The sequence below is a fragment of the Kibdelosporangium philippinense genome, assembly GCF_021390435.2.
Lineage (GTDB): Bacteria > Actinomycetota > Actinomycetes > Mycobacteriales > Pseudonocardiaceae > Kibdelosporangium > Kibdelosporangium philippinense.
This window is the reverse complement of record NZ_JAJVCN010000002.1, coordinates 2,402,154-2,517,496: the sequence shown is the minus strand read 5'-3', so window position 1 is coordinate 2,517,496 and position 115,343 is coordinate 2,402,154. Positions and strand designations below refer to the sequence as shown.

Below are 115,343 nucleotides of genomic sequence, written 5' to 3'. Positions count from 1 at the left end.
AACCTTGGCTTCGGCGTGTTTGCCTGCCTTCGACAACGCCAGCGCGTGAGTCCGCAGAAGCGACCTGCGAGCCTGCTTTCTTTCCAAGCGCAGCAACGACAATGGGTCCGTGCCGTCGGTGCCTTCGCCGTTCCAGAGCCCGAGACCGGCTGCTGCTGTAGCTAACGCAGTCTCGAAATGTGCGGTCGTCAAGGCTTTTGCGCTGTCCGACGCGTAAGTCAGGATCGCCTCGGTGTCTACCTGTGCGTCGATCCGGTAGCCGGTCGGCGTGTTCACAACCAGGTCCGGCCCAAGCTGCCCACGAATCCGGGAAACCAGAATATGTACGGCTTTCGCTGGGTTCTCTGGTTGCTCGTCCGGCCAGAGCCCGTCGATCAGCGCGCCGATGCTCACGCCTCGCTTCACGTCGCCTGCCAGCAACGCGAGCACAGCGCGTAAGCGCGGAGCAGTGACCTCCTGCCCGCGATACGCCACCTTGCTCAGCAGGGTCAGCTCGATCGGCACTACTGGAGAATAGTCAGGCATCGACCATCCGCGCTCCGGCCCGGCGTTGACGGCGGTAGTCGCTGGGCGGCAACGAGAACTCCCGTTTGAACGCCTTGCTGAAGGCGAACTCGGACTGGTAGCCGACCTGACGCGCGATCGCGGCAAGCGGCTGGTCGCCACGGCTCAGCAACTGGCCTGCCGTCGTCATCCGCCACCAGGTGAGGTAGCTCAACGGCGGCTCGCCGACCAAGTCAGCGAACCGGCGCGCGAACGTCGCCCTGGCGAGCCTTGGCGGCGTGCCGCTCGGCAGGCCTGGCCATCCGCAGGAAGTCGCGGACCTCGTTGCCTTCCTGGTGTCAGACCAGGCCTCATGGATCACCGGCACGGAGTACCGGATCGATGGCGGGAACGTTCCTTCCGTCTAGCGACGCCGTTTGGCCGTACCGAACAAGCCCCGGGTGATCTCCCGTCCCAACGCACTCGCGGCCGAGCGCAGGAACGACTTCACCGGAGCGCTCGTCAGCACTTGCTCCAACGCGCCTGGCTTCTCCTTTTCCGGTGCCGGTTGCTCTTGAGGTTGCTCCTGGGGCTCCGCAGAGGGCGGCGCCACCTTGGCGGCGAGCTTCTCGTACGCCGACTCGCGGTCGATGGTCTCCGCGTACTTCGCGTGCAACTCGCTCGCGTTGGCAGCCTCACGGATCGCGTCGACGCCGATGGTGCCCATAAGCGAACGCGGTGCACGCAATCTCGTCCACGCGACGGGCGTGGGCGCGCCGCGCTCGCTCAGCACTGTGACGATCGCCTCGCCCGTACCAAGCGAAGTAAGGGCTTTGTCCAGCTCGTAGTGCTTGGTCGTCGGATACGTCTTCACCGTCTGCGCCAACGCCTTCTGGTCGTCCGGCGTGAACGCGCGCAACGCGTGCTGGATCCGGGCGCCGAGTTGGGACAGCACGGCGTTCGGGATGTCCGTGGGCAGCTGTGTGCAGAAGAACACACCGACGCCCTTGGAGCGGATCAGCTTCACGGTCTGCTCGATCTGCTCGAGGAAGGCTTTCGAGGCGTCGCTGAACAGCAGATGCGCCTCGTCCAGCACGAACACCAGCTTGGGTTTGTCCAGGTCACCGGCCTCTGGCAGCTCCTGGAAGAGCTCGGCGAGCAGCCACATCAGGAACGTTGAAAACAGCGCGGGCTTGTTCTGCAGCTCGCCGACCTCCAGCAGGGAGATCGTGCCGTCCTTGAGCAGATCCGCGACCGCGAGCTCGGGCTCGCCGAAGAACTCGTCACCGCCCTGAGCCTCCAGATTGGACAACGAACGCAGGATCACACCCGCCGTCGCGGCCGAGACACCGCCGAGCTCCTTCAAGTCGGCTTTGCCCTCGTCGCTGGTCAGATGCCCGATGACCGACCGCAGGTCCTTCACGTCGAGCAACGCGAGGCCGCGCTGATCGGCCCAGTGGAAAATCAGGCCGAGCGTGGCCTCCTGGGTGTCGTTCAGGCCGAGGACCTTCGACAGCAGGATCGGCCCGAAGCTCGTGATCGTGGCACGGACAGGGACGCCGGGACCACCCGTACCCAGCGAGATCGACTGGACCGGGAAGGCCGTCGGCTGCCAGGTGTCACCGGTCTCCTCGGCCCGCTTGGTCACCTTGTCGTTCGCCTCACCCGCCCGGGCGAGCCCGGACAGGTCACCTTTGATGTCGGCGAGCAACACCGGAACGCCCGCGCCCGCGCACTGCTCGGCGATCAACTGCAATGTCTTGGTCTTGCCGGTACCCGTCGCACCTGCCACCAGACCGTGCCGGTTCAGCGTCGCCAACGGGAGCTTGATCACCGCGGACGCGTCAACCTGGCCGTCCACCACGACCGTGCCCAGTTCCACCGCTTGGCCCTCGGTCACATAACCAGCGGCGATCTCCTGCGTTGTGTCCACCTTCAGCACGGTAGAACCGGGACACGCGTATCGCAGCTCGAAGCCCATACCGGGCGTCTCGGGATAGGCTCGACCAGGTGAGTGACCATCTGGTGTGGATCGACTGCGAGATGACCGGACTCGATCTGGTGAACGACGCGTTGATCGAGATCGCGGCGCTGGTGACCGATGCCGAGCTGAACATCCTCGGCGAAGGCGTGGATGTGGTGATCCACGCCACCGATGAGGTACTGGCGACCATGCCCGAAGTAGTCCGCGAGATGCACGCCAAATCCGGCCTCACCGAAGAAGTCCGCCGCTCAACGGTGACCCTGGCCGACGCCGAGCAGATGGTCCTCGACTACGTGCGGACGTACGTGCCGGAATCCCGCAGTGCGCCGCTCGCCGGAAACTCGATCGCGACCGACCGAGGCTTCATCGCGCGGGACATGAAAGCGCTGGACAACCACCTGCACTACCGGATGGTGGACGTCTCGTCGATCAAGGAACTGTGCCGCCGCTGGTACCCACGGATCTACTACGCACAGCCAGGCAAGGGCCTCGCGCATCGGGCCCTGGCGGACATCCGGGAGTCGATCAAGGAACTGGCGTACTACCGCAGCACAGCGTTCGTTCCCCAGCCCGGCCCGTCCAGTGAGGAAGCTCGCGCGGCGGCCGAGCGGGTACTCAAGACCCCCTGAATTTCAGGTGCTCGCGGGGGCACGCTACGATAATGTCGCTTCAAGTGAGAAGCACATGGTGGGTGTAGCTCAGTTGGTAGAGCACCTGGTTGTGGTCCAGGAAGTCGCGGGTTCAAGTCCCGTCACTCACCCCATGCCCCACCCCTGTCTCGCTTCGCTCGACTGGGGTGGGGTTCGTCTTATTTTGGGGGGCCGAGCCCCCCATACCCCCCACGGTGCGTGCTTCTTTTGATCCAGCGCTGGTTACTTTTGGGTTTGACCAGCCGACCGGTGGGCTACTTCTGACCCCGGACTGGTTGCTTTGGGTTGGCCAGCTGACTGGTGGGCTTGTGAGCGCGGTCCGCTTGAACCGGCCGACTGGGCGGGCTTCTTCTAAACCACCGCTGGGCGCGGTTCGCTTGGACCAGCGATGCCGGACCGAACAACGGCCTTGGACAGGCGAAGGCCCCGGGCGGAAGTGCCCGGGGCCTTCGGTTTTGAGGCTGCTTACTTCTTGCCGCCCTTTTTGTAGTCGTCCCAGGACAGCTGCCAGTCGGACAGGCCGTCCCATGACTGGAGCGTCTGGCCGCCGGAGTTTCGGACCTCGAAGATGTCGCCCTTGGCTCCGATCTCCTGCATCCAGCGGGCGTTCTCGGTCGACATGTTGATGCAGCCGTGGCTGACGTTGCTGTTGCCCTGCTGGCGCAATGACCATGGCGCCGAGTGGTAGAAGATTCCGCTGTTGGACAGGCGGCTGGCCACGGCCACCTTCGTGCGGTATCCGCCGGGGGTGTCGGCCGGGACGCCGTACGTGCCGGAGTCCATCGTGTAGTTCAGTTGCTCGGACATCACCGTGTAGATGCCGTTCGGCGTCTCGTGCCGCGGCTTGCCCATCGAGATCGGGATGGTCTTCACGACCTGGTCGTTGACCGACACCGTCATCTGCTTGGTCGCGCCGTCAGCGACCGCGACGACCTTGTTGCCGATGGTGATCGAGCTCTTGCGGTCTTCCTTGCCGAACACGCCTGGGCCCAGCGCCTTGCCGTAGATCGCGGCGTTCACCGTGATCTTCGTACCGGTCTTCCAGTACTCCTTGGGACGCCAATGCACCTCGTTGTCCCGGAACCAGTAGAACGCGCCTTCGGTCGCGGGCTCGGCGGTGATCTTCAGCGCCTTCTCCGCCGCGGCTTTGTCCGCCACGTTGCTGGAGAAGTAGAACGCCAGCGGCTGACCAACACCGACCGTCTGACCGTCCTGCGGGATCATCGAGACGCCGACTTGCCTGCCCGGCTTGACCGTCGTGAACGACGACGTCATGGTCGACGGCTTGCCGTCAGTTCCCGTGCCAGCCGCGTTGACCGTGTACGACTTGCTGTAGCCCAACGCCTCGCTGGACTCCCACTTCGAACCGTCTGGAGCGAGCGCGCCCGCGACGGCCTTACCTTCTTGATTGGTCACGGTGACCGTGTCGAGCTTGCCGTCGGCCGCGGTGACCACGATCGGATCGCCCGGCGCGATATTGCCCGCCTTGTCCGTCGGTGTGATCGTCATCGCGATCGGTTTCGGTTGGGGCGCTGGGGCGTTGTTCGTCGCCTGCCCGCTTGGCGCGGGTGTGCCGGTCGGTTGTTGGGCGTTCGAGTCGCCCGATGAGCAACTCGCGACCGAGAGCACCGCCATGGTTGTGGCAAGCGCCACAATCGATCGTCGCATCAATACCCCGCCCACTACGTCAGCCCCGTCGAATCCGGTACTCAAGCCGTCGCTCCCCATCCCCAGAACGGCTCGAACATGCCAATTGTGCCCTCTAGCTGCGAGAGTCGATCAACTGGGGTCCGATTTCGAGCTCGATCCAGGCCCATGCTAGAGTTTTCCTCGTTCGCAAGGGAGACCTTGCGAGCGCCGCTAGCTCAACTGGCAGAGCAGCTGGCTCTTAACCAGCGGGTTCGGGGTTCGAGTCCCTGGCGGCGCACCCCCAAAGGGCAGGTCAACATCCACGTTGACCTGCCCTTTTTGGTATTCATCGCCACCATGTTCACCGTCCACAATGGACTCCGGGGTGCCCGAGGCGTGCCCGAGAGGTTTCGACCGGGATCGGGGAATGATCAACGCGGTCTTTTCGGCAGCGGCGCGCGCAACCTCAGGCAGCACAGTGGTGTACGTGTCGCTGGTCACCGTGATCGACGAATGTCGAAGCATTTCTTGCACCACCTTCATATCGACCCCGGCGGCCAGCGCCAGGGTGGCCGCACCATGGCGCAGGTCATGCAGCCGGATCGGCGGCAGACCAGCCTGCGCGGCCAGGAACTGAAAAACGTCAGTGACATCAGCCGGATGCAGCGCACTGCCATCCGGCTCGGTGAACATCAACCCACCGGTCTCCACCCAGGCAGCGCCGGCCGCCTCCCGCTCACGAAGCTGGCGGATCCGGTGCGCACGCAGCACCGTGATGAGATCCAGATCCAGCGCGACGACGCCCTCGGACGACGTGGTCTTCGGCCGAGACATCCCGGTCTCCCACCCGTACTGCACGATCTGATTGGTCACATCCAGCGTCCCGGCGTCCAAGTCGGTATCCGGCCACCGGGCCCCACAGGCCTCGCCCCGGCGCAGACCGCGATGGGCGATCAGCAAGAACAACGGATACAACCGGTGGTCAACGACATGATCCAGAAAGTGCCCAGTCTGCGCCGGCGTCCAGATCATCACCGGCGACGGGAGCGTGCCCGTCCTCTGCCACTCTCCGATCCGCGCCTGCGTCCACACCAACGGCTTCGGCCGAACCACCGGCGGCAACTCGACCCACTTCGCCGCATTCACCACCACCAATCCCTCAGGGATCGCGGCGTTCAGCGCAGTACGCAACGTCTCCCGAATCCGCTGCAGGGACGTCGGCCCCACCGGACGCTGCCACTTCACTGTCTCCCGCCGTGCCGGGTCCTTGCTCGCCCTTGACGCCACGATCTCCGTGTTGTGCTCCACGATCGCGTCGAACATGTCGGCGACATGCGCGACCCGCAGCTTGCCCAGCCGCACCGAGCCGATGTACGGGATCAGGTAGAGCCGAACATGGGACTCGTAGCTGCGGTAACCGTTGCGGCTGAGCTTCCGCTTCTTGGTCGGCAACCACTGCGTCAACCACTCCGCGACTGTCGGGTTGTCGGTCACACAGACATTCGCGCGTAGCTTGCGCTGCACTTCCGCCACCGGCGGCAGAGACACCTTCTCCGAAATGGCTGCCGCGATCAGATCACCGATCTTGGCCACGGTGCTCGTGTCGCCGTCTTCGGCCAGAGCAAGCAGAGCACGAGCGTGATCAAGTTCAGCCTGCGCCGTGGTTTCGGACTCGAAGCCGCCCCGGCGTCGCGGACGACGGTTTCCCTCCGCGTCGGGCGGCAGTTCCAGCCGCCAGCCCCACTGGCCGTGCTTGCTCTGCTTGAGTTTCGGGCATGCGCTGCCCAACGGCTTGCCGTTGGCGCCGCGGCAGGAACACCGTCGATAGGTCGAGCCGACAGCCATCAGATCACCACCTCCTCGTCAACTTGCGGGTGTCGCATGTGGCCACTGCCGTGACCCGGAAACCCCATGCTCGCGCTGAAGTGGTGTCTCGGGGAAGCCCGAGCCGTGTCAAATCGGTCCGGAATCTGTTGCTACAAGCCCGAGGAGCCTCAACACCTCCATCGTGGGCACCCGATACGAACCGCCCACCTGATACACCGAACAGGGAAACTTGCCCTGCCGAGCAAGCGCATACGCGGTAGTGCGGCCGACCCCCAGCGCTCGGGCGGCTGTCACCAAATCCACCACAGTCGGCAACTCGGCCGCTTCGGCGAGGGTCATATGCCTCAGGTCGCGTTCCGCGGTCATCGCAGGCTCGCAAGACGGCCGACGGCGATGGCGTGACTGGCGGGGTCGAGGTCGATTCCGATGTAGACGCGACCCAACTGCCGGGCGGCGACTCCGGTCGTTCCAGTACCGGAGAAGGGATCGAGCACCACACCACCGGCCGGCGCGCTGAGTCCGATGCAGCGACGTGCAACCTCCAGCGACCCGGCAGCAATGTGCGCTGTGCGTGTCCGCGGACTCGGTATCACCCACACCGTTCCAGCAGCACCGTGCACTGCAGGTCGCGGTGACGGCCGGTCGCCGCTCTGCTCTGCAGGAGTGAGCTGGAAGATCATCTCGTAGCGCTGACTGAGGCGGTCTTGCACGCTCTCGGGCCGCGCATTGGGTTTGTGCCACACGATCGCGTCTTCGATTAACCACCCGCGGTCGGCCAGGGCGAGCGCCACCCGCCACGGCACCCCAACGAGGTCCTTCGCACGATGCAGGGACTGGGGCGGTCGATGAGACCCATATCGGCAACGAACAGAATCGGAAGCTGACGGTGCTGTGGACCCTGCTGCAACGTAGCCTCCCCATGATCCGCCGAAGCAGTCACCGAGGTTGAGCCACACGGTCCCATCGGAGACAAGAACTCGGCCAAGTTCCTTGAACACATCGCATAGCTGGGCGACGTATTTCTCCACCGTAGATTCGTGACCGTATTGGCCAGCGACCCGGTAATCCCGCAGACCCCAGTACGGCGGCGAGGTCACCACACAATGGACGGACCGGGCAGCCAACCTACGCAGCACCTGCAAAGCGTCACCCACATGCAAAGAAACACTTCGTGACACGCTCATACCGCCCGCACCCCCTCACAGTCCGGATCCCCGCTGACCGCACGATGGGCCATCAGCATGTGGACGGCCAGATCCGAGACCCTCTTTGTCAGGATCGTGTGAGACACCCGGTGTGAGTACCGGGGTTCCTGACCAAGGGCGGGATCGGAGATCCTTGTGTACGTGTCCACTCCCGCTGACGACCAGCCCATCCCGTCGACACCGGCGGGCGATCCCGCGCCGCGTCCGTCCCGGCGGGTGTTCAGCCCGGAGTACAAGCTGGCGATCGTCACCGAGTACGAGAACGCCCCCAACGGCGAGAAAGGCGCGATCCTGCGCCGGGAAGGCCTGTATTCCTCGCACATCATCGAGTGGACACGCGCCCGCGACGCGGCCGCCCTGACCAGCGGCCCGGCGGACCCGTCGACACCGGCGAAACGCTCGAAGAAATCAGCCGAGCAGATCGAGCTGGAGAAACTCCGCCGCCAGAACGAGAAACTGCGATCCGACCTGGCGAAAACCCGGATAGCGCTGGACATCATGGGAAAAGCACACGCGCTCTTGGAAGGACTCTCCGAGAGCGCGGAGAACGACGAGCCGCCGAGGACGTCATGACGGCCGCGTTCACCGAACTACGCGCAGCCGAGGTCTCGGTGCAGCAGTCGTGCGCGCTGACCGGGATCTCCCGCGCGACCTACTACCGGCGCGCCAACCCGCCGCCGGCCAAGCACGGTCCGTGGCTACCGCGCCAACCACCGCCCTCGGCGTTGACCGACACCGAACGCACAGCCGTGCTGGCCTTGCTAACCAGCCCGACCTACGCGGATCTGGCGATCCCACAGGTCTGGGCCCGCGAGCTGGACGAGGGCCGATAGCCGACCACAGGCGGACTCTGGCCGCGACCGCGCTCTCGAGGTCCGGGTCCGGACTCCGACCGTCCGGGAGGGGCAGAGTCCGGATCGTGGTCAGGACCAGGTCGGCCCGGCGGACGAGGCCGACGTCGCGAGCGGCGGTGAGTGATCGGTGCGGACTGGTGTCCAGGACGGACCCGTCCGTCCACGCGCCTGCGTGCTTCGCCGCTGTGAGGTTGGCCCGCGCCACGCGCCACCATTGGGTGTCGGCGGTCATGCCGACCGCGTGCCGCCCGGAGCGCAGGGCTTCGGTCGGCACGGTGCCCGCGCCGCAATCGGGATCCACCACCAGTCCGCCGGACCGGCTGTAGTGCGCGATGGCGTGGGCGGCGACGGCGGGCGGGATCTGCTCCAGGTCGGTGCCCGTGTCGGGTACGTAGCCGCGGTCGCGCAGCTGCGCGGAGCGGTCGCGTTGGCCGGTTGTCCAGACCGACAATCGCACCGACCGACGGCGTGGCGCACCAGGCGCGGGCACCGGGACAGCCCATCGGATGGGGCGACGAGAGTTCCGAGTCATCCGATGTCTCCCCGGCCGGGCACGGCTTGAGAGACAGGTGCGGAGCGACCGAAGACGTACAGATCGGCGTGCGCACGGGCGCCGCGCGCCGGGCTGCCGGCCGGATCGGTGGACGGGTCGACGTTGCCGGAAGCACGCGCTGGGCTGTCGAGTGCGCTGTGCTTGACGGGAATCCGCACAAGGGCGATGTGGTCGAGATACCGAAGGCCGTCCTGCTGCGCGGCGCGTACCAGAGCACCGGTTGAGTCCTGGAGCCAGGGGCCGTTGTGGTCGCTGTGCGTGATCGCGGCAAGGATGCCAGCCGGGGTCAGTAGCCGGCTCCAGGCAGTCACTCGAGTCCGTGCCAGAGTGCGCGACTCGGCGGCGGTGATGATCACATCGAAGAGCCCGTCAGGTCTCTCGCCAGAGTCGCTAATGATCACCGAGGCGTCGATGCGGGTGAATGCGGTGTGGTCCGGATCCGGCTCGGCGAATCCCGGTCCGGACTCGGACCGGTCGGCTGATGAAGGGGTGCCCGGTCGCGGTTCGTCGGGCGGTCGGGTGATCGCGGTTTGGACGCCGCGACCGAGCCGGACTACGGGCCAGGCAGCCTCCAGGAGCCCGGCGTACGGACCGGGTCGCCGAGGCGCGCGGGTGGCGGGCAGACCGGCAATCCCGCGAGATGCGACGAGTGGCGACGGGGCGAGCAGCAGGACACGGTCGCCGGGCGTCGAGTAGGTGGTGATGATCTTGATCACTGCAGTGAGCAGCCAATCGGCAAGCAAGCCAGTGCCGACGAGGTGGGTGTCCTGCGCGCAGGGCCAGACGGTGCTGAAGCGAACCGGGCTCGGGTGCCGTGCGGCTCGTCGCTGCAGGCTTCCGCGATTCCGGGCACGACGACTATTCGTCGCAGAAACGGGTTGCGTACGAGACACTGAAGCAACTGCAGAGTTCTCGTCGCCCGACTGGTGGTGTGTGAGCCTTCGCATCAAAGGGTCCTTCGTAGGGTGAGGTCGTTACGCTTGACACCCCTAACCCAGGTGTTTCATGTGATCCCGGGATGATCTTGTGTTGAGTCTGGTTGATCTCGCGGCGAGCGATTCGAGAGATAGGCGCGAGCATGCCGCCGACCTGCTGTCGTGTCGGCCGCTCCGGGGTCTTTCGGGTCGTCGGGACAGGGTGGACGGGTCAGGTGAACGCGGCACGGATCCTCAACCACGCCTCGGCGATGGCATCGGCGTATTTCCAGGTCCGGTCGATACGGAGGCGGACCTGCCGGGCGCTGCGGGTGATGCGGGCGGCCACGTGCAACACCAGATTGCGGAAGGTGGCGATCTCGGCATGCGCCAACTCCGGTGTGCCGGTGAACCCGAGCAGTTTGGCCCAGCACACCAGATCCGTGGCTGCCAGCAGGGTTTCCAGCCAGGCGACGTTCTCATCCCACCCCCGGCAGGGAAGGTTACGCAGCCCGGCGGCTTTGCCTTCCCGGATGCGGTCTTCGACCCGGGCGTGCTGGCGGTGGTCAAGCTCCAGCCCGGCGTTCTGACCGGGGATCACCCGCTCGGGAATGTCGGTGATGAACGCGGTGATCCGGTGCCCGTCGACGTCGGTGAACCGCAACTGCGCACCGGGATGGGGACGTTCGGCGCGCAGCAGCACCCGGGAGCCTTCCGGCCAGGCTGTCAGGTCCAGCAGGCCGGTGACCTCGGCGACCCAGGCGCCGTCCCGGATCCCGCCATCCGACTCGATCGCGGATTGCCAGCACTGGTCGGGCACCTCATCCACGATGGCCTGGATGCGGGCGTCCACGGGGAACCCGAAGGAGAACCACACCCCACGATCCCGGCACGCCGTCGCGAAGGCGTGGGTGGCGCCGGCGGAGTCCGAGCGGGCCACCACCCGCACCGTGTCCGGGTCACCCGGCCGAGGCCGGGCGTGCTCGGGCAGGGCGGCCAACGCCTGCTCCAGCACGGTGACATGATCGGCGGCGGTGTTGCTGCCCGCGTTGCCCGGACGCAGCAACCCGGCCAGGGCCTCGCCGCCGGAGACCTCCGGGCGGTCCAGAAACGCCAGCAACGGGTGAAACCCGAACGTGCGTTTCCAGGTTTTCGCCGCGTTTTGCTTGGTCTCCGCGTGCGAGATCGTGACTGTGGCGTCGAAATCGATCCGCAGCAGCTGTGTCAGGTCCGGGGTGGCGCCGGCGGCCCAGGCCCGTTCCCGTGCCGCTGCCCGCGCGGCACGCACCCTGGACAGATGGGCCGGGTCAACGCGGTCCAGCATCCGCCAGGTGGTCGGCATCGACGCGACCGGCCCGCATACCTCGTGCCGGTCGCCGAACACCTCGATGTGGGAGACACAGTCGCCGCCATCTGCGATCGCGACCGCCAGGTCGGTGAACACCCGGCCTGGCGCGTGCTGCCACCGTCCGGCATAGGTGTCGGCCAGCGCAGTGCTGATCCCGCTCACCAGCCCGGTATCCCAGGCCAGTTCCCGCAGCATTCCGACCCCGGCATGCGACACGACACCCGTACCGTCCGCGCTGACCTTGACCCGGCGGGACCGTTCGATACGCTTCATCCGCGAAGTGCCTTCCCGTTCGAGAACCTGGACCCTAGACAAGTCCCAGTTTCCCTTACAGGGCAGGCACTTCGTTCTATCTACGGCTCGTGTCGCGGCTATCCGCGTGAAACACCTGGGCTAGGGCTCGCGCCCCGTAGGCGATCCCGAATTCCTCTTGCGCTGGACGTATCGAGCGTGACGTAGGCGGCCTGTCCGTTCCCTTGAGTGAGCTCGTTGCTCACCGTCCACCAGCCGGAAGGGTTGGGGCGAAGCAAAGGGGATTCGCCTGATACTGGTGGCTCCGCTCCGGGCGTTGTATGTCAGAGGATGCACATTTCCATCCCTGGGAACTGGGCTTCAAACAATCCGGTCTTCGCCATATCACACGGGCCTTGCGCGGCAGCACCATCAACGCCTTCACAACGCTCCACGCTTTCCCGCCATGCTGTTGTCCCCTCGCGGTTTCCCGTCCAGGTAAGGCGGGTGACCCAGAGGCTTCCTCCTTCCGAACCTCTACCCTCTGCGAGAGTGATCCAACGCCGAGTTAGACGGCGCAACTTCCCCGTGTGCACGGGCTTTCCCCGGCTCGGAGTACTACGGCGGCTCCGCCCCTCCACGGTCTGATCGGCAGACGGTGTGCCCAGCCCAAATCGCCCACGCTGGTGGCCCGGGCGACGGGCAAAACCGGGGAGGTTCCCGTGTTCACTGACTGATCGATCGTCGGAGTAGGCACCCGGCTATACCCCCGCGGCCTCGCCACGGCTACGCCGCAGACTTTCACCGTGGCCTTCTAAATGGTCTGGAAACCACCATCCAGAAGTTGCCCGCCCTGGCACAAGACGAGCACGCACCGCAACCAGCCCAGATCCGCCAGGTTCGAGCTGATGTCACCTTAGATCAACTAGGCCCCTTGAACTTCGACATTTGAATCAAGTTTTTCGGCGGCATAGCGTCGAGTGTGCCCGCTCCATATCTACAGACTCGTTGTCTGACCAGCCACTTTGGAGTGGCACGGCCGGTCATCACGGATGATCGGACTTCGGCGCAGCGGGTGGTGGCGGTCTGCCGATCATGACCGCAGGTCCTTGCGTGAGCTTGGCCAAAATCAAGCTGGTCGCGGAAGCCCAGCTCAGCCACCTACCTCGGCGGTCCGAGGCGACGCCTCACTACAACTCCTAACAGAGTTGCAGGTTGGCCAGTCGGCGGAAGCAGATGACGGCGCACCCCAGGCGCAGGAACGCCTCGTGGATGTCGTCGCGGATTTCCCAGCGGATGCGTAGTCGTCGGAACCAGTGCAACAGCGCGAACGTCTGCTCTACGACCCACCGATACTTGCCCAGCCCGGAGCCGTGCGCGGTGCCCCGACGAGCGATGATCGGCGTGATATCGAGCGCCTGGACCTGCTTGCGGTACTTATCGTGGTCATAGGCACGGTCGGCGAACACCGTGTCCGGTCGTCGCCGCGGCCGACCACGGCGACCCCGTACCGGCGGGAGGGCCTGGATCAGGGGCATGAGTTGGGTGACGTCGTTGCGGTTGCCACCGGTCAGCGACACCTGCAGCGGGATACCGTGCCCTTCAGTGATCAGGTGATGTTTCGAGCCGGTTCGGGCACGATCGACCGGACTCGGTCCAGTTTTGGGCCGCCCTTCATCGCCCGCACATGCGAGCCGTCGATCACCGCCCTCGACCAGTCCAGCTGACCAGCGGCGTTCAACTCGGCCAACAGCGACTCGTGCAGCCGCTGCCAGACCCCGGCCTCGTTCCAGTCACGAAGCCGCCGCCAGCAGGTCATACCCGACCCGAACCCCAGCTCCTGAGGCAGAAACTCCCACGGAATCCCGGTGTAGAGCACGAACAGAATGCCGCACAACGCCTTGCGGTCATCCAGCCGAGGCCGACCAGGACGGTCCCTGCGCCGGGGCACAACCACCGGCAACAACGGCTCCACCCGTGCCCACAACTCGTCAGACACGATCCACGGCGGCTGCTGTCCCCTCCTCACGAACATGATCAACAACCACGATGCTCAACCTATTCCAAGATCAATATTGTTACGACCTATAAAGGGATAAGAAGTGTAGAGTGATCACCTCCAAAGCCACCACGTCCACGGCAGCATGCAGCAGATCGGCGATCCTCGAGTCTCGGCGACGATGCTCGTGACCGGCTCCAAGGCCGATTCGCCATCACAACCTCCGATCACAACCGGTGTTGCGACGACCCCATGAACTCGCGTGGTCTTCACGGCAAAAGCCCGCGGAGCAGCGTCCGGATTAGACGGTCCAACCTGGATGATCGGGTTGGACCGGTTGCGACGCCCGGCGTGTCAGCGAGCCGGGCTCGCCTCGATCAGGCTGCTGAATGACTGCGTGGGCAGGATCTGGGTCAGGTTGAAGCCCGCCGCGTTGAGGACGGTCTCGAACTCCTCCTTGGTTCGTTCCTGACCGCCGTTGAGGATGAGCATTTCCATGTCGATAAGCTTGCTGTGCGACGGCTCGTTTCCGGGCGGGATGACGGTGTCGATGATGAGCAGGGTCGCGTCGTCGGCCATTGCCTTGCGGACCGTGCTGAGGATCTCCACGCACTTGTCGTCGCTCCAGTCGTGAATGACCCACTTGAGGGTGTAAAGGTCACCCCCGCTGGGCACGGACTGGAAGAAGTCTCCGCCCACGGCTTGGCAGCGGTCGGCCACGCCGGCGGCCGCAATGCGGTCGTGGGCTCGGGCGACAACATGAGGCTGGTCGAAGAGGATGCCACTGGCTCCTGGGTTAGCGGCCAAGATCGCGCTCACCAGCGCGCCCTCACCGCCACCGACGTCGACCACCGTCTTGTATGGGCCGAAGTCGTACGCGGCGAGCGCGTCGGCGATCATCATCTCGGACATCCCGGACATCGCCTCGCCGAGAATATCGCTGGCGTCCGGGTTGTCGCGGTACCACTGCCAGACCGGGACGCCCATCGCCTTCTCGAAGGCTGGCTCGCCGGTCTGGATGGTGTGTATGTGCTGGCTCCACGCCTGATAGTGGTTACCGAGCTGGAGCCGGACGTAGGGCCGTAGCGAGCCAGGGATGTCCGAACGCAGCGCATTGGCCAGCGGTGTGGTACGGAACGTCCGTGGTGCGGACTCCTCGAATACCCCTGAGGCGGCAAGCAACCGGAGCAGCCGATAGAGCGTCTGCTCGTGCGTCCCTGTGGCGACAGCCAGTTCGGTCACCAGCCGCGGACCGGCCGCGAGGTAGTCGGCGAGGCCCAGTTCCGCGGCCGCGTGGATGGACATCGCCAACCAGAACCCACTGAGCAAGTCGAACATCTCGGCGCGGGCAACGGGTAGGTCCTGAGTGGTCACAACTTCTCCAAAATGCGAGTGGGTAAGTTTAGAGGTCGGGAAGGGGCGTACCGCAACGCTTGTCGAGGTCAATCACGCGTCACCAAGCGCCCGGTCCAGCTCAGCGCGCAGGACCGTCTGGAGGACGTCGACATGTTGAGGCCCCATGAGCGTGTAGTGCTCGCCCGGCACCTCGACATAGCGGTTCGGTTCGCGGGTGTGCTCGTCCCAGCGCCGCAATTCGTTGTCCAGCCAGTCCTGTTTGGGCCCGTGCAAGGGGTGTGCGTAGAAGACCGTGATCGACTTCACCGTGCCGGTGGGCTGATACGTCGCGCCCAGCGCGGTCAGGCCGGCCGCCAACTCGGCCCATGCGGTGAACCGCGACAGGTCCAGATCGAGCTCCGCCGCCCGGCCGGGAGGGGCGAGTTCGAAGAGGGCGGCGAGCTGATGGGCACGCGGCAGCGGCCTCAGCCGGACGTGCAAGTCCTCGGCTTGTTGCTTGGTGATCAGTTCGAGGAACATCGCCAGATTGACCGCGGTCCCCACGAAGTCCAGCTCGACCATGCGATACTTGATGTGCGGCGGCAGGTTGAAGCTGCCGAGGAAGTCCACTCGCTCGCCCGCCGCCTCCAACAGCTTGGCGATCTCGAAGGCCACCGCGGCGCCGAAGGAGTAGCCCGCGATCGCGTAGGGCCCGTGTGGCTGGACCTTGCGGATCGCGTCGACATAGGTGTGGACCATCTCCTCGAAGCTGCCGAACGGCCGCTCACCCGGGTTGAAGCCGCGGGCTCGCAGTGCGTAGAAGGGCCGTTCGTGGATCAAGTACTTGGCAAGGTTGACGAAGACCAAGACCTCGCCGACGCCGGGATGCACACAGAATAACGGGATCTTCTTCCCGATGGTCTGCAACGCCACCACCGGGTCGTACGCGGCGTCGCCGGTCGGCCCCGGCCGGTTGTCCAGCAGCCGGGCCAGCTCTCGGACGCTGGGCGCCCGCAGGATCGACAACACCGGCAGGTTGGTACCGAACCGGTCGGCAACCGACCGCTTCAACCGAAGCGTGTCCAGCGAGCTGCCACCGAGGTCGAAGAAACCGGCGGTGGCGCTGATGCCGTTTGGGCCGACGGCGAAGAGGTCGGCGTAGAGCTCCGTCAGCGCCGCCTCGGTCTCGCCCTCTGGTGCGACGTACCCCCCGAGTTGGCGGTTGATGAGCGCGTCGATCTCCGCCTGCCGGACCGCATATTCTCCCGCCTCGGCTCGCTGTCGCATCGTGGCTCGCTGGATTTTGCCGAGGCTGGTCTTGGGGAATGCGTCCTTCGGCAATGGCAACAGCGCACTGGGCTGGAATCCCCAGTGCAGCGCCACCCGGCTGCGGACCGCGTTGAGCAAGCGGTGAAGCGTGGCCTCGTCGTCGTCCGGCACGGTGGTGGCGAATGCCAAAGCGAGGTGCTCGGTGTCGCTTCCGTCGGGCCGAATCGGGAAAGCCGCGACGTAGGACCGTTCGATCCCGTCCAGCTCGGTGAGCACTGCCTCCAGATCGTGGCTGTAGTAGTTGACACCGTTGACGATGATGCTGTCCTTACTCCTGCCGACAAGGGTGAGCCGGCCGTCGCGGAGTACGCCGAGATCACCGGTACGTAGCCAGCCGTCAGGTGTGCGGGCGTCCGCCGTAGCGGCGGCGTTCTTGTGGTAGCCGTCGGTCACCATAGACCCGTACAACTGGAGTTCGCCCGCCTGCCCGTCTAGAACCAAGGTCCCAGTGCCGTCGACCACTCGGATGCGCAAGCCCGGCACCGGGGTTCCGACCGAGGCGAACTCCGCGCCCTTGTCGGCATCAGGGAAGTCGCGGTTGTAAATGCTGCCGGCGCAGGTCTCGGTCATGCCGAAGGCCGGCCACAGCGCGGACCGTGCCAGGCCGTGCGGCGCGAGCAGGTCGAGGAAGGTCACACCGGTGGCCACCGGGTTCGCCTCGCCGCCGGAGATGATCCGCCGCAAGCACGACAGATCCATCTGGGAAACCGGTTCGTGGCCGAGCGCCTTGTTGATCAGCCCCAGCAGGAAGTTGGGGGTGAAGGTCATGGTGACCCGGTACGCGTCGATGATCCGCAGGAAACGGACGGGGTCGTCCAGGATCACGTCGGGTTGAACGTGCAGCTGTGTGGAACCGGTGGCCAGCGGCAGCAAATGCGCCTCGATCAAGGCGGCGACGTGGTCGTAGGACACCCAGTTGAACGTGATGTCGGCGGCTGATGCGCCCTGTGTCTTGATTTTGGCGCGCATGGACGCCACCAGGTTGCCTTGGGACAGCCGGACGGCCTTCGGCTTGCCCGTTGAGCCGGAGGTGAGTACCAGCAGGGCGAGATCCTCCGGCCGCGCCGGGTGGACGGCCACCTGTTCCGAGTCGAGGGCCTCCGCGCCGCGAGCGAGCTCTTCGAGGACGGCCACGGCCAAGCCGCCAACCGGCGGCAGCTCGGCCTGCAGTGCCCGCGTGGTCACCACAAGCGGTCCGTCCAGCAGATTGTTCACCTGGTCTAGTTGCGCTGCCCAGCGCTGCGTGTCGCCCCGCAGCGGCACCAGCGGGCATACCACCAGCCCGCCCAGGAGACACGCCCACAATGTTGGCAGGAAGTCCTCGGGCCTCTCCAGCAGCAACCCCACCACCTTGCCCGGCCGAACACCTTCCGCCCGCAACCGAGCCAGCAGCCGCAGGGACATGGCTAGCAGCTCTGGGTATGAAAGATCGAGCGCGTCCGCCGGGGACTCCACGGCTGCGGCAGTCAAACACCGGACTCCGTGGCTCGGGTGTGCGCGTGCCGCACTTGTGAGTAACTGCCCCACGTTGGCGATCTCGCCCCAGTCGGCACGCACTGACAGTGCGGACAACGGATCGATGGTAGTCATGAGCGGTTCCTAGGCAGCTCGATCACGGTGACTAGAGTTAACGTTAATTACGATTAAACGTGACGGTCACTCGCACAGAACCTCGAACGCCCTGACAACTTATTGCCAATCACCGGAGCATGTGGACTGTCCATAATCGACTGTCAGTCGTGTGATCATGAGGATTGTCGGTTTGTTTTACTGTGTAACAGCGACAATGGGCGGTCCGGGTGCCAGGGTAGGAGTCTCCGCAGGGGAGCGACATCCGATTAGGTCATTTGTTACGGAACAACCTTTAGTGACAGTGGACAGAAGCGAGATCAAGAAGCAAACGTGCCGATCTGTACAGCAAAGCGGTCGCTGCGATCCAACAACAGAACCCGATCGTCTACACGTACCGGCTGCGCAACCTGACCGTGGTGATGTCCGACCTGAAGGTGGCGGAAACCGGTCCGGGGCCGGGAGATTCTCACTTCCCCGGAGCATGAGTACACCAAGCGGCTCGTGGGCGCCGCGCCTTCGCTCAAGACTTCCCCGACGCGGGAACGTTACGCGGCGGAGCCTGTGTTGGCGGGTGGTCCATTTGGGATCCTGACCAGGATGATCTGCGCGCCTACAAGCGGGCTCGGCGGCGGACGAAGGGCTTCACGGTGTCCGCGCGTCAACATGGAACAGGTTCATCGCGGCGCTGGACACGTGGGTCAAGTGGCCGATGCACGAGGAGCTGATCGAGGCCCAGCCGTTCCGCATGGTGGAGAAGACGGTGCTGACACCGCGCGGGTGCAGTTCAACGCCGAGCGTGAGGTCGAGGACGGGACCGGGCCGTTGCGGTTCCTTGCCTACGAGGACTACCCGGTGTGGCGGGACGTGGTTGCGGGGGCAGGGGTTCGTCAAAGTCGGTTTGTGCTGGTGGATGCGGGGATTCCGAGCAGGGCGAGTGGCCGGGTGATGTCGCGGGGCATGGCGCGTAGGGCTTGGGCGATGTTGGTGACGCCGGTGATGCGGTGGGCGATGATGGCGAGGTTGCGCAGGCTGGCCGTGGCGCGGGGTGTGGTGCCGGTGCGTAGCCGGGAGTGGTCTTCGCGGTAGGTGACATCGCGGACCCAGTGCAGCCGGTTTTCGATGTGCCAATGGCCGCGTAGCAGTTCAGCGATCTGGGCCGCGGTGGCGTGGTAGGTGGCCAGGCTGGTCAGCCCGACCCAGGTCTCGGTCTGGGTCCGGCTGCCGTGGCGGGGTGTGCGGGTACGGGTGATCCGGAAAACCTGTGCCGCTTCGGGAAACGCGACGCCGTGGGGCGTGGTCAGGACCTGGATGGTGCGCTACTCGATCCGGCCGTGCCCCGTTTCTGTGGCGGTGCGGATGCTGGCATTCGTCCAGGACAATCCAGTCAGGACAGTGTGCAGTCGATGCTGATTGCGTTTGACCGTGAACAGGTAATGCCCGCCACGATCGGTGAGATACCGAGCGTTGTCGCGGGTGGTGTGCAGGGCGTCCGCGGTGACCGCCACACCGTGGAGATCAAACTGGTCGAGCACCGCGCCAAAGTACGCGAGTTCGCTCTGCCCAGGTGGCACGGGGCGTTGGTCGACTACTACTAGTAGCGTGTCGCTGCTTAGTTGTGGTGCGTGTGGCTGGAATGCTGTCGTCCGACAGGTCTTTCTCCTGCCGGACAAGGATGGTTGTCGTGCGATCAGAGATGAAGCGGCCGGTCACATTGACCGCGCGGGATCGTGAAGAGCTGCTTCGGCTGACCGTCACGGGTGTGCATCCGGCGTCGGCGATCAGGCGGGCTCGGGTGTTGCTCGCGCTGGACACCTCGGTGGGCGAGGTGGACCCGAAAGAGGTGATCGCGGCGCGGCTCGGGGTCTCGGGTGAGATGCTGCGGCTTGTCGCCAAGCGGTTCGCCGAGACCGATGGCGATGTCCATGCCACGATCTCACGCAAGAAGCGCGATCTTCCGCCGGTGCCGTCCCCAGTGACCGGCGAGGTCGAGGCCCGGCTGATCGCCCTGGCGTGCTCACAGCCACCGGCCGGGCATGCCCGATGGTCGTTGCGGCTGCTGGAAAAACACGTCGAACTCACCGAGGACATCCCGAACCTGGACCACTCGACCATCGGCCGGGTCCTAAAAAAACGGAACTGCGTCCTCATCTGAGGAAGTGCTGGAACATCCCGCCCCGCGCGAACGCGGAGTTCGCCGCCCGCATGGAGGACGTGCTGGCGGTCTACGCCCGGCCACACGACCCCGCCCGCCCGGTCGTGTGCATGGACGAGAAACCCTTCCAGCTACTCGGCCACGTCCGCGACCCGCTGCCGGCCCGGCCGGGCCGCAATGCCTGCCAAGACAGCGAATACATCCGGTGCGGCACCTGCTCGATCTTCGTGTGGACCGAGCCCCTGCAAGGGTGGCGCCGTGTCCACGCCCTGGCCCAGCGCACCAAGATCGACTGGGCCGGGCAGGTCAAACAACTCCTGACCGTGGACTACCCCGACACCGAGACCGTGGTGCTGGTCATGGACAACCTCAACACCCACGGCATCGCCTCGCTCTACGAGGCCTTCGCACCCGACGAGGCCTTCTCTCTCGCCCAGCGCCTGGAGATCCACCACACCCCCAAACACGGGTCCTGGCTCAACATCGCCGAGATCGAGTTGTCCGCACTATCCCGGCAATGCCTCGACCGCCGCATCAGCGACCTCGCCACCCTCAACACCGAACTCGCCGCCTGGCAACACGCCATCAACACCGAGCAACGCCAAGTCCACTGGCAGTTCACCACCGACGACGCACGCGTCAAACTCCGCCATCTATACCCCAAGAGTTAGCCGCGACGATCTACTAGTGGTTTGACCGGAATGGTTCGCCGGGGTGTCGCTCGGCGGTGACCCGCTGCAGCCGGGTCGATAGGGGACATCGTCGAGCTGGATGCGTGGAGGTGTTGGTGGCTGAACCGGTGAAAGTGCGCAGGCTGACCGATCAGGAAGGCCAGCGGCTGCAACGGATCGTGCGTCGGGGCAGCACGAACTCGGTGCGTTATCGGCGGGCGATGATGATTTTGGCCTCGGCCGATGGCAACCGCGTGCCGGTGATCGCACAACTGGTTGCGGCGGACGAGGACACCGCCCGGGAGGTGCTCCACCGGTTCAACGAGATCGGCCTGGCCTGCCTGGACCCTCAGTGGGCGGGAGGCCGTCCCCGCCTGCTGAGTCCTGACCAGGAAGACCTCGTCGTGGCGACGGCCACCACCCGCCCGACGAAACTCGACCAGCCCTTCACCCGCTGGTCGATCCGCAAACTCGCCGCCTACCTGCGCACCACCGCCGGCGGGGCGATCCGGATCGGCCGTGAGGCATTGCGGTGTCTGCTGGCCCGCCGCAGTATCACCTTCCAGCGCACCAAGACCTGGAAGGAATCCACTGATCCCGACCGTGACGCCAAACTCGACCGCGTCGAGCACGTCATCGACAATTTCCCGGATCGCACGTTCGCGTTCGACGAGTTCGGCCCGTTGGGGAAACGTCCGAATCGTGTCGGCGAAGGGCCAGTCTTGGGGGATTTTGAGGGTGAGTCAACGGCCGGTGCGGATCAGCCGTGCGGCGACGCCGAAGATGTGTAGCCGCAGGCGTTTGGGTTCGGCGATGCGGTGCTGGCCGGTCAGAGCGAGGCGTTGGGTCCAAGCGATCAGGTCGGCGGCAGGGCACAGATCTCCAGCCAGACCTTGTTCTGGGCGGTGTCGTGGAACGGGAGGTTGCGCAGGCCGGTGTCTTTCGCGGCGCGGATGCCGTCTTCGACCCGGGCGTGGCGGCGGTGGCGCAGTTCCAGATCGGCCAGTTGCCGGTAGGGGCCGCCGGGGGCGGTGTTGGTCAGGAATCCGGTGATCCGGTTGCCGTCGATGTCGGTGAACCGCAGTTGGGCGCCGGGGTGCGGGCCTCTTTGCACAGGATCAGCCGGGTCCTCTAGGGCCAGGCCAACAGGTCGGCCAGGGCGGCGGCCTCGGCCACCCAGGCCCCGTCGCGGGCGTTGCGCTCGGCGTTATAGGCCGGTGTCCATGTCTTTTTCCGAATGGTGCGCAGGATATAGTCCATATCGAAGTGGCTGAGATTGGCGCCGACGGAGAATTCCATCCCGTGCTGGGCGATGTGGTGGGTGAAGGCGTGGGTGGTGCCGGCCGCGTCGCTGCGCACCAGGACCTTCACCCGCCCTGATCGTCAGGTTTCCGCAGGCCGGTAGGGAGCTGGGCGAGGGCGTCGTCCAGCACGGCGAAATGGTCGGCGGCGGTGTTCGACCCGGCGTTCCCGCGGCGCAACAGGCCCGAGACCGGTTCCCCGGTGCCGCCCGCGCCGTGATCGCAGAACACCAGCAACGGGTGGTGCCCGAAGGTTTTCTTCCAGGTTTTCGCCGCTTCTTGTTTCTCGGAGTGGGCGGTGATCAGGGTGGCGTCCGGTCCAGCACGACCATCCGTGCTGGGTCGTTGGCCCGGTGCGCTGCCAGACCCACCCGCGCGCCGAGGTCCTGATCGTAGGACTTAAAGGACACAAGGACACAGCCCTGGATAGTCGTACGCGTGCTACATAATCCGGCCGCAGGCCCACTTCAGCGGGGTGGCGAGTAATGGCCGTTGACCTGATCGCTTACGCAGTTACTGTTGTGTTCGTACCCGCGATCGGGGCTGGTCAAGCGCCCTGTGCCTGGTGGACTGACCCGATGCGGGTGTTCTACCGCCGGATGTGGCTGGCAGAGCACTGGCCACCGCACCGACACCAAGTCCATAGGTTCCCGGTCGCCCGTGCGGAGGCCTGGACACAGTCCGAGGCTGCCGAGAACACGCACTCCCAGCCTCGGATCCTGATCCCCGGGCCGCTGGTCGCCTGCGTCGAGGTGACGTTCCCACAGCTGCCCGGTGAGGCTCTGCTGTTCCCCCCGACATGACAGCGAGCCTCGGCCCGCACCCGTTTTGCAGGGCGGGTGCGGGCCCCAGCCCCGGACCGCGCGGCAACCCTTCCCCCGGGCGGCGGTCCGGGGTCCACAACGGCTGGTCAGTGTCGGGGTACTGACTCAAGTGCAGAGGTGAGTACGAGGGTCATGCGCGGAAGGGTTTCAGGCTGCTCCGGTGCCCGCCGTCAACGACGTGGAGTCGGTTCTCAGCCGGGTAGCTGGGGCCGATGATGGCGACGACTTCGCAGTGCTGGCGGAGTCTGTGGAGAATTCCACCGAGCAGAGGCGTTTGTCAATGAAGATCTGGTCCCATTCGCCGTTTGCTCCTGCCACACTACCGTAACCTCGCCGATGCTGTTCGGCCGTGTCCGGGTTGGCCGGTGTCAGTGGCGGTCTCTTGCCTCTCTCACCCCGCCGGCGCGGTGCCGGTGACACCAGCGTGGAAAGGCACCGGCCGCCCGCCGGGACCACGCTATCCCGACCCGCCACACGATCTGAAAAGCCTGGTGATGGCCGCTGGCCGCTCAACGGGCCGGTTTGTGGTCTGGCGGCACGGATCCAAGAAATCACCGGGTAACCCGACCGCCAGCATGCGGTCACAGTTCCTCGCACTGCGGGTCCGCCCGGCCAACCGCAACATCCCCCGCGCCGCCGATGGGAGCCTGCCCGAATGCTGGCTACTGGCCGAATGGCCACCCGGCCAACCCGAGCCCACCGACTACTGGCTCTCCACGCTCCCAGCCGGCATCCGGCTACGGGATCTGGTGCAGCTAGCCAAAATCCGGTGGCGCATCGAGCATGACTACCGCGAACTCAAAGACGGCCTCGGCCTGGACCACTTCGAAGGCCGCTCCTAGCTGGGCTGGCACCGCCACGTCACCCTCGCCGCGGTCGCCCAAGCCATCTGCACCCAACTGCGCCGCACCCCAAAAGCCCCTGCGCAGGCCTGACCCTCTACGCCGTCCTGCGCGAACTCCAGGCCTTACTCGCGGCCTGGACCGGTGTCCGCCACACCTGCCGACAACCAGTCCAGACCCGAACACCCACAACAAAAATCCAGGTGAGAAACACCTAACAAAGCACTACTAGTGTCCCGTCCTGAGTCAGTAGTTCGTTGGTAGCTGTAGGTTGTGGCTGTGTCGAGCCCGAAGCTGGATCCGGTGGTCCTGTCCGATGAGGAACGCAGTGTCCTGAGTGGATGGTCACGTCGGCGGAAGACAGCTCAGGACTTGGCGTTGCGGGCGCGGATTGTGCTGCGCTGTGCGGAAGGCGGCTCGATCGGTGAGGTCGCCGCGGATGTGAGGGTCTCGCGCAACACCGTGTCTAAATGGCGGTCGCGGTTTCTGGCCGACCGATTGGACGGCTTGTCCGACGAGCCTCGGCCAGGGCGGCCTCGTGTGATCAGTGATGAGCGAGTCGAGCAGATCATCACCAAGACGCTGGAGGAAACACCGGGCCGAGACACGCACTGGTCAACACGGTCGATGGCATCCACGACAGGGATGTCCCAGTCAGCGATCTCCCGGATTTGGCGGGCGTTCGGGCTGAAACCGCATGCGGTGGAGACGTGGAAGCTGTCCACCGATCCGCAGTTCGTGGACAAGGTCCGCGATGTCGTGGGCCTGTATCTGGCTCCGCCGGAGAACGCGCTGGTGCTGGCGGTGGATGAGAAGAGTCAGATGCAGGCGATCGACCGGACCGCGCCGATTCTGCCGATCATGCCCACCACTCCGGCGCGGATGACCCACGACTATGTGCGCCATGGCACCACCAGTTTGTTCGCCGCGTTCGACATCGGCAGCGGCTCGGTGATCGCCCAGCACTACCGGCGCCATCGACACCAGGAATTCCTGCGCTTCCTGAAGCTGATCGACGACGCAGTCCCGAAGGACCTGGACCTGCACCTGGTGCTGGACAACTACGCCACCCACAAGACCCCAAAGGTCAAGGAGTGGCTCATCCGCCATCCGCGGTTCCACTTGCACTTCACGCCGACCAGCAGCTCATGGCTCAACCTGGTGGAACGCTGGTTCGCTGAGCTGACCAACCGCAAACTGCGCCGCTCCGCCCATCGCAGCGTCATCGAACTGGAAGCCGACGTCCGCCGCTGGATCAACGAGTGGAACAAGGAACCCAAGCCATTCGTGTGGACCAAGTCACTGTGTCAATCGACAACATGATCTCGTCGTTCACAATCACCTGCCGATGAGTTAAAGGTTGTCCCGTAAGGGTGTCATGTCAAGATCGATGATCTTGGTGTGGAGCAAGTGATCAATGCGGCATGTGACCTTTGTCGCAATTCTGTTCTTGGTCAGGCTCAGGTTGCGGCCTTTGTGTTTGCCGGTGCGGATGATCAGGTCGCGCTGGATGGCCTCGACGGACTCGCTGCAGGCGCGGCCGCGGAGCACGGTGTGCAGCGTGTCCTGCGGTGATCACCGGGGGTGGCCAGTGCCACACCGGGCGCCACGGGGCACTGAGCAGCCGGTGGAGACCCCGGACCGCCGCCCGGGGGAAGGGTTGCCGCGCGGTCCGGGGCTGGGGCCCGCACCCGCCCTGCAAAACGGGTGCGGGCCGAGGCTCGCTGTCATGTCGGGGGGAACAGCAGAGCCTCACCGGGCAGCTGTGGGAACGTCACCTCGACGCAGGCGACCAGCGGCCCGGGGATCAGGATCCGAGGCTGGGAGTGCGTGTTCTCGGCAGCCTCGGACTGTGTCCAGGCCTCCGCACGGGCGACCGGGAACCTATGGACTTGGTGTCGGTGCGGTGGCCAGTGCTCTGCCAGCCACATCCGGCGGTAGAACACCCGCATCGGGTCAGTCCACCAGGCACAGGGCGCTTGACCAGCCCCGATCGCGGGTACGAACACAACAGTAACTGCGTAAGCGATCAGGTCAACGGCCATTACTCGCCACCCCGCTGACATGAGCCCGCAGCCGGCGCGGTGCCTTGTGTGTCACGTCCGACCCCGGGCGTTCTACTGCGGGCCTTCGCAATGGCTTGACGCGTGCGACGCGCACAGGCCAACCCCCGATACAGGAGGCCAACGAGCCCGGCCACGGTGATCGCCAACACGCCGAGTCCGAACAGGACGACTGCGGTCCGGGGCCGGCCAGATGATCCACAATGGAAGGTAGGTCGTCATCGGCGAACCGGCCCGCGATCGCTGCCAGCCCCATGGCTTCGTCGACCTTCTCAGAGCCCAGTGCGGCGGCCAATTCGATCGCCTGGCGCATTCTCGAGCGCACCCACACCGTTCCCACGGCCGCAGCCCCGACTGAGGAGCCCCGAATTTTCCGGACAGCTGTTTAGTGGGTCTTCGAAATTAACCGGGCTTTGCTTGGTGTCGGGCTGCGCAGGTGCTTGCGCAGCGTGATCGTAGGCGTTGTTTGATGGCGTTGCGGAAGCCGAAGGCGTTGCGGCTTCGAGCTTGATCAGCCGTTGATGCCCTCGCTGGCGGCGTTGGTGATGCCGGTGAGAATGAACGCTTCGATCTGAGGCCACCAGTCCTGGATGGTCCTGGCGAGGGGGTGTAGTTCGGCGATGTCGGTGTCGGCGCACCAGCGGTAGAAAGTCCATAGATGGTGGGAGATCTGGTGGCGGGACGCGCCGATGCGGGCCAGGGCCAGCAGTGTGCGGAGTTCTTCTTTCGCGATCCAGGCGCTCAGAATCTCGTCTCCGGCCTGGCCGAGGTCTGTCAGACGGTTCCACATGTCGGTGAACTTCTCGGTGGTCAGGTCTTCCCGGTTGCGCAGCAGACGCCAGCGTAGCCCGTATTCGGGGTCGTCTTTGCGGACCCGGCGCTTGAGCACCCCGCTCTCGGCGTTGACTGCGAAACGCGGTTTGCCCCGGCGGACTTCATCGATTCCCAGCACCCGCACCGGTTCTGGCTCCTCGGGCAGCACGGCCACAGCGTGGTCAAGGAACGCCGCATGCACCACCGGCCAGGACAACCCCCACTCCCGCGCCGCCTGCGCGCCCGTCCGGCCCTCATCGGCCACCGCTCGTCCCGCCGCGGCGCGAAGCCGGCCGGTCACCCGCCGAAGAGACGGGATCTGGGGCACCGACTCGGTGAACGAGGAGCGCGCACACTCCGATTCCCGGCACCGCCACCGCCGTTTGCGCCACAACAACCGCGCCGCGACAGGAAACGGCACATCACGCGGCTCGGTCGTGACCTGCCGCTTCAGCGCTAACCCAGACTAACGCCTGTTTCACCGGAGAAGAGGGAAGAGGTCTTCCAGAGCAACGCAACCTCGGTCTTGGACAGGCGGCACCTCGAACCGATCCGCCACACGATGACTGCTCTGACTCCACATGGCAAGGGGTGTTGCTAGATTCGTGGCGCGGTTCCCTCCCATTCACATCGGCAGCCCCCGCTCGACTACCACTGCTGCCACCACCATGATCACAACCCAAGATCAACGGTGGATCTAGGTTACAGATCTTGAAAGGCCAGGATTACGGCGGTTGTGGTTCGAGGTTCAGTCTGGTGTGGGCGAAGAACGCGTCGATCAGCCCGGGTCGGTACTGGATGCGTTTGAGTCGGTTCTTCACGATGGCGGTGAGCTGGTCGATGCCGTGCACGATGAGGTTTCCGAGGTTGCGTTTGACGTGGGACCACACGTGCTCGGTCGGGTTGAGGTCCGGGGCGTAGGGCGGGAGTTGGATCACGTGTAGCCAGTCGCGGGCCGCGACCAGTTTGCGCATCGCGTGACTGGTGTGCGTGTTGAGGTTGTCCCAGATCAACACAATCCGGGCGCCGAGCTGCTGGTGTGCGGCGTCCAGCAGGGCGGCGTAGTCGGTTTCGGCGAAGCTGCGCCGTTCCCCCTTGCGGCCGCGGTGGGTCCGGACACGGTAGATCAACCGGGGCCGGTGTCCGGGCCGGACGCATACCAGCCCGGCGACCGATACCCGGCCCGAACCCTTGCCCGACACCGGGATCTGTGGTGTCTGGCCCCGGCGGCCCCAGGTGCGGGCTTTCGGCGGGCGCAGCGTTTGCCCGGCCTCGTCCTCGAAACACAGCCAAGCACCTTGCTGCGCCGCTACCGTTTTCCCGCCGGCCATACCTCCCGCCGCCAGGTGGCGATCGCCTGCTCGTCGCGCTCGATCGCGCGGTGGGCGGGTACTTGTGGCGAGAACCCCATGCGGTGCAGCAGATACGACACCCCGCGCAGCGTGTAGCGGGTGTGAAACAGCCGGGCGATCAGATCGGCGACCCGAGCCAGGGTCCAGCGCTGATCCTCGCCGAACCCATGCACGGCTGGGCCTTGTTCCACAGCCTGGGCCAGCCTGTCCAGTCGTGGCTGGTCCAGCCGGCAGGACGATCCGCCCGGTCCCTTCGACGCCAGCCCTGCCTCACCCTCGGCACGCCATCGACGCCGCCAGGTATAGACCGCGTTGGTGGATACCCGCAGTCTGCGGGCGATCTCGGCGGCCGGCACGTCCTGGGCGAACCATTGGGCCGCCTGCAACCGGACAGCTTCGCGTGTGGCCCTGCCCCGCTCGGAAAGGCCACCTCCATCCGCGTACCTCATCCATCCCTGCGTAGATCATGAATCGATCAGGATCGAGGAGGACACGCCGCCCAAGGACAAGATCAACCCTGGCCTTTCATGATCTGTAGCTGTTGGTCTGGACGAATTGTTCAAGCATCGCCGGGGCGCTGTGCACGTCGGGCAAAGCCAGGACGTGCTGGCGAGCGGTCCGGGCACGGGTGCGGAAGCTCTGATCGGCGAGAACCTTGTCACAGGCCTCCACCACCGCGTCGGCCGGCGAGTTGTCCACGGTCACACCGAGTCCCAGTTCGGCAATCCGGGCAGAGTTGTGCACCTGGTCATATCCTTCCGGGTACGCCACCATCGGTACGCCGGAGCGAAGCGCCTCGCGGATCCCGTTGTAGCCGTCGTGTGTCAGAAAAAGATCCGCGATCTCCAGCACCAATGGCTGAGGCACGGCGTCGGTGACATGAACGTGATCGGCCCGTGGCAGGTCGCTGACGTCCATACCACCTGTCACCACCACGGCCACACAGTCGAGCTGGGACAAGGCGTCCAGGACAAGCCGGAACCGGGCGCGTGGATCGATTGTGGACGGCAGCTGTACGCCATCCCGTTGCAAGGCCGCGTACATCGGCACGCCAGTGCCCATGGCCGCAAACACCAACGGCCGATCGGCGGGTAGGTCCGCGATCCAGGACGGCAGTCGTTCGCCGGGACGGGTCAGCACCGGCTGCCGGAACCGGAACACCTGCGGCCACTCGTGTTTCATGAAGTCGTATTCGGTGGGAACGTAGTCCACCCGCCCATAGCCGTACAGGCCGTGTCCGGAGGTGGAGAGACCGAACTTCGTCCCGTGCGCCGCCAGCGGGTCGGCCAGACGCTGCGGGTCGAGCAGGATCGTCGGCCCACCGGACATCGCCACGTGCGGGATCTCCAGCACCTCAGCGGTGACGTACCCGGAGCAGTCGAGGTCGTCCCGCAGCACCAGGTTCGGACGGTAGGCGCGCGCGATCTCGAGGACTCGGACGAACAGTTCCCGCCATCCCCTCGCCGCGAACACCTTGTTGAGCAGATCGGTTGGATCCAGCGCGGTACGGTGAACCTGCTCGCCCGCGGCCTCCGCCGCCGCGGCCGCCCCGTGCAGCATCCACATCCAGTGGTGGGCGTCCGGCATGGCCGGGTCAATCGCGAACCGTTCTCCGCGCAACGGGCTATCGCCTTCGAGGTGATCATCAGCACCTCGTGGCCTGCGTCCATCATCGCCCTGGCCAGCGGAATGAACTTCCGGACGTGGGAAGGGGTGGCGTTGACCGTGCACAACACCCGCATGGCGCGCCTTTCGAGTAAGTGGGCCATGAAGAGTCCTTCCGCGGCCTGGGCGGTGTCGTCCACCGCGACCAGCTCATCACCCTGGCGGCGCAGGCCTTTGCTGGCGATGCGCAGCCTTCCGACGTTGAGCACCTCCAACTGGTCCCACAGTTCCCGGTTCGCCGCACCGGCCTGTTCCAACTCGGCGCGCAGCGTGTGGAACTCGTCGACGAACGCGGACGGCAGGCACCGGGTGACCAGTCCCGGCGCTGTCTCCAGCAGGCTCGTCGTGGTGGCCTCGACCGCCCGCTGCTGGAAGAGCGGCTGAATGGCGCCGCTGGTGACGGCTTCCTCAGTGAACAGGTAGGCAGTGCCCATAACCAATCCCACCTGTACGCCACGGGCAGCCAGTGGGCCTGCCATAGCCGCAACCATGGCGGCAGAACGTTCGTCGTGGATACCACCGGCGAAGAACATTTGCAGCTCCGACGCCGCCACGGCCGGGTTGTCGGTCAGGAAGTCGTCGACGACCTGCAACTGCGCTTCCCACAGGGAGAAGCTGGTCCGGGCACCGATGTGGCCACCGCATTCGGCGCCTTCGAAAACGAACTTGCGTGTGCCAGAAGTGAGGTACTGGCGCAGCAGGGCCGGCGACGGCACGTGCAGGAACGTGCTGATGCCCGATTCCTCGAGCTCTTTCGCCAGCGCAGGCCGTCCACCGGCGATGATCGCGCACGTCGGTTTGGTCTCGAGGATGAACCGTGTCTGCGCGTCCCGCAGTTCGTCCGGCGCGAAGCCGAGCAGTCCCGCGCCCCACGGCCGATCGCCAAGGGCAGCAGCCGCCTCCGTCAGCATCTTCTGCGACTGTCGCGGGCTGGCAAGGGAAAGCGCGATGAAAGGCAAGCCACCCTGATCAGCGACAGCGACGCTAGTAGTCATTGTGAATAACGACCGTCAGCAGGTGCTCAAGAAGGGATGAGTCATCATCAATGAGGCGGACCGCCTCGAAGTTGCGTCGAGCGTTGGTGTCGTCGACCAGGCGATCCTCTCAGTCGATGACGATCCGACGGTTCGTAAAACACTGTCTGCGGTCCGTGATGAATATCCGACTGCTCGACTTGTCTTTGCTAATGGAGGCGATCGGCGCGACGCAGGTTCAATCTCCGAAGCCGACATCTGCGAAGAGCTCGACATCGAAATTGTGTTTGGTGTTGGCGGCGATAATAAGGCCGACGCCAGTTCCCGGATCATTGCCGAACTGGGCGTGCAGTTGCCTTGAAGTGCTCATGCAAAGAGGTCAGTGCAGCAAGTGCCGCGCCGGCCTCTTTGCAATAGGATGACAGTCAGTAGTCGGCGCCGTACAGCGATCCCCAGCTGCGTTGGCCGATCTCATATTCGGTGTCGATATGCACTGGCCCCATCTGTTCGGCCATGTGTTGGGCGATCTCGCGGGCTCCCCACTCCGCTTTCGCCGCTGGGAGCGACGTCACGACTTCATCGTGGATGGGCAGCCGGAGGTAGGGCGTGTATCCCTTCTTGTGCAGCCGGATGAGTCCCCGACAGGTCACGTCCCGGCTGGTGGACTGGATCTCGTAGTTCAACGCCGAGTAGGCCCGAGCCGGGTCGACAGGTAGGCGTCGCCCGCTGGGTGTGGTGATGGACCCGTCGCGGGACGCGGTGTACTGGAGTTTGCGGGACCGGGCCGCCACTCCCGGGTACCGTCGGTCGAATGCCTCGACAACGGACTTCGCGGTGTCCAATGGAATTCCGGCCTGTTCGCTCACTGGTCTCGCGCCTCCGCCGAACACCCGGGTGAAGTTCGTCATCTTGCTAGCCTTGTACTCCTTGCCGTCCTTCTCCACCGCGTCCCCTCGCTCGGGCCGCCCAGGAGGTGGTCCTTGGTGGCTGACACAACGGCACCTGCCCTACCGGTGCGGCCATTCGTGGCGTCGTCTACGAACGGCAACGACAACATCGCCTTCGGGATGCCGTGCGGCGAGCTAACCCCAACAGGGACCGCCCCGGATCACTCGGCAGCAGCGACTGGTCGTGGTTGGTGGGTCCTGTCCCCGCTATGGATCCCGGTCGCAGTCGGCAAATTCACAACGATCCTGGAAAACAGCTGTCTTCACGCACCCAAGTTCGAGCGCAATATGTCTACTTCCCAGATTGCCTTCTGGACGTGCTCCTCTACTTCGTCCTCGGTACTCCCGGCATGCTGGGTCTTGAGCGCCGACACCAAGCTCATGAGGATGTACGCGGCGCTTGCGGTTGCGCGCTCCAGAGAGTCGTCCACGTCGACAGTTGGTTCCGTCGCAGTGAATCGCCTGTGAAGCGTGTCCAGTTCGGACAATGTGGCGTTGCTGACGAGTTGATCAATCATGGGCCACCCCTGTTTGGCCACGGCACCGGTCTGGCGCTCTGGCCTCACAGTAGGGCCATCCTTCGCCGATACAAGTCGCTGGTGGAGGCTGTCACTCGAAGGAGTGCGATGCTGGGCGGTGCGAGTTTGAGCTTGTACCACGAGGCTGAGCAGTTACGGAGCCCAAGCGAGGACGAGCAGCGCGCTGAGAAACATGAACGGGCCGAACGCGAGCCGATCGTTCCGGCGGCTTCGACGTACCGCAAGCGCTGCACACGCAAGTATCGATCCGAGCAGAGTTGCTTGGAACACTGCACTGACGCCGATCCAACCCAAGGCGGTGCCAACGCTCGCGGAGAGTTTGACGTCTCCGAATCCAAGCCCACCCTGGCTGATGACCGCCAGAAGCAGGTAGAAGGCGGCGAGGCCAGCACCGCTCAGGAGCACGCGGAGGAACGACGCTGCATTGTGATCAACCACAAGTGTTTGGACGGCAAACACCACAGTCACGCCGACGTATGCCGATCCTGTGAAGATGTTGGGGAGCCGCTGGGCGATGGTGTCGACAAGAGCTGCCGCGCCGCCAAGCACGGTCAGCCAACACATGGCCACCGTGACCAGCGGGGGATACACGCGTGTTGCCAAGATCGCGAACGCTCCAGCTAGAAAAACTTCGGCGCCCAGGACGGCCAGACTGCCGCGCACGTGGCCGTCCAAACATCCCACTCGAAGTGGCGAGGAAACATTTTGGGCTTTGCCCTGCCGCCACGTCTGGAAACGATCGATGTAGGTGGAGCGGGCCTCCTGTACTTCGGCTTGGGTCACCTCGATGTACCAGCCCACAACAAGGCACATTGCTAAGCCCGCCAAGGCTCCAACGAACGCCGCGTACATGGTTACGTTCATGGCCATCCAAACCTTGGAGCGTCTATGCCACCGGTGCGCGGAATACGATCGTGGCTTCGACCTGCCCCTATGAGCTGTGACCCATCGAGACTCTGTTACTCGGTTGGTTGTCTGAGGACCGGCGAACCTGCTTATTTCCGCCGCAGAAACGTCACGGCTGCCGTTGGCGACTCCCCAAGGTGAGCGTCCGGCCACCCCGCTAGAAGGACGACGGTACTACCGACTGCCATCTGAGCTGTCGATTTGTAGCCCGATCGAGTGAAAACCGCCAAAATGTCCCTTTGCGACTGTCGTGTCCCCACATGGCGACCTTGCAGTCGCCTAGGGGACGCGGGGTAGACGTGAGGTGTACCACAGTAGGGGCGGAAACAATTGATGATCTTGAGGGGGTCAATGTGGGTGGAATCGGCGGCACGCGCGGTCTGCGTGCAGGTCGTGCTTCAGGTGTCGTCACCATGGTGATGATCATGGTGACGGCATGCACCGGAACGACATCGCCCGAACCCGCGCCAGCACCTGGAATCGTCGATCCCACGGCGCCGGTCTCGGCGACAGGCACATCGCCGTCCGGGCCTGCGTCTCCAGTAGATCGGGCACGCCGGCAGGCGATCGCCGCCTATCTTGGTATGTGGCAAGACATGGCCGCCGCTGCGACCACATCGGACCATCAAGCACCCAGGCTCCGTGACCATGCGGTCGAGCCGGCTCTTGGCGTCATCACCAGAAGTCTGCACGCTGACAACCTCAACGGTGTTGTCACTAAAGGGGCGCCAAGGAACCAGCCAACGGTGTCCAGCATGGAGCCGAAAGAAGACCCAACGACGGTCATGATCTCCGACTGTGGGGACAGCAGCGACTGGCTCAAGTACAAAAAGGACGGTCAACTGCTGAATGCCGAGCCAGGTGGCCGGCAATCGATCACTGCCGAAGTGAAACGGCAGCCTTCGGGAGCATGGATGGTCACACGGTTCGCCGTGATGGGGGTGGGCACGTGTTAAGACGAACAAGAACAGTCCTAGCGGCGTGCGTCGTTGTCACCGCTGGGGCCACACCGGCCATGGCCGACAACGGATGGGGCAACGTCAACTGCAGTCAACATCCACAACCCGGATGCGAGCTAGGCGCCGGATCCGGAGGTAACGGTGGGCAATCTGGTGGAAGCGGAAGTGGCGGCGCAGGCTCGTCCACTGGCGGCGGGGCCCCGGTGTGCTCGTACGCACAGATGAGTCCTGAGAGTGAGGCGGCGAACGTTGCGGGAGGATTTCTTCCCCCACTGCAAACAGGACATCACTACTACCTGAAAGCCTGTGAGGGAAGCAATCCTGAATGGGTTGCCTTGGGAGGCGTGGCTCCACCACCACCCTCACCCGAAGAGTTGGCGCGGGCAGCGCGTGCCCGTCTGCGGTTGCCCGCTCCAAGAATCCATGCCAACCCCGCTGGCGATCAGTTGGTGAACCTTCCTACGTGGCTTTGGCTGGAACGAGGGACGTGGCGCGACGTGTCGGCGACGGCTGCGGTGCCTGGAGTATCGGTGATCGCCATCGCTAGGCCCGCCTCGGTATCGTGGGCCATGGGCGACGGCAATTCGGTGACTTGTGCTGGCCCTGGAACGCCATTCCCGCCCGGCGCCGACCCCAAGAGCGCATCGCCCGACTGCGGATACGTCTATCGGATCTCGTCGGCCGGCCAACGAAGCGAGGCGTTTGCCGTCACAGCGACCATCAGCTGGACGATTACCTGGTCTGGTGCCGGCCAGTCGGGAGTGTTCCCCAACATGACGACCACTGGGTCGATCGCGGTCCGTGTCGCGGAGTCGCAAGCGATCGCGACTGGCTGAGACGAACAGCACGCCCGAATGTCAGGCGTGTACACAACGAAAAATTGCGCTGAGCAACGAATTCACGTCGGAACATCCGATTCGACGTGTGGCGATACCGCCATGTCTGGAGGAGGTTGGTGGTGAGTACCTCAGGTCTGTCGGCCGTGCAGGATCCGACCAAGAACGGTGAGGCAGCGTTCCAGTCATGGGCAGGCGCTGACAAGAAAGGAAAACTCCAATCCCGAGTGACCGGTAGATCACGCGGGCGCAGCGTGCCATACCTATTGCTGGGACTACTGATCGTTGTTCTCTGCGGTACCGGCGGCGTTGTCACCGCAATGCAACTCGGCGAACGTGAGTCGTTTCTCGTGTTGGCCCGCCCGGTAGCCGCCGGTCAGTCACTGTCTACAACCGACCTGGGACAGGCGCAAATGGCTTCGGACTCAGGGCTTGACCTGATTCCCACGTCGGCTTCGTCCACTGTAGTCGGTCAGCCGGTCGCCTATGGCATGCCTGTGGGAGCGGTGCTCACGCGAGGTTCCCTCGGGCCGACACGCGTCCCCACGCAAGGCATGGCCATTGCGGCGGTGGGGCTGAAGGCAGGTCAGTTCCCGCCCGAGCTGTCGGCAGGAGCCACCGTACAAGTGTTCAGTGCACCCCAGACGACTAGTCAGGCAGGAACTACCAGCATTCAGGCCGCTTCTTGGACCGCAGTCGTCACGGGCATCAGCGGCCGTGAGACCGAGCAGACCACAGTGTTGTCGCTGCAACTGTCTGATGTAGACGCACGTGCACTGGCGACCGCGCCTGCAGGCCAAATGAGCGTCGTCATCATCGCAGGAGGAAGCTGATGCTTGCCGCATTTTGCTCCCTCAAAGGATCTCCCGGTGTCACCACGATGGTCACGGCGATCGCCGCCCGATGGCCGGTGCAGGAGACCCCGATCATGGTCGAAGCCGATCCCGCGGGCGGGGACTTGGCCGCGCGTTTCCGACTGAAGGAGTCGCCTGGGCTGCTGAGCCTTGCCGCGGCAGCGCGCCGCGGCAGCGGACCTGCGCTACTACGGCAACATAGCCAGCAACTACCAGGCGGCTTGGACGTTGTAGTCGGCCCGGTTGGCGCGGAACAGGCCCACAAGGCGCTGTCGGTGTTGACCTCTGCAGGTGCCGCCGCGTTGCGACAGGCCGCGGATCATCCCGGGGTCGCTGTCCTGGTCGATTGTGGCCGAGCCGATCCGGACTCGTCTGCGATGCCCATTATCCGTGCCGCCGATGCGATGATCCTTGTCGCTCGCCCGCAAGACGACGCGCTCGCCCATGTTGCGGTCAAGTTGCATGTCGTTCGACAGTGGTCCCGAAAGCCTTGCTTTGTTCTGGTCGGCGACGGACATCCCACGACAGAGGTTTCCCGGGTATTGGGTATACCCGTGCTGGGCCGTGTTCCTCGCGACGACAAGGGCGCGCATGTCCTTAGTGGACGAAATAGGTCCAGGCATACACCAATGCGATCAGCATTGGGGCACGCTGCTTCCCGAATCGCGCAGGTTGTCTACACGTTTGGACACCATCCGTCGACCGGTGTCTTGCCACAAGATCGAGCGTCCATGCACGAGTTCTCGGCACCCCGAGACGACGCGCAGCGAGCCCCTGCGCCTCCGCGGAACGGAGCAGTCTCATGAACCCACCCGGGACGGCAGGAACCTCCCTGAACCATTCAGATTTGCTCGCGGCGCAACCTGAGCCTCGCGAACAACTTCCAGGTCCTCATGACCTGCCGTATAGACCGGCAGGGGAACGTGAAGCCGTCAAGCGGCTCAAGGATCGCCTGAGGGCCGAACTGGCCGCCGAGCTGACCCAACGCATCAAGGCCGACGAACACGCTGGACGCCCAACCATGGGCGCCAAGCAACGCCGACAGATAGCCGAGGAGGTCTTGGCCCGTGCAGCCGACGCTCATGCTCAAGACGAGATGAACAATCTAGACAGTGCGACTGCGCTCCTGGATCCAGATGTGGAACAGCAAGTGCTGACCTCCATTCTGGACGAAATGTTTGGCCTAGCTGGTTTGCAGCCGTTGCTTGCCAACACGTCGATTGAGAACATTCACGTGACTGGAGACAGGGTCTTCGTGCGCTACGCTGATGGCACGCGAGCCCAAATGCCGCCGGTTGTGGGCTCGGACGACGAACTTGTGGATCTTATCCGGGACCTGGCAGCTCGGTCCGGAGTGGAGGAAAGGAGATTCGATCGTGCAAGTCCTATCGTGAACTTCCAACTGCCTGGTGGAGAACGCGTCAGCGCCGTGATGGCAGTGACTCCCCGGCCGGCTGTATCGATCCGCCGCCATCGTTTCCAACGTATTACCCTCGCTCAGTTGCAGCAGAACGGCACTATCGATCGTGCGCTCGCGTCGTTCCTGGCAGCCGCTGTCTGTGCGAGGAAGAACATTCTTGTCAGCGGTGGTACCGCGAAGGGCAAGACCACCTTGTTGCGGGGTCTCGGCTCAGCTATCCCTCGATACGAAAGATTGATCACGATCGAGGATGTGTTCGAGTTGGGGCTCGGTGAGGATGCCGCGCATCCCGATGTGGTTGCGCTGCAGGCGCGCGAAGCCAACATCGAAGGCCGCGGTGCGGTGTCGTTGTCGGACCTGGTGTGGCAGTCGCTGCGCATGTCTCCCGACCGCGTCATCGTCGGAGAGGTCCGTGGCCCCGAAGTGCTCCCGTTGCTCAACGCCATGTCCATGGGCAACGACGGCTCGATGGGCACAGTGCACGCGAGCACGAGCAAAGGCGCCTTCGTGAAGCTCGGGGGCTACGCCGTGCAAGGCCCGGAGAGGCTGCCGTTGGAGGCGACCAATCTCTTGATCGCCTCCGCGTTGCACTTCGTCGTACACCTTGAGCAGCCGCGTGACGAACCCGGGCAGCGCGTCGTGTCCTCGATCCGAGAAGTCGTCGACGCGGATGATCGGCAAATCGTGAGCAACGAGGTGTGGCGCCCCGACGAGGACTTGCGAGCCGTACCAGGCGCGCCGCTGCGAGCCGAGACCGTCGACCACCTTGTCGCCGCTGGATACGACCCGAGTCTCACCAACCGTCGAGACGGGTGGTGGCGACCATGACCTCCACCGCCGCGCTGCTAGGGTTGCTCGCCGCTGGCGTAGCTACTGGCGTCCTGCTGGTCTGGCTCGGATTGCGCGGGACATCCAGCCGCAGTGCATCACCGTTGCGTTGGAGTACGTGGCTCACCAGCCGACCGCGCGGATGGACGCGGTTACTAGTTGTCGCCGTTCTCACCGGTCTCATCGTTGGGATCGTCACAGGCTGGGTGGTTGGCGCGATCCTAACCGCGCTTGCCGTCGGTGGCCTGCCACGGATCCTTGCTGGGAACTCCAACCATCAGCGTCAACGCGACCGCATCGAGGCGATCGCATCGTGGACAGAAATGCTACGCGATGTGCTGGTCGCGGCGGCCGGACTAGAGCAGGCCATTCTCGCGACCGCGCCCGCGGCGCCTGCCGCCATCCGGGATGAGATCACAGAGCTTGCTGTTCGGCTGGAACGTGGCGAGCGTCTGGCGCCATCACTGCATCGGCTTGCTGATCAACTACGTGACCCTACTGCCGACTTGGTGATCTCCGCGCTAGTGCTGGCAGCAGAGCACCACGCCCGACAACTCGCGGACCTCCTTGGCCAGTTGGCTGTGGAAGCTCGTGACCAAGCATCGATGCGTATGCGTGTTGAAGCTGGTCGGGCTCGGACACGGACGAGCGTTCGGGTCATCGTGATCACAACGTTGACCTTCGCGGTCGGTCTGGTTGTGCTCAACCGCGGCTATCTTGCCGCGTACGACTCTCTCAGCGGCCAGTTGATGCTGCTGCTCGTCGGGCTGTTGTTCACAGCCTCCTTCGTGTGGCTGGCTCGGATCGCACGGGTACGCACACCGGACAGGATCCTGACCGAGCTGTCCGCCATCGGCGCACCACCAGAAATGGGCATCGGTGCCGAGGAGGCTCGACCATGATCGTCGCTGGGTTGATGTGGGGTGCCGGGCTGGGTCTTGGCGTGTGGGCGTTGATCGTGTGGCTATTTCCACCGCGCCCAGCACTGCATACATTGATGGACCAGCTGAGCGGGACGGCAGCCCCGTCGCCCATCCTGATCACCGATGACGGCGGGTGGTCCCTGCGCGTCGGGCGCCTGTTTGTCAGACCCCTGACAGCGCTGGGATTGCCATCCCAACGGCTTCGGCGCGATCTCGCCGTTACTGGCAAGACAACTGAACAGCACCTGGCCGACAAAGCCACGTTGGCTGTCACCGGACTGCTGCTGCCACTCGTGGTCCAGGTCTTGCTCGCGGTCGCGGACATCGGTCTGTCGTGGGAACTTCCAGCTGTCGCCAGCGTTGTGCTGGCAGCCGGAGGATTCATGATTCCGGATGTCACGGTGCGACAAGAAGCTGAGCGACGCCGATCGAATTTCCGCTATGCCCTCGCGGCCTATCTCAACCTGGTGCGGGTACTGCTGGCCGGCGGAGCTGGTGTCGACGGCGCACTGTCCGACGCGGCCACTATCGGCAGGGGCTGGGCGATCCAGCAGCTACGTCACGCGCTCATGACCGCTCGACTTACCCGCGCTACTCCCTGGTCCACCCTCAAGCAACTGGGTGCCGAGCTCGATGTTCCACAGCTGTCTGAATTGGCCGCATCGGTCAGCCTGGCTGGCACCGAAGGCGCGAAGGTTCGAGCCAGCCTTGCGGCCAAGGCGTCAGCGCTCCGTACTCGCGAACTCACCGACGCTGAAGGCGAGGCCCAAGCCGCGACCGAACGAATGAGCCTTCCTGTAGTCCTGTTGTTCGCCGCCTTTCTCGTGATGATCGGCTATCCCGCACTCGCCCAAGTCCTCGGAGCCTTGTGAACGTCAACAGACCCGCTGACTCCATCATCCTCTAATCCACAATGGAGAGTCGAATGTTCACCGAAGTTCTTTTGATCCTTACCCGCGTCCGCGCCGAGCTTAGTCGACTGCGTCAGGAGGAGCACGGCTATTCCACGGAAGCTGTTGTTGTCACTGCTTTGCTCGCTGCCCTTGCTCTCGCAGCGATCGCCATCATCGTGGTGAAGGTGACGGAAAAAGCTAACGGAATAACACTTTAAGGCGGTTCCCGACGATGTCTCGACTACGCCGCAGCAACAACAACAACAACTTTAACGCTGTGCGGTGTCCATGTAGGACGAACACGTCACGCTTGGTTGCACAACGAATGCGCGCGGACCAGCAGGGTGCGGTCACAGCCGAACTCGTCATCGCCATGCCCGCAATACTTCTCTTGATTCTGCTCGTCGCCCAGTTCGCGCTTTACATGCACGCCAATCACATTGCGCAAGCCGCAGCGTCACAAGCACTGTCGGCCACACGGGTAGACGGTGGAAGCGCACCAGCGGGAACCGCCGAAGCCCAGCGAATCCTCTCGCAACTGGGCAGCGGTCCGTTGCAAGGAACCCGTGTCAGTGCCGAACGTGGACAGACACAAGCATCAGTTACCGTCAGTGGGACTGCCACGAATATCCTTCCCTTTATCACGCTCTCTGTAACCGCCGAAGCAGTTGGACCTGTCGAGAAGTGGACGACAGCGCAGGACGGAGCGAGACCATGACGTCCTGCCACCTGAGGGCGGCAGGCCGAAGCTCCGCCAGCAGTCAAATCGCCGTCTTGCGTATGGATGAACGCGGATCCGCTGCGGCCGAGCTCACCGTCCTCACGCCTCTACTGATTGTGTCGCTGCTGTTCGTGGTGTTTTGCGGGAGGCTCGCCGAAACTGCGCTGCGCATCACCGATGTTGCGCACCAAGCTGCTCGCGCGGCTTCTCTCGCCCGAACCCCTTCCCAGGCCACCGCTAGCGCACGATCCACCGCCGATGCCGCGCTAGCCTCCGCTGGTATCACGTGCCAGTCGCTGTCCGTGTCCACAGATACGCAAGGACTACGGCCGGGATCGTCTGTCACGGTCACCGTGTCTTGCAGCGTCGGATTGAGTGACCTTGCACTTCTTGGCGTCCCTGGATCTCGCAGATTCGAGGCAACCTTCACCTCCCCAGTGGACCTATACAGGGGAGGCCCTTCGACGGGTACCGCAGCCCTCGCAGATAGCAGAGGTAGCCGATGATCACGCCGTCCGTCGCCCTACTGCACACCTGGCGTCAACTCAGGAAGACCGAAGGCGGTCAGGTCACCGCATTTGTCGTGGGCATTACCACTGCTGCCGCTCTGTTCGCCGGTCTCGTACTCGACGGCGGCCTGGCCCTAGCAGCGAAAGTCCAAGCGCTAGGACAGGCACAGGAAGCTGCCCGAGCCGGAGCCCAACAGATCGACCTGGCCGCCTACCGTACCGACGGATCCCTCCGGCTGTCCCCGGACCAGGCGAGCAGCGCCGCGCGGAACTTCCTGTCAGCTGCCGGTCGGAGCGGCACGGTAACTGTTGCCGGCAACGTGGTACACGTCACCGTCACGATCAGCCAGCCCACTCAACTGCTTGGTCTGATCGGCATCGACTCGATCACCGTCACAGCCTCCGGACAAGCACAACCACAGCGCGGGATATCAAGCGTTCAAACCGAAGACCTATGACCGCGCCACGTCGTTCGTAACCGCTGCAGCGTATCAAGGGGAGAAGGAGACCAGGGATGGCTACGACTAAAGAGATCGAACGCCGCGTCGCGGAGGCTGACTCGGCCCGGAGCGCGCGGAGAACCGCTGCGGCGAAGCGGATCGGCGAGCTGGCACAGCGTCGAGCCGCGGTTGCCGAGCAACTCGACGACATCGATCGAGAACTCGGCGATGTACTCGCTACAGCCAGGGACGTCATTGGCATCGACGAATTGGCGCGGTTCACCGACCTACCGGCTTCCGATCTCACACGATGGCTTGAGGGCCGTAAGACGACCCGCAGCAAACGCAAGCGGTCAGCTGCTGGGGCGCCGGCTGCTAAGAGTGACACAAGTCAAGGACCGATCACAGCGAGGACAGCGACGGCCAGGCAGGCATCCACGCCGGCAGAACCCGCCGTACCTCACACCGACACGGTGGATGCGTCTGCGCGCGTTCCAGCGGAGGTGACATGACGTCGGTCGCCCGTTCTGGCAGGGGCGTCGGCATCAAGCGATAGACCCTGTTCTACCAAGGAATCGAGTACGTTGTGACCGCACCATCACACCCTTCGCACCGGAGTCCGACACGGCCACCGAGCACGGGTCGTCCCACCTGGTGGGTGCTGGCAGCCACGTTCCGGTTCGCTGGCCGCGTCGTCCGCGGTGTGCTCGCTGTCGTCGTCCTGGTGGCTCTCGTGGCCGGCCTGCCCTGGGCGCTGGCGCACTTCGTGGGCTGGCCCCTGCCCGACCACGTGCCAACCTGGGACGAAATCCAGGCGACGCTGCTTAACCCGATGAGCCCGCAGTTCCTGCTCGACAGCATGACGGTGTTGTGCTGGATCGTCTGGTTCTTCTTCACGGTTGACGTCTTGCGCTGCGCGGTCGACGCGGCGCGTGGGATCACCTGGCCGCAGGTTCGCGCGCCCGGTCCGTTGCACGGGCTCGCTGCGGCTCTGATCGGCACTATCGTGCTGACCCTACTCGGCAACCGCACCCCCTACACCGCGGCGGCAACGGCCAGCGCCGCCTTGGCGAGTGATCTCGCGCGGGTCGCGGTAACCGCCCCGCTGACACCCGGCCGGGCCGCGCATACTGTGGCTCAGCTGCCGGCCCCTGTACAGCACACCAGCCTGGTGATCGATCGAGCGGCACCGGCACCGGCACCGGCGGGAATGGTTCAGGTCACCGAGGAAGTTCGGCTCCCGCAGAACGGGATCTACGACAGCCTGTGGCGGATCGCCGAACGCATCTACGGCCCTGGCGGCGGCAACCGGTGGCCAGAACTGTGGGCACAAAACCGTGGTGTCATCCAGCCCGACGGACGAGTACTGACCAAACCCGGATTGATCCGGCCGGGCTGGAAGATCACCGCACATGTTCCCGCCCTCAATCCAGAACAAAATGTCCCCAGCACCCCAGAGGGCTCTGCCGACGGCCCTCCTTCGCCTCCACCGTCGACCCCACAGACACCAACTACCCAGCCAACGACGCCAGCAGGCCAGCAAGAAACAGCAAACAACGACGCTGAGGCAGGACCAGGAATTGACCTCGCCACCGGCGCCTACGTCAGCCTCGCACTCGCCGCGTTCGTCGCCAGTGCTGTCGCTTCCGCCCACCTTTTGCGCCGCCGCCGTTACCGAATCGGCAGCGGTGACCGAGATGACCTCGAAGAGTCCATTGCACCAGTCGTTCGCGCCCTTCGTACCGCGTGCCCGCCCGCAATGCCGGTCGAACTCGCGTCCGACGACATGACGACATCGACCTGCGATCGGATCCGAGAAGTCCTACCGGCTCATGAATCAGGTGACCCGACCGACGCCATACTGATCGGTGTCCGTAATGGTCGCGAGACTGCACTGAACCTTGCGGCAGCACGCGGACTTGGCCTTGTCGGTCCCGGTGCCTCTGCTGCTGCCAGGGCACTCATTCTCCACGTGCTCACGATCCAGAAGCAGCGCAGGGGCGTGCGGATCCTCATTGCCGAACCTGACGTCAACTCCGTCCTTGGTGGCCAGGTCATCGACGATTTCCCGACGCCGATAGTGGTAGTGCCCACATTGGACGCTGCTCTTGACGAGCTAGAAACGACTCTGCTTGCCAGACTGGTCGAGAACGAGAACGGCGTCGAACTGCCGCCCATCCACGTACTCGTAGGCAAATCAACGCCGCATGCGGAACGTCGGCTTCAAGCAGTCCTGGACAACGGATCCACTCTCTGCATCTCGGGCATCCTCATTGGACAGTGGCGTCCAGGAGCCACCATACGCGTCCGCGAGGACGGCACTGTCACTGCGGCTAGCCCGGGACCGGCAGATGCACTTGCCGGAAGTCGCCTGTACAACGTGTCGGCCGAAGATCTCCGCGATCTCCTTGCTCTGCTGCACAATGCGGAAGGCACGGAGTCGTCAACGCCGGTCTTGCCAAACGTGCCTGGCAACGAGCCGCGAGGAGACCATACGGATGCGTTCGACAGCACAGCACTGCTCGATGAACTCCTTGCGTTCGAGTCGCTCCACCTGCTGGAGCCTGAGGCGATGAACAACGCCTCAGGCCCCAAGGCGACATCGCCTCCCGTAGAACGACCCCGAACCCTCGTCTCGAATGAGCTGTCGCGAGTCGGGCCTAGATTTGACGAACCCGGCGTGCTGGAGCAGCCGATGGAGGCACTCAAGCCCCTGGAGCTCCGAATCCTGGGACCGGTGGAGCTAACGGTGCGTCGCGACTCATCTGCCGACGACATCACAAGCCTGCTCACACCAAAGCAGCGTGAGGTACTCGTATACCTCGCGCTGCACGCAGGCGGAGTGCGCCGCGAACCGCTCAACGACGCTGTATGGCCTAACAGCCCTTCAGTGCGGCCCTACAACTCGCTACACACCGCCTTGTCGCTTCTGCGTCGATCGCTAGCCAACGCCACCGATGGAGCAGTCACTGATCTCGTGATGCGCAACGAAGGCCGCTACCAGTTGGACAGCAATCTCGTGAACGTGGATTACTGGCATTTTCGAGAGACGCTGGCACTCATCGAGCTCAACGATGAGCACAGCCTTGACGTGGTTGAACGTGCTCTGACGATCTACCGCGGAGACCTAGGAGCCAACCTAGGTCCTCTTTGGATCGAGGCGTCGCGGGAAGCAGTTCGCCGTGACCTTCTCGACGCATTGGGTGCTGTTATTCGACAGCAGACAGTACTCGACCTTCCACGAGTGCTGTCTCTCCTGGAGTCAGTCAGGAAACTCAATCCATACAACGAAAGCATCTACAGGGACATCATCCGCGTGCAAGCCAGGCTTGGACAGGTCGAGGCAGTTGAACGCACCCTCCGGTTGCTCACCACGACCCTGAATCAGGTAGGGGAGAAGCCCACTCCTGAGACAGTCAACCTCGCAGAGCTCTTGCACCGCCGGAACAGGGGACAATCGCCGCCTCCAGCAAGCGATGCCGCAGCCAGCTGAAGGGCGAGATCGACAACGCGGGGGCGGCGCGGGTCACCCTTCGTCACCTTGGCCATCGTGCTGCCGTTCAGTTGGCTGTCGGCGTCGCCGACGTTCGGCGTTCCTGCGCCGAACCGGCGCTATCAAATCCTGGTTTTTCTCGGCCCATTCAACCAGTGGGCTTCCAGCGGCCAAGAGGTCGTGAGCCGCAGGAGACAATGAGTAGGTCACTGATCTAGGAAATACGGCTGGCTCTTCGTGCCTTACTACGAGGCCTCGGCCCTCCATGCGCTTCAGTGTTCGATCGAGCACTTTCTTGGACAGGAGAGGAACAGACTCCGTCCATGGATCGAAGGCCGCGGTCCGCTGGATTTCGTTCAAGAGACTAGAATAGTGCAAAGGGCCGGAGCTGAGAGCCAATAGAATATCCGTTAGCCAATCGCCACTCAGCAAGTGGCGAAGATCTCGCGACAGGCGTATGTACAACTCGGCATCTCTTGTAGTCACACTAACCCCCTACACTCAAGACCAAGGCGGTCCGCCGGTTGCGTCCAGCTCACGGCTCGGGTAACAGGCCGGGCAAGCCCGGCGCTGTAAGGCTTTTAGGTTAGTTCAAACGAGCTAATTGTGCTCGGACCGTAGGGCGGCCAACACCCATGGAAGGGACTTTTCGTCTTGCCTCGGTGACCTACCGTAGTGAAACATTGGTCATACCAGTCCGGCTTCCTGTGGGGCTACCGGTAGGACTACCACTTAAGTGGAATGTGTGACTACGAGTATCAACGCAGGTCAGCCGTGGTGTGTGCACTTCCGGTGCGCCCCCCAACTACGGGTGCCGCAGGCGCCCACGGGCAGTCATGACGGGTGGAGGAGGGCGCTGGCCGGTGAGGGAGTCGGGCTTTGACCGGTGCCCAATTGCTGCGTAATTACGTACGATATCTAGACTACGGTATTTATCTCTGCTGTAGTTTTTGTTCGCTCCCTTTTCCTTTGTCGGCCTTTCTTGGCGAGATGAAATCTTGGCTGTTCGCACTGTGATTCCTCAAGCTTGAAGCAAGTGCGTCTAGATATTCTCAAGAAATCCCTGGTCAACCCTTGCGTTTTCGATGTGAAGTGCTTACGATTGGTTTATCGGACGACGGGGCGGCACCTCGAAATCTGGTAAATCCAACACCAATCACTCAAACGGATGGGTAGTCTGCGATGACTATTCTTGACGTGTCCGTGTCGCGCTATTCGCTCACGGTAGACGCATGCGAGACGATTCAAGTCATGATCGACAACGCCGACAACCTGTGGGGACGGCGGTTGCGGGACGCATTGACGTTCGCCACGGTCGCAGGCTCACCGGCCTATGCCGTGTCGCCGTATGTTCGTGCGGGCTTGCCGGACTTCCGTCCAGACTTGCCGGAACGACCAGACATGCCCGATGTGGAAGATCGTTCCGTTGCTGGCGTGCTGGACAAGCTGCAGGCTGCGGGCTATGTCACCACGCGCACGATGTTGCGTGAGACCTCATCTCAGTCATACCTGTCCGATGGACGAACTGTGACTGCAGTTCAGGTGCTTCGACCGTTCGCACTGGTCGGTGTCGAGTACCAGTGGTCACGTGAGGCTGACAGTCGCGCAATCCGGTACGGACACGCTTACGCCGACCGATGGGAGATCACCGACCGGTCCTACATCGTGCCCGCAGGGTGGTACCTGGTCGGCGAAATCGGCGACTACACCGCTGAGCTGGTCGGCGTGGCCGGTATGGATGGTGACACGGACGGCTGGGTGTTCGAACTGGAAGGGTTCGACGCCTCACAATGCGCGGCAGGCTGCCAGTCGTGCGGCGCGCGTTGGATGGCCTATGGCGGCTCATGGCACTTCGATGCTGACGACTGCGACGCCGACGCTTGGGACTTCGATGACGCCGACGACATCGACGACACCAGCAACACCGTTGCGTGCCCCGCATGCGGCATCGGTCGCGTGGGTTTTGACATCTATTGATGTTCTGGCACCCGCGGGCTGCAGGCTCGACGTCGGTCCGTAGATGCCCTGGCTTTCCTGAACTTTCCTTTCAGGATCTGTGAGGTTGCGATGTTTGCAGTGCTCTATGTGGACGGTGAGCCCATCGGGCTGTCCAGTGATAGTCCCGAAGCGGTCTCCCTTGAATTCGATGCCGACGCGGCGCTGACGCATCGGTGCCGGGCGTGCGGGGAGGAGCTGACGCAAACCGTTGACGGCTATGAAAATGAGTCGGACGGTGCCGTGTGCTCAGACTTTGAGCCGATCTCTGATACCGATCCCGACTATGGGCACGGTCCGCACGATCCGGAACGGATCCCATTGTCATGGTGCAACAGCGCAGCTGTGCACACCGACGAGTCGGAAGACTCCGTCACGGTGTCCATTTCGGTCGGTGACCCGCGGGGCGCCTTCACCTTCACCATTCGGCGCGTACCCGATGACGTGGACAGCGACCTTGCCGGGCACCTGATCATGCACACGCCTTATCCCTCAGAACCCGCGCCACACATGGACCTAACGCCGTTGCACGACGGCACTTACGTTGTCGGCCACTACATGCCAGCGCGCCGCATGCGCTCCGTTCCGCCGGCGGCTTAGCACCAGCCCAGCCCTACGCCCACCCGTTCCACGTACCGACTACCAATGGAGTATGAGCCATGACGATCACCGATCACACCCTGACCGGTCGGGGTACCCAATTGGGGTTCACCACTGAGCGTGCCGCGCTAGTCGACGCGTTGACCACTGTCGGACTCGCTGTGCCCAAACGGCCAGTTGTGCCGTTGCTTGGTGGCGTCTTGCTCCGTGCTCGTGATGATCACCTGACCGTCAGCGCCACCGATTACGACACGACAATCACCGTACCCCTGTCTGGCACCGTGCGAAGCGCAGGCATATTGCTTGTTGATCACGCTGAACTAGTCAGACTGCTTGGTGCTTTGGTCAAGGGCACCCGCAAGCGGGACGCGGACATGCTTCCTGTCACGGTGCGCACACTTGACGATGACACCCCAGTAGTTGATCTTGCTGGGTACACAGTTCCTGTGACTGCCTATGCGGCTGAGGACTATCCCGCGATACCCGATGTCGTATCGGCCATCGCGCAAGTCGACCGGGAGGCGTTCACGCGCGACGTGGCACGGATCATGGTCGCGGTCGGCAAGGATGACGTCCTGCCCGCCCTCACCTGTATCAATCTGGAGACCACACCTGGCACCGTCACGATGGCCGCAACCGACCGGTACCGGCTGGCTGTAGCGTCGCTGCCCGCTGTGTCGCTCGCCCATTCCGCTAAGGACGTGTCCGCGCTTGTGCCGGGGGAAGTAGTTGCGGCTACCGCCAGACGGTTTACCGGTGACCAGGTGCGGATCGGATTCGACAGCATGTGCAACCCAGACACCGTGTCGTTCGTGTGCGGGGACATCACGATGTCCGTGCGTACGATCTGCGGCGACTTTCCGACATATCGGATCCTCATTCCAAGTGAGGCGGCCGCAACGGTTCAGTTCGACCGTGCGGAATTGCTTGCCGCGACACGGCGAGCTGCCGCTGTACTCGACGCGAAACACCCAGAGTTCAAGCGAGTCGCCGTGACCGTCACCCGAGAATCCGTGTCAGTCGCGCCCGTGCTCGATCAGCACACCGACGCAGTGGCCGCACCCGAGCAATCAGCCACTGTCAACGGAATCACCGACACCGCACGGTTTTTGTTCAACCCTGCCTATCTGGCCGACGCGTTGGACAGCTTCGCCGGCGACACAGTCACATTGCACACCCATAGCAGTATTGCACGTCCGGTGTTGTTTACCGACGACGCCGACGGACTGGCCAATGTCACTGCCTTCAAGCACGTGGTGGTCCCGATGTACGAACCCCGAACGTAACGCTACGAACGCGAAACCAACCAGGTTCCACAACGGACAGATACACCCCTTGCGTCGCACCGGGTGGCACTCCCGGTGCGACGCGCTCCACCACCAACACCGCAGATAACGAACTGGAGCGTCCCCGTGATGACCCGCACCTCTGGACGCCGCGCGTCCACCACTCGCCGAAAGGCCGCCCGTTACTCCTTGTCGCCGGAGCAACGCACCGAACGCCTGTCAGTCGCCCGCGAGCAATTGCTCGATGGGGTCAACAAGCTGATGACGGCCGAAGGCTGGCAACAGTTGATTACCTCACGGGCGTGGCTGCGTCGGTACAGCCTTAACAACTTGATCATGATCCTGCAGCAGTGCCCACAAGCGACCGACGTGCGCCCGATGTCGGAATGGAAGAAAGCGGGCTACGAGTACATGCGCAAGGGCACTCACAAGATCAAGATCTGGAAGCCAAACTTCCGCAAGATCGAAGCGGACCAGACCGACGACAGCAACAGCACCGGCGACGTCGCCACAACACAGTTGTCTGGATTCATGCTCGTGCCAGTGGTGGACGTCTCGCAGTTGCAGGGCGGCCCGGCTGTCGAGCCACCCGTCCCGCCACGACCGGTCGAGCTCGCTGGCGAAGCTCCGTCTGGTCTCTGGGAGGGAGTCGCCGAGCAGATCACGGCATGCGGATTCGCCGTCGAACGCGGCGACTGCGACGGTGCTTACGGCGTAACAAGATTTGCCGAGCGTCGCGTCATCGTGCGCGGCGATGTGGAGCCAGCTCAGGCGGCCAAGACGCTCACGCACGAACTAGCCCACATTCTGTGCGAGCACGAAGCCCGTGCCCGTACCGCGCCGCGGCACCTGCAGGAAGTCGAAGCGGAATCCGTGGCGTGCATCGTCAGTGCGGTGTGCGGAGTGGACACTCTGACGTACTCCGTGCCCTATGTCGCGGGATGGGCCGCTGATCTCGACACTGCCCACCAGTCCGCGGAGCGGGTGTTGCAGGTCGCAGACGCGATTCTGAGTCGACTCGACCGTGTGTCGCAATCCTTGGATGAGGATCTTCCCGTCACGACGGTCACCGATGCTGTGCGTCCCCAGCATGTTCACAACGCTCGCGATCTGATCTGCGTTAAGCACCCAAGAAGTTGATCTTCATCTAGCACTCGCACGCCAGATGAGTCAACAAGGAGGGACAATCGATGTCCGAAAGCCTAAGTGGTGCCCCGATACCGGCGAGGCATTGCATTGTCGAGCAAGAGGAACTCTCGTTCCTGTGGTACCAGGCAGCAGGCGCAGCACTTGTCAGCCTTGGCGTCGTACGGACGTTGACCATGTCGGATGCTGAACGCCTTGACTGCGTGGCACGACTAGGAAAGATCTTGCTGAAACACGCTGACGTTCTGTCCGACGAGTCCGTCATGGTGATGGACCGCCTTGTCGTAGCGGCTGCTGAGCTGACAGAACCAACCAGGCAATGAAGGTAGGTGCGCCCGGCGGGTGATCACTTCCGAAGAAGTGCGGCACTCACCCGCCGGGCATCCAACACCGCATCACCAAACAGGCGCGCGGAGCGTTGATTCTACCGCGGTATCACCATGGCTGGCATACGTCACCGGTCATCCCTTCTGACCTGCTCAAATGGCGTCGGGACTGCCAGGTAACGGCCCGCGGCAGGGCCGACTTGACCTCATGACCGCAAGCCCACGCTTCGCGCTCCTCCCGAAACAAAGTCAGAAGGGAGTGCGCGTTGTCATGGCTGCACGTAAGAAGGCTCCGGCAGTCCGACCAGTGCCGCCGACTGATGTCGGTGCCCACGCCCATAAGATTGCCGAGGCGGTGGCCAAGGCGTGGCATGGGTCGTACGGCTCTGGACGACTCGATGTTCCTCTGTCCGTGGTTTCCACTCTCGCCGCTGCGCCACAGAACGACTCCCACGGAAACGACAACACCGACGCCATGATCACATGGTCGCCGGACGACTTCTTTGCTTTCGCGCGGATGATATGGAGGGCGGTTATCCAGGAACGCCCTGAGATCACCGCATTGCTCTATCCACTGATTGCGTGGATCTTCGAAGACGCCGACACGGAGCTGAATTCCCAAGCGTGTGCCGTATCACGTGCTGCGCTGCGCGCTCGACAACTTGATCTTACCGGTACGGATCGCCGCTTCGACACCGATCTACTGGGGACAGTGCTAACGGTCCTGCGCCCAGCGTCGGCACTGAAAGCCCGCGGGCAGTTCTACACCCCCGCGTGCATCGCGGCGCTACTGGCCCGAATGTCCGATGTGGAGGAACATCAGGCCGTTGAGGACCCGATGGTGGGCACCGGCGGGCTCTTTCGGGCAGTTGCGCACGTCATGCGGGACGTAGGGCGCGATCCTCGCACCATTCAGTGGGTGGGTTGCGACATCGACGAACTCGCCGTGGCCTGCGCGACGGTCAACAGCATGATCTGGGGACTCGGCCGCGACATAGTCTTCCACGTGGGCGATGCCTTGACCGACGACTGGAAGGCCGCAGCGCTTGCTCAACGGGATAAGCTGAGCCAGCTGGCGGCTGACATCACGCGATACAGGGCGTTGTTTGCTCTGCTGGACGGATACCCAGTTCGTGACAGCGACGCCCGCACCTGATCACGAAGTAGCGCGCTTCATGTGATGTCCCGAGAGGACAGGTGGTGTTGGGCGTGGAGGCGCTACATCTGACCGGGAAATGGCGGGCTGTCCGGCGCTTTCCAGCGGTGGTGTCGGTGGCGGGAGGTGAGGCCACAAGGTGGGCAAGTCAGTGAGGGCAGTGCGTCCGGCGGTTGGAGTGGCTCCAACGGGCAGCCAGCGCGCTTCTGACGCGTCGAGCGGATCGCGTGCTGCATTGGCGTGCGTGGTCGCTACCGGTACCTGATGCGGGCGTCGCAGCCCTTGCAGCGCGTCGAGGAGTGCCCGTCGTGCTGTGACCTCACGGGCAGTGGTTGGAAACCACATCAAGATTGGTGTGGTAATCCCTGTTGTGTCGGCGAGGCGTTCGTATCGAACGAGCTTTCCCGCCAGCCGTGCGAGCTGCTCGGTGCCGAAGTCGAACTCCATGAACCATTCGACATCGAGGCCGGCCTGGCGCCATCGGCCGTAGCCGTCGGGCGTGACGATGTCCCCCCAGTGCCGTCCACAACGCGCTGCCGACCACCACGCCGTCAGCTGGCCGGTGGTGCCCGGTTGACCGGACTGGCGCACCAGGGAGGTGAATAGTCCGTTGCAGCCTACGAGGTGTGCCAGTTGAAGCGAGTAGGCGCGGCCGATCTCGCGGTCACGGTTGTAGTTCAGCGCGCTGGGCTCGATGCCTTCCTCATGCGCCAGCATCGTTGCGCCGGCACTATCCAGGATGTAGTACATAGGATGGGTGCCGACGTCGCGGTGCGGCCGGAAGCGATGCACCACACCCCACTTGTACAGGTTGAGCAGGCGCATATTCGCGGCGCGCTGGCTCGGGTAAGCCAGGTCCGTGATTTGATGAGTGGTGAACACTTTGTGCTCAAAAAGCATCCGAGCCAACCAGCGATCCCGGGGTGTCAAGTGGTGAGCCAACCACGCGTGGTGCTCAGCTGAGTTACGCGCACGTGGCAGCGGACGAACAAGGCGATGTCCTCGTAGGCCACGTTGCGGTGTCGGGTTTTCGGCCATGGTGAACGTCACTTTCCAGTTTGGGTTCAAGCGGTGCGGCGCGGGTCGTGCATGGTCTGTTCTGGTTCAGCGCTGGAACTGTCATGTGCGCTGGGTGGCTGGGCATTGAGCGCGGCGAGTCGCCGGATGTGCTGCGCGCGACCAGGAACTGGGGGCAGCAGTTTTTCGGTCACTGCGGTGAATGCTGGCGCGTTCTCGCTGTCGAGGACCAGTCGCGCTGCGACGTGAAACCGGCCGAGGTGCGCAAGGTCGTGCTCGGACAGGTGTGGCGCGAAGTGCCGGGCGGCCCGTCGCGCGTCCTCCGGGCTCACGCTGAAGAAGATCTTGTTTCGTGCGTTGGTGCTGATGCCCTCTTCCAACTCGCGTTGCAGTTTGAGGAGGAAGTGATGGCCGAGGGTCAGCCGCATCTTGTAGGCGCGGGATTCGGCCAGCATGTCGTCGACCGGATAGGGCAGGTTCATGAAGTTCTGGAACTCATCGATGACCAGCCCGCAGTCACGGCGAGCGTGTGGTGGGACTCGGCTGCGACGGGTTGCGGCTTGCCAGGTGCTGGCGACCACGATGGAGCCCAGCAGGTGAACGGTGTCGGTGCTGAGTGTTCCTTTTGCCAGGCGTACCAGACAAATACCCCCATCGAGAACGTTATCCATGTTGATGGTGGACTCGCCGCCTGCGAGTGTGGCCCGTACGAAGGGACGCAGGAGCAGACCGCGGAGTTTGTTCATCAACGGTGCTGCGACTTGGGCGCGTGTGGCGTCGGACAGGTCGTCATACCATTTCCAGAATCCGGTCAGGATTTCGTCGTTGATCTGTTCCATTGCGCGCTGGCGAAACGACGAGATGGTTAGCAGCTTGGGCAGATCCATCAGCGTGGGACTGCCGGGCAGGGTCCGTAGGGTGAGTAGTCCCGAGCGGAGCAGGTCGTCGGTGCGTGGCCCCCAACTGGAGGAGTAGACGCGGGAGAAGATGCTGACGAGGTTGTCGACCGTACTGGCGATGTCGTCGCCTTCCAACGGGTTGAGCACCGGCGGGCGGGTGGGGCTGTCGGAGTCGAGCAGGACGACACGGTCACCGATCTGGGCGGGCAGGCGCATGAGGATGTCCTCGACGAGATCGCCTTTAGGATCCACCACGACGATTCCGCGACCGGCTTCGGCGTCGTCGAGCACCATGCGGGCCATCAGTTCGCTCTTGCCGCTTCCGGTCGGGCCCAGAATGTGTATGTGGTGCCGGGCGTCGGCCACGCGCAGCCCAACGGGACGTGGCTGGCCGGCGTCCGAGATCCCGATCGGGATGACGTCGGGGCCGGGACTGGCGATTCCGGCGGGAGGTGCCACCGCTCGGGCTCCGGCTCGTTGAAGGCCTGGGGTGGCCTGGTCAACGGGAAGGTGGGCCAGAGCGCTGAGTTCCGGCACGGACAGCAGATCACCGCGCCAGAGGCGCCGGTGGGCAAGTGTTGCTGATGGGCGCAGGAGGCGTCGGCGGCGGTAGAAGTTGTAGTCGCTGAATCCGGCGGTTGCCGCGGCGATCGCGTGCGCGCGGCCCCGCAGTGTCTGCAGGACGTGACGTCGCTGGCTCCTGGTCGCGGTGTCCGGAGTCATCGTGCTGACCGCATAGCGGATGGCGGTGTCAAAGGGATTGTTGCGTTGTTTGGCCACGATCGCGCGGTCTTGTGCCGCGTATTCCAGAACACCTTGCGGATCCCACGTGGGGGTCGTGCGCGTGGGGGTGGGTCGAGGTGCGGGTGGTGTCGCGGTAACGCTGTCGATCAGGCGAACGAACGCGTTGCAGGACCGGCCTGCGCGAATGTGGCGGGCTGCCCGTCGTGCAGTGGCTGTCCTATGACCGGTGGCTGGCCGGGCGAGAACTTGAACGACTGCATGCTCATGGCGTCCCAAACCCACCAGTGCACCCAGAAGTGGACGGAGCGGATCGGACGAGAAGTCGGTGCGGATGGGAAGGGCTTCGTGCCGCGCCAGTCGTACATACCCACCGACGGTGTGCATGCGTTGGCCAGCTTGCGGTTGACAGGGCGATGGACGCGTGGCGGGTTCGGTCGTGGTGCGCACGCCCGGCCACGCCGCTTCGATGGCACGCTCGATCATGCCGGGCGGTACCACTCCGGGAACCCACATCGAAATGGAGACCCCGTCATGGTTGAAGCGGTATTCAAACGCAAGATGAGGTTGGCCACCAAGGTAACGCCACCACCACGGACGCAGCAGGCCAACCATGTTGGACCACAACGTGATCGCGCCTGACAGCTCGACAGACGGCGGTGGCAACACGCTCACGACCCGTGCACCGGTTGTCATTCGACGATGCTGCACGAGCCTGCATAGCAACCGAAGTACTACGCCTACTGTGGACACTCCGGCGACCGTGGCGGCTGTAGCAGGGGCCCAATGGGCGAGCCATGTGCCGATCTCGTCGAGCAACGCACGGGCGGTCCCGCCTGGCTCAGCGAGCATCACGGCCCACATGAGGTTGGACGCCGCTACGCTGCCGCCTGCCGTCCGGCGCTGATCGGATCGCTGTGGAGACCGTTCGGTCTCCGACGCGATACAGGGCAGGTTCTGACATGACACAAGTCCTCACGTAACGGCAGATTCACACCTGCGACTGGAGAGTTGCTCGGACTCGGACGGAGTGCGGCATCAGTTCGCTCTCGGCGGGGGCCAGCTTGATCGGTCTAATGTGGACAGGAACGCCCGTTTGCTGAGCTTCGACGATCGTTCCGTCTCCTAGGTACATTGCTACGTGATGGATCCCGGCGGGTGTCCCGTCGTAGCTCCAGAACAGCAGGTCGCCGCGTGCGGCTTGACCGATGGGGATGGGGTCGCCGTTGCGCCACTGCTCGCGGCTGGTGCGATTGAGTGCGACCCCGGCTGCGCCCCAGGCACGCAGCATCAGTCCGGAACAGTCGTAGGAGTTGGGGCCGGTGGCGCCCCACTCGTAGGGCTTGCCAAGTTGCGCAGTCGCGAATTGGATTGCTTGTTCGACGTGTGGGCCGCCGGGTGTGACGCAGTTGACGCCGCTGCCGTGTTGCTGCACCAGTTCGGCCGCGAGCTGGGCCCATTGCTGGTATGCGTGCGGGTAGCCGCTGCGCTGGACGGCGTCTGCGGCTTCCCACAGTTGTTTCTGTTGCCAGTTGGGAACTTCGCGCAGCCGGGCGTAGAACTTGGTGGAGGCGTAGCGGGAATCAAGGATTTGCTCGCGGGTTCCCCAGCCCATGCTCGGACGTTGCTGGAACAGGCCGATTGAGTCGCGGTCGCCGTGGTCGAGGTTGCGCAGCCTGGATTCCTGCATCGCGGTGGCGACGGCGATCTGTTGGCCGTAGCCGGGCATACTGAGCTCACGTCCTACTTGGATGATCAGCGTGGCGTTGCTTCGTTGCTCCTCGGACAGCTGCTCGGCAGCACCAGTTGGCTCGGCGCTGTCGCCGGTGTGGCTGAGTGGTTGGCAACTGCCGTCTGCGATGCCGAGGGCGATGGTGGTGCTGGTGGTCATTGAGGTGAGCACGACGATCAGGCCGCCGAGAAGCGCGACTGATAGAACGGTGATGGTGAGCCAGAGACGCATCGGGCTTCACCTCGCCGGCCGGACGTGAGCGGCACGCCAGTCGCCGCTTCCGGTGATGTCCTGCAGGGCGATCGCGAGGACCATGGTGTCCAGCGCGACCGTGGCCTCGGCGCTGCGCCCAGTCCTGCGGATCAGAGTGGTCGGGCCGGTGACAGTGGTGGCGGATATCTGGGTCGGTGTGGTGGCCAGGAGCGTGGTGGTGCGGAACTCGTCGGTACACAAGGGAGCGAGTCGTCCCCGCCAGGTCTGGGGGTCGTGTTTGCTCACCCATGCTTCGGCGAATCGCTGGCTCGCGGCTGTGGGATCGCCTGCCATGGTCGGCTGTGGTGGAGTTGCATTGGGTGCGGGGGAGGCCCCAGGCGTGATCCGCTCGCTGGTCCGGTGCTGGATAGTCGGGTGAATCCCGGTGGACGCTGGAACTTCCGTTGCCGGGCTTGTTGACGCGGCTACCGCAGGAGACTCGGGTGTTGCCGGGGCGTGTGCAGGACCGGCGGCGGTGATGGCGGCGGTGGTGCCCGCGCCGAGTGCCGCGAGGACGGTGAGTGATCCGAGCAGGCGCCGGGGTGAGTAGAGCGGCCAGGTGGCGAGGCTGCGGACCACGGCGTTACGGCCGTGGTCAGATCGGATCGGCATCAGCGTCTCCTTGGTCCTGGCTTTCCGGCCGGTTGGGTGAAGGGTTGGCATTGGTCGGGTGCGGCAGGATCTGGTCCTGGCTGGGGTGATAAATCTGGAAGGTCGGCTGTCCGTGCTCGTCGGTGGAGCCGGGCGGCGTTCGTGGTGGTGAGTCGGGTTCGTCGCCTTCGGCGCGGCGGCGGATGTGCTCGTCGTGTTCGGACGGAATGACCAACTCCTCGGCCATGCCGCTGGCGGGTGCGGGCGAGTGTGGTTGCCAGTCAGGCGGATCGGCGACCGTGCTGTGCCGGGTGTCGATCTCTGTTGGGGGCAGGCTGTCGGTCCTCGTGGGCGGCAACCCGAGGGTCACCTGAGTCGCGGAGGCGGCCGGTCGTGGCGGGTGGCCGATGTCGTGCTGACCGTCGGCGGGTGTGCCAGAGCCGTGGTAGAACACGCGTGGCCCGTGGAAGAACACCCGGGGACCGATCTGACCTGCCCGCCGGGCAGGACCGTGTGCCCGTGCCGTCGGGAAGCGGATGCTGGTGGCCCGTTGCGGCGCCCCTGCTTCTGGCCGCGGTCGGCGAAGCGTCGCTTTGCCTGGGCCGGGCGCGGTTTGTGTGGGTGCGGTTTCCGGACGGCGCCCGCGCGGTGAGGATGTTGATGTCTTCGAGTTTTTGGTGCCAATCGCGCGGAGCAGTCGCTTTTCTCGCTTGTTCCAGCGCCGGTGGCGTCGCCAGGCGCGAAATGCCCAGCCAGCTACCGTCGGCCTCGTGGCGTAGTTGAGGCCAGCCGCCTGAACGATGCCACTGATCATGCCGGTGATTTGCCGGATCGGGCGTATCAGAATCAATGCGATGATGGTGATGACTGCCATGATCACCATCTGCAGCAGCGGCGTTCTTACGCCATCCAGGACGGCCGGCAGCGCCCACAAATAGCCGGTCGATCCAACCGCGAGCAGCACACAGCTCGCGAGTGCTTTACCCAATCCGCGGATGATCCCGGGTGCGGCCCGGTGGTAGATAATCATGGCCAGCCCCAGAATGGGCGCGCAGAGGATGACCAGGCGCAGGATTAGCATCCCCAGCAGCTGGCCAAGCAGCGCAATGAAGGGAAAGTAGGCGAAACACAGTCCGCGAACCAGTCCGAGCAGCCCGGTTCCGAGCCTGGCGGAGGTGGTGCCGGTGAAATGCCCTTCGGCGTCGGTGCCACGCACTTTATTCGCGACATCCTCGAACATGGCTTTCTTCCGGTCGAGATCGGCCTGGGTGACCGTCTCGGTGGAGTCGAATTTCGTCCACGCCTGGGCGTCGATCAACCGTGGGCCTTGGTCAACCGCCATAGTCGAGGTCGCGGAGCCGAATTCGCCTTCCAGCCAGGTCTTTTTGATGACATTGTCGTAGAGCAGTTCTGGCATGCCATGGACCGGGTCGTGTCCGCTCGCGGTCAGCACCGCGCCTTGGATTTCCCGAACGCCGTCAGTGAGGATCGTGTCGAGAAACGTGGTGTAGGCACCGGGCATGAGATAGGACGAGGCAGCGACCCAGAACGCGCATAGGATCCATAGCAGTTTCGTCGCGATATGCGCCAACGCGCCCTTCAGTGTCTTGAACAGAATCCACACCACCGCCAGTACCAGCACCAGCGACAACAGCGGGGTGAAGGCATTGTCGTAAAGGGATTTCGCGCCGGATCCGAGCCCCCTGTCAATGTTGGAGAAGACGGGGCCGTCGTCGTCTCCCCACAACAAGAGGTACCACAGGGAATTTGTGGCCGCGACAACGGTTTTCCCGACATTGAAGAATTGGTTGCCGACCCAGGTGTCGGTTTTGGCCATTGGGTCGCCGCAGAACAAAGTGATGGAGTCGTAGGTGTAGTTGTTCCAGCGGGTGCCGGCGTAGGCGTATCGGCTGTACCACGTACCCGGAGAACCGTGCGACGGGCGAGGAACGTCCAGGGTGGCTACCAACCCGGCGGTGACCCGTTCGGGATTCGGCACACACCCAGCCGCAGCATGCGCGGGCGCGGCAAGAAATACCTGCAGAGCCAGAATCCCGACCACGACCAGCAGAGCCCGGCGACGACCCGTGGGCTCGATGGTGATCACGGGATCACCTCCCCAGCCGGGGTGTCATACCCGCCGGACAGCGCGTCGAGGTCCTCGACGTCGATCTCGGCCAGCTCTACCACCTCAGTCGGCGGCTCCGGCCGTGTTGGGAGTGCGAGGCCGTCGAGCAGACCAGCGCGCGACGGAGCGGGAAGTTGGGGTGTGGTGTCGAGGACCGCGCGCAGGGGCTGCAGGTGAGGGCCGGAGAAGTTGACCCGGATGCGTTCGACTCCGCCGGTGCCATCGGCGAACAGGAACTGCCGGGGTTCGGTGTCTCGTTCGGTGCGGCGTGCGGTGGTGCGCCGGCCGAGGCTGGCGATGACCGGTTCGTAGCCGACACCGATCGGCACTTTCAGCAATCGCAGCGCGTCGGCCTGGACCTGGTCGTCGTCCAGGCGCCCGACGAAGACGGAGTCGAGCAGCGACACGAAACCTTCGATGCGCAGGAAGTCGGTCGGGACCTGACTGGACAGGAGAACGCGGACGTTCCATTTGCGGGAGTCACGGGCGAACCGGTTCATCAGCACCCGCCCGGTGGGGACTTCGGACAGGAAGAACGCCTCGTCGATCCAGACGCCTTTGCGCAGGTGTTTGGGCCGGTCGTAGACCGAGCGTTGGGTCAGCCAGGCGGCGAGGTTGACCAGCTCGATCGCTGTGGCTTCCGCGTCGGTCCAGTGCTCGCGTCCGACACCGTCTTTGGGCAGGGTGAGGCCGGCCAGGGTGAGCACGGTCAGCCGGTCGTCGCGTTCATGGGCGTATGGGTCGGCGTCGCGTTCCGGAATCAAGAGAGTGATCCGTTCGCGGATTTCGTCGAGGAAGTCGGCCACGACGCTGGCGTGCTCGTGATGCTCGCTCTGATCCTCACGCAGGGCGGTGATGACCAGGCCGGGGTGTGCGGTGGGGCGTCCGCCGACGGCGCGCACTGCGCGCAGCAGCACGATCCGGGTTTCGGCCAGGCGCTGGATCTCCCACGGCAGCAGCCCGGTGAGCACATCCAGCGTCAACCGGCGTCGCGTGGCCGCGGCCAGGGCAAGTTCACGTTCGTACACCCGTTGCGGGTCGGGCTCGTCACCGAAGTGGTGCAGCTGGGGCTCGGCGACTACCCGGTAGGGGTTGAGGATGCCGGGCTGGGCGTTGAGGAGGTTGATCGCCCGCGCGTACGGCCGCAGCTCGGGCAGCTCACACAACCGCGCGAGCGGACCTGAGGGGTCGAGTAGAGTCCAGCACGCGCCGGCCCGCAGGGTCTTGTAGACGATGCCGCCGCCCAGGAACGACTTCCCGCCGCCCAGCCCGGCGACCATCGCGGTCAGCCCGGAGGAGTCGCGGATCTCCTGGGCCATCCACGGATCCCAGGCGACCGGTCGGCGGGTGGCTGTGCAGGTCTCGCCGAGCAGGATCCCGCGCCGGTCACCAACCTCCGCGGTCGCGGTCGGGACTGCGGAGGCGAGCCACAACACGGAGCCGCGCCGCTGGTGCGCCGAGGTAGCCAAGGGTTCGCCGGGGATGAACTCCCGGGCCAACTTGTACTGGGCGTCCGGGTGCTCGATGGTGACCTTGGGCTTGTAGAGATCGGCCAGGCTCTGGGCCAGGTGCAGCGCGTCGCGGCGGGTCGGGGCGGACACCGCGAGCCGCCACCAGGACCGCACCCGTGTGCCCAGGGCGGTGAAGCCGGAGGTGAGCTGGTCGTCGACCTCCTGCACGAGCTCGTACTGGCGTGCCAGTGAGCGCGGTGGTTCCAGGCCGTGTTCGTCGCTGTAATGGGTCATCTGGGAACGGACCTTGGTCGTCTGCCGTTGCAGTTCGCCCTCGACTTCGTCGGGGTGGCGGACGTAGATGCGGGCGGACCACTCCACGGCCGCGGGCAGCCGGTCGGCGCGTTGCGCCCATGGCTCGTCGGCTTCGGGGATGTGCAGGCCGTGCATCGGCCCGACCGACAGCACCGCGACGTGCCGCTCGATGCCCGCGTACGGGCCGGTCTGGCCGATGACCGTGACGGTCGGTGCGTACGGTTCCTGGACTAGTTCTGCTGTGGCGGTGACGCCCGCGACGTCTTCGGGTTCCCACGGCACATCTGGTGCCGCCGGGCGTGAGGAGGACACAGGCAGGCCGAGGGCGCAGGAACGCAGCAGCAGGGTGCGCATCTCTCCGGCGGTGACCGGCACACCCTCCAGCCCGGAACCGGCCAGGATGTGATCGAGCCGGGCGATCTCATCGTCCAGCGACGCCAGCTCGCTGTCCACGACCGTCGGGAGCAGTCGGCTCAAGACCGGGGTGGCGCGGTCGACCGCCCGGTCGACCAGGCGGCGGGTCTGGACCTCGACCCCAAGGTAGACCTCTTTGTCAGCCATCGATGCCGAGGCGAGCTGCCGTTGCTCGCCGATCATGTAGTCGTCGAACGACAACCCACCCGCCACGTCGGCGGGACGCGAGCGCGCGTTGTCCACATGGGTGCGCGCCCAGTGCGAGATCGGATAGGCGCTGGAGGTCACCCGCACGTGCAGCCACCGGCCAGCCAGCTCGGCGTACTGCCCGGCGATCGCCGCGATCAGATCGTTGCGTGCCGAGTCCGACCGAAACGACCACCGCTGTGGCGCCAGCCGATACCAAGCCCAGACCTGGCTGCGGGTCCTGGCCAGGTGCCCATTCACCGACCGCAGCTCGATGCTGGGGGTGTAGGTCGGAATGGCGGATTGTCCGGTCGACGGGCGCCGCTTACGGGATGCGCGAACCGGCGACGTGGAACGGGTACGCGTCATCGCGGGGTCCTCTCACGATGGTGAGCCTCGGTCGGGCTGCCGGTGCTCCGTCGGTTGCCGCGTCGCGGGCGTGGTCTGGTCGGGCGGATCGGTACCCGGACACTGAGCCCGACGACCCCGCGCGCGCGTTCGTGGTGACGGCGGGGCCCAGCGAGCTCGCTGCCGAAGGCACTCAGCACGCAGCTGAGTGGTTTCTCGAAGTCGATGCGCCGGCAGATCAGCCGGGTAAGCACGGTGGCCAGGACCAGGGACCAGGCCACGACCCAGATCGTCAGCGGCAGTAGTAGCACCAGCCGGGCGATGGTGAAGATCGCCAGAAAGGCCGCCATCCACACGCCGTAGGCGACGTAGCGGGCCCGCCAGGGCAGGGTCGCCCGCGGCGGCCCGAGCCAGACCGGGTTAACGCGGTAGATCTCGTCGTCGGGTTCGGCCAACATGCCCCGCCCCTTATGCCCTGAAGAGGTTGGCCAGCCAGGTCCCGATGTCCTTGCCGGCGTCGGTCACGGCCAGACCGAGCACGGCCAGCGCGACCAGGACACCGAGCAGGCGACGCATCACCTGGGAGTTCTCTCCACGCCCGCCACCGAGCCAGAGCAGCAGCAACGCCACCACCAGCAGCCCGAGCGGGACCATGTTGTCCAACAGCCAATTACGGAATCCGCCAGTCCCCAGCCCGCCGCCCTGCGCTGCGGCGATTCCCGCCGTGGCGAACAGACCCGACGCTGCTGCTGCCAGAGCCGATGTGACGAGGCGGGCAAGCCGTCCTGGCCGGACTGCGCAGGCTACGCGGCGGACGCGATTCATCGGAGCGGTTGCGGATGCGGGCCGGATCCGGCCTGTAGCACTCTCGTCCCGGTCCGGTGCGGTTTCGCTCGCGCCGCTCGCGTCGGTCGGGATCGACGATCGCATGAGGTGGTGCTCGGTCAGGCGCATGGGCGCACCTCCAGTGAGGTGGTCGTGCGCGGGAGTTCCCCGCGCTCCTGAAGACCGGAATCTGGGTCCGTTTTGGACACCACGGGGACTGATTTCCCCGTATGCGCCCGGCGACGTTCGGTGACATTCCGTGACTGTTTGTCTGGGGTGCTGGATGCCGTGCGAGGCCTGTGCAGGGTCATGGCGGCCGCTACTCGGTCGGTCAAGGGGTCGTCGGGATCGGTGTCGGCCATGCCGTCTCGGAGGTAGGCAGCCAGGCGCAGCTCGGCCCGTCGCCGGGCCTTGTAAGCGGCCCAGTCGCCGATCTGGTGGTCGGCCGCCCACTGCGATATCGGGACCGATTCCAGCCGGGTCATCCCGATCAGATCAGCCTCGGTCGCGGTCAGGACTCCCTCGGCGACCGCCCTGGCGAGCACGATGTCGGGGTGCCCCCATGGCGGGATCGGAGGCCGTGACCAGAATCCCTCCAGGCTGCGTGTCTTCTCGGCCAGCGCGTCCGTGACGACGGCATAGCCGGCCCGGTAGGCCGCCCACCACAGCCGAACCATGATCTGGGGCCGGGTTAGATCGACCCGCGTCAGCCCGTCGAGAAACCCGCGGAGGACCTCCGCGTGTAGGTCCGCCGGATCTCCTGGGCAGCGCCGCGTGAGCCTCGCAGCCACAGAGGTCAGCGCGGGCAAGGCGACACCGACAGCTCCCACCGTCCAGGACGCGCCATCAGCGCGGGACCGCATGATCAGATGCGCCCACACGGCGTCCCACGTAGTTTGCGGACATTCCCGAGTCAGGAGCAGATCCCGTACTTCGTCCAGCGCCAAATCCCGGTTTGGAAGCCCAGGAAAACGAGCGCCATTGAGGGAGAGCGGGTCCGGGCCTGTCACCAGCAGAGCGAACGTATCTCGCGCCGTGTCCAGCGAGTTATAGGTGGGCTCGCCGTGCGGTCGAGCAGTAGTCGTAGCCGTCATGACATCACCCCGTGTGGTCGAAGAAGCGAGCGACAACTACACGGAAGCACACCGGTTACTACGATATTGACTACGTTTCCGACTAAACCGTGAAAAGAGTGTACTATGCGACGACTAAATCGGCGTCTCACTACTACGTCGTAACTAATCAGTACCTGTTGCGGATCACGGAGAAAGATCAATAGTCTGGTTTGTCGTCGGCGCTTCAAGTTCGCATTAGTAGCCTGTGAGCTGGGTGGAGGTCAGTGGAACCGTGGTGGGTGTAGTCACCGTCCGTCGCTGGCAAGGCAAGTGACTAGGAATTGCGCAAACAGATCTTGGTGTAGTTTCGGTAACGGTCTTAGGTGTGCCGAATGGGTTGGGGTGAGTTGGGGTTTCTCGGCGTCATCACGGGCCTAACCCAGGTGTTTCATGTGATCCCGGGATGATCTTGTGTTGAGTCTGGTTGATCTCGCGGCGAGCGATTCGAGAGATAGGCGCGAGCATGCCGCCGACCTGCTGTCGTGTCGGCCGCTCCGGGGTCTTTCGGGTCGTCGGGACAGGGTGGACGGGTCAGGTGAACGCGGCACGGATCCTCAACCACGCCTCGGCGATGGCATCGGCGTATTTCCAGGTCCGGTCGATACGGAGGCGGACCTGCCGGGCGCTGCGGGTGATGCGGGCGGCCACGTGCAACACCAGATTGCGGAAGGTGGCGATCTCGGCATGCGCCAACTCCGGTGTGCCGGTGAACCCGAGCAGTTTGGCCCAGCACACCAGATCCGTGGCTGCCAGCAGGGTTTCCAGCCAGGCGACGTTCTCATCCCACCCCCGGCAGGGAAGGTTACGCAGCCCGGCGGCTTTGCCTTCCCGGATGCGGTCTTCGACCCGGGCGTGCTGGCGGTGGTCAAGCTCCAGCCCGGCGTTCTGACCGGGGATCACCCGCTCGGGAATGTCGGTGATGAACGCGGTGATCCGGTGCCCGTCGACGTCGGTGAACCGCAACTGCGCACCGGGATGGGGACGTTCGGCGCGCAGCAGCACCCGGGAGCCTTCCGGCCAGGCTGTCAGGTCCAGCAGGCCGGTGACCTCGGCGACCCAGGCGCCGTCCCGGATCCCGCCATCCGACTCGATCGCGGATTGCCAGCACTGGTCGGGCACCTCATCCACGATGGCCTGGATGCGGGCGTCCACGGGGAACCCGAAGGAGAACCACACCCCACGATCCCGGCACGCCGTCGCGAAGGCGTGGGTGGCGCCGGCGGAGTCCGAGCGGGCCACCACCCGCACCGTGTCCGGGTCACCCGGCCGAGGCCGGGCGTGCTCGGGCAGGGCGGCCAACGCCTGCTCCAGCACGGTGACATGATCGGCGGCGGTGTTGCTGCCCGCGTTGCCCGGACGCAGCAACCCGGCCAGGGCCTCGCCGCCGGAGACCTCCGGGCGGTCCAGAAACGCCAGCAACGGGTGAAACCCGAACGTGCGTTTCCAGGTTTTCGCCGCGTTTTGCTTGGTCTCCGCGTGCGAGATCGTGACTGTGGCGTCGAAATCGATCCGCAGCAGCTGTGTCAGGTCCGGGGTGGCGCCGGCGGCCCAGGCCCGTTCCCGTGCCGCTGCCCGCGCGGCACGCACCCTGGACAGATGGGCCGGGTCAACGCGGTCCAGCATCCGCCAGGTGGTCGGCATCGACGCGACCGGCCCGCATACCTCGTGCCGGTCGCCGAACACCTCGATGTGGGAGACACAGTCGCCGCCATCTGCGATCGCGACCGCCAGGTCGGTGAACACCCGGCCTGGCGCGTGCTGCCACCGTCCGGCATAGGTGTCGGCCAGCGCAGTGCTGATCCCGCTCACCAGCCCGGTATCCCAGGCCAGTTCCCGCAGCATTCCGACCCCGGCATGCGACACGACACCCGTACCGTCCGCGCTGACCTTGACCCGGCGGGACCGTTCGATACGCTTCATCCGCGAAGTGCCTTCCCGTTCGAGAACCTGGACCCTAGACAAGTCCCAGTTTCCCTTACAGGGCAGGCACTTCGTTCTATCTACGGCTCGTGTCGCGGCTATCCGCGTGAAACACCTGGGCTAATGGAGGTGGATAAGAGCTTGGTTGGAATCTCGCAGCTCCTCGCGTCCTGGAAAATTTGGCAGCCATCTGTCCAAATCTAGATGTGAATTCGGTCTTTAGGGGTGTCAAGCGTAACGACCTCACCCTATGAAGGACCCTTTGATGCGAAGGCTCACACACCACCAGTCGGGCGACGAGAACTCCGCAGTTGCTTCAGTGTCTCGTACGCAACCCGTTTCTGCGACGAATAATCGTCGTGCCCGGAATCGCGGAAGCCTGCAGCGACGAGCCGCACGGTACCCGAGCCCGGTTCGCTTCAGCACCGTCTGGCCCTGCGCGCAGGACACCCACCTCGTCGGCACTGGCTTGCTTGCCGATTGGCTGCTCACTGCAGTGATCAAGATCGTCACCACCTACTCGACGCCCGGCGACCGTGTCCTGCTGCTCGCCCCGTCGCCACTTGTCGCATCTCGCGGGATCGCCGGTCTGCCCGCCACCCGCGCGCCTCGGCGACCCGGTCCGTACGCCGGGCTCCTGGAGGCTGCCTGGCCCGTAGTCCGGCTCGGTCGCGGCGTCCAAACCGCGATCACCCGACCGCCCGACGAACCGCGACCGGGCACCCCTTCATCAGCCGACCGGTCCGAGTCCGGACCGGGATTCGCCGAGCCGGATCCGGACCACACCGCATTCACCCGCATCGACGCCTCGGTGATCATTAGCGACTCTGGCGAGAGACCTGACGGGCTCTTCGATGTGATCATCACCGCCGCCGAGTCGCGCACTCTGGCACGGACTCGAGTGACTGCCTGGAGCCGGCTACTGACCCCGGCTGGCATCCTTGCCGCGATCACGCACAGCGACCACAACGGCCCCTGGCTCCAGGACTCAACCGGTGCTCTGGTACGCGCCGCGCAGCAGGACGGCCTTCGGTATCTCGACCACATCGCCCTTGTGCGGATTCCCGTCAAGCACAGCGCACTCGACAGCCCAGCGCGTGCTTCCGGCAACGTCGACCCGTCCACCGATCCGGCCGGCAGCCCGGCGCGCGGCGCCCGTGCGCACGCCGATCTGTACGTCTTCGGTCGCTCCGCACCTGTCTCTCAAGCCGTGCCCGGCCGGGGAGACATCGGATGACTCGGAACTCTCGTCGCCCCATCCGATGGGCTGTCCCGGTGCCCGCGCCTGGTGCGCCACGCCGTCGGTCGGTGCGATTGTCGGTCTGGACAACCGGCCAACGCGACCGCTCCGCGCAGCTGCGCGACCGCGGCTACGTACCCGACACGGGCACCGACCTGGAGCAGATCCCGCCCGCCGTCGCCGCCCACGCCATCGCGCACTACAGCCGGTCCGGCGGACTGGTGGTGGATCCCGATTGCGGCGCGGGCACCGTGCCGACCGAAGCCCTGCGCTCCGGGCGGCACGCGGTCGGCATGACCGCCGACACCCAATGGTGGCGCGTGGCGCGGGCCAACCTCACAGCGGCGAAGCACGCAGGCGCGTGGACGGACGGGTCCGTCCTGGACACCAGTCCGCACCGATCACTCACCGCCGCTCGCGACGTCGGCCTCGTCCGCCGGGCCGACCTGGTCCTGACCACGATCCGGACTCTGCCCCTCCCGGACGGTCGGAGTCCGGACCCGGACCTCGAGAGCGCGGTCGCGGCCAGAGTCCGCCTGTGGTCGGCATTGCTGCGGCCCGGCGGCCACGCCGTCGTCATCCTGCGCCCACACCGATCTGCCGACGGCACCCTGCTCGACCTGCCCACAGCGGTCCTCGACGCCGCGGTTGCCGTCGGCCTGACGCCCCTCGACCGGTGCGTCGCGTTAATCGCCGGGCTGCGCGGCACCCGCATCGCCCCGCGCGCCACCAGCACGGAACGCCGCGCGGCCGACCGGGCGCGCGCCGCTGGCGCCCCGACCGCGCTGGTCGCCCATCACACGGCGCTGATCCTGCGCGCGCCGGACGTGATCGAGCGCCGCCTCGACCGCAGCCTCACAGCGTGGAGGGCAGTCCGATCCCGGACCGATCTGCCCGGCCATCCGGTCGTCCTCGATCACGATCGGTACCCCTGGGGAAGGACCGTCGCATGACTCGCGCCCGCCTGCGCTGCCGCGACTGTGGCTGGCAGTCCACCGCCCGACGCCCACGCGCCGCGACCCGGGCCGCCCGGCGGCACCGCTGCGCGCCACTGATGACTTTCGATCAAGCCATACCCACCCACGAACTGGACCGCGATGCCGAGCACGACGAGGAGCCCGTCATGTCCCACACGCCTGCCCGCCGCCGATGGGACGACGGGTTGCTCTACCCGACCCTGCTCAATCCTCCCTGCCCTGAGCATCGATGGCATCGCCTCGGCCACGTACTCGGTATCTGCTCGTCGGTACCCGCAAGCGTGCGCCGACATCAGCAAACCGTCACCGACGGGATCCGTGGCTACCAGCGCGAACTGGCTTTCCGGTCACAAATGGTTCTGCGTGACCGCGTCCAAGCCGGTTGGTGGCTGGGACCGGCTCCCTACGGCTATCAGCTCATTCAACACAACACCTCGCCTCGAAGGAGCCTGACGCTCGACACGGCCCGCGCCGCGGTCGTCCCGGTGATCTATCGATGGTTCGTCAACCACCCGCTGATGACCTCGCGCGCCATTGCCGCCAGGCTGGTGACCGAACCCGATCGCTTCCCGCTGCCTATGGACCACGTCTCCGGGCAGCCGCGTCAGTGGTCCCCGGCGATTGTGCGGACCATTCTGATTAACCCCGCCTACCTCGGGTACGTCGTGCGGCACCGAACCCAGGGCGGTCGCCCATGCCGTCCGGGCACTTGGGTGTGGTCAATCGAGCCCAGCCATCCCGCCCTCATCGACGCGCCAACCTTCTGGGCCGCCTACGACCGGACCTTTCCTCGGCCGATGTCAGAACCGGATGAGTCGAGTCAGCGAGGTGCGGCGTGATGCCACAGACTTACATCAATGCGGTGGACTCGTCGGCAGGCATTCATTCCAATGTGCCCTACTACGCTATTGATCAGTTCACCCTGTACGCCGGGGACGCGCTCGATGTTCTTTCCGGGCTGTCCAGCAAGTCTGTCCACTGTGTTGTCACGTCACCGCCGTACTGGCGTCTGCGTGATTATGGAACCGCGATGTGGATTGGCGGCGACCCGGCCTGTGTACACATTCCAGATCAATCTCGTGCTCAACGCGCCCGTCCATCGTCGGAGCGCGCACGGGAACAACGGATATGTCGCAAGTGTTACGCGATCCTTGAGGATCGGCAATACGGGCAGGAGTCCACGCCGCAGGCATACATCGATTCATTGCGCGGGGTGTTCGATCAACTCCGTCGAATCCTGGTTGACACGGGCGTGGTGTGGCTCAACTTGGGTGACTCGTACAGTACCCACGCTGTCACGCCATCCAGTGCGACTCCTGGAGACAATGGTGTCATCCCCCCGAAAAGTCTCATCGGAATGCCGTGGCGGGTTGCGTTCGCGCTTCAACGCGACGGCTGGATTCTGCGGAACGCGGTAATCTGGCACAAGCCTAACGCGATACCGGAGTCAGTCCGTGACCACCTGTCGGTGCGCTATGAGACATTATTCCTCCTGGTCAAGCAGCAGCGATACTGGTTCGACCTCGACGCCATTCGCGAACCACTTGCCCGCCTGGAAACGTCGAACCAGGAGGTCATTCTTGGCAGTCGCGACAGAAGCGATCGCTCGGAAATAGGTGGCACCGTGCGGCAGGTCGGGCTTCGCGTCTACGGAAAATACTCCGATCCACAGCCATTCGGTCGGGAAGGTCGCAAGCCTCATGGTGCGGAGCTTCGTCTAATGGGACGTAAGCATGACGCCGCTCATGTACGCGGCAAAAACCCTGGTGATGTCTGGTCAATCAGCACACGTCCACTTCAGGACGCCCATTTCGCGGCATTTCCCATCGACATCCCGCTGCGCTGTGTCGCCGCCGGGTGCCCACCAGGAGGGCTCGTCCTGGATCCTTTCAGCGGTGCCGCCACCACCGGCCTTGCCGCCCGTCAGCTCGGTCGTTCTTATATCGGTATCGACCCCAATCCGGAATTCCACGACATCGGTCTGCACCGTTTTGGCCTGCACGCTTCCCGCAAGGGCAGGACCGCATGAGCAACGGACTGTGGTGCGACTCAGGCGGACCAGCCCCCAACTCCGCTCCCGGTGTCAAGTCGGCAGGTTCAGGTCACTTCGGTGGCAGGGATTTCCGAGTGCGGAGTTCGTGGGTCGAATTGCGCACTGAGCACTCCCAGCGGCTCATCGCCCAGGTAGCTCGCCAGGCTGAGCGGCGGCATCCAGGCTGCGGCGAAGACCAAGTGCGCATGGGACGCCATGGGGAGCAGGACGTCACCCGCAGGCGGTGGCTCGAGGACCAGCAGCCGGGAGCCTGGGGAAGGGAACGGGTCGACACGACCGTTGACCGGGTTGGTCCATTGCATGTAGCCCTTGCCCAGGATCCAAACGGAGTCGGGCCATTCGTCGGGCCGGTGCGCCGCGCACCAATCATTGAAGTGCTGACCAAGCGTCCTCAGGTCGATGCCGTCGAAGGCGAAGATCATCCCGGTCGTGGGCGTGTAGCCGTAGCTCTGGCCGTAGGCGGTCCGTTGTCGTCCCCACAAGTCTGGTTGGAAGGCGTTCTTGGGCAGGGACTTGACTTTGCGGAGTTTCTCGCAGGCGTCGATCATCTTCGCCTTGTCCAGCTTGGACTTGACCTCGATCACCCCATAGACGCACTCGTTGGGGACGACTCGGTAGTCACCCTGGTCCAGCAACGGTGGTGTGGTGTGATCGAGAACGACAATGTCACATTGGGGGGAGTACAGCCCCGACGCGGTGATGATCTCTCCGCCGGGTGCGGCATGGACGTTTCCTGGCAGGCAGCGGTTAAGGAAGTCGCGAGCGAGCAGTTCGCGCGCCCCTCCCTTCTCCCCGCGGTGCTCGATGATGCCCGTCTCGTCGAACTTCGCGCGCACCTGGACTGCCACGTTGTGCAAGGCCTGTGCGACCTTGTTTTCTCTCATGTGCGAACACTATGCGGCGAACTGGGCACCGCATGGCACACACGTAGATATAGACGTCTCCAACGTGTGTGGCAGTTCGGATCTGCCCACGTCCGCCGACGACGGCTAGGTGCCTGGTTGTCAGGCGGCGTCTCGGATCTGGCCGTCCACATGCTGATGGCCCATCGTGCGGTCAGCGGGGATCCGGACTGTGAGGGGGTGCGGGCGGTATGAGCGTGTCACGAAGTGTTTCTTTGCATGTGGGTGACGCTTTGCAGGTGCTGCGTAGGTTGGCTGCCCGGTCCGTCCATTGTGTGGTGACCTCGCCGCCGTACTGGGGTCTGCGGGATTACCGGGTCGCTGGCCAATACGGTCACGAATCTACGGTGGAGAAATACGTCGCCCAGCTATGCGATGTGTTCAAGGAACTTGGCCGAGTTCTTGTCTCCGATGGGACCGTGTGGCTCAACCTCGGTGACTGCTTCGGCGGATCATGGGGAGGCTACGTTGCAGCAGGGTCCACAGCACCGTCAGCTTCCGATTCTGTTCGTTGCCGATATGGGTCTCATCGACCGCCCCAGTCCCTGCATCGTGCGAAGGACCTCGTTGGGGTGCCGTGGCGGGTGGCGCTCGCCCTGGCCGACCGCGGGTGGTTAATCGAAGACGCGATCGTGTGGCACAAACCCAATGCGCGGCCCGAGAGCGTGCAAGACCGCCTCAGTCAGCGCTACGAGATGATCTTCCAGCTCACTCCTGCAGAGCAGAGCGGCGACCGGCCGTCACCGCGACCTGCAGTGCACGGTGCTGCTGGAACGGTGTGGGTGATACCGAGTCCGCGGACACGCACAGCGCACATTGCTGCCGGGTCGCTGGAGGTTGCACGTCGCTGCATCGGACTCAGCGCGCCGGCCGGTGGTGTGGTGCTCGATCCCTTCTCCGGTACTGGAACGACCGGAGTCGCCGCCCGGCAGTTGGGTCGCGTCTACATCGGAATCGACCTCGACCCCGCCAGTCACGCCATCGCCGTCGGCCGTCTTGCGAGCCTGCGATGACCGCGGAACGCGACCTGAGGCATATGACCCTCGCCGAAGCGGCCGAGTTGCCGACTGTGGTGGATTTGGTGACAGCCGCCCGAGCGCTGGGGGTCGGCCGCACTACCGCGTATGCGCTTGCTCGGCAGGGCAAGTTTCCCTGTTCGGTGTATCAGGTGGGCGGTTCGTATCGGGTGCCCACGATGGAGGTGTTGAGGCTCCTCGGGCTTGTAGCAACAGATTCCGGACCGATTTGACACGGCTCGGGCTTCCCCGAGACACCACTTCAGCGCGAGCATGGGGTTTCCGGGTCACGGCAGTGGCCACATGCGACACCCGCAAGTTGACGAGGAGGTGGTGATCTGATGGCTGTCGGCTCGACCTATCGACGGTGTTCCTGCCGCGGCGCCAACGGCAAGCCGTTGGGCAGCGCATGCCCGAAACTCAAGCAGAGCAAGCACGGCCAGTGGGGCTGGCGGCTGGAACTGCCGCCCGACGCGGAGGGAAACCGTCGTCCGCGACGCCGGGGCGGCTTCGAGTCCGAAACCACGGCGCAGGCTGAACTTGATCACGCTCGTGCTCTGCTTGCTCTGGCCGAAGACGGCGACACGAGCACCGTGGCCAAGATCGGTGATCTGATCGCGGCAGCCATTTCGGAGAAGGTGTCTCTGCCGCCGGTGGCGGAAGTGCAGCGCAAGCTACGCGCGAATGTCTGTGTGACCGACAACCCGACAGTCGCGGAGTGGTTGACGCAGTGGTTGCCGACCAAGAAGCGGAAGCTCAGCCGCAACGGTTACCGCAGCTACGAGTCCCATGTTCGGCTCTACCTGATCCCGTACATCGGCTCGGTGCGGCTGGGCAAGCTGCGGGTCGCGCATGTCGCCGACATGTTCGACGCGATCGTGGAGCACAACACGGAGATCGTGGCGTCAAGGGCGAGCAAGGACCCGGCACGGCGGGAGACAGTGAAGTGGCAGCGTCCGGTGGGGCCGACGTCCCTGCAGCGGATTCGGGAGACGTTGCGTACTGCGCTGAACGCCGCGATCCCTGAGGGATTGGTGGTGGTGAATGCGGCGAAGTGGGTCGAGTTGCCGCCGGTGGTTCGGCCGAAGCCGTTGGTGTGGACGCAGGCGCGGATCGGAGAGTGGCAGAGGACGGGCACGCTCCCGTCGCCGGTGATGATCTGGACGCCGGCGCAGACTGGGCACTTTCTGGATCATGTCGTTGACCACCGGTTGTATCCGTTGTTCTTGCTGATCGCCCATCGCGGTCTGCGCCGGGGCGAGGCCTGTGGGGCCCGGTGGCCGGATACCGACTTGGACGCCGGGACGCTGGATGTGACCAATCAGATCGTGCAGTACGGGTGGGAGACCGGGATGTCTCGGCCGAAGACCACGTCGTCCGAGGGCGTCGTCGCGCTGGATCTGGATCTCATCACGGTGCTGCGTGCGCACCGGATCCGCCAGCTTCGTGAGCGGGAGGCGGCCGGCGCTGCCTGGGTGGAGACCGGTGGGTTGATGTTCACCGAGCCGGATGGCAGTGCGCTGCATCCGGCTGATGTCACTGACGTTTTTCAGTTCCTGGCCGCGCAGGCTGGTCTGCCGCCGATCCGGCTGCATGACCTGCGCCATGGTGCGGCCACCCTGGCGCTGGCCGCCGGGGTCGATATGAAGGTGGTGCAAGAAATGCTTCGACATTCGTCGATCACGGTGACCAGCGACACGTACACCACTGTGCTGCCTGAGGTTGCGCGCGCCGCTGCCGAAAAGACCGCGTTGATCATTCCCCGATCCCGGTCGAAACCTCTCGGGCACGCCTCGGGCACCCCGGAGTCCATTGTGGACGGTGAACATGGTGGCGATGAATACCAAAAAGGGCAGGTCAACGTGGATGTTGACCTGCCCTTTGGGGGTGCGCCGCCAGGGACTCGAACCCCGAACCCGCTGGTTAAGAGCCAGCTTCCGGGGCTGTCGGGTGGTGACGAGTGATGCCGCGAAATGCCGTTTTCGCTGGTGGTGTTCATGACCGTTGGTCGGATCGTGCCGTGCAGTGTCGGGTCGTGCCGGAACTCTCGGGCTCCCCTCGGGCTCCCCGGAAGGACTCCCTGACGTGCGGTAAGGCGCTTGCGATGGGAGGCCCGCGATGATGAAGGCGATGAGTCCGCGGAGGCTCAGCAGGGCACAGCGGTGGGCGTTGGGTGCGTCGGCAGGGCTTGCGGTGGGGTTGGCTGCGTATGGCGCGGCGGGTTCGTACGAGACGGTCACTGGTCTGGCAGCGGAGGTGGGTGTGCCGTTGCCGGGCTTGGTGCCGGTGGGGATCGACGGTGGGCTCGTTGGTGTCGTGGTTCTCGATCTGGTGCTGGCATGGACGGGGCAGCCGGTGGGGTGGCTTCGCCAGTTCGCGCGGCTGCTGACGGTGGGCACGGTTGCGGCAAACGTTTCGGCGGGTTGGCCGGACCCGGTTGCTGTGGGTTTGCATTCTGCGGCTCCGGTCCTGTTGCTGGTGATGGTGGAAGCTGGGCGTGCTGTTTTGCTGCGTCGAGTGGGCTATGAGATGGGAGAAATGCGGGATCGGATTCCATTGGGTCGGTGGGTGCTGTCGCCGGTCCGGACGTGGTTGTTGTGGCGGCGGATGGTGCTGTGGCAGATCACCAACTACCGGGAGGCACTGGAAGCGGAGTTGGACCTTCGCAGGGCATGCGCGTCGTTGCGGATGACGTACGGCCGTCGGTGGAAGAGGAAGGCTCCTGGTGATCTGGTGTGGATGTTGCGGACCGGTGTGTTGGCTCAGGAGGCATGCGTTCATGCCAGGTCGCTTGCAGTAGAAGTCCCGGTGGAATCTGCTTCTGGCCAGGTAGGAGCAGCACGCGATGCTGCGGCACCTACTGCGGGACAAGGCGTGGCGGATAGTGCGCTACTGGTGGAAGTGGAGCGGCTCAACGAACGCCATTGGGCGCAGCGGGGTCGGCCAGTTTCAGCGGAGACTGTACGCAAACATCTGCGAGTTGGCGCTACCAAGGCGAGAGCACTGACTCGGGCTGTGCGAAACGCAAGTCGGATGGTCGTCGATGCTCCATCGTCAGGCGTGGTTGAGACGCGCCAACCGCAACCTGGAACGGATGGCTCCCGACTACATCATGCCTTGGGCATGCTTCCAGTGCACTGAGGTGATCTCAGCGACTTTCACGCGATCTTGCCGTGTTCGAAATGCGTGAGGACAAGGGCGGCTTTGACGATGTCGCCGATCTTGCTGGGGCTGGCGGTGAGATGCCGCAGGCTGCGCCAGCGTCCGGTGAGTAGGGCGAAACCACGTTCGCCCAGACACCGCAGGCCACGCAGCAGAGCGTTGCGTGTGCGGGTGTCCACGTCGAGGACCTGGCCATCGGCAGGCTGTTTGACCGGGGTGTGCACGCCGATGCCGGCACCGTCGTAGCCGCCATCGGCCAGCGTCGGCAGATCAAGGTGCGAGGCGGCCCAGTACAGCGCACCCAGCACATGCTCGCGCGCCACGGTCAAGTCATGGAGTGAACCGGGCTCGACATCCGAGACCCACCACGGAAAACCGTCCGGCGCGCACAGCGCTTGGATGTTGCCGCCGTGCTCGCGGGCTTTGCCGGAGTACCACAGGTCGATCGGCTCGCCTTTCACGCTCAACGTTTTCTCGCTACAGCGATCGGCGGAGAAGACCTTTCCATCGAGGATCACGTAGGCCGTGCCCTCATCCTTGGCCCGCTGCAGGGCCTCATGCAGGTCCGGCGCCTGCTCGGCGAGCACGATGACGACCTCATCCAAGTAGCGGTAGCCGGTGGCGCGGGAGATGCCGTGATCGCGAGCCAGGGCGGGGACGTCGGTGTTCTGCCGGAACCAGCGCAGGCCCAGCACCGCGTGGCGAAAGCAGGTCAACGCCCTGCTGTTCTTGCGGGTGCCGCGTCGGCGGCGTTCGGCGTGCAGCAGCCGGCTGAGGTAGAGGGCCAGTTCACGCGGGACATCGAGCATGGCACGATACGCAATCACGGGGAGCCTTCTGGTCCGGACTTGATCTTCGCAATCCAGTTCTACCAAGGGCTCCCCGCCCATCTTTCCCCGGGTCTCACCACTCCCCAGCACATCGACCAGCGCTCGTCCGAGCAGCTTCGCGGCTCAACAAACGAACCAGAATCTTGGTGAGATTACCTCACTGAATCCTGAGCTACGTAACGCTAAGGGTGAAACCAAATACTTGCATGCCGCTGGCCATCTTCAACCGCTGCAGCATGAGTAGTGATTCCCGAAGTGGAAAATGTCTGGAAGGGAGCATTGTGGACAGTGTGGCCGTTCTCGTGTCGGAGTTCGATCCTGGTGATGACCCTGATGGTTGGTACAGCTGTTGTCCGAGGTGCACACTCGTTGCTCCGCCGATCTCGGCGGAATACTTCTTGACAGCCGCGCCGCCGAATGGCGAGGTCGACTGGTCGAGACCGGTATTGCTTGGCTGCGCCCCATGTGGACAAACACATGGGGTTGCGGTCGATGATTTGCTTACCCTTGACGCAGAGTATGTCTGTCGTCGTTGTGGGGAGATTACTCTGGTTCCTGCTGGCGCAGCCGAAGTGGTGTGTTGTACCTGTCGCGTGTTCGCGTTTGGTCACGGCTGCACGGGGCCGATAAGGTCGTTGCGGGCGAACTGCGAGCCACGTGGCGTCTGCACGCGACCCAACTGCGCGAGAGATTGTTGAGAGCGAAGCGCCATCGTGGTGTGGTGTACGGCAGCCGGTGCGTACATGCTAGAGGGTGATCGTCCGGTGGTCGTGTCTAGGTCTGAAGCTCGTCGTTGCTTGCCGGTGTGAGTCCGGTCCGGGTAGCTGTCGGGAGGCCTGGTAGCAGGCTGGCGGCTTGGTCTGGAAACGGTTCGGCGTCAGCGGTGACCTCACGGCCAGGCCGGGTGTGGTGGTAGTGCTGGCAACAGGCCGGATCGTACGGCGGCGCGTCCTGGGACTGGCCACTGCTGGAACCCGGAGTAGGTGCGCACCTGTTGCTGGTGCGCCGGTCGATCAGCAAGCCCGCCGAGTTGGCCTGCTACATCTGCCCCCACCCGCCACCCGCCACCCGCCACCCGCCACCCGGTGCCGCTGGCCGAACTGGTCCGCGTTGCCGGATCCCGTTGGGGTGTCGATGAAAACCTTTGAGTTCGCAAAGAACGAGACCGGGCTCGACCATTACCAAGTCGGCAAATACGACGCCCTGGTACCGGCGCATCACCCTGTCCATACTCGCGGCCCGCGTTCGTCGCTGTCACCGCACACGCTGAACGGTTACGCGACGAAGGGGGCACAAGAGCCGACGCCGAGTACCTGATTCCCCTGTCCTGCAACGAAATCAGGTGCCTGGGGCCACATTGACCTACCCGGCGCACTCTGAGACCCACATTGATCACTGGTCGGAGTGGCGACGACGTCGCCGAACCCAAGCCCGCCACAGCCACTACCAGCGACAACGCATCAAACATCCCAGCCTGTCGTTGCCGTACTAGTTTGCACAGTAGGCTCGGTCCGGCGTGAGATCTGCTGTCGGGAGGTGACCCATGCATGTACACCCAAGCGACGTCGTGCTGCGCTCGTACATTCTCAGTGAACTGCAATCTGAGTCTAGTGCAGCCATGTTCCTAGAACGACACGTGGATGACTGCCCACAGTGCCTACGCCGCATAGTGTCGTTGGCGCAGGTTGACGCCCCTGAGTTGTTCGACATGATCGAAGATATGTGGGCCAAGATACGAGCGAAAACAGACGCTGCCAGGTGAGTGTGGTGGCCGGCTCCGCACAGGAGCGGACATCACACTCAGGACGGAAGAGCGGTCAGGCCGCTGAATTTGCCGTCCGTTCGCTCCGCGGCCACATGCAGGACGTCAGAGTCAGGCCTACTATCTGCACGAACACTTGGAAGCTGTATGTACCAACGCGACCGGTTTAATCGTCAAGATCACGGCAAGCTGCCTCGAAGCTCCACCAGGGTGCCAGCACCTGCACCAGTTTCGCACACTGCGCGCGTTCCCAGCCGCTACACAAACCACTGTCGGTACGACGCGTCGTGGGATGGATCATGACTGACCTATGGCTATGGACTCCGCCGACCAGCAACGATTGGAGGCCATCCACGCTGCTAGCCCTCATCTGACCGCGATGACTGGCCGACTGTTTGCGGGTTTGCCACCAAGATGTGCTCATTGTGCGGCCAGGACTTGGACGCGTGGACAGGGTCGCCGTCGATACCGGCGATTAGCCAGCACTGGGCCGCAGCAACATACCTGAACCGGTGGAACCACGCATCTACCGACACGGCGGTCGGGCACCTAGTCTGACCTGCACCTTGACAAGAGCATCCGCTACCACGCTGAAGATCAACAACTAGGGGGCGAGAAGCCTCGCGAACGATCAAGGCAGGTGCTGCATCAAGGTACATCGACATTACAATCCGTCTTACATAATGGCTTGCCGCACGCTGGGAAGGGCTTGCTGACAATCGTCCAAAGAGGATCCGACCAGGGCTTCGGGCGGACCTTTGACGTCCCCGGCAACGTCATAGGGCATCGGCATAGTAGTCTCGCTACGTTTCATGGCAGGGCTCGAATGCGGCCAGAGAGGTCGGTCGGCTGTATTCATCCACATGGTCTTGAGGGATGAGGTAACTGTTGACGAGAAGCGTTGACGCCAGCGAACCGGACGTATCAATCTCCGGAAGGTCGACCATACATCGGGCTCGCCGGATACTTGCAATTCGCCCGTTTCGACGACTATGGTTCATCACTTATCTCTGCAGTACAGCCGATTGGCTCGCATTGCTCGCGGTCACCAGCTTCGCGACGAAACTTACTGACAACTACACCGTTCAGAATCTTGCATTCAGCGCAGTAGTTCTAACAAACCTACTTCCAGGGCTGATCTTCGCGCCAGTCGGCGGTCTTCTTGCGGACAGATTTGATCGCCGAAAAATTATGATCATATGCGATATGGGCAGATTCATCCTGCTTGTCTCCATGGCGCTTGCCGGCAGTGCGTGGTGGTTGTTCGCCGGGAACATTTTAGTTGGGTGTTGTGCGGCAATGTGGATCCCTAGCAAGGATGCAGCTTTGCCCAATCTATTGCGTCGACCGGATCAAGTTGAAACCGCCAATCAGCTCGGACTTGTTATGACGTACGGCATTGCGGTTGTTTCTGGCGGCGGAATCCTCACGTTTCTATATGGCATGGAAACATTGTTTCATATTTCGCCCGACGTGTTCGGGGAGTTAGGGCTCGCTAAGGTGGCGCTCGCCCTCAACGGAGTGCTCTACTTGAGCAGCGCGGTACTCACTTTAAGGATCCCCGAGCTCTCACTCCGATCAAATTTGCCTGCCATATCGCTAGAGTTTCAGCGCGGCCCTACTGCAGGCTCTAATGAAAAACCCAGCTTCTGGTCGATGATTTCGGACTCGGTCAAATTCGTTCGCCGAGAACCATTGATTCGTGGCCTTCTCATTGGGATGACCGGCGCGTTCGCGGCTGGCGGCATCGTGATCGGATCGCTAAAGCCCTACTCCTCCAGCCTTATGGGTGGTGACGCATCGTTTTCTCTGCTCTTCATTTTTGCCTTCATCGGAGCCGGTATTGGCATGACAGCCGCACCAAAAGTGACCCACCGAATACCGCGCGACCGGCTATTCGGAATAGCAATCATAACGGCCGGATTCTTTCTGATAATCGCTTCCATGTCCCCTCATCTTGCCGTTTCTTTGCTGACGGTTATGGCAATTGGCGCATCTGCCGGAGCTGCTTTCCTGACCGGTGTCACAATCATTGGAACGTCGGTCGACGATGCTCACCGAGGTCGAGTGAACGCCCTTTATCAGGCGCTCATGAAGACAGTTCTATTTGGTGCCACTGCCGTAACACCTCTCCCAATCGGATTACTGCAGCCCCAAACGATAATGGTACTCGGTCGACAAACCACCGTTGACGGAACTCGACCAGTCCTGTTTGCGGGAGCTGTGCTAGCCATCGTATTGGGTGTGGTTGCTTACCGTCGAATGGACAGTCGTAGGGCGCGCCCGATAATTGCGGACCTGCGGGCACTCGTGAACCACAAAGCATCGGAAGATGGATTGCTGATTGCCTTTGAAGGTCGGGATCCTTACGCAGTAAACCTTCAGGCTGATCGGCTAGCTGAATATATGCGATCGCGAGGTTGCCACACCCTGCTTGCGACGGAGAACCAGACCGACGTCGATCTAACCGTCATTCCTCTCCTCGACATGCCACTACACAGTGTACGAGCTCGTTCCTTGCTGACCGCCGCCTTGCGTGCAGATCTGCTCGAACGTCAAGTGAAGCCAGCATTGGCTCGAGGGGAAGTTGTAATCATGCCCAACTTTCACGATTCTCCCCATGCGTCCATCGCTGCGCAAGCCGGGCTAGAGACGGACGAGATCGACGACCTCACCGGATGGACGACGGCCGGACTGTTGCCGAACTTCACCATCGTGCTCGATTCCGAGTGTGCCCCCAATTCGGATGTTCACAGCGAAGAGTCGATGCATGGGCGATGGGATGCGTGGCACATGATCGGCGACATAGCTGCCACTCGGCCTGACAAGTTCGCGGCCATCGACACTGAGAACGCCACGGCCGCTGAGATCCATGAACGAGTGATCGCGAATCTGCCGGCGCCACTGAAGGCCAAGATCGACTTGTACTAGGGCGTGTTTCGTGGATCTTGGGCTGGGTCGCGGAGCCAGATCTTGATCGACGCCACGTCGATGGTGCCCTGGTAGACCACTTCGAGCTTGTCGTAGCGGGTCGCGACAGCCCGGAATCCCTTGAGTTTGTTGAAACACCGCTCCACGGTGTTGCGCTGCTTGTAGCACTCGGTGTCGAAGGCCGGTGGCCTGCCGCCGGTCGAGCCACGTGCCCGCCGGTGGGCCTTCTGGTCGTCCTTGACCGGGATGACCGCCTGATACCGCGCCCGCGTAAGTAGGCCCGGTTGTCGTGGGAGGAGTAGGCCTTGTCGGCCATCACCCGCGCCGGACGGGTGCGGGGCCGTCCCGGGCCCCGGCGCCGGATGTGGATCTGGCCCAGCAGCGGGACAAAGCGAGGCGAGTCGTGGTGCTGGCCGGGGCTATTCTGCCGGGCGATCGGACGGCACCGCCGGTCGGAGACCAGGTGAATCTTGGTACTCAACCCGCCACGGGAACGTCCCAGTCCCTCCCTGCCAGGCCGGGATTTCCTGTCATTCGATTCAGCCCCCTGTGTCACCCTCGAGAGCGGGCGCACGGCGTGCCCCGGCGGCGTGCTGGTGGGCGCGTACCACGGTGGAGTCCGCACCCACGGTCCAGTCCTCGCCCTCGGCCTGGTCGCATCCGGCACGCAGCCGATCCAGGATCCGCGCCCAGGTACCGTCTTTCGACCACAGGTTATGTCGCTTGTCGACAGTCATCCAGTTGCCGTACTCGGCTGGCACATCCCGCCACGGACTACTGGTGCGTGCCCGCCAGAACACACCGTTGATCACAGCCCGATGATCCGACCACCGACCACCGGCCACCGCGCCCCGGATCCACGGGCAACAGCGGCCGAAGCTGGTCCCATTCCTCGTCGGTTAAGTCATGTCGATCAAACACGCGACAAGGTCTACCCGATCACTAGATCAAGATCCACGAAACACGCCCTAGTTCCGGGCCTGCGGGCCATCACCTGCGTGAAGCCAGCGTCGGGGGTGTCGAGCGTGACTCGGATCCGGTGATCGTGCCGGCGACGTCCTCGGCGCGGCGCCCGGCTCGACAGTGCGCCGGGCCACGTCGATGCTGGGTGGCCGAGATTGTCGAAGGTGTTGGCCACCTCATAAGTATGGTCGAGGTCGAGGCGCAACGTGAGGGCCTGGTGGTAATAGCGGAGGGCAGTGGGTGCGGGCAGCGTCGTAGTCGCCGAGCCGGGCGGCGTACCAGCCCACATCGCCGAAGTGGGCCGGTCATTGGCTGGCTTGCCCCAAGGGGAGCAGCCGGGTTGGATCTTGTAGCCGAGTTGAGCCTCAGCTTCAGGAGCGACTATTGGTCCAACCGACTGAACCAGGGTCCCGCAGGTTGACGCTTCTGAACCCCATGAATATCGTCCTTAGCCCTGAGTATTCATGGCGATCTTGATTCGGGCGCCGTGTCGGAACAGGGAAAAGTGCTCCTGAGCTGGGAAGATGAGGTTGCTAATGCCTGTTCTTACCCATGAAGCTCTGGAGCACTTTCGACGTGGATGTTACTGGGTGGTCGCGGGATCTGGCGGTAGAAGTCGGTGGGCGTGGCGTGGTCAGTCATGCCGGGACCGCGGCGGTGCGGTTGCTGGCCGACCGCACCGGGTTGACGGAAGGCTTGTCGCGGGCGATGGCGCGGCGTGGGTTCATGCCGGTGCATGACCGTGGCCGGGTGTTCGCCGACACCGCGGTGTTGATCGCTGACGGCGGGCGGGTCCTGTCGGATCTGGCTGTCCTGCGCGATCAGGCCGAACTGTTCGGGCCGGTCGCCTCAGATCCGACGTTGTGGCGCACGTTGGACGCGGTCGGTCAGGTGCAGCGCAACAAGATCGCCCGTGTGCGTGCCCGGATCCGCGAGCATGTGTGGTCGTTGATCGAGCGACGGCACGGCCGGATTCCGCCGTCGCGGGTGGCCGACCGTGATCTGGGCACGACCGTGGTGGTCCGGTTGGATGGTTCGCTGGTGATCGCGCACTCGGACAAACAACTCGCCGCGGGAACCTACAAGGGCAGCTTCGGTCATCATCCGCTGCTGGCCATGTGTGACAACACCGGCGAATCGCTGGCCCTGTTGCTGCGCACAGGAAGCGCCGGATCCAACACGACAGCTGATCACCTCGAGGTCCTCGACGCCGCGATCGCCCAGATCCCGGCGAAACATCGAAGGAACCTTCTAGTCACCGTGGACGGCGCGGGCGCCTCCCACGGTCTCATCAAGTACATCACCGCGCTGAACGCCAAGCCAGGCAGGCAGGCGCACTACAGCGTCGGCTGGGAACTCGGTGCGCGGGAACGAGCCGCGATCGGCCGTGTCCCCGCGAAGGCATGGCAGGCAGTGCTCGATCACCACGGCGATCCTCGGCCGCTGGACAAAGCCGGCGTGGTGGAACTGACCGCGCTACTACGTCACCACCCCGACGGGGACCAACTGGAGAACTGGCCGGCCGATCTGCGGATCATCTGTCGTCGTGAGAAACCCCACCCCGGCGCACAGTTGTCCCTGTTCGAAGAAGCCGACGGCTGGCGCTACCAACTGGTGGCCACCAACACCCCGGGCAGCGGTTCGGGCGCCACCGTCCAGTTCCTGGAAGCCCGTCACCGCCCGCACGCCCGAGTCGAGGACCACGTCCGCTGCGGCAAGCAAACCGGCCTCGGTCACCTGCCCTCCACCAAGATCGAGATCAACCGGGCCTGGTGTCTGGCCGCCACCATCGCCATCGACCTGCTCGCCTGGCTGCGCCTGCTCTGCCTTGAGGGCACCCTCGCCAAAGCCGAACCCAAAACCCTGCGCTACCGGCTACTGCACACCGCCGCCCGCATCGTCCGCGGCCAACGCAAACGCAAGATCAAAATCCCGGAAACCTGGCCCTGGGCCGACCCTCTCGCCGCCTGCCTCCGGGCAGCGCTGGCCCTGCCACCACCAACTCGATGACCCCTGTCCCTGCCCCTCGACCTGAAAGGCCCGCCCCCCAACCCGGCGCCCAGCCAACACCGGCGGCCGGGCTCGAACCCTGACCATCACCACACAGCAACCAACTCAAGATCAACATCCGAACCGGCACAGGCGGACACGTCACCCACGTGAATGATCAAGGTTAGTACTCCAGTCGTAGATCGTGATCTTCATGGTTCCTGGAGCGATTGGTGCTGGTAGTGGGCTTGCTGGGCTCGGTATTGGTGTCGCCTGCGCCAGTGTGAGCAGTGCAGGACGTGCCGGATGTCTGTGGCCGGAGTGAGCACCAGTGCGTTGTAGAGATGGCGGATTTCGTTGAGTGTCAACGGAATCAGCCCGTCCGCAGCGGGTCTGGCGCGGGCGGTGACCGTCACGATCGCGAGGAAGACGTGGGCGAGCAGCACCAGGGTTGTCCAGCGATACCAAGATGTCCACGTGCGGACTTGGTGTTCGTCCAGACCGGTTTGGCCTTTGCCGGTTTGGAAGGACTCCTCGACGGTCCATCGGCGCCCGGCCACCCGCACCAGCGTGGCCAGCGGCACCCTTTCGGGCGCGTAGCAGCGGTAGAAGGCACGTTCGCCGGTGCGGCGGTTGCGCCGGACCAGCAGCCACCGATGCCCGGCGGGCTCGTCATCACCGCTGGTGAGACTGATCCAGGCCCAGTCGTAGAACCGGTGTCCTTTCACGCCTTTGCCCGCGGACAGTCGCTGCCAGGCACGTTTCGGTAGCCGCGCGAGCAGTTCATCGGCCCGATAGGTGCCCGTGGCGGTGCTGACCCGGTGGTCGCAGGCCACCGCGAGCACGTACCCGACCCGCCGTTTCTCCAGATCGCCACGCAGCGTCGGATTGCTGCCGTAGACCTCGTCCGCGGCGACCCACCCGGCGGGCACACCACCGTCGAGGGCACGCAGAATCATGCGCGAGGCCAGCGCGGGCTTGGTCGCGAACCCGGTGTCCTCAGGGACCCCGGCCGCCGCGCACCGATCAGGATCACCGGTCCAGGAGCGCGGCAGGTACAGCTCACGGTCGATCAGTGTGTGCCCGACCTTGGTGGTATAGGTCAGAAACACCCCGACCTGGGCGTTCTCGATCCGCCCGGCGGTACCGGTGTATTGGCGCTGGGTCGCGACCGTGCACGTCCCTTTCTTGACGTCGCCGGTCTCGTCCACGACCAGCATCGCGTCGGTGTCACCGAGATATTCCACCGCGGCATCCCGCACGTCGTCGCGCACCTCATCGGCATCCCACACCGCCCGCGACAGCAGGTGCTGCATCCCGTCCGGCGTCGCGTCCCCGGCGTGCTCGGCGATCGTCCAGCAGTTCTTGCGCGGCAGGTCGGCCAGCAGCCCCTCCACGAACGCTCGTGCTCGCCGGCGCGGTTCCACCCGCTTAAACCGCTTCGCCACCCGAGCCATCAGCCCGTCGAACTTCTCCCGCCAGCCAACGGGATCCACACCCTCAACGGGGTTTACGATGGCGCCCGCGGCCACCACACGATCTTGAGTTGTCCACACAACTGCTCATGATCAACTGGTGGCCGCGTCCGTATTCAGGGACCCTCACCAGCCAAGATCACGAAGTCCGGCTGCCGTATTAGTGGGGAGGGTTTGGGGTGCACGATTCACATCTCAGGGCGATGTCAGAAGCAAAGGCTCGGATTGCCCTGCACGGCGCTGATATAGGTGGCAAAGTTGTCACTTTGCGTCGATTTGACGTGCTCGACGCGAGTGAACAGGGTAAATGACAATTCTTTTCTCTGCAGATTTCTCTGTTGTTGACCACTTTCATTAAAGTAGTCAATCCCTGTGCCATTTCCCCTCGAAAGGCCGTTTAGCGAAATCGAGGAAGGGTAGTATGACCAGGTTTAATAATGCTCTGATTGCTAGCTGTCTGGCAGCGGGTGTCACCATGTTTGTGGGCGCCTCATCCGCTTGGGCAGAAAGCCCGGAAAGCCTCAGCTCGACGAGCGCAACTACTGTAACCAGAGGGGAGGACCAATACAACGCCGCTGGTGAAGTCGTTGGCGGGTCCGTGATCATCCCCGCTGGAGTTGTGACGAGAAGCGGGGAAGCAGGTGCTCCCTCCACAATTATGGTGGAAGTAGGAGGAGGAACCTGGGATTACGGTACCAGTATCAACCAAGGCTGGTCGAACTATTTCCACGGCTCCTTGAATCACGGCGCGACCTCAAGCCAGGGGAGCCGGGCCGTCAGGTCTGATCGGGATGCCGGGATATGGGCGCTCACGACGATCAACCGGGACATCTTCGACAGTAACCCGATCAGGGCATACTGGCGCACGAACTAGCTACCAAAAGGAGCCTTTCGATCAAACCGGGCCGCTCCTGCCCGAATATGGTTGTGATTGACGGACTGGAGCATTCCGCAGCGCAGGTAAATCGAGAGAGACGGCTCCCGATCAGAGTGCTGGTGGAAGGCAAGCTGCCTTCCACCAGCACTCTTTCATGTCAAAGCGAAGAGAACATGATTCTCATTGACGGAACGTGCCGTCATCGACCTGGCCTCGCACGCTTGTCGTGCACTGGGCGATCGCCGATCGGTAAGAAAGGCGAGGAAATGGGTGGCTTTGCATTCGTAGCGCAGGGTCAGGCGACGGTATCCGGTCAACCAGGCCATCGTGCGTTCATTGACGCATGCCGCCGAGGGACTGATCACGATATGATCTATAATGTGAGGTTCCTCAGCCCGGAAGCTGCAGCTCCCGGATGCGGACACCGGAGCGACTGAATTCGAAGAGGGTGGGCGTGCGGTACATCGGGTTGAAGTTCGCCATCTGTCTTGTGCTGATCACTGCGGCATTGCTGGGGTTCTTGGCCGCCGAAGATTCGGACAAGCATCCGGGCTGGCAGGGCAGTTCAGGTCTGGAGGTCATCGACAACCGGAGCGGTGTCTCATGGGAGCAGGTGGCGGCGACTCTCATCGCGGTCGCTGATCGACATCGCGTTGGCATCATCCGTGTTGACGAAGACTTTCATGATGGAAACCACCGCCGAAACGTCTATGTTACGTCTGGCGAACCGGGATCGGATCATGTCACCTGGGCGCGTGATCTGCTGCGCCCGTTCGGTCGGTCACCAACATTGGAGTTGACCGTCAGATCCTTCGAGCCAGGCATTGTGCTCGACCCTCGGGCCACCTACCGGGTGTTCGGACCACCGGATGCGGCACTGGATCTGACGATGCGGTTCGAAAAGCTGGGTCTGTTTGGCGCGCAGACTTCCTCGCTCGCGTTCAAACAGATATTTGCGAGCTATGTGCTGAGGTCGGCGGGACTGATCGTCGCTTTGTTGGTTGGATTGGTCACCTTGACCGTCGGATCGGTGTTGCTCAGTGCCCGGCGGTACGCCGTGTGGCGCCTCCATGGCGCAACGGTGGCTCAGCTCATGGGTCGGGACGCGCGTGCTCTGGGCCCGTTTTTCGCGACGACCCTCCTGTTTTTCGGGATGGCGATCTCAGTCTTCCTACTGTGGTACAACGGATGGAATCAATTCTCTATATTCGCCCGTTTCGTCGGAACTGCGGCGGCGCTGATGGTAATTATCATGATGTTGTCGTACGTCCTCGCGGTGCTCGCGGTATCCGCAACTTCGGTATTGGATGCACTCAAGGGGAGGGTACGATCGGGTCCGGCGATGACCCTATTGTACCCGTTGAGAATAGTAGCCGTTCTAATGGTCGTGCCCGCAGCGGTTGGAGTCGCTGGCGACTACGCGGGTCTGACGAATCGATATTCTGCTCTTCCCTACGCTGATCGCGCGGGTGAATCGGTCAACATTACTCTACCCGGCTACCGCACTCCGGACGAGAGTGATCGGGATTTCGAGGAAGTCGGCGCGTGGATACGGCAACTCGACGCCCGCGGACGAGTCATCGTCATGAAACGGGATCTTCTGCAAGACTACCTCCCGGCCCTGGAACCCTCGGGTGAGACGGAGGTGTTGTGGGTGAACGACACATTTCTTGCGGGGCAGCCAGTTCTGGATACCGCAGGCTCCCGTGTCGGTCCCGCTCCGGAGAATACGGTTCGCGTGATTATTCCCGAGCATCTCAATCAGCACTCAGACGCCATCTCCGACAATGTACTCAGGAGCTTCGGTCCTGCGGCGTTACCGCCAGAGGTGGCAGCGCCGCGCACGCAGCGGTTAGTAGCAGCAAACGGGCAGACAATTTTTACGTACGCGGTCAACAGTCAGAGTATCGACAGCAACGGATCTCCGATGAACCGACCGATGGTTCACGACCCGGTGATCGTGGCACTTCCCAACGGCGCACCGTTGGTGAACAATACTCGCCTCGCTTCGTGGGCAAGCTACTATGGCGTCGTTCTTTCGCCAGAAGATGTCACCTCTTCGCTAGGACGAAACCTTCCCGTCGGCCGCATTTCGGCGATGCTTCCAGTTGCAGGGCTGCTCGCCGACAACCTTTTAATGGAGTTCCGTCGCTTGATCTCCGATGCTTTAATGCTGGGGCTGACGATTGCGGTACTGGCTTTGGCTACCGTCTCCACCGGACTGCTGTACGGACGGAAACACGCTCGTGCAATCTACGCCGGACACGTTGCTGGGCGCAGTTTCTGGCGCATACACCGACGAGCGCTACTGTTTGAAAGCATCGTTCCTGCGGCAGTCCTGGCCTGGATATGCGTGAGCAACTGGCAGCGTGCGCAAGAGGTCGCCGTCTACATCAGCCGAGGCATTCCTGCGCCGCCGACCGTGTCAGCTCCCGACTGGTCGCGGTTGATGCCCGCAATGACGGCATCGGCAGTTGCGATGCTCCTCTTCACCGCGCTTTTGTTTGCTGTACACCGCCGCATCACTTCTGCTGCGGGAAGCGACGCGTGATCATGATCTGTCCGACAACCATCGAGATATTTGTAAGGTGTGGGCCGTTGTGAAGGATCGGTTGATGATTCGCGTCGACGGACTGGGCAAGTCCTTCGGTCGGCGGACCCTGTGGTCCGGACTGGAAATTACTGTCGATGGCGGACAAGTGGCGGTGATCACCGGCTTGAGCGGATCGGGAAAGACGACGCTGCTCAACTGTCTCAGCTTGCTCGATCGTCCGACCGAAGGCAGTATCACATACGGCCGGACTGAGGTCACCGCACTGAGCCGGAGTGCCGGTCGCCGCTATCGGCGTGACAACATCGGTTACCTATTCCAGGATCTTGCGTTGATCGAAGACGCGACAGTTGCGGAAAACCTGCGCCTGGCTCGCACGACCCGTCGTGATCACGCAATTCGCCAGCAGGAGGCTCTCGATCGCGTCGACTTGGGAGGCACTGAGAAGGAGAAAGTCTTTCGGCTCAGTGGGGGCGAGCAGCAGCGCGTCGCTCTGGCGCAACTGCTGATAAAGAGTCCACCAATACTTCTCCTTGACGAACCAACATCTGCTCTGGACAACGTCAACTCCGGCTTGGTCGTCGATATCATGAGCGAGTTGGCAACCGCTGGCACTGCAGTTATTGTTGCCACTCACAACGAGCAAATTCGTGAGTGTGCCGATATTGAATGCGAGCTTGTTCTGCAAAAAAATTGACGCCGCATTCAGCACTTAGGAGTCGGCTGATGCGCAAGAGCGGGCTGCGCGGCCTGCCGCGCGCCCCGGCCCACGAACCCAGGCCCGCATCATGAAGGTGGTGGATTCGGCATGGCCACCTGTGGGCGGACACCACGACCATCGACAGCCCCCGGCCCGTCGGGTTGGCAGCGGACCATTCCGGATCCTCAGGCGAGCACCTGACCGACCCACAGGGCGTGTTCGCGCACGCGTCCGTGCGTATCGACGACGTCACGGCCGGTCCGGTCCTCGCCGATCTCCGGCAGCAAGCCGACGCTACCCAGGCTCCCGAAGCAAAGTTCATGCAGCTACATCGGTCGAGGTGCCGAACTCGACCACCGGAGACCAATATTTTCAGCCGTGTTCAGGCCACCGCGGGATCGAACCGCTGCACTTCCCTTGTCGTGTCGGTTGATGGCGGATCGTTCGCAGCTTTCGTATGAAACTCGGCTCGGATGAGCTTCACAAGTCGACGTGCCTGGGTTGCGCCTATACGCAAGTGGACTCGCAAAGTGTCGGCGGAAATCGGCTTCTGGTGAACCGTGCGATGTGTCGTGTCCGCGTGTCGTGCTTGTACCAGAAGTGCTTCAGGGGAACGCTTCCGCCTTGTAGGTTGAGCGGTTGCCCGGACGATGGCCCCGGCACGGCTGATGGGACAGTCCGACTCTGTATACGCTGCTCTGTGCGCATTTGGCACCTCGTTGCCAACATGGTGATTGACGGTCAAAGAGGTGCTTGCGCTGATCGCTTGCAGGAATCCAGGGCCTACCTCGGCCCACCCGATCAAGAGGAGTGGGCCAACAGCGTCGAACGCTGCTTTTCCGTACTCACCTGCAACTAGTGCTCCGTGCGGAGCTCGCGTGTACACAAGAGTGCATAATATCTCGGTCACCCGTGCCGTGCGGTAACGTGCACAACGCGAGCAGCAGCTCGGGAGACTGTTCTTGAGTCCAATTAGCGGCTCGATCGGGCGCGAGCCTGTTGCCACATCCGCCAGTGGGGACGGTTGCCTCACCCACCAACAAACTGGGGTGATGTAGCTGAGGAGAATGCCACACGGAGACTCGTCTCTACGTTGCATGGGGAAGCAGTCTCCGTGCCGGTGACGGCACAATCCCAGCCAGCTGTGTATAGAGGTATCCGCCATCGCGCTGCAGTCAGGCGGGCTGGGAAGCGTCCAACCTGCCAGCTGCAATCCCAAGATTAGATCCGCTGGCCCATCCGGTCGAACGGTTGCTAACCCAGTTAGCTCGCTTTATGTCATGTATCGATGTTCTACATACGAAACTAGGCCGATGGTGACAAAGCGGGCGGGAACCTAGTTACGGATCGTCACATGCGCCTAGCAACGGATAACCTGTTCGGCCGCTGTGGTCACATCCTGTGATCGTTAAGGTGGTTATCGGCTGGAACTGACTGATAAAAGGTCCCGCCAAATTTTGTCGCTTTTTTGCGCCTATATAACGGGGGGTAGAAACGAATGGGTCATACTGATGCGCGTTGGATCCTGGCGTTCGACGGAACATGTGGACAGTGTAGGAATGTATCCGAAATTGTTCACAAAGCGGGCGGAGGGCGAATTGAGGTCCTCCCCCTCGGGGACGGCGAAGTCGAGGCATGGCGCCGCGAAAGTCTGGGCGAGGATGCGCCCTGGGCTCCTACTCTTCTTTGTGTGAGTAGCCGCACCGTTCGGGCATGGATCGGAAAAACGCTCGCAATCCCCTTGGTGCGACGGTTGGGCATAGTTGCATCATGGCGCGTCCTGAACGCCTTGGGGCAACTTCGAACTGAAGCTACTGTCAGCGACGGTGCCCAGGTAAGCCGGGCCAAGTTCTTCCGGTTTGCAGCTGGCGCAGTAGTGGCGGGAGGCTTGCTCACGGGCGGGGCCTTGCCTGCCGCCGCAGCCGGGGTAAGCGCCCGTAAATGGATCCAGGAAAACCTGGAAGTACTGCCACAGACCTTGGCAGAATTCGCGGAGTATCCACTCTCCTATCGGCGCGCGATATTTGAGGCGCTTTCAGTGGAGAAGCGAAGCAGTTTCTGGGTTGAGTATCTCACGCAAATCAAATCAGTTGGCCTGAATCGTTCCAAGGCGGAGATTGATGTCCTTAACGAAGCCATCGCCGTCGCTTCCGATGTGTCCACGTTCCAAATCCCGACAAGCGAAGCTGTGACAAAAAGGATTGCTGCGCTTGAGGGTCGTTCACTATCCGTGTTTGGTAAAGCCGAGACGGACACGATCTTAAGAACTCTCGGAGGCGCAGAGAACGTGAGCACGCTGCAACTTCCACTCGCCTCAGACTGTAAATGTAACATTGGCGACGATTGGTGTAGCGGTTGTCCGGGGCAGAGGTGTGTAGGTGCAAACTGTAATGAGTCGGCTCTCGGTTGTGGGTCGCTGGGTGTGAAGCGGTGTACTGGCCTGTGCTGGCCACGCTGCTAGAACTCCCTGGAAGGGGCAGTGGGAGTTAGGTAATCCGCACTCGACCTCCACTGCCCCTTCCAGTCCGACGGTCTTGCGCGCAGAACAGGCGTCTGTTGGCGATGGCAGACTAGGCCGCGGGTGCGCTGACCGTGTCGCTTGACGGCAGCAGCCTCGACATTCCCGCGATGGGCGGTCGAATCAGCTGAAGCTGAAAACCGGCCCCTGGGTTGCCAGGGGCCGGTTTCCTTGTTTCCTGGTGCTCAGCCCGCCTGGCGGTCCGAGTCTTGACGCCGCCAGCGTTCAGCGAACGTTACCCCGAGGAACACGATCAGCCCGCCGGCGAGCCCGGGGCCGACCCAGCCGCCAACCACAAAGGTGAGCGTCGACACCGCAGCCACGCAGGCGGCGAGGATCAGCAGACGTACGGGTGTCATCCGCGGGATTCGCTTGAAACCCATCATGCTCCTTCATCCAACTTCAGATTACCGCTGCCACCAGAGCCAGCGTTTCCAGCTCCTGCTGTGCGCGTTCCAGCGATTGCCACGGTAGAACCAAGGCTTGCGGTACTTGATCTTGCCGTTCACCCGCAGCCCGTGTTGGGTGGGTTTGGCCTGGTTCGCCCCGATCCTAGCCCGTGCTATGCCAATGCCGGGGGTCGCGGCGCCGAGCAGCGTCGTGCGAATGGCATCGCGCCACCTCCAGTTCGATGTCCCGGCATTCTGTGCCGAGTAACCGGCGAACGCAGCCACACCGCCGACGATCACCCCACAGACGATGCTGACACCGCAGGCGGCCGCGCCTACCAGCCCTCCGACGACAGCGCCGACGGTCGCGATTGTCCGCCAGTTGTTCCTTGTCCAGTTCCAGGCGGGCTGGACAACAGTGCGGTTGACCCAGCTCGCTGCCCTGGATGTTTGACGCTGAACCCAGCTGCAGAGGCCCCACAAGCATCGACCGTCGAGGTCGGTGTTGTTGATCGGGTCCGCACTGGTGTAGTCGTAGTCGTTAGCTGACCCGCCTTCAACCGGGTCCATGGACAGGAACCGGCCGAGTATCGGACTGTACGGCCGCGCACCCATCTGAACCATTGCCAACGATCCCGCATGTTCGTACGGGCGCTGGTGCTGGCCGAGCCAGCCGTTGTCAAACTGGCCAGGCTGGTTGTCCGGCACCGCATCGGGGTCCACCGAACCGTTGGCACGCAACGGTTCACCGAACGGTGTGTAGGTGCGTAGTTCGCCCACCTGTTTGCCTGCGCCGTCCGTGGTCAGGCAGATGTCGCCGCGCACTGTCGGGTGGTCCCAGCTAGTCTGGCCTCCGTTGACGTTGTACAACACCCCGCCGGGCAATGAGATGCTGCGACTGAGCAATCGCTTGTCTGGTCCCAGCACTAGGTCCGCGGAGTCATTGTCGCTTGTGGACGCGTAGAGCACGTCGGTGGTCGTGTCACCCTCTGCCGCTATCCGGCGCACGATCCGGCCTGTGACATCCCTGGTGTAGCTGATGTATGCCGGGTCGGAGCCGGTGACACGAACGAAGGTGTTTCGGTCCATGCCATCCCAGCCCAGCGTGGTGACCGCGCCGCCGGAGGAGAACTCCGTGGTGTTGCCGCGCGTGTCGTACTTGAAGCCGGTCACCGCGTTGGCGCCGAGGGTCGTGAGCAGACGGTCCGCGCTGTCGTAGCAATAGCCGGTTTCCGCTGTGCCGCTCGCGGTCTGATCGAGCAACCGGATCCGGTTGGTGTTGCTGCCCGCGTTGGACGCTGTGCCGGTCGGGCACGCGGCCGGGGATGTGGAGGTGAAGTCGTAGGTGTAGTGGTGTCCTGCCACCCACGCTTCGGTCAGCCTGCCGATTGCGTCGTAGACATAGTTCGGTGCATTGGGCCGCGCGTCGATTCCGCCGAGTTGCTCGTCGACGATCGTGCCGGTCCTCGTTCGGCCGACCGCCGAGACGATTTCCTTGCCGTCACTGGTCTTCCATTTCAGTGACGTGGTCCGGCCAGCCGCGTCCTTGCCGACGCCGGCCAGTGAGGTGCCGTTGGCATACGTCACCGTGGCCAGGTCGCCTGCGGCGTCGTAGGTCACGGTGGCGAGCACCGTGTTGCCGAGCTTGGTGGTCAGCAACCGCCCCGCATCGTCGTACGTCGGCGTCATGATCTGCGGCGCATCGCTCGAATTCGGCGGAATGACCTTCTCAGACGTTGCTCGGCCCGCTTGGTCGTAGGTTGTCTCCGTGCGGGTGCCGTGCACATCGGTGTAGGCGATGGCGCGACCGGCCAGGTCGATGGTCGTCGTTACCGTGCCGATGTTGTCCGTTGTGGACGTGGTGAGCGGGTCGCCGCCGACCGCGTAGTCATAGCGGATCTTGCGCTCCGCTGACGTAGCGCTGGCGGGTGCGGTCTGTTCAAGCACCCGGTCACGGACGTCGTAGGTCGTGCACGACCACGCTCCCGACGTGGACTTGGCGATGAGCCTGCCTGAGGAGTCGTAGACCTGCTCGTCGATTCTGGCGGGACCGGACGCGGGCGCGGCCGTGGTGGTCAGCTTGGCCATGCCGCCCTGGTTGATCGCGGGGCTGCCGACGACGCAGGGGTTCGTTCTGGTCTCGGTGTCCCCGTAGAAGGCGTACGTGGTCCGCGCTCCGTTGGGCATGGACTTGCTTGTGGTGCGAAGGTATCCGGTCCCGAGTGGTTCGTAGGCGGAACTGCCGCCGACCCGCAGCCCTCCCGGGTCGCTGACGCTGCTAGTGGCCAGTCCGAATGCCGGGTCAAGTCCTTCGTTGTACTTGGTCGACGTGACCTGGTTCGGCAGCCCGTCAGACTCGGGGACCACGGACGACGTGGAGAGCCCGTACGCCGGTCGCAGTTGGCTGCCTGGCACGACTTCCTGAGTGCCGCCTGGGGTGGTCCAGTGCAGTTCCAGTTGTGCGGCGACAAGGAAATCGTAGTACTCAACCCGGATCTTCTTGATCGACCTGATCACTTCGCTGCGTACGGTGCCCTGTCGCCACACGGGCGAGGTGTTGCGCCAGTCGTCGATGACGAGCTGGTCGTCGATCCACACCCGTACACCATCGTCGGCTAGGACCCGCAACGTGTAATCGCCTGTTTGAGGGAAGACGATCTCGCCGGTCGCCCGCAGGGAGAAGTTGTCCGCGGGGATGTCGGCGGTCGGCGCGGCTTCGTTCCAGTTCTTGGCCAGCCTGCCATCCGCCTCACCGATACCTGTGCTGAACACCTTGGGCGCGCCGGAGAGCGTCGGGTTGTTGTAGTAGGACACCGACAAGCCGTTGAGGCCTTCGTCGTACTTCGTCTGTGACGTCGGCACAGTCGCCGCGCACGCGGCCGTGGGTACCTGGCCGTTGAAGCACGACGCCGGTGCTGGACCGTATTCCTCGATTTCCCGTCCGGCGTGGTCGTAGACCGAGGTCGAGACCCGTCCGGCCGCGTCGGTGGACGTCAGCTTCTGGTCCTTGGCATTCCATGTCTGACTGGTGGTCTTGCCGGCTGCGTCGGTAGTCGCCAGCAACCGGTCTGTGTCGTCGTATGTCACCTTCGTGCTGAACCCGATCGCCGGGGACAGCCCAGCGACGTCCACGAATGTCTGCCGGTTGGCCGGGTCGTATCGATAGGTCCGCGATGATCGCGGTTTGCCGATCGCCGGGATGGACGTCATCGACGTGGTGACCTTCGGTTTGGGACCGGTGGTGTCGTAGAGGACAGCGCTGGTCACCTCACCCTCATACGGCCGTCGCGTGGCGGGATCGGCGGCGAGCCAGTCGTTGGCCCGCGCATCCCTCGTCGCTTCGATCAGACCCTTGTCGTTATAGCCGATGTCGGTGATCTCCGAGCCCGGGTCCTCGATTCGGGTGACGCGCCCATTGGCGTACCACAGCCGGGTTTCGGTGCCGTCCCAGTAGGTGACGCGGCAGAGCATCTGTGACGGCGCGAGCGGTTGCGCTCCTGGTGGTGGCGTGGCACCGCCGTAGCAGTCGTCGTTGGCGCGGTTGTAATGCAGGACATGTGACCGACCGGACACCGGATCTTTGATCTCCCGCAGCCGAGACGGCGCTCCATCGTAGATGTTGCGCAAGGTCGCGGGCTTACGCGAATCCGCAACACTGGTCTGCGATTCCAGCTTGCCGTCAGCGCGGAAAACGAACACTTCCGAGCCGTCGGTCAGCGTAACCCTGCCACCGGAGTCGAGACTGAGTACACCGAGCTCGCCGCCCGGCGGGGTGTAGCCGCCAGTGCTCTTCTTGGTCCACGTGTGCTTGGCCCCACTGGTATCGGTCAGCACGATGTTCTGGTCGGTGACCTTGGCCTCGGTGTACGAGCTACCGTCACCGTCCAAGTCGGACGACATCGTCCAGCCCTGCGGCAACGTCGGCAGATCCGCCGAATACAACCAATCCGCCGGGACGATCTGAGCCGGCACTGAGCCATCTGAGGTCCGTACGAACAATCGCATCTGCGCGTTGAGCGTCTTGTCCGCCAGTTCGACCTTGATGGGCACCCGCTGGCCGGCGGTGAGGTTCACCGCGGTGGACTCGGTCCAGTTGACATCACTGGGATTGCCGACGTCGTAGACCTTGGCACCGTTGACCCAGACCACCGCGCCATCGTCGTGCACACCAGCGAACTGGTAGCTGCCTGTCGACGGAGCCTGGAAGAAGCCTTCCCAGCGAACGACGAACCAGTCCGGCGCCAGCGCTGGCGCGAATGGTGAATCGACGACCCAGTTGACGTTCACCTGTGGTTCAGTGCGGACCAACACCGGTTGCTGAGCATCGTTGATGATCCCGTTGTGCGAAAGGTCGACGAAGTAGGACGTCTTGAGTCCCTTGGGGTCCGTCTGCTGTGAGTTGTAGGTGAACGTCAGCCCCGCGTCGCCTGCCACTGTGTTGAACGTTGGTGACGAGAACTGAGTCGTCATGTTGCCGTTGGCGAGGTTGATCGCGAATGGCCCCATGGTGTCCGAGGGCGCCGGACCGCGGTCACCAATGCGCTGGTCGACTTTGAAATGCCCAATCCACGGTGGCGTGGTCGTCGTGATGCCGCTGTATGTTATGGCTTGCCAGGTGTACGCGACACCGTCCTGCAGTACACCTGCCGGGACCGTCCACGTCGGAGTGGACAGACAACCCGACTCGACCACGACACCGGATTTCGCGTCCGGGCCGGTCGCGACGCGGAAGCAGTAGGTCACCGGGTCGCCGTCCGGGTCGGAAACTGGGTTCACCGCGAGCGTCGGGGGCATTGACGTGATGACGCTGTTGTCCGCCGGACCCGACATCACCGCTGCTGGTGGTGCGGAGCCGGTGTCCACGCTCAGCGTTGCGTTGAGGTTCTTGTAGGTCCATGTGCCCGGCACCTCGCTGCCGACCAGCATGAAGAACGATGCTTGCCGGGTGTCCACGACATGCCGGAGGAAACCGGTCAAATCCGATGAGGAGAAGCTACCGACGTCACCAACCAGGGCACCAGCCAATCGCGCGCCCAAGCCGTTGATGTTCAACGCGGACGCGTGATACAGCGTGGTATCCCAGGTTTTGAGCGACCCGACAACGCTTGTGTTCCGTGTGACGTCCATGCGGGCGCCGACCACGGTTTTGCCGTACAGCGATGCGTAGTCGAACCGCAGCGCGGTCCGGTTGTAGGAGTCGCCTGAGCTTTGGCTGTTACCGATACGCAAACCACAGTTGTCGCAGGTGTAGCCGTCGGAACGGTAGGTCTGCGACGACAAAACGCCGAAGGAGAATGTGGGGTCGACTCGAACCGGGTACGCGCGTTTGGGGTCGCGCAGCCAGGCCTCGTCCACCGACACTGTCAGCGTCCACTGTGCACCGTCTCGCTCCAGGCCGTAGCGGCCGCCGGTCATCGCGGGCGGACGGTCGGCATTGCCGGTGGAGTCCCATGTCTCGATCGGCGGCATGACCAGCTTGACAGTTCCGGCTTCGTCGGTCAGCTTGACGGTGCCGTCCGTGCCGAGACTCGGCGTCAATCCTTCGGTGGCGAGCCGGAACCGCCAGGAAGATTTTCCTTGCTGGGGCGGCTTTTTCAGGACGATGGTCTCTTTGACCGAGCCTGGCGTGATCTCGTAGTCAAGGTCGGTGTCGGGCAAGACGTTCTCGTAGACCGCTTTGCTGCCGTCCACTTTCGCCGGACTCGGCGCCGCCTGGTGCAGGCCGAGGGACGCCCGTTTTCCGTCCACCGCAATGGACACGACCGCTGGATCGCTTGCTTTCTCCGCCACCGTCGGAGACATACCCTGCGCCTTAGCCGAAATTCGGCCTGCGGCAGGCGTTAGAGTGGTGTCCACTGGACGCCAGTCACCCTTGCCGTCCGGCACGTTCAACGGAACCGACGACTGCTTGATCGTCCGTGTCCCATCAGGATTCTGGTATTCCTCAGTGAACATTGACCGCGATACAAGCTTCGACCGTTGCGGGTCAAAGCGGCTGGCCTGCTCACCGGACCTTGTGGACAGAGGAGTGAAATCCGCCTTGGGATTGACCGCGGAAGTTGACGGTGCCTGTGGTGCGCTGGGTAACGTCGGCAGCTCGCGCGGATCGATGCGCTTGACCGGGTTCACCGCGGGTGCGGCGGCCATGCTGGGCGCTTCCGTCACGGTCAAACCAAGGACAACAACTAAGGATGTGGCCACGGCTCGCGCAGTGCGCATGCCAAATGGCCGGACCACTCTGTGGCCCGTCATAGACAACCCCCTATGGGTTACAACTGTGCGCGTCCCCCCGTAGGACAGCGCAACCCGAACTTAGCGAACACAGCGTGACACGACTGTCACCAACTGCGAAAGCGGTCATTCGGAGTAGCCGCAGGGCAAAAACCGACACCAGTAGACATTCCCACCGCGGCATGTTTTTCAGCACGCAACAGTGTGCAAAGTGGTTAGTCAACCCTCCATCAGTCGCAAGTCAGTTCGCCGCGCAGCGTTGGCCACATGATGCCGAGAGGCAACTCAGTGCCCTCGGCAGTCCATATAGGACTGCTGTAGTCGACTGGACAGATGGGCTCCTTTGACGGGCACGAGCACTGAGCGAACACGGTTCGACGATCTTGCTGAAGGAGATCGTTCGTCGATGGACGCAACGTCCACCCAGCCCCGTTTTGACGTACGACTACGAGAAGAAGCGGAACGGAAGCGCAATCAGGAGGCGAAAAAGGCTGCGGTGGACGCAGCGGGTAGCGATTCCGGCACCGACCTGAGTCAGGACACGATGGAGCGTTCCGGGCGGCCTGCCGTACGGAGACCACAGACATTGAAGCGTGTGTCGCGCAGTACGAGAAGGCGCACAACGACGCCAAGAGCGGCTTGATCGACTTCATCATCCAGAACGGCGGGCAGATCCTGCTCGACGAGATCGGCTACACGGACGCCAGGAAGGTTCTCTGGGTTGGTGGTGAGCGGGCCAGGGTCGCTCGCGATACCGCAGAGGAACCCGGGCTTGCTGCCGGGCCAGATTCGGCAGGGTGACCAGGTGCTCCAGGAAGTGTCGGCGCCAGTGGGCGCGCCGCCGGGTGTGCGAGCAGGGCTTGATGTTTGGCGTAGCGTCGGCAGCGCGCTGGTGAGGACCGACGTATCGCCTGGCTTGATTGCGTCATCGCCTCACGATGCACGCGACCGGCCCGTCACCCACATCGGTGACATTGTCCTATGTCCCGTTCGGATCGTTTGCTTACTGATGTATCTCACGTGAGATGAGGTTTGGCGGACCGTGCCGACTCGTCTGCGGCGCACGGTGTCTTGTGTAGACAGTCTGAGTGCTGGCCTGCGATGCGGCCTGATGAATTGGCGCCAGTCCGTTTGGACGGTCATGACAGTGCCCTGTGCAGGGGCGTAGGTCGATACGTGAAAGGACAGCACGATGGACAAGCGGGGAAGGGTGTATAAGCGGTGTGGTTGTCGAGTGGACGGACGTCGGCTCCTTGGACGGTGCCCACGGTTGGGCGAGCGTGGGCATGGGTCGTGGTACTTCTCGCTGGAGTTGCCGGTTGGTCGCGACGGTGGCCGTCAGCGGGTGCGGCGTGGTGGGTTCCGTACTCGTGCTGCGGCTGAGCAGGCAAGGGACTATCTGCTGGGTGCGGATGTGGATCCGGACCTCAGCATGGTGACAGTGGGACAGTGGTTGGATCTCTGGTTCGAAACGCGCCAGGCGCTGGCTGTGTCCACTCGCCGTCTGTATACCCAGCACATCCGGGACTACCTCAAGCCATATCTGGGTGGGATTCCGCTGAAGGATCTGACCGTGGGCAAGATCCAGGCCATGTTCGTATCGCTCATGCGCGTACCGACGGTACGCGGGAAACCGTTGTCGCCCGGGACGTTGCAGCGGATTCGAGGTGTGCTGCGGGCTGCGCTGAACGGTGCGATCCGGCGTGGTTTGATCGAGCGGAATCCGGCTCGTTGGGTGGAGTTGCCATCTGGGCGTCGGCCGAAGGCGGTGGTGTGGACCGAGCCGCGGGTCGCGCATTGGCAGGCCACTGGAGAACGACCCTCGGTGGCGGTGTGGACGGTCGCGCAAACTGCGGCGTTCTTGGCGCACGTCCGCGGCCATCATCTGTATCCGTTGTACTTGTTGGTCGCGTTGCTGGGTCTGCGGCGCGGTGAGGTAGCGGGGTTGCGGTGGTGCGATATTGATCTGGATGCCCGGGTGTTGATGGTGTCGCACCAGGTTCAGGACCACAACGGCAAGACCGTGATCTGTCCGCCCAAGACGAGGTCGAGCGTGCGTGTCGTCGCGTTGGATCATGGACTGGTGGGCGTGTTGCGGCGTCTGCGTGACGCGCAGCAGCGTACGCGACACCTCGATCATGCGCCCACGGGATTCTTGTTTGTCAACAAGCGTGGCGATCCGTTGAGTCCTGGTTATCTGACGCACGCGTTTCGGAGGTTGGCGGCCCAGGCTGGGCTTCCGCCCATCAGGTTGCACGATCTGCGGCATGGTGCGGCGAGTCTGTCGCTGGCGGCGGGCAACGATCTGAAGACGGTGCAGGACATGCTGGGGCACGCCAGCATCGTGCTCACCGCGGACACGTACACCAGTGTGTTGCCCTGCCTGGCGCACAAAGCGGCTGAAGCGACCGCGGATCTGGTACTGCGCGCGGCGCAACGGACTGCGCGCAAGCTGCGGGGCCGGCCCCGAGGCGTTCGCCGACGCTCCCGGGCAGGAGCCGCGCCGATGGTCACGCAGCCGCGGACACGGGTGCGTGTGAAGGTGGCGTAGCGAGCAGATCGACCAGAAAGATCAACTCATCGATGTGAGGTGTTGCCACCACAACCGAAGAAGGCGTCCGGCTGAGCGAAGTTCGGCCCACCGGGCGAGGAGGGTCCGCGGGTGAGAGGGCGACGGCGGACAGGGTTTGCTGTTCCCAGACTCGGCTAGCAGGCTGTCGGTGTGCGGCCGGTGGTCTGTGAGGTCGCGGGTAGGCCGTTGACAGCCAGCTCGGGGTGCTGGGCGTGCGAGTTCGTCGACATAGTGTGGGCTTCTGAACGCGTTCAGCGAACAGCGGCACAGTGCGATGTGCTGTAGGACGCGGAATGTGGTTGTCGCAGGCCAGCCCGGTGTCTCGGCGTGTGAATCAAGTGTATTTGAGGGCGTACAGGCGGCCAACCTTGGCCACCACCGGCCCCACCAAAGACCAGCGGCGACCAACATGATCCTTAACTGATAAAGGATGCGCTGGTCGCCGCCGACTTTCTCGGGTGCGCCGCCAGGGACTCGAACCCCGAACCCGCTGGTTAAGAGGGTCGACGAACCTCACGACGGCCGACACCACATCGGCGAACTCTGGTGGCAGGTTGCGCCGTCTTCGCCCAGTTTGATGCGGAAGGCGCGGAAGACCGCCTGACGTTGTTCATACAGGTCGCCGATGACCTGGGACAGCGGTGTGAGGGAGACGTTGCGGTGTACCGCTGTTTGCCTGCATCGTGCTAAAGGACAGAGTGTGCCTCAACGGTGCTCGCTGAGCGCCAGCGTTTTGCCGCCGAGTAGTCACTCACACGCGTCCTATAGTGCTGACGCGTTGCCGCGAGACGAAAGGGGCATCCATCCGGCTCTGTTGCGCAACCGGCCAATCAGGGTAAGCAAACAACGGAGGTTGCCGGGTACATTCTGGTCATGGCTGGGGTGAACGGTGCCTTGTCGTCGGGTCTGCCCGATGACGTCCGGCAACTGCTGGCCGTACCGCCGGTCACCGAGAAGAAGTTGCTCGAATTGGGTGTCGCGTGGCCAGGCCTGTCGCCCAGTCAGGCTCGGATGGCTGACGCACTGCGGCTGTTTGTCATGACGTGGGATCCGCTTGAATGGCGCCCACGGCGCCCCGATGGGCTCGCTACTGCCAACGCGGTGCCGTCCGATCTCGAACTCGTGGTTTACGCCCCCGTTTGGTCGCTGGTCGAGGTGGCAGGAGAGCGGGAGGTAACAATGGCGGATGTGCTGGGCTCGATGGCAGGCTCCGCGGTGGTGACCGCTGCCGCGCATGAGCAGTCCGTAATCTCAGGCGAGTACCCCGACCTCGTGACCCGGCAAGCGATACCGGACTTGCTCTCCGATCTCGCGGCCGGCTTCGCGCTCGGTCCGGTCGCTGTGCGACTCGTGTCAGCCGGGTGGGAGGACATCGGGCTCGGTGCCATCACCGACGTCGTTCAGCACGCTTTCGGCGCGGTTGACCTTGACCGCTCGCTGGTTGAGCTCGCAGTTGCCGCAGAATTACGACTCGGCTGCCCGGCATGTGCTGGCCGTCGGTTCCATTTCCCGGCTGAACTGGCCGAGGCCCAAGACGGGATGTGTCCGGCCCACCAGCGTGAGGCGGCGAGAGTGATCAGCACACGCCTCGCCCGGGCGAATGCCAGCAACCCGGATGGATGGGGAGCACTCGCCGATGCGTCCCGGCGGCTCGAGCAGCCGCATCTGCCCAACGGGTTGGCCACCAAGCTCGCCGGTGCTGACGAAGCCATGTATGTCGTTACCGAGCCAGGGGAGCTGGCAATCCGTGCCGAGCATGTCGTCAGGGCGGCTGGTTGGTTTCCCGGCCGCCCCGACGAGTTGGCCGTCGCACTCGGGCAGGAGCCCGGGCCGATGGCTCAGCTTCCCGACTGGCTGGTCAACCTCGTCCTCGACCTGGGCCGCGCCGGCCTGGGCATTGAGGCCGCCATGGTGGGCGACGCGCTCGCTCGGGTCGATCCGGACGACACGGCCTTCTATCACGGAATGGCCGCGGTCGCGTTGGCCGAAGCAGGCCTCGCCGAGGAGGCGCGGGCCCGGATCGAGGCGGGCCTGGCTCGTTGGCCTGACGATTTCTGGATCCGGATGCATGCCGGGGACGCGCTGGCCGCGCTCGGCGATCTCGACGGGGCGGAGGCGCATTTCAGCACCGCCCTGGGCATGGCCGAACAAGCTGACGATGTCGACACCCGGTACGACGCCCTCCAGCGGCTCACGCGGATCGGTCGGCGCACGTCGCAGGACGAGCGCTGCCAGCGCGGAGGTCAGCGCCGTCAGCCCCGACGCAAGCTCAGCAAGTCTCAGCGCAAACGCAAGCGGTAGGTGGCTGAACCCTCCGGGCGTTTCAGGCAGCGGCATGGCAGAGACTATGCGGCCATGAGGCTTTCCCCGATGGTGACCACGCGAGAGCGGCTGGCGCATGCCAGCCTGATCACGAGGCTGGTGTCGGAGGTGCGGGAGCGTGGCTAAGTCGGAGCTGGAGAGCGTGCCCGTCCTGGTGCGGCCGGTGGTCGAGGAGATCACCGCGATCACGAACGAGTTCTGCTCTGAGCATCTTGACGAGGAGTACGCCCAGCTGAGCCGCCGGTTGACAGCCAAGCTGGCCCGCAAACGGCCCTCGCCACTGGTGCGGGGTGATCGGCGGATCTGGGCGGCTGGCATCGTGTATGCGATCGGGCGGGTGAACTTCCTGTCCGATCCGAGTCAGCGTCCGCACCTGCGTACCGATGAGATGGCTGGCCTGCTGGGCGTCAAGCCGCACACGATGGCCAACAAGGGGCGGCTGGTCATGGACACGCTCGGGATCTCGGTGATGGATCCCGAGTGGACCCGGCAGGACATGATCGAGAAGAACCCGCTTGTGTGGTTGGTCGAGTTCAATGGTCTGGTGGTGGACGTGCGCATGCTGCCGGAAGAGTTTCAGGTCGAAGCCTGGCGGCGTGGGCTGATCCCATTCGTGCCGGGTCGGGCCGGCGATGAGGATCCGGCGGGTCGGTCATGACTGAACCGATGACGCTCGCGGTGTTTGCGCACGACCTGCGCAGGCGTCTGGAGGCGCTTTCTGTTGACCAGGTGCGCGACATCGTGCTCGCGTACGGACAGGGTCTGCCCGGCCAGGGTCGCGCGGCGTTCCTGGATCTGTTTCCTGCGACGGCCGTGGCGGCGTCCCAGGCCCGGGCGGGGGAACGCCGTGACGACGGACTGTTGTCCGATATCGAGTCGTTCGCCAGCGATCTGGCAGCTGGCAAGTACTTTCTCGGTTTCGGTTGGGATGACGAGATCCGCGACAAGCGCTCGTTCGGCGACGAGTCATGGGTTCAGGTGATGGACGCCCTTTTTGCCCGGGCGGACGCGGTCTTCCTCGGCGGGAACATGTCGCGGGCACGCGACGCATATGCCGCCCTGGTCCAAGCGTTCCATCTGGACGAGGAAGTGGGAACATTCTGCGGACGGCAGTCGCCGGAGGAGATGGTCGACACCGATCTGCGGGAAGCGAGCGCGCGCTATCTGCGCACGATATGGCACACGTCCGAGGCCGAGGACATGCCGGCCGATCTGCGTGATGCCTGGACCGATGACCTGCCGCACACATGCCGTCCGGTGAGCATCGATGAGGTACGGCAGGCGCACGCCGAGGACCTGCCGGGGCTGGACGCTTTCTGGCCCCGGTGGATCGACGAACTGCGGTGGGTTGAGGGTGACCCGCTGATGCGAGGTCTGCTGACCGAGGCCGTCCAGCGCTCCGCCGGGGTGGACGGCCTGGCCGTGTTGGCACGCGAGCGTGGCGATCGCCAGGCTGAGCACTGCCTCGCCTGGATCGACGCGCTCGCTGCCGAGGGCCGCGACGCCGACGCGGTGGCGGCCGCGCGGGAGAGCTTGACGATGGTGGCCGACTCCGGCCCTGGCCGGGCACGGATCGCCGATCGTCTGGCTGATCTCGGCGACTTGCTGGATGCACGGCGGGAAGCGTGGCGCGCCGAGCCCACCGATCTGCGGCTGCGTGCACTGTATGAGGCGGCGTCGGATCCGACTGCGGTCCTGGCCGCGGAAGCGGCACGGGAACACGACAGAGTGGACGGTCGTCTGAGGGCAGAGCTTCTGTTGCTCACCGACGACGTCGACCAAGCGGTGCGCCTGTTGGATAGCGACGCCTACGATCACGTCTTACCGGTGCTTTTGCCGTACCTGCTGGCTGCCGGGTCGGGAGCGGTGTCTCAGCAGGACTGGACCGGATCGGCATTGTCGGTGTTCTTCGACGGCATGGACCGCAGGTGGGGTGCGCCTCCCCAGACACCGCCAGCCCGCCTGCCCGACCTGCTGTTGCGGCGTCTGGCCGACCTTCCGCCATGCCATCGGTGGCTGGAGATCGCCGGAGCAGAGGTCGAGCGCATGATCAGCCGGATCGTGTCCAGCAAGCAGCAGGCCCGCTACGGCGAGGCCGCCACGCTGGCGGTGTGCCACGCGGAAGCGTCAGCCTGGAGCGGCGGTGACGGAGTAGTGCTGCTGGAATCGGTGTTCTACGCCTACCCGCGGCATCGAGCGTTCAAAGACCAGCTCCGCAAGGCCCTGGCCCGCTCGGCGAAGATGACCGCCGCCACCGGAGGAGTCCTGTGAAGGATCTCGACGACCTGATCGCCGAGATCGTCGTGGACCGCCACGACGAAGACGAGTGCATGATGGGATGACCTTCTGCACAGTGCTCGGGGACGAGATTCCAGTGCCCTTCGAAACGGTCTTTCTCGGCATACCCGTCGACGTGATCGCCATCGGGGCCGGCCGGGCACCCGGCGTGGTGGCCACCTGCCGCCGCGGCAAAGAGACCGCCGAGATCGACCTGACATCGCTGACGTTCCCGGACGGTACCGTCGCAGCGTGGCTGCGAGCGGCCTATCTCCGGTACTTGGGCCGTGACCCCGGGCAGCCGGGCCGACCACCCGGGTGGTGCCTGCGATCCTGGGACCAGGTGTGATCCAGTCTATGTGACCATGGGCACCGTCACGCTGAGTTGGATCGATGTCCGGAATGGGCCGTGCGTGATGACGATCTTGTCGGGAAGTGTTGGCCATGGTCGGCCGCTGGCCAGCCACGCGTGGATGGCAGATCCGGCGAGGGCGACGTCGCCGGGTCCGTCGACCACCTCCGCTGTTGCGGTGTCGCCGTTGCGGTGTCGGAGTACACCAGTTCGTTCGCTGTTAGCCACCACGGCGAGTCGGCATGCAGGGTAGTTGGCCATGATCTCGGCGAGAGCTTGATCGGCGTGCATGTCGTTGGGTGGGTTCTGGTGGGTCAGGATGGCAGCGTGGGTGAGAAGGTCTCGCTGCGGATGATCGCTGCGCACGACCAAGTGGATGTCCGCAGCTTCGTGGAGTGCTGAGTGATGCGACGTTACGTCGGCTGGCCACCTCGTCACGTGAACTGAGGCGTCGCTGGAGAGTTCAGCTGACACCAGGGCCGCGCAGGCGATGCCGTCCTCGATGGTGAGTTCGCTGGGGTCGAAGGGGCGTACGACGGCAGCTCGATCCGGTTCGGGTAAGTCCATCAGTTGGTAGAAGACCTGCCGGAGGGTCCGCGCTGACTCGTCGGGGATCGAGCTGGTCAGCTCGCGGACGGTGTGGAATTGATCCGGTTCGTAGTCGCCAATGGCCCTGTGCAGTTGTTCATGGAGCGATTGGCGGAAATCCACGTGCGGGGCGGACTTGCCGAGGGCCTCGATGACGGAGCCGGGTGCAACATCGTGGTCGGGGAACGTGGCCAGCAGTGTGGGGCGCCCGATGGCCGCAGAATATCCAGTTACCGCGCCATGGTCACCGAGTACGACATCTGCCGCGACAATGGTGTGCTGCCAGCCCACCGCAGGCGGCACCAGGCGCAAGCCGGCGCGCAAATATTCGCTCAACCAATGACGAATCTGTAAGGGTCCGTGAGCGAACCAGGTATTCGGGTGCAGGATCGCCGCTACCAGATGCTCATCTATGCTCAGTTCAGCCAGCAGGTCACCTATGAGATCGAGATGACGACCGAGTAACGAGTTCGATCCCCAGGTCGACGATACGGCCACCACTGTGGTGTCGGAGTGCGCCCCCAAGACTGCACGGTAACGCGCTCGGTGAGCGATGCTGGCACGCATCCGATCGAAACACGGATCGCCGCCGACGACCGCGACCGACAAGGCATCCGGCGTCAGCTCCGCAAGTCGACCGTATTGCTCGTCGTGAGATAGCACGACTGCACTGGGAATCACAACTCCATCGCGCACGAGCCACTGCTGGGACAGCCCGTACACGGACCGGGTTTCCGGGTTTCCGGGTTTCCGGGTTTCCGGGTTTCCGGGTTTCCGGGTTTCCGGGTTTCCGGGTTTCCGGGTTTCCGGGTTTCCGGGTTTCCGGGTTTCCGGGTTTCCGGGTTGAATATTTAGTATACCCAATCCCGTGTGACAGGACAACCAATGGCGCGTTGATGTCGTGCAGGTCGCCGCTATGGTGGGCTGACAATGCAAGGCCGAACTCGGTGTGAATGGCCTGTTCCCAGGGGATTCTCACTGCGCCGTGTTGTTGCAGTAGGTGCCCGACGTTGCCCTGTATGGCAGACGCATTCGGAGTGGTGAAAATCAGTTGAATCCTGCGGTCGGCTTCGAAGACGTCGAGTATGTCGGCGAATCGGTTCCAAGCGGTCACGGAATGCACGACAATTAGCACCTGGCGCTGAACGGACACCGTGGTCCAGCGGGCGCCATGCGGGCTGGCCGGCACACGCACCCACGAGGAAGTGTTCACGGTGCTCGCTCCTGTGGGGAATCGGATCACCCGCTACGTTACCGGCGTCATCAGGGCACGACACGAGGAGCGGTGCGCAATGACCACATCGGTGTGGGTCACCATCATGGTTGGCGTCCTGAGCGCCGTCCTGAGCTCGACGACGACGCTGGCTGGGCAGTGGATGGCCATCGTCCGCCAGGTCAAGCTCGCCCACGTTGAACGCGACGCACGCCGCGACGAGCGGGGCGAACAGCGGCGCGAGGACGATCGGAAGCGTCGCGAGGAGTGCTACGCGACGTTTCTCGTCGCCGCTCGAACGCTGCGCGACGCATCCGTCCGAGCATCCGCCACCTCCGCGGACATTGGGTCTCTGGTCGCTGCGCTACGTGAGGCGGCGTCGATCATCGAGTTGCGTGCGCCGAAGGTCGCTGACGAAAGTCTCCCTGCGGTCATGGAGCGCGCCGAGCGACTGACGACAGTACGGCTCAATGGTGCGGCTAGCCAGGTGGTCATGGACGCTGTCGACAGTTTCGATCAGAGGGTCGTCACCGTCCGGCAGGCGATGCGTGCTGATATCGCCTCGGTTGACTCATGAGTAGTCGCCTGCGTAGCTGGAATCCGCGCACCTAGTCGTTGTGATCGGCGTTGAGCAGCGGTGCAAGTTTCGTACGGATCCGGTCGGCCTGCGGTGAACCGATCTTGTCGAGGATGTCGAGCGAGGTACGGAACGCGTCGGTGGCACGGTGGATGTCCTCGGCTGCCAGTGCCGCGTCGCCGACCATCTCCATGACCAACGCGTACTCGCGCCCGGCAGAGTTCCTGCCAAGGAGGTCCGCAGCGCGCTCAAAGCGCACCAGCGCCTTCGCGGCCTGTCCGCCGCCGATGTGCGCCTGGCCCCAGGTGACCAGACACTTGGCCTGGTTGTCCAGCTCCGCGGTCCCATCGAAGTACGCAAAAGCAGGCTCGATCTCCGAGACGGCGCGGGACCAGTCCTCAAACACCACGAAGAACCGTGCGCGTTGCAGCCGAAGCGTCGCGAACGCCCGTTTCTTCTGATCCGGATCGACCTGGTCATCGGGACGCTCCAGCACCGCCCAGGACTGGTCGTAATAGTCCAACGCGACAGGGTCGCGTTCGGCAGCGGTGACCTTACCCAGCCATTCCAGGGCGCTCTGCTCGCCGATCACGGCCATCGGAAAGAGCGGATCACGCGGCCCCAGTTGCAGTTGTGCTGCCCGCGCGGCCTGCAACGACTCCTCGAAGTCCCGGCGAGCTGCCTGATAATTCCCCACCTCCAGGTGGCCGGCGCCGCGCTGATTGCTGAGCTGCATGATGGCCAACTGGTCGCTCAACGTCCGAGCGGAGTCCAGACCGTCGTTGTGCACGTTGATCCACACATCCACCAACTTGTTCAGGTGGACATACTTGAACAGCGCCACACAAAGCTGCGTCGCTTCCTCGTGCAGCCCTGCCAGCTTTGCCGCGCGCACACAGGCCGCCACGTTCAACCATTCCCGCTCAAACCAGGCCAACGCCTCTTCCCGGCCGACGGACACTCCGATCTCGGTGACCAGGTTTCGCAACCAGACGAACACGGGCCCCACCCGCCACCGGCCGGACAACGCCAGGTCATTCAATGCTGTCTGCTCCAGAAAGGCGGTACAAACCCGAAGAACCACCTCTGCCGTGTCGATCCCCGTGCCCCGTTTGACGCGGGCCTCGGCATCCGCGCGCACGATCGAGTAGAACGCGTATCGCAACCTCTGGGGAGCATCGGAGTTGCGGACCAATAGGTTGATCTCGACTAGGTCGTCCAGCATCCGACCCGCCTCGTCGACGTCGACGCCCAGCGCCACGGCAGCCGTTTCAATGCTGAAGTCTGATCCGGGGATCAGCGACAAGATCGGATAGCGGGCCGACAGCTCGGGAGACAGGCGGGCGACCGCAAGGTCCAACCACTTGGGCATCCGTTGCTCCTCGTCAAGGCGGAACAGGTAACTCAGCGAACTCCGCAGGTCAGTCACCAGCCGGTCAGCCACGTGCGGACGCCCCACGACGTGTCCCGCCATCAGCACGAGCACGAGCGGGATACCACCTCCGAAGGAGGCCAACTCCGCCACAACTGCGGTATCAATCTTGTCGGCGGTGCCGCCCAGCTTGTCGCGAAACAACTCCTCCGACTCGGCAGCCAGAAGCCGCTCCAGTCGAATCTCCTCGAAGTCGGATCGGAGCAACGATTGCATTCGCACTCGCGTGGTCACCAAGACCACCACCTCGGGCGCGTTCGACGGCACGAGCAACTCCACCGGTTGCGTGTCCGTCACGTCGTCGAGGACGACCATGAACCGTTGGGTCCTCGCAACCCGTTGGTACTCCTCCAACAAGTCGGGCAGCGATGATTCCTGATCAGCGGCAGCGACACCAAGCCGCCGCAAGATGAACCGCACCATTTCCCCAATAGGCATCGGCTCGCCGTCGGCATGCCGCGCGGACACCCAGATGAGCTGGCCGAAGAAGTCCGGATCGTCCTCGTGGACCCGAAAAGCCAGCGCCGATGCGCCAAGTCCCTGAATACCGTGCACGAAGATCGGGCTCGCCTGCCCACCACTGCGGCTGCGAATGACTGCAGTGCGAATACCGCTGCGGACATCCACCCGGCCCACGAACCGGCGCGCACGTATCGGACCAAACGACAGACTCACCACCCCACCCCACCCGAGCGAGCCGACACGATGATCGCCAGCCTAGCGCAGCGACATCGCAAGCCGTCACTGTCCGACAACAGCTAGCTAACCCAGGCCCCTGGCTCCTTGGGCCGAGGGTGCCTTGGGCGCCGACAGTCGCGGAGCGAGAATCGGGCCGCTTGGGCTGTGCCTGGTCGACGTGCGTCTCCGGGATGAGAGTCCTGACATGGTTGTCGATGTTCGCCCGACGGTGATGATCGGTTGCGCTCGCGTAGACGACGGCGGCCGCGATGTCCTCTGCCTGAAGTGTGCGCATCGAGTCGGCCAGGTGCCGGCGCGGCAGGGCGGCGTGGGTGAGGTACATCGCGCCGAGGAGGTTCGTGTCCACCGTCCTGCGCCATTGCGAGGTGTCGGCGCCCGCGATGGGCCCGTTCAGCATCACCCCGGCGCTGTTGGCGAGGACGTCGAGACCGCCGAACCGTTCGACCGTGGCGGCGACCGCGTCACGGACGGAGGTCTCGTCCGTGACGTGGAGGTCCAGCGTCAGGATCTCGCCGGGAGCCTCTTTGGCGAGCAGGGTGAGCCGGTCGGAGGGAATCGAACCTGTGTCGGTCGGTCCTTTGCCACCGTCCACACCAGCGCGAATGAGTCCGGGGCCATCGTCCGCGCTGCGGCCATGGTCGGCTACGAGACGTTTGTGCGTAGGTCATTGATCAGAGCAGGGAGCACCAGTTCCTCCTCAACGCGCACGCCGCGCCGTTCCAACGCTGGGCGGAGGTCACGGTCCCATGTGGCATCCACCGGCCTTCCGGTCAGCTCACCGCCGGTCACGTCTGCCGCCTGGTATGCGGCCGCGTCGAAACGCCATGGCTGCCAAGGGATCCGCTCACGCAAAGCGTTGCCGATCCGCAGCCCGCCCCAGTCGAAGTCACCGTGATACATCAACTGGGCACCGTCCGCCGCAAGCAGGTCCAGCAGCCGCCACACCGCTGCTGAGGGTTGACCGTTCACGCACACCATCGGCGGACATTCCGGGCCGAGCTCATCGGCTGCCGCCGCGAGCACGCTCGGGTTCTCACATACCCAGACCAAGCCGCGGCCGACTTCGAGATCGATCTGGCCCAACTGGCGCAACGTCAGCACACACGGCTCGCCACCTTCACGAGCCAGGCTCAGCATCCTGCCCGTCACAGTCCCAGTGCCACCCGGAAGGCCGAGGCACAGAACGGACGACGACAACTCGTCGCGGTGCACGCCGACCGCCGCCCACGCGGCGCGTCGCTCGGCAGCCGAGCCGTCGCCGGTCGGTGGCGATCCGGCGAGAACTCTGGCCGCGGACAGCACAAGAGTCGTCAGTGGCCGCCCATCGTCCAGGCCGTGCGCGTCCCCGGTGGTCTGGGCGGCAAGCCTGCCGAGTCCGACGCCGTCCGAGGGCAGTTTAGCGAGGACCTGCACCACTGACATGATCAGCGTCGACGCCGTTTCGGGGTCGGGTGCGAGCTTGCGCACCATGCCGGTGGCATCGAGCCACGTCCGCCACACGCCCAGCACCGGACGTCGCGCAACCAGTTCGTCCAGCGGCACGTAGACCGCCGACCATGCCGCGACCTCCACCGCGCGCTCCGGCACGGCACCGATCAGCAGCCGCACAGCATCAACGAGTCCGTCCGGCGCGGCACCGCTGCGGCGCAACACGGTATCCAGTTCGTCGAGCGACACGGTCAGCGATGTACCGGTGCCGGCTCGCCTGCCAAGTAACCGTTCGACGGCCCGCCGCTGGTCTTGGGTAACCGAAGTGAGAGTGACAACGCCACTCAGCGGCTTGCCGTTCGCGAGCCGGCGGCGCATGCGATCGAGCAGCCACGCGGTGTCCTCGCCGCTGAGCAGCCTGCGGAGGCGGTCAAGATCAGCCATTACGCAACTGGGATGTACGGGACTGTGCGTTCCACCTGCCTGCGTTCGCGTCCATCCCACCGCCACGGGGTCACCAGCACCGCATCGATCCCGTCCCGGCGCGCGAGCTGAGCGATCGCCAGCCCTGGCACCTGCGGGTAGCACCCCCATTCGCGTTCGCTGGTCATCACGACGTCAAGGTCGAACGCGGCCAGCAGACCGAGACACTTCGCGCGTGAGTCGTCGTCGACACCGGCGAACGCCTCGTCGAGTGCGACCAGCCGTGGCGTGTACGGATTGGCCGACGACGAGTAAAACGACGAGGCCGCGGCGAACAGCGGTACGGACGCGGCCAGCACCCGCTCGCCACCGGATGCCGGACCTGTGGCCGGCCGCCACTGGCCGTCCTGGTAGCGCTGGATCGCGAACTCGTGCCAGGACCGGTAGTCCAGCGCACGGGTCAGCTGCTCCACCCAGCCGCCCGCCAGATCCTCGGCATGCTCGCGGTTGATCTGCTCTTGCAGGAACGCGCCGACGGTCGCGCGGTCGGCCACGCTCCACGCGTCCGCGGTCTGCCGCAGCAGCCGATCCCGCACCTGGCCGAGCCCATCGGGCGCGGTACGGGAGGTGCGCCACTGCAGTCTCAGGCGCATGCCGGTTGACGTCGGTCGTTCCTCCAGATCGGAGTTGATCGCGCGGACCTGGTCCTCGGCGTTGCTGATCAGCTCCTGCAGCGTGCCAGCTACCTCGTTGATGAGGTGGTTTTCCAGGATCTCGCGCTCTTTGGCGGACAGAAGCGTTGCCCGTTGCTCGGTTTCCTTCGCCAGCGCGGAAACCAGCGTGGGGATGTCCTGCGAACGCCCTTGGAACAGCACATCGACGACGATGACTCCGTCTCGTACCGTCATGCCGACCGAATGACCGTGCGTGGACAGCGCGTCCGTGAGCAGCTTGTGTTCGGTCGAGACGCGCTGCTGGATCAGCTCCCATCGTCGGTCCGTGTCATCGACGTCGTCCAGCGCCGCATTGATCGAACGCGCGAGCGCCACTGCCGGGTTCGGCGACCATTCCGTTGTGGGATCAGGGAAATCCAGGTCAGGAAGGGCGGTCGTGAGCAGACCGGTCTGAGCAAAGGCGCGTAGTTGGGCAATGGCTCGATCGCGCTCGGCTGCAGCGATCGAAATCGACTCGCGCAGCCGCATGCGACTGCCGTCAGCCTCGCCGCGCATCACAAGTGCTGTCCGCTCCGCGGCCCGTGCCTCGTGCTCCCGCTTGTCTCGCTCGGTCAGTTCGTTGGCTACGGCGTCCAACTTCCGATACAGCTCCTCGACGCCCGCACCAGCTGTCTCGACCAGAACCCGGTGCCGTTCGGCCGCGACCTCAGCTTCGGCGCGGGCGCTGGTCGCCGCCTCGCTTGTCTGCTCGCGGTGCTCCACCGCGGTCAGCAACTCTTGTTCCGCCTCAGCCAGACTCGTCCGCGCGCGGTCCAATGCCCTTGCTGCGGGCCACAATGCGGCAAGCGCCACTCGGTAGTCGCCGATCGCGGCCCGGACAACGGCGAGCTCATCCGGGTCGACCGGCAGACCGACATCACCGGCGAACTCGGTGGCCGCGGCGCGAGCTCTGTCGGCCTCCTCGGCCCGTTGGCCAAGTGTGACAACGGCTTCGTTCAGCCGTGCGTCAACGCGCCGCTTCGCCTCGTGCTCGGCCGCGAGCTTGACATGCGCCTCGCGCAGTTCGTTGTCCTTCGGCTGTTTCTGGTGCTCGGCGGCAAGAGCGTCCCGATTGGCGCTCAATTCGACTGCGGCGACGGCAAGTTCGGCAAGACGACGATCCAACAGCGTCAAGTCTTCGCGCAGTCGCTGGATCCGGGCCCGGCGTGCCGCCTCCCGGGCACCCTCACCGATGTAACCGGCAGATTCCTTGTGCCAGGCCCCGGTCAGCACGTCGACAGCGAACCTGCCGTCGACCGCGACCCACGTCCGCGCGCCTGGTCCCAGACCGATCGCTCGCAATACCGAGGTGACCGCGTCGTCGGTGAGCACGGCGGCCAGCGGGTCAGCCCGGTCCACAGCCGGAGCGAGCACGGCGGTCAAGCCGCCTGCCGGCGCGGCGTCACCAGGCACGATCATGACGTCACCGGTGACTGTGCTTTGCAGTTCGCCGTCCGGGGTGACCCAGGCATCCAGGATTCCCGCAGCCTCCAACGCCGCTTCCAGACCGGCGCGGTGTTCGTCGCTCATTCCCGCGACGAAATCGACGACCTTCCACAGTGGAGCACCAGGGCGGCCATCCCGTGCTCCTTCGTCGCGCGTGTAAGGCTTCGGCGGCGCGTCGTGCCCGCCCGCTTCCAGTCGTTCGATCTCGTCGACGACGGCTTCCCGCTCGGCATGGACCGAGCCTTGCTCGGCTTCGATCGCGGCCTGCCTGCGCCCGAGTTCTTCTGTCGCACGCATGACCGCGTCATCCACCACCGATGCCGCGGGGTTGGGGCCGTCGAGCGTCTCCACCCACGCGTCCAATGCCGCGAGCATATCGTCTACATCAGACACACGGAACGTGGTCGCACTTACCAGATAGGCGGTGTAGGCAGCCACAAGCTCAGTGCCACGCCCGGCCGTCACCCCGTCGGCGATTGCGATCCGTTCGTCGGCGGCCTGCTGCTCAGCGGTGATCCGGTCGACGTCCTCGCGCGCTGAACGCAGGGTTGCTTCGGCCCGCGCTGCCGCGCTGAGCAGCTGCTGCAGGCCGTCGACCGCTTTGGTCTGCCGTGTGACGAGCGCGGCACCGGCCCGTTCGTCGGCATCCGCGATGACGGCGGCGTGACCGTCGGCGACGCGCGCGGCCTCAGCGGCATCCTGTGCGACGTTTTTGGCTCGCTCGAAGACTTCTTCGTCGGTACCGGCCGCGTGGCGCGCTCGCGTCGCCTGCTCTTCCCTGCGCCGCGTGGTTTCCACAACCGAGACATAGTCGCGCTCCCGGGATTTCGCGAACTTGTCCAACCTTTCGGCATCCGCACCGGCTTGCTTCAGCGCCTCCGCGTCTCGCATCTCGGGGCTGTCCTGCAGCGCGGCCCGCCGCGCCTCCAGTTGGGCTTTCGCCTCAGCCAGCTCGTCCAGCAGTCGTTGTGCCTGGTCGAGCGCTTGTGTCGCCGTCTCATACGCGGCATCAGCCTCGCCCAGGTCACGCCCCAGCTGTTCGTAACGGCTGTGCGTCTGCCGGGGTGGTGCCGCGCGGCGTTTGGCCGCGATATGCGCATAGCGCCGATAGTGCGTGAGGAACGCTTCCGCAGCCGACTTCGCGTCAGCGAGGCCGCGCAATGCTTCGCGTTCCTCGTCCAGACCGCGAAACGCCTCAGCCACAGTCGTGATCAGCGCCGGATCGAGCGGCGGGAGCGCCTCGGTGAGCGCGCGGGAAAGCAGCTTCTCGTCCGGTTTCTTGGACAGTTGCGGCTGCCGTAGCTGGATCAGCAGGTTGACGAGTGCCTCGTAGCGATGCGTCCCGAGCCCGAACAGCGCCTCGTCCACCGCGCGCCGGTACTCCGACGCCGTGTCGTACACCATTCCATGCCCGTCAAGGGAATCCTTGAGCTTCTCTCTGCTCAGCGCCACCC

General features: G+C 64.1%; 94 protein-coding genes, 2 tRNA genes and 8 pseudogenes (2 of these 104 cut by a window edge). 52 read left to right on the top strand and 52 right to left on the bottom strand.

Annotation, left to right across the window (positions count from 1 at the left end; all coding sequences use genetic code 11):
• On the bottom strand, positions 1 to 525 hold the 5' portion of the coding sequence (locus LWC34_RS57185; RefSeq protein WP_284051671.1) for an AfsR/SARP family transcriptional regulator. 99 nt of this gene lie to the left of the window's left edge; 525 of the gene's 624 nt are visible here — the first part of the coding sequence; it begins with the start codon at positions 523 to 525; the stop codon falls past the left edge of the window.
• The gene (locus LWC34_RS58995) at positions 518 to 718 is read right to left on the bottom strand and encodes a helix-turn-helix domain-containing protein (RefSeq protein ID WP_233728944.1); all 201 of its coding nucleotides are present in this window, start codon (positions 716 to 718) and stop codon (positions 518 to 520) included. The genes LWC34_RS57185 and LWC34_RS58995 overlap by 8 nt, the downstream gene beginning before the upstream one ends.
• 64 nt (positions 719 to 782) lie before the next feature.
• Between LWC34_RS58995 and LWC34_RS58990 the strand changes: the two genes are divergently transcribed.
• Positions 783 to 911, top strand: a complete 129-nt coding sequence (locus tag LWC34_RS58990) for an SDR family oxidoreductase (RefSeq protein WP_372496650.1) — start codon at positions 783 to 785, stop codon at positions 909 to 911.
• On the opposite strand, the gene LWC34_RS30525 is transcribed toward LWC34_RS58990, so the two are convergent.
• Entirely contained in the window at positions 908 to 2,416 is a 1,509-nt protein-coding gene (locus tag LWC34_RS30525) for a helicase HerA-like domain-containing protein (protein WP_233728513.1), read from the bottom strand. The genes LWC34_RS58990 and LWC34_RS30525 overlap by 4 nt on opposite strands.
• Positions 2,417 to 2,493: 77 nt before the next feature.
• Here LWC34_RS30525 and orn point away from each other — a divergent pair, with 77 nt between their 5' ends.
• The gene (orn, locus tag LWC34_RS30520) at positions 2,494 to 3,096 is read left to right on the top strand and encodes an oligoribonuclease (protein WP_233728512.1); all 603 of its coding nucleotides are present in this window, start codon (positions 2,494 to 2,496) and stop codon (positions 3,094 to 3,096) included.
• A 58-nt stretch (positions 3,097 to 3,154) separates the two neighbouring features.
• Positions 3,155 to 3,230, top strand: a tRNA-His gene (locus LWC34_RS30515).
• Between the two features lie 352 nt (positions 3,231 to 3,582).
• Here LWC34_RS30515 and LWC34_RS30510 read toward each other — a convergent pair.
• The gene (locus LWC34_RS30510; protein WP_233728511.1) at positions 3,583 to 4,830 is read right to left on the bottom strand and encodes a L,D-transpeptidase; all 1,248 of its coding nucleotides are present in this window, start codon (positions 4,828 to 4,830) and stop codon (positions 3,583 to 3,585) included.
• Between the two features lie 141 nt (positions 4,831 to 4,971).
• On the opposite strand from LWC34_RS30510, the gene LWC34_RS30505 reads away from it, so the two are divergent.
• Positions 4,972 to 5,044: transfer RNA gene (locus LWC34_RS30505), tRNA-Lys, on the top strand.
• A gap of 188 nt (positions 5,045 to 5,232) precedes the next feature.
• On the opposite strand, the pseudogene LWC34_RS58985 reads toward LWC34_RS30505, so the two are convergent.
• The 3 genes and pseudogenes from LWC34_RS58985 to LWC34_RS30490 all read right to left on the bottom strand — a co-directional run.
• Positions 5,233 to 6,591, bottom strand: a pseudogene (locus LWC34_RS58985) (tyrosine-type recombinase/integrase); the annotation flags it as partial.
• Positions 6,592 to 6,699: 108 nt separating this feature from the next.
• Positions 6,700 to 6,912, bottom strand: a complete 213-nt coding sequence (locus LWC34_RS30495) for a helix-turn-helix domain-containing protein (RefSeq protein WP_233728935.1) — start codon at positions 6,910 to 6,912, stop codon at positions 6,700 to 6,702.
• 23 nt (positions 6,913 to 6,935) lie between these two features.
• A complete protein-coding gene (locus LWC34_RS30490; protein ID WP_233728459.1) occupies positions 6,936 to 7,757 on the bottom strand; it encodes a DNA-methyltransferase in 822 nt (273 codons plus the stop codon).
• Between the two features lie 162 nt (positions 7,758 to 7,919).
• On the opposite strand from LWC34_RS30490, the gene LWC34_RS30485 reads away from it, so the two are divergent.
• Positions 7,920 to 8,351, top strand: a complete 432-nt coding sequence (locus LWC34_RS30485) for a hypothetical protein (protein ID WP_233723013.1) — start codon at positions 7,920 to 7,922, stop codon at positions 8,349 to 8,351.
• Positions 8,348 to 8,611 (top strand): hypothetical protein, encoded by a 264-nt coding sequence (locus LWC34_RS30480; protein ID WP_233728509.1) that lies wholly within the window; start codon positions 8,348 to 8,350, stop codon positions 8,609 to 8,611. The genes LWC34_RS30485 and LWC34_RS30480 overlap by 4 nt, the downstream gene beginning before the upstream one ends.
• Positions 8,612 to 9,160: 549 nt before the next feature.
• Here LWC34_RS30480 and LWC34_RS30475 read toward each other — a convergent pair.
• The 7 genes and pseudogenes from LWC34_RS30475 to LWC34_RS58975 form a co-directional block, all read right to left on the bottom strand.
• The gene (locus tag LWC34_RS30475; RefSeq protein ID WP_233728508.1) at positions 9,161 to 10,078 is read right to left on the bottom strand and encodes a hypothetical protein; all 918 of its coding nucleotides are present in this window, start codon (positions 10,076 to 10,078) and stop codon (positions 9,161 to 9,163) included.
• A 253-nt stretch (positions 10,079 to 10,331) separates the two neighbouring features.
• Positions 10,332 to 11,720, bottom strand: coding sequence for an IS1380 family transposase (locus tag LWC34_RS30470; protein ID WP_233723285.1), 1,389 nt, complete (start codon positions 11,718 to 11,720; stop codon positions 10,332 to 10,334).
• A gap of 1,157 nt (positions 11,721 to 12,877) precedes the next feature.
• Positions 12,878 to 13,713 (bottom strand): IS5 family transposase gene (locus tag LWC34_RS30465; protein WP_233728507.1). Its coding sequence is split into 2 segments (ribosomal slippage): positions 12,878 to 13,344 and positions 13,344 to 13,713, totalling 837 coding nucleotides; the frame shifts between segments, so codons are not numbered across the junction.
• A 318-nt stretch (positions 13,714 to 14,031) separates the two neighbouring features.
• Entirely contained in the window at positions 14,032 to 15,051 is a 1,020-nt protein-coding gene (locus tag LWC34_RS30460) for a methyltransferase (protein ID WP_233728506.1), read from the bottom strand.
• 72 nt (positions 15,052 to 15,123) lie between these two features.
• On the bottom strand, positions 15,124 to 17,931 hold the full coding sequence (locus LWC34_RS30455) for a non-ribosomal peptide synthetase (RefSeq protein WP_233728505.1): 2,808 nt from the start codon (positions 17,929 to 17,931) through the stop codon (positions 15,124 to 15,126).
• Between the two features lie 624 nt (positions 17,932 to 18,555).
• A complete protein-coding gene (locus tag LWC34_RS58980; RefSeq protein WP_372496649.1) occupies positions 18,556 to 18,804 on the bottom strand; it encodes a hypothetical protein in 249 nt (82 codons plus the stop codon).
• A pseudogene (locus LWC34_RS58975) lies at positions 18,801 to 19,484 on the bottom strand (ISAs1 family transposase). Before LWC34_RS58975 ends, LWC34_RS58980 begins: the two are co-directional and overlap by 4 nt.
• Positions 19,485 to 19,594: 110 nt before the next feature.
• Here LWC34_RS58975 and LWC34_RS30435 point away from each other — a divergent pair.
• Genes LWC34_RS30435 through LWC34_RS30425 form a run of 3 tightly spaced genes read left to right on the top strand, consistent with a single transcriptional unit; the run spans position 19,595 to position 21,527 of the window.
• Entirely contained in the window at positions 19,595 to 20,065 is a 471-nt protein-coding gene (locus LWC34_RS30435; protein WP_443667757.1) for a helix-turn-helix domain-containing protein, read from the top strand.
• Complete coding sequence (locus LWC34_RS30430) at positions 19,954 to 20,736, top strand: IS630 family transposase (protein WP_233728501.1); 783 nt, start codon at positions 19,954 to 19,956, stop codon at positions 20,734 to 20,736. The genes LWC34_RS30435 and LWC34_RS30430 overlap by 112 nt, the downstream gene beginning before the upstream one ends.
• Positions 20,737 to 20,792: 56 nt before the next feature.
• Positions 20,793 to 21,527, top strand: a complete 735-nt coding sequence (locus tag LWC34_RS30425; protein WP_372496648.1) for a helix-turn-helix domain-containing protein — start codon at positions 20,793 to 20,795, stop codon at positions 21,525 to 21,527.
• Here the strand turns inward: LWC34_RS30425 and LWC34_RS30420 are convergent.
• A pseudogene (locus tag LWC34_RS30420) lies at positions 21,483 to 22,352 on the bottom strand (IS1380 family transposase); the annotation flags it as partial. The gene LWC34_RS30425 and the pseudogene LWC34_RS30420 overlap by 45 nt on opposite strands.
• A 170-nt stretch (positions 22,353 to 22,522) precedes the next feature.
• Here LWC34_RS30420 and LWC34_RS30415 point away from each other — a divergent pair.
• The 3 genes and pseudogenes from LWC34_RS30415 to LWC34_RS30405 all read left to right on the top strand — a co-directional run bounded on the left by LWC34_RS30415 (position 22,523) and on the right by LWC34_RS30405 (position 25,026).
• On the top strand, positions 22,523 to 22,840 hold the full coding sequence (locus tag LWC34_RS30415) for a hypothetical protein (protein ID WP_233728498.1): 318 nt from the start codon (positions 22,523 to 22,525) through the stop codon (positions 22,838 to 22,840).
• A gap of 410 nt (positions 22,841 to 23,250) precedes the next feature.
• Positions 23,251 to 23,796 (top strand): annotated as a pseudogene (locus tag LWC34_RS30410) (transposase); the annotation flags it as partial.
• 186 nt (positions 23,797 to 23,982) lie between these two features.
• Positions 23,983 to 25,026, top strand: a complete 1,044-nt coding sequence (locus tag LWC34_RS30405) for an IS630 family transposase (RefSeq protein ID WP_233728500.1) — start codon at positions 23,983 to 23,985, stop codon at positions 25,024 to 25,026.
• A gap of 30 nt (positions 25,027 to 25,056) precedes the next feature.
• Here LWC34_RS30405 and LWC34_RS30400 read toward each other — a convergent pair whose 3' ends face one another.
• The 11 genes and pseudogenes from LWC34_RS30400 to LWC34_RS30355 form a co-directional block, all read right to left on the bottom strand.
• On the bottom strand, positions 25,057 to 25,254 hold the full coding sequence (locus LWC34_RS30400) for a hypothetical protein (RefSeq protein WP_233728499.1): 198 nt from the start codon (positions 25,252 to 25,254) through the stop codon (positions 25,057 to 25,059).
• A 176-nt stretch (positions 25,255 to 25,430) separates the two neighbouring features.
• Positions 25,431 to 25,748: a hypothetical protein gene (locus tag LWC34_RS30395; RefSeq protein WP_233728498.1), complete on the bottom strand. Its 318-nt coding sequence runs from the start codon at positions 25,746 to 25,748 to the stop codon at positions 25,431 to 25,433.
• A gap of 529 nt (positions 25,749 to 26,277) precedes the next feature.
• Complete coding sequence (locus tag LWC34_RS30390; RefSeq protein ID WP_233728497.1) at positions 26,278 to 26,880, bottom strand: transposase; 603 nt, start codon at positions 26,878 to 26,880, stop codon at positions 26,278 to 26,280.
• Between the two features lie 424 nt (positions 26,881 to 27,304).
• Positions 27,305 to 27,910: an IS630 family transposase gene (locus tag LWC34_RS30385; protein ID WP_233728496.1), complete on the bottom strand. Its 606-nt coding sequence runs from the start codon at positions 27,908 to 27,910 to the stop codon at positions 27,305 to 27,307.
• Positions 27,889 to 28,380, bottom strand: a complete 492-nt coding sequence (locus LWC34_RS30380; RefSeq protein ID WP_233723037.1) for a winged helix-turn-helix domain-containing protein — start codon at positions 28,378 to 28,380, stop codon at positions 27,889 to 27,891. The genes LWC34_RS30385 and LWC34_RS30380 overlap by 22 nt, the downstream gene beginning before the upstream one ends.
• A 76-nt stretch (positions 28,381 to 28,456) precedes the next feature.
• Positions 28,457 to 29,551 (bottom strand): glycosyltransferase, encoded by a 1,095-nt coding sequence (locus LWC34_RS30375; RefSeq protein WP_233728495.1) that lies wholly within the window; start codon positions 29,549 to 29,551, stop codon positions 28,457 to 28,459.
• A 377-nt stretch (positions 29,552 to 29,928) separates the two neighbouring features.
• Positions 29,929 to 30,507 (bottom strand): annotated as a pseudogene (locus tag LWC34_RS30370) (nitronate monooxygenase); the annotation flags it as partial.
• 301 nt (positions 30,508 to 30,808) lie between these two features.
• The gene (locus LWC34_RS57180) at positions 30,809 to 30,940 is read right to left on the bottom strand and encodes a hypothetical protein (protein ID WP_284051670.1); all 132 of its coding nucleotides are present in this window, start codon (positions 30,938 to 30,940) and stop codon (positions 30,809 to 30,811) included.
• Between the two features lie 55 nt (positions 30,941 to 30,995).
• Complete coding sequence (locus LWC34_RS30365; RefSeq protein WP_233728494.1) at positions 30,996 to 31,514, bottom strand: DNA polymerase; 519 nt, start codon at positions 31,512 to 31,514, stop codon at positions 30,996 to 30,998.
• A gap of 266 nt (positions 31,515 to 31,780) precedes the next feature.
• Complete coding sequence (locus LWC34_RS30360; RefSeq protein ID WP_233728493.1) at positions 31,781 to 32,035, bottom strand: hypothetical protein; 255 nt, start codon at positions 32,033 to 32,035, stop codon at positions 31,781 to 31,783.
• A gap of 153 nt (positions 32,036 to 32,188) precedes the next feature.
• Positions 32,189 to 32,920, bottom strand: coding sequence for a prepilin peptidase (locus LWC34_RS30355; RefSeq protein WP_233728492.1), 732 nt, complete (start codon positions 32,918 to 32,920; stop codon positions 32,189 to 32,191).
• Positions 32,921 to 33,222: 302 nt separating this feature from the next.
• On the opposite strand from LWC34_RS30355, the gene LWC34_RS30350 reads away from it, so the two are divergent.
• From LWC34_RS30350 to LWC34_RS30340, 3 genes are all read left to right on the top strand, one after another.
• Positions 33,223 to 33,918 carry a hypothetical protein gene (locus tag LWC34_RS30350; RefSeq protein ID WP_233728491.1) on the top strand — a complete coding sequence of 232 codons (696 nt, stop codon included), beginning with the start codon at positions 33,223 to 33,225 and terminating at the stop codon, positions 33,916 to 33,918.
• A 533-nt stretch (positions 33,919 to 34,451) separates the two neighbouring features.
• Positions 34,452 to 34,757, top strand: coding sequence for a hypothetical protein (locus LWC34_RS30345; RefSeq protein ID WP_233728490.1), 306 nt, complete (start codon positions 34,452 to 34,454; stop codon positions 34,755 to 34,757).
• A 122-nt stretch (positions 34,758 to 34,879) separates the two neighbouring features.
• Entirely contained in the window at positions 34,880 to 35,590 is a 711-nt protein-coding gene (locus tag LWC34_RS30340) for a hypothetical protein (RefSeq protein ID WP_233728489.1), read from the top strand.
• A 230-nt stretch (positions 35,591 to 35,820) separates the two neighbouring features.
• Here the strand turns inward: LWC34_RS30340 and LWC34_RS30335 are convergent, their stop codons facing one another.
• The gene (locus LWC34_RS30335; RefSeq protein ID WP_233728488.1) at positions 35,821 to 36,129 is read right to left on the bottom strand and encodes a hypothetical protein; all 309 of its coding nucleotides are present in this window, start codon (positions 36,127 to 36,129) and stop codon (positions 35,821 to 35,823) included.
• A gap of 323 nt (positions 36,130 to 36,452) precedes the next feature.
• On the bottom strand, positions 36,453 to 36,695 hold the full coding sequence (locus tag LWC34_RS30330; protein ID WP_233728487.1) for a hypothetical protein: 243 nt from the start codon (positions 36,693 to 36,695) through the stop codon (positions 36,453 to 36,455).
• Here LWC34_RS30330 and LWC34_RS30325 point away from each other — a divergent pair.
• From LWC34_RS30325 to LWC34_RS30310, 4 genes are read left to right on the top strand one after another with little or no spacing between them, the layout of a single operon-like run.
• The gene (locus LWC34_RS30325) at positions 36,633 to 37,859 is read left to right on the top strand and encodes a TadA family conjugal transfer-associated ATPase (protein WP_308200170.1); all 1,227 of its coding nucleotides are present in this window, start codon (positions 36,633 to 36,635) and stop codon (positions 37,857 to 37,859) included. The genes LWC34_RS30330 and LWC34_RS30325 overlap by 63 nt on opposite strands.
• Positions 37,856 to 38,761 carry a type II secretion system F family protein gene (locus LWC34_RS30320; protein WP_233728485.1) on the top strand — a complete coding sequence of 302 codons (906 nt, stop codon included), beginning with the start codon at positions 37,856 to 37,858 and terminating at the stop codon, positions 38,759 to 38,761. Before LWC34_RS30325 ends, LWC34_RS30320 begins: the two co-directional genes overlap by 4 nt.
• Positions 38,758 to 39,654, top strand: coding sequence for a type II secretion system F family protein (locus LWC34_RS30315; protein WP_235729655.1), 897 nt, complete (start codon positions 38,758 to 38,760; stop codon positions 39,652 to 39,654). Before LWC34_RS30320 ends, LWC34_RS30315 begins: the two co-directional genes overlap by 4 nt.
• 53 nt (positions 39,655 to 39,707) lie before the next feature.
• Positions 39,708 to 39,893, top strand: coding sequence for a hypothetical protein (locus tag LWC34_RS30310; protein ID WP_233728484.1), 186 nt, complete (start codon positions 39,708 to 39,710; stop codon positions 39,891 to 39,893).
• An 86-nt stretch (positions 39,894 to 39,979) separates the two neighbouring features.
• On the opposite strand, the gene LWC34_RS57175 is transcribed toward LWC34_RS30310, so the two are convergent.
• A complete protein-coding gene (locus LWC34_RS57175; protein WP_284051669.1) occupies positions 39,980 to 40,105 on the bottom strand; it encodes a hypothetical protein in 126 nt (41 codons plus the stop codon).
• Between LWC34_RS57175 and LWC34_RS58970 the strand changes: the two genes are divergently transcribed.
• The 5 genes from LWC34_RS58970 to LWC34_RS30290 all read left to right on the top strand — a co-directional run bounded on the left by LWC34_RS58970 (position 40,049) and on the right by LWC34_RS30290 (position 44,838).
• Positions 40,049 to 40,393, top strand: coding sequence for a TadE/TadG family type IV pilus assembly protein (locus LWC34_RS58970; protein WP_372496669.1), 345 nt, complete (start codon positions 40,049 to 40,051; stop codon positions 40,391 to 40,393). The two genes, LWC34_RS57175 and LWC34_RS58970, sit on opposite strands and share 57 nt — an antisense overlap.
• A complete protein-coding gene (locus LWC34_RS30305; protein ID WP_308200154.1) occupies positions 40,390 to 40,902 on the top strand; it encodes a TadE/TadG family type IV pilus assembly protein in 513 nt (170 codons plus the stop codon). Before LWC34_RS58970 ends, LWC34_RS30305 begins: the two co-directional genes overlap by 4 nt.
• Positions 40,899 to 41,363: a TadG family pilus assembly protein gene (locus LWC34_RS30300; protein WP_233728482.1), complete on the top strand. Its 465-nt coding sequence runs from the start codon at positions 40,899 to 40,901 to the stop codon at positions 41,361 to 41,363. Before LWC34_RS30305 ends, LWC34_RS30300 begins: the two co-directional genes overlap by 4 nt.
• A 56-nt stretch (positions 41,364 to 41,419) precedes the next feature.
• Positions 41,420 to 41,857 (top strand): hypothetical protein, encoded by a 438-nt coding sequence (locus LWC34_RS30295; RefSeq protein WP_233728481.1) that lies wholly within the window; start codon positions 41,420 to 41,422, stop codon positions 41,855 to 41,857.
• Between the two features lie 146 nt (positions 41,858 to 42,003).
• Positions 42,004 to 44,838: an AfsR/SARP family transcriptional regulator gene (locus LWC34_RS30290; RefSeq protein ID WP_233728480.1), complete on the top strand. Its 2,835-nt coding sequence runs from the start codon at positions 42,004 to 42,006 to the stop codon at positions 44,836 to 44,838.
• A gap of 33 nt (positions 44,839 to 44,871) precedes the next feature.
• Here the strand turns inward: LWC34_RS30290 and LWC34_RS58965 are convergent, their stop codons facing one another.
• The gene (locus tag LWC34_RS58965) at positions 44,872 to 45,129 is read right to left on the bottom strand and encodes a winged helix-turn-helix transcriptional regulator (protein WP_372496668.1); all 258 of its coding nucleotides are present in this window, start codon (positions 45,127 to 45,129) and stop codon (positions 44,872 to 44,874) included.
• Positions 45,130 to 46,020: 891 nt separating this feature from the next.
• On the opposite strand from LWC34_RS58965, the gene LWC34_RS30280 reads away from it, so the two are divergent.
• From LWC34_RS30280 to LWC34_RS30255, 6 genes are all read left to right on the top strand, one after another.
• On the top strand, positions 46,021 to 46,815 hold the full coding sequence (locus LWC34_RS30280; RefSeq protein WP_380211418.1) for a hypothetical protein: 795 nt from the start codon (positions 46,021 to 46,023) through the stop codon (positions 46,813 to 46,815).
• Between the two features lie 90 nt (positions 46,816 to 46,905).
• A complete protein-coding gene (locus LWC34_RS30275) occupies positions 46,906 to 47,433 on the top strand; it encodes a hypothetical protein (RefSeq protein WP_233728477.1) in 528 nt (175 codons plus the stop codon).
• A 59-nt stretch (positions 47,434 to 47,492) separates the two neighbouring features.
• Complete coding sequence (locus LWC34_RS30270) at positions 47,493 to 48,719, top strand: DNA polymerase III subunit beta (RefSeq protein WP_233728476.1); 1,227 nt, start codon at positions 47,493 to 47,495, stop codon at positions 48,717 to 48,719.
• A 129-nt stretch (positions 48,720 to 48,848) separates the two neighbouring features.
• Entirely contained in the window at positions 48,849 to 49,859 is a 1,011-nt protein-coding gene (locus LWC34_RS30265) for a hypothetical protein (protein ID WP_233728475.1), read from the top strand.
• Positions 49,860 to 49,909: 50 nt separating this feature from the next.
• Positions 49,910 to 50,188 carry a hypothetical protein gene (locus tag LWC34_RS30260; RefSeq protein ID WP_233728474.1) on the top strand — a complete coding sequence of 93 codons (279 nt, stop codon included), beginning with the start codon at positions 49,910 to 49,912 and terminating at the stop codon, positions 50,186 to 50,188.
• A 310-nt stretch (positions 50,189 to 50,498) separates the two neighbouring features.
• Entirely contained in the window at positions 50,499 to 51,347 is an 849-nt protein-coding gene (locus LWC34_RS30255; RefSeq protein WP_233728473.1) for an N-6 DNA methylase, read from the top strand.
• Here the strand turns inward: LWC34_RS30255 and LWC34_RS30250 are convergent, their stop codons facing one another.
• The 10 genes from LWC34_RS30250 to LWC34_RS30205 form a co-directional block, all read right to left on the bottom strand.
• Entirely contained in the window at positions 51,348 to 52,247 is a 900-nt protein-coding gene (locus LWC34_RS30250; RefSeq protein ID WP_233728472.1) for a replication-relaxation family protein, read from the bottom strand. It abuts the gene before it with no gap.
• A gap of 164 nt (positions 52,248 to 52,411) precedes the next feature.
• Complete coding sequence (locus LWC34_RS30245; protein WP_233728471.1) at positions 52,412 to 54,973, bottom strand: type IV secretory system conjugative DNA transfer family protein; 2,562 nt, start codon at positions 54,971 to 54,973, stop codon at positions 52,412 to 52,414.
• A gap of 22 nt (positions 54,974 to 54,995) precedes the next feature.
• Positions 54,996 to 55,967: a C40 family peptidase gene (locus tag LWC34_RS30240; RefSeq protein WP_233728470.1), complete on the bottom strand. Its 972-nt coding sequence runs from the start codon at positions 55,965 to 55,967 to the stop codon at positions 54,996 to 54,998.
• Between the two features lie 6 nt (positions 55,968 to 55,973).
• Positions 55,974 to 56,600, bottom strand: a complete 627-nt coding sequence (locus LWC34_RS30235; protein ID WP_233728469.1) for a hypothetical protein — start codon at positions 56,598 to 56,600, stop codon at positions 55,974 to 55,976.
• On the bottom strand, positions 56,584 to 58,416 hold the full coding sequence (locus LWC34_RS30230; RefSeq protein ID WP_233728468.1) for a hypothetical protein: 1,833 nt from the start codon (positions 58,414 to 58,416) through the stop codon (positions 56,584 to 56,586). The genes LWC34_RS30235 and LWC34_RS30230 overlap by 17 nt, the downstream gene beginning before the upstream one ends.
• Positions 58,417 to 58,682: 266 nt before the next feature.
• Entirely contained in the window at positions 58,683 to 61,442 is a 2,760-nt protein-coding gene (locus tag LWC34_RS30225; protein ID WP_233728467.1) for an ATP-binding protein, read from the bottom strand.
• Positions 61,439 to 61,879 (bottom strand): hypothetical protein, encoded by a 441-nt coding sequence (locus LWC34_RS30220; RefSeq protein WP_233728466.1) that lies wholly within the window; start codon positions 61,877 to 61,879, stop codon positions 61,439 to 61,441. Before LWC34_RS30220 ends, LWC34_RS30225 begins: the two co-directional genes overlap by 4 nt.
• A 10-nt stretch (positions 61,880 to 61,889) precedes the next feature.
• Complete coding sequence (locus LWC34_RS30215) at positions 61,890 to 62,156, bottom strand: hypothetical protein (protein ID WP_235730215.1); 267 nt, start codon at positions 62,154 to 62,156, stop codon at positions 61,890 to 61,892.
• 209 nt (positions 62,157 to 62,365) lie between these two features.
• Entirely contained in the window at positions 62,366 to 63,340 is a 975-nt protein-coding gene (locus LWC34_RS30210; RefSeq protein WP_233728465.1) for a hypothetical protein, read from the bottom strand.
• 552 nt (positions 63,341 to 63,892) lie between these two features.
• A complete protein-coding gene (locus tag LWC34_RS30205; RefSeq protein WP_233723285.1) occupies positions 63,893 to 65,281 on the bottom strand; it encodes an IS1380 family transposase in 1,389 nt (462 codons plus the stop codon).
• 496 nt (positions 65,282 to 65,777) lie between these two features.
• Between LWC34_RS30205 and LWC34_RS30200 the strand changes: the two genes are divergently transcribed.
• Genes LWC34_RS30200 through LWC34_RS30185 form a run of 4 tightly spaced genes read left to right on the top strand, consistent with a single transcriptional unit; the run spans position 65,778 to position 69,527 of the window.
• Positions 65,778 to 66,518: a hypothetical protein gene (locus LWC34_RS30200; protein ID WP_233728464.1), complete on the top strand. Its 741-nt coding sequence runs from the start codon at positions 65,778 to 65,780 to the stop codon at positions 66,516 to 66,518.
• Positions 66,515 to 67,474, top strand: coding sequence for a TRM11 family methyltransferase (locus tag LWC34_RS30195; RefSeq protein ID WP_233728463.1), 960 nt, complete (start codon positions 66,515 to 66,517; stop codon positions 67,472 to 67,474). The genes LWC34_RS30200 and LWC34_RS30195 overlap by 4 nt, the downstream gene beginning before the upstream one ends.
• Complete coding sequence (locus LWC34_RS30190) at positions 67,471 to 68,337, top strand: recombinase family protein (protein ID WP_233728462.1); 867 nt, start codon at positions 67,471 to 67,473, stop codon at positions 68,335 to 68,337. The genes LWC34_RS30195 and LWC34_RS30190 overlap by 4 nt, the downstream gene beginning before the upstream one ends.
• Entirely contained in the window at positions 68,337 to 69,527 is a 1,191-nt protein-coding gene (locus LWC34_RS30185; protein ID WP_233728461.1) for a DNA-methyltransferase, read from the top strand. The genes LWC34_RS30190 and LWC34_RS30185 overlap by 1 nt, the downstream gene beginning before the upstream one ends.
• A 68-nt stretch (positions 69,528 to 69,595) precedes the next feature.
• Here the strand turns inward: LWC34_RS30185 and LWC34_RS30180 are convergent, their stop codons facing one another.
• Positions 69,596 to 70,435, bottom strand: coding sequence for a DUF6602 domain-containing protein (locus LWC34_RS30180; protein ID WP_233728460.1), 840 nt, complete (start codon positions 70,433 to 70,435; stop codon positions 69,596 to 69,598).
• A gap of 209 nt (positions 70,436 to 70,644) precedes the next feature.
• Between LWC34_RS30180 and LWC34_RS30175 the strand changes: the two genes are divergently transcribed.
• From LWC34_RS30175 to LWC34_RS30160, 4 genes are all read left to right on the top strand, one after another.
• Entirely contained in the window at positions 70,645 to 71,466 is an 822-nt protein-coding gene (locus LWC34_RS30175) for a DNA-methyltransferase (protein WP_233728459.1), read from the top strand.
• On the top strand, positions 71,463 to 71,702 hold the full coding sequence (locus LWC34_RS30170; RefSeq protein WP_308200153.1) for a helix-turn-helix domain-containing protein: 240 nt from the start codon (positions 71,463 to 71,465) through the stop codon (positions 71,700 to 71,702). The genes LWC34_RS30175 and LWC34_RS30170 overlap by 4 nt, the downstream gene beginning before the upstream one ends.
• Positions 71,703 to 71,810: 108 nt before the next feature.
• Positions 71,811 to 73,433, top strand: a complete 1,623-nt coding sequence (locus tag LWC34_RS30165; RefSeq protein WP_233728458.1) for a tyrosine-type recombinase/integrase — start codon at positions 71,811 to 71,813, stop codon at positions 73,431 to 73,433.
• Between the two features lie 166 nt (positions 73,434 to 73,599).
• Positions 73,600 to 74,610 carry a DUF2637 domain-containing protein gene (locus LWC34_RS30160; protein ID WP_233728457.1) on the top strand — a complete coding sequence of 337 codons (1,011 nt, stop codon included), beginning with the start codon at positions 73,600 to 73,602 and terminating at the stop codon, positions 74,608 to 74,610.
• 17 nt (positions 74,611 to 74,627) lie between these two features.
• On the opposite strand, the gene LWC34_RS30155 is transcribed toward LWC34_RS30160, so the two are convergent.
• Positions 74,628 to 75,458, bottom strand: a complete 831-nt coding sequence (locus LWC34_RS30155) for a transposase family protein (protein ID WP_233722715.1) — start codon at positions 75,456 to 75,458, stop codon at positions 74,628 to 74,630.
• A 922-nt stretch (positions 75,459 to 76,380) separates the two neighbouring features.
• Here LWC34_RS30155 and LWC34_RS30150 point away from each other — a divergent pair.
• Both LWC34_RS30150 and LWC34_RS30145 read left to right on the top strand, forming a co-directional pair.
• A pseudogene (locus tag LWC34_RS30150) lies at positions 76,381 to 76,701 on the top strand (IS701 family transposase); the annotation flags it as partial.
• Positions 76,702 to 78,111: 1,410 nt separating this feature from the next.
• Entirely contained in the window at positions 78,112 to 80,154 is a 2,043-nt protein-coding gene (locus tag LWC34_RS30145) for a bifunctional MFS transporter/dTMP kinase (RefSeq protein ID WP_233728456.1), read from the top strand.
• On the opposite strand, the pseudogene LWC34_RS30140 reads toward LWC34_RS30145, so the two are convergent.
• Positions 80,151 to 81,075 (bottom strand): annotated as a pseudogene (locus tag LWC34_RS30140) (IS5 family transposase). The gene LWC34_RS30145 and the pseudogene LWC34_RS30140 sit on opposite strands and share 4 nt — an antisense overlap.
• A gap of 10 nt (positions 81,076 to 81,085) precedes the next feature.
• Positions 81,086 to 81,406 carry a hypothetical protein gene (locus tag LWC34_RS30135; RefSeq protein WP_233728455.1) on the bottom strand — a complete coding sequence of 107 codons (321 nt, stop codon included), beginning with the start codon at positions 81,404 to 81,406 and terminating at the stop codon, positions 81,086 to 81,088.
• Between the two features lie 263 nt (positions 81,407 to 81,669).
• Here LWC34_RS30135 and LWC34_RS30130 point away from each other — a divergent pair, with 263 nt between their 5' ends.
• The gene (locus LWC34_RS30130) at positions 81,670 to 83,127 is read left to right on the top strand and encodes an IS1380 family transposase (protein WP_233722402.1); all 1,458 of its coding nucleotides are present in this window, start codon (positions 81,670 to 81,672) and stop codon (positions 83,125 to 83,127) included.
• A 191-nt stretch (positions 83,128 to 83,318) separates the two neighbouring features.
• Here the strand turns inward: LWC34_RS30130 and LWC34_RS30125 are convergent, their stop codons facing one another.
• Positions 83,319 to 84,563, bottom strand: a complete 1,245-nt coding sequence (locus LWC34_RS30125; protein WP_233726375.1) for an IS701 family transposase — start codon at positions 84,561 to 84,563, stop codon at positions 83,319 to 83,321.
• Between the two features lie 439 nt (positions 84,564 to 85,002).
• Between LWC34_RS30125 and LWC34_RS58960 the strand changes: the two genes are divergently transcribed.
• From LWC34_RS58960 to LWC34_RS58955, 4 genes are all read left to right on the top strand, one after another.
• Positions 85,003 to 85,455: a lactococcin 972 family bacteriocin gene (locus LWC34_RS58960; protein ID WP_372496646.1), complete on the top strand. Its 453-nt coding sequence runs from the start codon at positions 85,003 to 85,005 to the stop codon at positions 85,453 to 85,455.
• A gap of 457 nt (positions 85,456 to 85,912) precedes the next feature.
• Positions 85,913 to 88,009 (top strand): bacteriocin-associated integral membrane family protein, encoded by a 2,097-nt coding sequence (locus LWC34_RS30115; RefSeq protein WP_233728454.1) that lies wholly within the window; start codon positions 85,913 to 85,915, stop codon positions 88,007 to 88,009.
• A gap of 64 nt (positions 88,010 to 88,073) precedes the next feature.
• A complete protein-coding gene (locus LWC34_RS30110) occupies positions 88,074 to 88,706 on the top strand; it encodes an ABC transporter ATP-binding protein (protein WP_233728453.1) in 633 nt (210 codons plus the stop codon).
• 1,501 nt (positions 88,707 to 90,207) lie between these two features.
• On the top strand, positions 90,208 to 91,170 hold the full coding sequence (locus LWC34_RS58955; RefSeq protein WP_372496645.1) for a bacteriocin fulvocin C-related protein: 963 nt from the start codon (positions 90,208 to 90,210) through the stop codon (positions 91,168 to 91,170).
• A 242-nt stretch (positions 91,171 to 91,412) separates the two neighbouring features.
• On the opposite strand, the gene LWC34_RS30105 is transcribed toward LWC34_RS58955, so the two are convergent.
• Positions 91,413 to 91,610, bottom strand: coding sequence for a hypothetical protein (locus LWC34_RS30105; RefSeq protein ID WP_233728452.1), 198 nt, complete (start codon positions 91,608 to 91,610; stop codon positions 91,413 to 91,415).
• A gap of 24 nt (positions 91,611 to 91,634) precedes the next feature.
• The gene (locus LWC34_RS30100; protein ID WP_233728451.1) at positions 91,635 to 97,781 is read right to left on the bottom strand and encodes a PA14 domain-containing protein; all 6,147 of its coding nucleotides are present in this window, start codon (positions 97,779 to 97,781) and stop codon (positions 91,635 to 91,637) included.
• 705 nt (positions 97,782 to 98,486) lie between these two features.
• Between LWC34_RS30100 and LWC34_RS30095 the strand changes: the two genes are divergently transcribed.
• From LWC34_RS30095 to LWC34_RS30070, 6 genes are all read left to right on the top strand, one after another.
• Complete coding sequence (locus tag LWC34_RS30095; protein ID WP_233728450.1) at positions 98,487 to 98,648, top strand: hypothetical protein; 162 nt, start codon at positions 98,487 to 98,489, stop codon at positions 98,646 to 98,648.
• A gap of 469 nt (positions 98,649 to 99,117) precedes the next feature.
• Positions 99,118 to 100,398 (top strand): tyrosine-type recombinase/integrase, encoded by a 1,281-nt coding sequence (locus LWC34_RS30090; RefSeq protein WP_233728449.1) that lies wholly within the window; start codon positions 99,118 to 99,120, stop codon positions 100,396 to 100,398.
• A gap of 894 nt (positions 100,399 to 101,292) precedes the next feature.
• The gene (locus LWC34_RS30085) at positions 101,293 to 102,720 is read left to right on the top strand and encodes a tetratricopeptide repeat protein (protein ID WP_233728448.1); all 1,428 of its coding nucleotides are present in this window, start codon (positions 101,293 to 101,295) and stop codon (positions 102,718 to 102,720) included.
• A gap of 139 nt (positions 102,721 to 102,859) precedes the next feature.
• Positions 102,860 to 103,399 carry a DUF6398 domain-containing protein gene (locus LWC34_RS30080; RefSeq protein ID WP_233728447.1) on the top strand — a complete coding sequence of 180 codons (540 nt, stop codon included), beginning with the start codon at positions 102,860 to 102,862 and terminating at the stop codon, positions 103,397 to 103,399.
• On the top strand, positions 103,396 to 105,012 hold the full coding sequence (locus tag LWC34_RS30075) for a hypothetical protein (protein WP_233728446.1): 1,617 nt from the start codon (positions 103,396 to 103,398) through the stop codon (positions 105,010 to 105,012). Before LWC34_RS30080 ends, LWC34_RS30075 begins: the two co-directional genes overlap by 4 nt.
• A 103-nt stretch (positions 105,013 to 105,115) precedes the next feature.
• Positions 105,116 to 105,367 (top strand): hypothetical protein, encoded by a 252-nt coding sequence (locus LWC34_RS30070; RefSeq protein ID WP_233728445.1) that lies wholly within the window; start codon positions 105,116 to 105,118, stop codon positions 105,365 to 105,367.
• 6 nt (positions 105,368 to 105,373) lie between these two features.
• Here the strand turns inward: LWC34_RS30070 and LWC34_RS30065 are convergent, their stop codons facing one another.
• Positions 105,374 to 106,294 (bottom strand): hypothetical protein, encoded by a 921-nt coding sequence (locus LWC34_RS30065; RefSeq protein ID WP_233728444.1) that lies wholly within the window; start codon positions 106,292 to 106,294, stop codon positions 105,374 to 105,376.
• 956 nt (positions 106,295 to 107,250) lie between these two features.
• On the opposite strand from LWC34_RS30065, the gene LWC34_RS30060 reads away from it, so the two are divergent.
• A complete protein-coding gene (locus LWC34_RS30060; RefSeq protein WP_233728443.1) occupies positions 107,251 to 107,748 on the top strand; it encodes a hypothetical protein in 498 nt (165 codons plus the stop codon).
• A 31-nt stretch (positions 107,749 to 107,779) separates the two neighbouring features.
• On the opposite strand, the gene LWC34_RS30055 is transcribed toward LWC34_RS30060, so the two are convergent.
• From LWC34_RS30055 to LWC34_RS30040, 4 genes and pseudogenes are all read right to left on the bottom strand, one after another.
• Complete coding sequence (locus tag LWC34_RS30055) at positions 107,780 to 109,855, bottom strand: NB-ARC domain-containing protein (RefSeq protein ID WP_233728442.1); 2,076 nt, start codon at positions 109,853 to 109,855, stop codon at positions 107,780 to 107,782.
• 310 nt (positions 109,856 to 110,165) lie between these two features.
• Positions 110,166 to 110,471 (bottom strand): annotated as a pseudogene (locus LWC34_RS30050) (SDR family oxidoreductase); the annotation flags it as partial.
• 50 nt (positions 110,472 to 110,521) lie between these two features.
• Positions 110,522 to 111,751 (bottom strand): TIGR02679 family protein, encoded by a 1,230-nt coding sequence (locus LWC34_RS30045; RefSeq protein ID WP_233728441.1) that lies wholly within the window; start codon positions 111,749 to 111,751, stop codon positions 110,522 to 110,524.
• Positions 111,751 to 115,343 carry the 3' portion of a TIGR02680 family protein gene (locus LWC34_RS30040; protein WP_233728440.1) on the bottom strand. 436 nt of this gene lie beyond the right edge of the window, so 3,593 of the gene's 4,029 nt are visible here — the last part of the coding sequence; its start codon lies beyond the right edge, outside the window; its stop codon occupies positions 111,751 to 111,753. The genes LWC34_RS30045 and LWC34_RS30040 overlap by 1 nt, the downstream gene beginning before the upstream one ends.

Coding starts and splice junctions, on each gene's coding strand:
- LWC34_RS30185 (WP_233728461.1), top strand. CDS start 68,337: ATGCCACAGACTTACATCAATGCGGTGGACTCGTCGGCAGGCATTCAT.
- LWC34_RS30385 (WP_233728496.1), bottom strand. CDS start 27,910: ATGGCCGGCGGGAAAACGGTAGCGGCGCAGCAAGGTGCTTGGCTGTGT.
- LWC34_RS30130 (WP_233722402.1), top strand. CDS start 81,670: ATGAAGCTCTGGAGCACTTTCGACGTGGATGTTACTGGGTGGTCGCGG.
- LWC34_RS30060 (WP_233728443.1), top strand. CDS start 107,251: ATGACCACATCGGTGTGGGTCACCATCATGGTTGGCGTCCTGAGCGCC.
- LWC34_RS30295 (WP_233728481.1), top strand. CDS start 41,420: ATGGCTACGACTAAAGAGATCGAACGCCGCGTCGCGGAGGCTGACTCG.
- LWC34_RS30045 (WP_233728441.1), bottom strand. CDS start 111,751: ATGGCTGATCTTGACCGCCTCCGCAGGCTGCTCAGCGGCGAGGACACC.
- LWC34_RS30335 (WP_233728488.1), bottom strand. CDS start 36,129: ATGTCCGTCGCCGACCAGAACAAAGCAAGGCTTTCGGGACCACTGTCG.
- LWC34_RS30280 (WP_380211418.1), top strand. CDS start 46,021: ATGACTATTCTTGACGTGTCCGTGTCGCGCTATTCGCTCACGGTAGAC.
- LWC34_RS30330 (WP_233728487.1), bottom strand. CDS start 36,695: ATGAGCGTCGGCTGCACGGGCCAAGACCTCCTCGGCTATCTGTCGGCG.
- LWC34_RS30180 (WP_233728460.1), bottom strand. CDS start 70,435: ATGAGAGAAAACAAGGTCGCACAGGCCTTGCACAACGTGGCAGTCCAG.
- LWC34_RS30415 (WP_233728498.1), top strand. CDS start 22,523: ATGGCCGTTGACCTGATCGCTTACGCAGTTACTGTTGTGTTCGTACCC.
- LWC34_RS30480 (WP_233728509.1), top strand. CDS start 8,348: ATGACGGCCGCGTTCACCGAACTACGCGCAGCCGAGGTCTCGGTGCAG.
- LWC34_RS30265 (WP_233728475.1), top strand. CDS start 48,849: ATGACCCGCACCTCTGGACGCCGCGCGTCCACCACTCGCCGAAAGGCC.
- LWC34_RS30240 (WP_233728470.1), bottom strand. CDS start 55,967: ATGCGTCTCTGGCTCACCATCACCGTTCTATCAGTCGCGCTTCTCGGC.
- LWC34_RS30470 (WP_233723285.1), bottom strand. CDS start 11,720: ATGAAGCGTATCGAACGGTCCCGCCGGGTCAAGGTCAGCGCGGACGGT.
- LWC34_RS30305 (WP_308200154.1), top strand. CDS start 40,390: ATGACGTCCTGCCACCTGAGGGCGGCAGGCCGAAGCTCCGCCAGCAGT.
- LWC34_RS58960 (WP_372496646.1), top strand. CDS start 85,003: ATGACCAGGTTTAATAATGCTCTGATTGCTAGCTGTCTGGCAGCGGGT.
- LWC34_RS30315 (WP_235729655.1), top strand. CDS start 38,758: ATGATCGTCGCTGGGTTGATGTGGGGTGCCGGGCTGGGTCTTGGCGTG.
- LWC34_RS30235 (WP_233728469.1), bottom strand. CDS start 56,600: ATGCCGATCCGATCTGACCACGGCCGTAACGCCGTGGTCCGCAGCCTC.
- LWC34_RS30310 (WP_233728484.1), top strand. CDS start 39,708: ATGTTCACCGAAGTTCTTTTGATCCTTACCCGCGTCCGCGCCGAGCTT.
- LWC34_RS30275 (WP_233728477.1), top strand. CDS start 46,906: ATGTTTGCAGTGCTCTATGTGGACGGTGAGCCCATCGGGCTGTCCAGT.
- LWC34_RS30160 (WP_233728457.1), top strand. CDS start 73,600: ATGAGTCCGCGGAGGCTCAGCAGGGCACAGCGGTGGGCGTTGGGTGCG.
- LWC34_RS30110 (WP_233728453.1), top strand. CDS start 88,074: ATGATTCGCGTCGACGGACTGGGCAAGTCCTTCGGTCGGCGGACCCTG.
- LWC34_RS30175 (WP_233728459.1), top strand. CDS start 70,645: ATGAGCGTGTCACGAAGTGTTTCTTTGCATGTGGGTGACGCTTTGCAG.
- LWC34_RS30165 (WP_233728458.1), top strand. CDS start 71,811: ATGGCTGTCGGCTCGACCTATCGACGGTGTTCCTGCCGCGGCGCCAAC.
- LWC34_RS30105 (WP_233728452.1), bottom strand. CDS start 91,610: ATGGGTTTCAAGCGAATCCCGCGGATGACACCCGTACGTCTGCTGATC.
- LWC34_RS30300 (WP_233728482.1), top strand. CDS start 40,899: ATGATCACGCCGTCCGTCGCCCTACTGCACACCTGGCGTCAACTCAGG.
- LWC34_RS30380 (WP_233723037.1), bottom strand. CDS start 28,380: ATGAGGTACGCGGATGGAGGTGGCCTTTCCGAGCGGGGCAGGGCCACA.
- LWC34_RS30325 (WP_308200170.1), top strand. CDS start 36,633: ATGGGCGCCAAGCAACGCCGACAGATAGCCGAGGAGGTCTTGGCCCGT.
- LWC34_RS58955 (WP_372496645.1), top strand. CDS start 90,208: ATGGGTCATACTGATGCGCGTTGGATCCTGGCGTTCGACGGAACATGT.
- LWC34_RS30210 (WP_233728465.1), bottom strand. CDS start 63,340: ATGACGGCTACGACTACTGCTCGACCGCACGGCGAGCCCACCTATAAC.
- LWC34_RS30135 (WP_233728455.1), bottom strand. CDS start 81,406: ATGTGGGCTGGTACGCCGCCCGGCTCGGCGACTACGACGCTGCCCGCA.
- LWC34_RS30395 (WP_233728498.1), bottom strand. CDS start 25,748: ATGGCCGTTGACCTGATCGCTTACGCAGTTACTGTTGTGTTCGTACCC.
- LWC34_RS30490 (WP_233728459.1), bottom strand. CDS start 7,757: ATGAGCGTGTCACGAAGTGTTTCTTTGCATGTGGGTGACGCTTTGCAG.
- LWC34_RS30430 (WP_233728501.1), top strand. CDS start 19,954: ATGGTCGTTGCGGCTGCTGGAAAAACACGTCGAACTCACCGAGGACAT.
- LWC34_RS30355 (WP_233728492.1), bottom strand. CDS start 32,920: ATGAACGTAACCATGTACGCGGCGTTCGTTGGAGCCTTGGCGGGCTTA.
- LWC34_RS30350 (WP_233728491.1), top strand. CDS start 33,223: ATGGCGACCTTGCAGTCGCCTAGGGGACGCGGGGTAGACGTGAGGTGT.
- LWC34_RS30085 (WP_233728448.1), top strand. CDS start 101,293: ATGGCTGGGGTGAACGGTGCCTTGTCGTCGGGTCTGCCCGATGACGTC.
- LWC34_RS30190 (WP_233728462.1), top strand. CDS start 67,471: ATGACTCGCGCCCGCCTGCGCTGCCGCGACTGTGGCTGGCAGTCCACC.
- LWC34_RS30495 (WP_233728935.1), bottom strand. CDS start 6,912: ATGACCCTCGCCGAAGCGGCCGAGTTGCCGACTGTGGTGGATTTGGTG.
- LWC34_RS30320 (WP_233728485.1), top strand. CDS start 37,856: ATGACCTCCACCGCCGCGCTGCTAGGGTTGCTCGCCGCTGGCGTAGCT.
- LWC34_RS58970 (WP_372496669.1), top strand. CDS start 40,049: ATGCCCGCAATACTTCTCTTGATTCTGCTCGTCGCCCAGTTCGCGCTT.
- LWC34_RS30220 (WP_233728466.1), bottom strand. CDS start 61,879: ATGTTGGCCGAACCCGACGACGAGATCTACCGCGTTAACCCGGTCTGG.
- LWC34_RS30455 (WP_233728505.1), bottom strand. CDS start 17,931: ATGACTACCATCGATCCGTTGTCCGCACTGTCAGTGCGTGCCGACTGG.
- LWC34_RS30195 (WP_233728463.1), top strand. CDS start 66,515: ATGACTCGGAACTCTCGTCGCCCCATCCGATGGGCTGTCCCGGTGCCC.
- LWC34_RS30205 (WP_233723285.1), bottom strand. CDS start 65,281: ATGAAGCGTATCGAACGGTCCCGCCGGGTCAAGGTCAGCGCGGACGGT.
- LWC34_RS57180 (WP_284051670.1), bottom strand. CDS start 30,940: ATGAGCACTTCAAGGCAACTGCACGCCCAGTTCGGCAATGATCCGGGA.
- LWC34_RS30170 (WP_308200153.1), top strand. CDS start 71,463: ATGACCGCGGAACGCGACCTGAGGCATATGACCCTCGCCGAAGCGGCC.
- LWC34_RS30230 (WP_233728468.1), bottom strand. CDS start 58,416: ATGGCCAAAACCGACACCTGGGTCGGCAACCAATTCTTCAATGTCGGG.
- LWC34_RS30270 (WP_233728476.1), top strand. CDS start 47,493: ATGACGATCACCGATCACACCCTGACCGGTCGGGGTACCCAATTGGGG.
- LWC34_RS30125 (WP_233726375.1), bottom strand. CDS start 84,563: ATGGCTCGGGTGGCGAAGCGGTTTAAGCGGGTGGAACCGCGCCGGCGA.
- LWC34_RS30250 (WP_233728472.1), bottom strand. CDS start 52,247: ATGCTTTTTGAGCACAAAGTGTTCACCACTCATCAAATCACGGACCTG.
- LWC34_RS30225 (WP_233728467.1), bottom strand. CDS start 61,442: ATGACGCGTACCCGTTCCACGTCGCCGGTTCGCGCATCCCGTAAGCGG.
- LWC34_RS30075 (WP_233728446.1), top strand. CDS start 103,396: ATGACTGAACCGATGACGCTCGCGGTGTTTGCGCACGACCTGCGCAGG.
- LWC34_RS30360 (WP_233728493.1), bottom strand. CDS start 32,035: ATGATTGATCAACTCGTCAGCAACGCCACATTGTCCGAACTGGACACG.
- LWC34_RS30260 (WP_233728474.1), top strand. CDS start 49,910: ATGTCCGAAAGCCTAAGTGGTGCCCCGATACCGGCGAGGCATTGCATT.